Raw genomic sequence first — 113495 nt, 5'->3', positions numbered from 1 at the left:
TGCCGTGCTGGTGCACGGCTTCCAGACCGGGATCGACTTCGACGGCGGGCTCTCTGAAGTCATGCGCGTGCCCGCGCGCCACCTGCAGCACATACCCGTGGGGCTGACGCCACGGCAGGCCGCGGTCATCGGCGTGCCCGGGTTCACGGCCGCGATGGCGCTGGAGCGCTTCGAGACCTGGGGCCTCCAACCCGATGACGGCCCGATCGCGGTCACCGGCGCGGGCGGCGCCGTGGGGCGCCTGGCCATCCACATCCTCGCGCGCGCCGGCTACCGCGTGGCGGCCATCACGCGCGACCTCGCGCAAGCCGACGCGCTGCGCGCCCTGGGTGCCTGCGAGGTGCTGGATGCCGGCCTTGCGCTCACGCCACCGCGCCCCCTCGAGAAAGCGCGGTTCGCCGCCGCCATCGACAACGTCGGCGGCGGCACGCTCGCCTGGCTGCTGCGCTCCATGCAGGACGGCGGTTTGGTGGCCTCGGTGGGCAATGCAGCCGGCAACACCTTCGACGGCAGCGTGCTGCCCTTCATCATGCGCAGGGTGCACCTGTTCGGCGTGGTCGCCAATGCCACGTGGGAAGAGCGGCGGCGCCTGTGGCACAAGCTCGCGCAGGACTGGGCGCCCGACTTCGCCGCGCTCGCGCCCGACGTGCATGAGATCGGACTGGCCAATGTCCTGGCGCATGCGCAGCGCCAGTTGGCCGGCGCCACCAGCGGCCGGACCCTCGTGGCGTTCGGGGAGGCGGCATGAGTGCACCCTGGCCGGCGTGCGCGTGCTGGAAATGGAATCCATCGGGCCCGTGCCCTGGGCCGGCATGCTGCTCGCCGGCATGGGCGCCGAGGTGACCCGCCTGCGCCGGCCCGTCGCCGCCGACATGGGCATCCCGCGGGACGCGCGGTTCGAGATACAGAACCACGGCAAACGCACCGCCACCGCCGACCTCAAGACACCGCAAGGCCGCGATGCCGCGCTCGACCTCGTTCAGGATGCGCACATCCTGCTCGAAGGCCTGCGCCCTGGCGTCATGGAACGGCTGGGGCTCGGACCCGACACCTGCCGGGAGCGCAACCCGTCCCTGGTCTACGGACGCGCGACGGGCTGGGGCCAGAGCGGGCCGCTGGCCCAGAGCGTGGGGCACGACATCAACTACCTGGCCGCCACGGGCGTGCTCCATGCCATCGGCAGCGCGGACGCGCCGCCCACCGTGCCCCTGAACCTGATCGGCGACTTCGGCGCCGGCGGCATGCTGCTGGTGTCGGGCGTGCTGGCCGCGCTCGTCCAGGCCCGCGCGACCGGCAAGGGCTGCGTGGTCGATGCCGCCATCGTCGATGGTGCCCTGGCGCTCATGGCCCCCATCCTGGGCCGCTGGCAGGAAGGCCAGTGGCACGACGCGCGGGAGCGCAACCTGTTCGATGGCGGCGCGCCGTTCTACGCCACCTATGCCACGGCGGACGGCAAGGCCGTGGCCGTGGGCGCGATAGAGCCGCGCTTCTACGCGGCGCTGCTCGCGGGGTTGGGGCTGGATGCGCCCACCCTCGCGCCCCAGCACGACCAGGCCTCCTGGACCCGCATGCGCGAGCGCTTCGCCGGCATCTTCGCCCAGCACGACCGGGCGCATTGGTGCCGGGTGTTCGAGGGCACCGAAGCCTGCGTGTCGCCCGTGCTGTCGCTCAGCGAGCTGGCGGCCCACCCCCATCTGCGCACCCGGACCAGCCTGGTCGATCGGGGCGGCATCCTGCATCCCGCCCCAGCGCCCCGGTTCCTGGACTGACACTACTACCCGAGCCCACCGCGCGCATGCCGCCAGGCTGCCCCGATGAAATCATCGCGGTGCGCACTTGCAGGTCAGTAATCCTCCAGCGATGCGTATCGCAGGCAGGGATGCCGCTCCAGCGTGCGCACGCGGCGGATGGCATCGCGGCCGATGACCGTCTTGTGCACTTCGCTGGAACCCTCGCCGATCTGGTTGAGCTTGGCATCACGAAAGAAACGCTCCAGCGGAAAGTCCTGCAGGTAGCCGCGCCCGCCCGTGAGCTGCAGCGCGTCCGTCACGACCTTCATGCCCAGGTCGGTAGCCTGCAGCTTCGCCATGGAGGCGAAGATGCCCGCGTCGGCGTCGCCGCTGTCGTATTTCTCGGCTGCCAGGTGCACCAGCGCGCGGGCGGCTTCAAGCTGGGTAACCATGTCGGCCACCATCCACTGGGCCCCCTGGTGCTCGCCGAGCGCCTTGCCGAAGAGCTTGCGGTCGACCATGTAGGCCATCGCGATTTCCACCGCCCCGATGGCGCGCCCCAGCGCCATCGATGCGTGGCCCATGCGGGCACGGATCAGTGCGTCCTGCGCGAGGTCGAAACCGTCGCCTTCCGTGCCAAGGCGGTCGGAGACTCTGGCCCGCACGTCCTTGAACTGCAGCGACGAGATCGGCACGCCAGCCCAGCCCAGCTTGCCTACTTCGGGGCTGACGGTGAAGCCCGCCGCATCGCGCGGCACCAGCACGGCGATGAAGCACGACGGATCATGCTCCGCGCGCCCCACCACCATGAACCAATCGGCCGTGGTGCCACGGGTGATGAATTTCTTACGGCCGTTGATGATGTACTCGTCCCCCTCGCGGCGGATCGTGGCGGACAGGCCCCGCACGTCGGACCCCGCGCCGGGCTCCGTCAGCGCGAATGCGGCCTGGATGTCGCCCCGGCACAAACCGGGCAGCAGCCGCGCCTTGTTGTCCTCAGACGCGCCTGCGACGATGGCCCGGCAGGACAGATCCGCACCGGTGATGAGCGAGGCCGACGCACTGCACACCCTGCCCAGCTCCTCGATGATGCGGATGCGCAGCACCTGCCGCGCATCGGTGCCGCCATATTCGCGCGGGAAGGCCGTGCCGATGACGCCCTCCCGTGCCAGCAGGCGGAAATTGTCCCAGGCGAAAACGTCCTTCTGCGCGACCTCTGCGGCCCGGGGGCCGATGTCGTCCCGGGCCAGGCGGCGCACGTTGGCGACCGTGGCCTGCTCCTCCTCATTCAGCCTGGACAGGAAGTGATCGCCGAAGAGGCGGCCGGCATGGGCATTTGTCGTCATCTCGCGCGCCCCTTCAGTTCGGCGTAATGCCGGCTTGCTGCACCACACGCGTCCACGTCGCCACATCATTGGCGACGAAGCGGTCGAAGTCCGGCCCCTTCATCGGCTCGCCCTCGATGGCCAGATCACGGAACCTGGCCTTCACGTCGGGCAGCGCCAGCGCCGCGGCGACGTCTTCCGACAACCGCTCCAGCACCGACTGCGGCGTCTTGCCCGGGGCCAGCAGCCCGAGCCAGGTCGCGACCTCGTAGCCGGGCAGTCTTGCCGCCTCAGCCACGGTAGGCACGTCTGGCAATGCCTGCGCCCTTTGCGTGGTCGTCACCGCCAGTGGCCGCAGCTTGCCTGCCTGGATATGCGGCAGCGCCAGCGAGGCGGACATGGGCATCATGTCCACGCGGCCCGCCAGCAGATCGGTGGTGGCCTCGGGCTGGCCCTTGTAGGGCACGTGGGTCAAGGGCACGTGCGCGGTCTGAACCAGCAGTTCGGCCGCCAGGAAGGACGAGGTGCCGATGCCCGAGCTGGCATAGGTCTGCGGCGCCTTGCCGCTCCTGGTGAGCGCGAGGAATTCCGGCAACGTCCTGGCCGGCACTTGCGGCGGCACCACGATCACGTTGGGAATGGCGCCGAAGCAGGCGATGCCCCTGAAGTCGCGCACCGGATCCCAGCTGATCGACTTCTGGAACAGCCGCGCGACGGCAAAGGATGGCGACACCATCAGCAGCGCGTAGCCATCGGCTGGCGATTTGGCGACGTATTCAGTCCCGATGTTGCCTCCCGCGCCGGGCCGGTTTTCCACGATCACGGGCTGGCCGTACTTGCCTGACAGCTTTTCGCCCACGACCCGCGCCAGCGCATCCACCACGCCGCCCGCCGGGTAGGGCACGATGATGCGGATCGGCCGTGCCGGAAACGCGTCGCTGGCATGGGCCGCGCCGCAGCCCAGGGCAGTCAAGGCGCATAGAGCCAGCGTGAAGCGCCGGCGGCGGTACTGTTTCATGGGAAGTCCCCTGTGTTGTCGGATGGCGAATCGGAATCAGAGCAGCCCCTGCGCTGCCTCCAGGTGGCGCACGGCGTCCTTGAGCAGGGGGACCACCTTCTTGGGCAGGTACTCCGCAGCATTGCGGTGCGCGTACAGCGTGCAGTTCATGGCCAGGGCGGGTTCGCCGCTGCGTTGGGCGATGGGCACGGCGACGGCATGGACCTCCTTGCGCCAGTAGCCTGGCCCGTGGCAGTAGCCGTGCTTTTCCCAAAGCTTGCGGTCCTCTTCCAGCATGTTTTTGTACTTGGCAAAGGTTTCGCCGTCCTGCACGCGCAGGAAGTTCAGCAGCGCCGTGCGCTCTTGCCGCGGTGTCGCGAAGATCAGCGCCCGTCCGATGGCGCTCGCCACCATCGGGTAGGTGGCGCCAATGTCCGGCAGGTGCGCGTTGTCGTCATGGGGCCGGATCGAATCGATGTAGACCACGTTGGAGCGGTCGCGCATGCCCAGATTCACGGTGCAGCCCGACCGCTGCGCCAGCTCCACCATCAAGGGCCGGGCCAGCTGGCGCACCGGCATGCTCGCCAGCAGCGGATGGCCCAGCGACAGCACGCCCGCGGTCAGCCTGAACTTCTGCGACGCGGGCTCGCGCTCCAGCAGCCCCAGCAAACTCAATGTGTAGGTCAGGCGGGACACGGTCGCCTTGGGCAGGCCCGTGATGTCGGACAGCTCGCGGTTGCCCAGCAGCGCGCTGCGCGCCGAGAACGCCCGCAGCACCTGCACTCCGCGCGCCAGGTTCATCGCGAACTGGCGGTCGGTGCTGGGGTCTTGCGAATCGATGGATCCGGGTAGATGGATGGAGGCCACGGGGCGTTGCGATGAGCGGGATGGGCCACCATGTTCGTGGCCGCCGCATGCCGGCGTCAATGAATTGGGCAATGCAGTTTTGCACAGCAAAACGCCGCTTTCATACTCTGCCCGAACGCATCAGACTGCGGCGGCATGAACCACGCAGCCGAGCCGCCCATGAATCCCCCCATCTCCTCCAACGGCGCCCTGCACGGGGTGCGCATCCTCGACATGGCGACGGTTCTGGCCGCTCCCGTTGGCGCCACGCTGTGCGCGGACCACGGCGCCGAGGTCGTCAAGCTCGAACTGCCCGACGGCAGCGACGCGTTGCGCGCCCTGCAACCGGTCAAGGACGGCGCGCCGCTGTGGTGGAAGGTCGCCAACCGGGGCAAGCGGGGCATCACGCTGGACGTGCGGCAGCCCGAGGGGCGCGAGGTGTTTCTCAAGCTCATTGCCCGGTTCGACGTGCTGGTCGAGAACTTCCGCACAGGCACGCTAGACCGCTGGGGCCTGGACCTGGCGACCCTGCGGCGGGCCAACCCACGGCTGATCGTGATCCGATTGACCGGCTTCGGCCAGACCGGGCCCTACGCCGCGCGCCCCGGCTTCGCCCGCATCTTCGAGGCCATGAGCGGCTTCACCAACCTGACGGGAGAAAAGGACGGCACGCCGCTGCACAGCAATTACCCGGTGGGCGACTACGTGGCCGGGCTGTTCTGCGCCTTTTCCATCGCGATGGAGGTGGCGCGGCTGCGCGGGGATCCCTCCATGCCGGGCACCGAAGTCGATCTGTCGGCCACGGAAGCGCTGCTGCGGCTGCTCGACCCGCTGGCGGTCGAGTACGAGCAGATGGGCACCATCCGCGGACCCGCGGGAAACCAGGCGAGCTACACGGCGCCGTCGAATATGTACCGCAGCCGCGACGGCATCCACTTCTCGCTGGTGGCCTCGTCCAATCCCATCTTCAAACGGCTGTGCCAGATCGTCGGCCAGCCCGGGATGGCCACCGACCCGCGCTTTAGCACCAATCCGCAGCGGGTCAAGCACGTCGACGAACTGGAAAAGGTGCTCGTCGCCTGGTTCCAGGCGCATGACTTCGAAGAGCTGGCCCGCCATCTGGAGCAGGGCGGCATTCCCTTCAGCAAGGTCTATACCGTGCGGGACATCTTGCAGGACCCACACCTGAAGGAGCGCGAGGCCATCGTCTACCTCCACGATGCCGAGTGCGGCCCACTGCCGGCGCCCTGCATCGTCCCGCGCGTGGCCGGCCACCCCCTGCCCGTACCGTTCATCGGACCAACGCCGGGCGAACATAACGAAGAAGTCTTCGCGCTAGCCGGATTGACGGCCGGCGACATGCGGCGCTTGAAAGCGCAGAACGTTATCTAGTTCCTCGCACGCGCATGCGCGACGAGGCAGCCGATGAAGTCCTGCAGCGTGGCGGTCGCGTGCTCGCGGTTCCACATGACCGTGATCGGGCCAAAGCGGATGCTCGAATCGATGCGGATCTGGCGGAAAAGGCCGAGCGACGCCTGGTAGCGCGCCATCGACTCCGAGCACACGCCCACGTAGTCGCCCGTGTGCAGCAGCGCCTGCACCATCGCGAGCGAGGCGGTTTCCACGCGCGGCACGAGCCAGGAGGCCTCCTGCTCGATGAGGAAGGCGTCCATCTGGATGCGCGTGAGCGTGCCGGGCGGGGGCATTACCCATTGCTCATGCAGCGCGTCCTGGAAGGTCAGCGCATCGCTGCGCGCCCAGTGCTTGCTGCCCTGGCCGACGACGAGGGCCACGTGGTCGTCGAACAGCACTTCGTGCTCCAGCCCCGGCTGGTGCGCACGCGCGTCGAGCACGCCGATGACGGCGTCGAGCGCGCGCGTCTCCAGGCCCTTGAGCAGGTTGTCGAACGGCCCGTCGTGGATGGCGACGGCCACGTCGGCATGCGCGCGCTGGAACGCGCCCACGGCCTCGGGCAGCCCGCCCGCGATGCCGGCCCAGACGCTGCCCACGTTCAGGCGCGGCACGCGCCCGGCGGCCACGGCGTTCATCTCGCGCCCGGTGCGCGAGACGTCGCCCAGCACGTTGACCGCCAGCCGCTTGAGCAGGTGCCCCGCGGGCGTGAGCTGCACCTTGCGCCCGCGCACCACGAGCGGCGTGCCGGCCACGCTCTCCAGTTCGGCCAGCCAGTGCGACATGGCCGACTGCGTCATGTGCAGGTGCGCGGCGGCCTGCGTGAGCGTGCCGGCCTCGTCGAGCACGAGGAAGGATTCGAGGTGGCGGATCTTCAGCCGCCGCGCCCAGGAGATGCCCGCGCCGTTTTCAATCATGAGTAAACCTTCATGGAAGCATTTTGCCTTTTCACTAGGCGCGGCGGGGCAGCGTCATGACAATGAAACACGTTCCCCTCCCTTCTTCAGCCAGAGAGAAAGCCCGTGTCCAAAGCCATCCGCACCGTTTCCCAGTTCCTCGCCGCGGCGGCCATCGCCGCAACGGCCGCCGCCGCGCACGCGCAGGGCGCGTACCCCGAGCGCCCCATCCGCCTCGTGGTCTCGCAGGCGCCCGGCGGCAGCAGCGACACCATCGCGCGCCTGTGGGCCGAGCACGCGGGCAAGGCCCTCGGCGGCACCATCGTGGTGGAGAACAAGCCCGGCGGCGGCGGCATCATCGCCGCGCAGAACGCGCTGAACCAGCCTGCCGACGGCTACACGCTGCTCTACGGCAGCGTGTCGCTGATGGTGCTCAACCGCTTCACCTACAAGCCGCTGCCCTACGACCCCGAGAAGGACTTCACGGGCGTGGCCATGCTGACCACGGTGCCCTTCGTGCTCTCGACCAACCCGGCCACGGGCATCAAGACCCTCAAGCAGCTGACCGAGCGCGCCAAGGCCGCGCCAGGCAAGCTCAACTTCGCCTCGGCGGGCCTGGGCAATTCCACGCACCTGGCGGTGGAGCTGCTGTCCAGCACGCTGGGCATCTCGATGACGCACATCCCCTACAAGGGCGAGGCCGACGGCGTCATGGCCACCATCGGCGGGCAGGTGGAAGTGATGGCACCCGTCTACGGCACGGCGCTGCCGCACATCAAGAGCGGCAAGCTCAACGCGCTGGCCGTGCTCTCGCCCCAGCGCACGCCCGAGTTGCCCGACGTGCCCACCGCCAGCGAGCTGGGCGTGAAGGGCTTCGACAACATGGGCTGGAGCGGCATCGTGGCGCGCGCGGGCACGCCCGCGGCCATCGTCGACAAGCTCAACAAGGCCACCGAGGCTTTCCACAAGAGCCCCGAAGTGCAGGCCAAGCTGCGCACCATGGGCGTGATGCCGGTCTCGGGCCCCGCGTCGCTGGTCATGGAAACCACGGCGCGCGACACCAAGGCCTGGGGCCCGACGCTGGAAAAGCTCGACCTGAGCAGCAAGTGAGCCCGCACGCCATGAAGAAAGAAGCCATGGTGGTCTGCCCGCAGCCCGAAGCGGCCGAGTCGGGCATCGACATCCTGCGTGCGGGCGGCAACGCGGTGGACGCCGCCGTGGCCACCGCGCTCGCGCAGACGGTGGTGGATCCGCTGATGTGCGGCATCGCGGGCTTCGGCACCGCGGCCGTCTACCTGCCCGGCGCGGGCGTGCACGAATACTTCGACTTCCACTCGCCCGCGCCGCTGGCCGCGCGCGAGGACATGTGGCAAGACCTGCTCGAAGGCGAGACGCCCGACGGCTTCGGCTTCATCCTCAAGGGCCGCGTGAACGACATCGGCCCGCAGTCCATCGCCACGCCCGCCACGCTCAAGGGGCTGGAGGCCATGCACCAGGCCCACGGCCGCCTGCCGTGGAAGCAGGTGGTGGAGCCGGCAATCCGCTGGGCGCAGGACGGTTTCTTCGTGCGCCCCGGCATGCACTCCTTCTGGATCGACGAGCCCACCTCGGGCCGCGTCGGCAACCTGGAGCGCCTGCAGTACAGCGAGGAGGGCCGCGCGCTCTACTGCCGCCCGGACGGCCGCCCGAAGGCTATCGGCACGCCGCTGCGCAACGAAGGCATGGCGCGCGTGCTACGCCGGATCGCCGAAGAGGGCTCGCACCCCTTCTACCAGGGCGACCTGGCGCGCGAGATGGTGGCGCACCTGCAGTCGCTGGGCGCGCTCGTCACGCTCGACGATCTGGCGCGCTACGAGGTGCGGCGCAACGCCCCGCTCGTGGGCAGCTACCGCGACCGCACCATCACCACCAACCAGCCCCCGGGTGGCGGTGCGATGCTGCTGGAGATGCTCAACATTCTGGAGAACTTCGATCTGGGCGCGATGGAGCACAACAGCCCCGAGTACCTGCGCATCGTCTGCGAGGCGATGAAGAAGGCCACGTCGGACAAGGACCGCCACATCGGCGACCCGCGCTTCTTCGACGTGCCGCTCGGCCAGCTCCTGTCGAAGGACCTGGCCCGCGAGGCCGCCGCGCAGATCCGCGCGGGCCAGCGCTTCAGCGTGGAGCGCGTGAATCCCGGCGCGCCCGTGCCGCGCGACACCACGCACCTCGCCGTGGTGGATGGGGATGGCAATTGCGTTTCGCTGACCCACTCGCTCGCCATGCCCTCGGGCGTCATCACGCCGGGCATGGGCTTTCTCTACAACGGCTGCATGGGCGTGTTCGACCCGCGCCCGGGCCGCGCAGGCAGCATCCGGCCGGGCAAGAGCCGCTTCACCGCCTCCTGCCCCACGATCACGTTCAAGGACGGCCGGCTCGACGTAGTGCTGGGCGCACCCGGCGGCACGCAGATCGCCATGGGCGTGCTGCAGGCGCTGCTCAACGTGATCGACCACGGCATGGAGATGCAGGCCGCTGTGAGCGCGCCGCGCTTCTCGTCCACCAGCAACGCCATCGACGTGTGCAACCGCATCCCGCGCCACACCACACGCGCGCTGGAAACCCAGGGCTACAAGGTCAACCGCAACCCGTACAACTACACCATCGCCTGGGTGCATGGCGTGCAGGTGCAGGCCGACGGACTGCACGGCGGCGCCGACCCGGGGCGCGACGGGGTGGCCTACAGGCTGCGCCTGGACTGACGCGGGCCGCCGCTCAGTCGAGCGGCCCCGGCAGCGTTGCATCGGGCACCGGCCCGGCGGGTGCGGGTGCGGGTGCGCCCTGCCCGATGCCGCGCCACCAGGGCTGCGCACGCGGGCCGTGCGACGGTTCCACGGGCTCGCCCAGGCGCGGCATCAGCAGCTGCGCGCCGTGCCCGGGCGCGAGCTGCAGCAGCGTCTCGGCCGGCTCATCCCAGTCGTGCACCGCGAGGCTGAACGTACCCCAGTGCACCGGCAGGAAAGCGCCGCCGCCCAGCAGATCCAGCGCCTTGAGCGCGTTGGCGGGGCCCAGGTGGATGTCGCCCCAGGTCGGGTGGAAGGCGCCCACCTCCAGCATCACCAGGTCGAACGGGCCGAAGCGTTCGCGGATCGCGGCGTATTCGGTGGTCAGGCCCGTGTCGCCGCTGAAGAACACGCGGTGGCGCGGCGTCTCGATGACCAGCGACGCCCACAGCGTGGCGTTGCGATCCTTGAAGCCCCGGCCCGAGAAATGCTGCGACGGCGCCGCGTGCACCGTGAGATCGGCCTGCGGCAGGTTGTAGCTCTGCCACCAGTCCAGCTCGGTGATGCGCGCGGCGGGCACGCCCCAGGCTTCCAGATGCGCGCCCACGCCCAGCGGGGTGACGAAGGGCACGTTCTGCTTCGCCAGCGCGCGGATCGTGGGGTAGTCCAGGTGGTCGTAGTGGTCGTGCGAGACCAGCACCAGGTCCACCGGCGGCATGGCGGCCAGCCGCACGGGCACGGGCTGGAAGCGCTTGGGCCCCATGAACCGCGAGGGCGATGCGCGCGGGCCCCACACGGGGTCGGTGAGCACGCGCAGGCCGTCGATCTCAATGAGCACCGTGGAATGCCCGAGCCAGGTGGCCCGCAGGCCCGAGCCCGGTGCGCGGCGCCAGGTGTCCAGCGGGTCCATCGAAGGGAGCGGTGCGCCCGGCAGGCGCCTGCCGCCGGGCAGGAGGATGTCGCGCAGCGCGGGGCGCGGCGCCTGCCGGTCGCGCAGGCCGGGCAGGACGGGGTGGATGTTGCGGAACACGCCGTCCGCCCACAGCGGCGAATCCTGCATGCGCTCCAGGCGCAGGCCCGTGGCGCGCTGGCCGAAGGTTTTCATGCGGACGATGCTAGCGCGCCCGCAATGTCCACAGCGCCGCCCCCACGATCAGCGCGCCGCCCGCCCACGCCCCGGCGCTGAGGCGCTCGCCCAGCCAGGCCACGGCGAAAAGCGCGCCCCAGGCGGGCTCCGTGCCCGTGAGCAGCCCCACGCGGCTGGGCGCGCTGTGCTTGAGCGCCCAGTTCTGCGCGAAGAAGGCGAACACCGTGCAGCCCAGCACGAGGTAGAGGCTGGCGGCCCAGAAGGTGCCCTCGCGCGGCAGCGGCGGCAGGCCGCCGAGCGCCAGCGCCGCCAGCAGGCAGCCCGCACCCACCACGGCCGATTGCACGGCCGTGAGCAGCAGCATGGGCGCCTGCGCGTGGCGGCGCGCCAGCAGGCTGGTGGCGCACACGGTGACGGCGCGCAGCACGGCGGCGGCCAGCATCAGCGCATCGCCCAGGCCCCATTGCAGGCGCCAGCCGCCTGCGAGCAGCGCGGCGCCCAGCAGCGAGACGGCGGCGAAGCCGAACAGGCGCGCGGCGGGGCGCCGGCCCAGCAGCGCCCATTCGGCGAACGGCGTGAACACCACGCACAGGCTGATGAGGAAAGCCGCATTGCTGGCTTGCGTGTGCGCCACGCCGTAGGTCTCGCAGACGAAGATCGCCAGGAGCAGCCCTCCCAGCGGCAGCCCCGCGCGCCATGCATCGCGCCGCTGCGCGGGCGTGGCGCGCACGCAGGCCGGCGCCAGCAGCACGGCAGTGAGTAAAAAGCGCACGGCCAGGAAGCCCAGCACCGGGTAGAACGCCAGCGCACCCTTGGCCACGCCGTAGCTGGTGCCCCAGGCGATGGCGACGAGCAGCAGGGCGGCGTCGGACAGGCGCGGCAGCAGCGCAGGAGGGGCATGGGTGAGCGCGGTCATGCAGGCATCGTAGATTTGCGCCCTGCAATTGATAATCCAGACTGCTTACACAAGACCTGTTCCCTATGCGCACGAATGCAGTCCTCGACAGCCTGGCCGACATGGCCATCTTCGCGCGCGTGGTGGAGGCCGGCAGCTTCTCGGGCGCGGCCCGCGGGCTGGGCCTGACGCCCTCGGCGGTGAGCCGGCAGGTAGCGCGGCTGGAAGGGCTGCTGCGCGTGCGCCTGCTGGAGCGCACCACGCGCAAGCTGCGGCTCACCGAGGCCGGCCAGGCGGCCTTCGCGCGCTGCCAGGCGCTGGAAGCGTCCGCGCGCGAGGTGATGCAGTTGGCTGACCGGCACACGGCCGCGCCCAGCGGGCTCGTGCGCATGGCCGTGCCCAAGGCCTACGGGCGCCAGCGCATCCACCCGCTGGTCGCACCGTTCCTCGCCGCGCACCCGCAGGTGGACGTGCAGCTCGTCACCACCGACCGCGCGGTGGACCTGTTCGCCGAGGACATCGACCTGGCCGTGCGCATCACCGACGTACCGCCGCCCGGCCTGGCGGGCCGCCCGCTGGAGGCGGTGGAGCACCTCGTTTGCGCCAGCCCCGCCTACCTCGCGCGGCGCGGCACGCCCGCGCACCCGCAGGACCTGGCCGCGCATGACTGCATACCCCTGGGCGAGGGCCCGGGCGGGCTGCGCTGGCGCTTCGCGCGCGGCGCACAGCAGGTTGCGGTGGCGGTGCGCGGGCGCTACCGGGACAACCACAGCGAGAACCGGCGCGACGCGGCCCTGGCGGGCCTGGGCCTGGCGAGCCTGCCCGCCTTCACCGCGCAGGCGCAGATTGCCAGCGGCGCGCTGGTGCGCGTGCTGGCCGAATGGCGGCACGACACGGACTATTCGGGCACGGCATGGCTGCTGTACCCGCCGGGCCGCTTCCTGCCCGCGCGCATGCGGGCGTGGATCGACCACCTGGCAGAGAAGTTGGCTTAGCCGGGTACGCCTTCCCAGGCGGCGCGCTGCACGTCCAGCGGCAGCTCATGGGCCAGCGCCATGTGCTCGCGCTCGTGGTGGTGCTCCAGCACGTGGCGCAGCGCGTGCGCGCCGTCCAGCAGCGCCAGCACCGCGCGGCGGCGCTCCGTCTCGCCCTGCAGCGGCTGGCGCGCCGCCGCCTGCACGCGCTGCAGGTGCTCGTCGGCCAACAGGGCGATGCGCTCGTGCTCCAGCAGGTAGACGCGCGGCGCCCAGCGGGCGCCCTCGGGCACGTGGGGCAGCAGGCGGGTGTTCTCGATCTCGATGTGCTGGGCCAGTTCCTGGCGCCAGCGGCGCAGGTGCTCCAGCGCGGCGCCGAAATCCGCGCCCACGATGTCCAGCAGGTGGGCGTGCAGCAGCGCATCCAGCCGCTCGTGCTGGCGTTCGAAATAGGCGGGGGTTGCTCGTGGACATCGCGGGTCCGATTCTGCCACCCGCCCGCCTGGCGCCGATAGCTACTCATTTTGTAGCTGCTTGCGCTTGCCAGATAAGCGCTGAAGGCCGATTTGGCTGGTATCAATCCTCGACGGTATCGTGCGTGGCCGCGCTGCCGCGCCGCCAGTAGCCCGAGGCCTTCACCCACTTGGGATGCACGCCGCGCTCGCCCACGAGGTGCGCACGCAGCGCCTTGGCGACGCCGGTTTCGCAGGCGACCCAGGCGTGCACGTCGCCCGCGGGCAGCGCCTGCGCGCGCAGCGCGGCCAGCAGCGGCCCCGCATCGCCCGGCGCGGCGCCGCTGCGGTGCACCCAGTGGATGCGCGCATCGGCCGCCGTGGGCAGGGGCTGCTCGTCGGCCGGGCCGTCCGCCTCGATGAGCGCGAGCGCGGGTGTGCCCGCCGGCAGCTCGCCCAGGCGGCGCGCGATGGCGGGCAGGGCCGTTTCGTCGCCGACGAGCACGTAACCGTCGAACGCCAGCGGCACCAGCAGCGAGCCGCGCGGCCCGCCCACGCCGATGCGCTGGCCCGGCGCGGCCTGCAGCGCCCAGGCGGTGGCGGGGCCGGCGTCGTGCAGCGCGAAGTCGATGGCCAGCGTGCGCGCGGCCGCGTCGTGGTGGCGCGGCGTGTAGTCGCGCATGGGCGGGCGCGGCGCGTCCGGGTCCGGCTGGCCCTGCGTGCCGAAGTCCGGCAACTGCAGCGCACCCGTGGCGGGATCGGGCAGGATGAGCTTCACGTGGTCGTCGAAGCCGGGGCTGTGGAAGCCCTCCAGTTCGTCACTCTCGAGAGTGACGCGCACGCAATGCGGCGTGATGCGCTCGGCGCGCTGCACGGTGAGCGTGCGCAGGCGCAACTCGTGGCGCACGCGCTGCAGGGCACGGGCGGCCATCCGTTCGTCGGTGGTGTTCATGGTTGTCCTTTCTTTCAGAGGCGTTCTATGTGCCGGGCCGCGGCGTCGAGCACGTCGGCGATGGCATGGGCCTGGGCGTCGCCCATCGGCTCGCGGGCCAGGCGCATGTGCAGCGCCTGGCGCAGGTTGTGCACGGCACGCTCCACGGGCGCAGGGCGCGCGCCGTGGGCATGCACGGCGGCGCCGCTGTCCATGCGGGCCAGCAGTTCGTCCACCTCGGCGCGGTGGGCCTGCAGGTGCTCCAGCCCGGCGGCGGTGATGGTGTGCCGCTTGCGCCCGCCCTCGCCGGCGGTCACGGTGACGTGGCCCATCTCCTCCAGCAGCGTGAGCGTGGGGTAGACCACGCCGGGGCTGGGGCTGTAGCTGCCGCCCAGCCGCTCTTCGATGGCCTTGATGAGTTCGTAACCGTGGCGCGGCTTGTCGGCGATGAGCTGCAGCAGCACGAGGCGCAGCCCGCCGTGGCCGAACACGCGCCCGCCGCGCCGCGTGGCCGGATGGCCGGTGCGCAGGTCGAGAAATTCAGGGTCTTTCATGGCATTCATTTCGATATATCTTTTTATTTACGATATATCTAAATTGCCGCTGGCGGCGGGCATCCGCCCAAAGCCCCCATGGGCGCCGTGGTTGCTACCCCGCCGCCGCCAGCCCCGCCGCATGTCCACGCGTAAACGCCTCCTCGAACACCGAATAGCCCGACCAGTCGGCATGCGCAAACAGCAGGCGCTGGGTGCCAGGCGTGGGCAGCAGCGGCACACGCTCTCCATTCGATAGCTGCCAGCGCTTGTCAGGCAAGCGCTGGAGGCCGATTTGGCTCAAGAACCCGAGCGTGCCCGGCACGGGGATGGCCATGGCGTGGCCGTAGCGCGTGATCTCCATGCGCGTGGCGCGGCCGGCCACGTCGGGGTGGGGCACGGCCAGCGCGGCCAGGATGGCGTCGCGCCAGTGCGTCCAGGGCCGCTCGGCCAGCGCCTGGCGGGCCTGCGGCACGTCGCCCAGCGCCTGGTAGTAGGTGAGCACGGTGGGCCCGGCGAGCAGCGCGCCGGGGTCCAGCCGCTGGTGGCCCGCATCTACATAGCCCAGGCCGCCGGGGGTGGGGTCCGCGTAGAGCACGTTGTCCCACGCGGGGGCCGCGCCCTCGCGGTCTGCCAGGGGCGCGCCGATGTGGAGGTTGGCCACCAGCCAGGGCGCCCACTGCAGGCGGCGCGCAGCCTCGTGCACGAAGGCGGGCGCGGGTTGCACCACGCGCGCGGCGATGAACGCGGGCAGCGCCACGATGCAGCGCGCGGCCTGCCAGCGCACCACGCGGCCGTTCGCATGGTCGAAGGCGTCCACCTCCACGCCGTGGCGTGTCTCGGCGATGCGCAGCACGCTGGTGCCGGTGCGCAGGCGGCCCGCGAGCGGCGCGGCCAGGCGCCGGGCAAGCCAGCCGTTGCCCTCGGGCCAGGTGAGCACGGCCTCGCGCTCCTCGCTCCCCGGCGCCTCGCCCGGCGCGTGGAAGCCGTGGCGGCTCGCAAAGTAGTGGATCCCCGCCCAGGCCGAGACGCGCGCCGTGCCCGCGCCGTAATCGTCGCGGCAGCAGTAGTCCAGGTACCAGCGCAGGTGTGCATCATCCAGGCCCTCGCGCGCCAGCCAGGCATCGAAATCGATAGCATCCAGCGCTTGGTGGACGGGCGCTGCAGGCCGGTCTGGCACCCAACTTTTGAGTACCGGCATGGTGAAGGGCGCTGCGCGCGACAGCGCGGCCACGCGCGCGGCGAAGCGCCGGTACTGCGCCAGCGTGGCCTCGCCCACGCCCTGCACGGGCAGCAGCCCCTCCTGCCAGTGGCCCTGGAAATACAGCCGCTCCTGCGGGCTGTGGCACAGGTGGCGCCCGTCGTCGCCCCCGTACTGCCAGCGCCCGGCCACGCGCTGGCGCAGCCCCAGTTCCTCCAGCAGGTCCTGCACCTCGCTGGCCTGCTCGCCAGGCACGGGCAGGTAGTGCGCGCCCAGCGGGCAGGCGACGCCCCGCACGCTGCCGGCGCGGCTGTTGCCGCCGGGCGCGTCCTCCAGCTCCAGGAGCTGGAAGTCCTCCACACCGGCCAGACGCAGCGCCCGCGCCGCGGCCAGGCCGGCCACGCCGCCACCGGCAATCACCACCTGCGTGCGGCGTATGACATCGGGCGCCGGCAGAGTGCCTGCGCGCAGTCGCTCACGCAGGGCATGGCCGCGTTCGATGTGGATGCCGGTAAAGCCGCCATCGAGGGCATGCCTCGTCGGAGCACAGGCCGCAAGCCCCAGGGATGCCAGCAGAAAACCGCGCCGCTGCATGGGCCGCTCAGGAAAAGAAAGGGCAGACGGCAGGCCGTTCCTCAGAACTGCTGCACATCGTTGAGTTCATATGCATTGGGCTTGCCATTTCCTCGCTCGGAAATCAGGCGCCCGATATGTTGGCATACGACCAGATCGAAGAATGCCGTGCCATGGCCCGCCGCCATGAACCGTCTAGCGAATGCCTGTTCGAAGTGGCCTCCGCCCTCGTCGAACTCCCCCAGCGCGAGCAGTTTGCGCGCATCCATCACCGAAGGTTGCAGCGAGAAGTGCGGCCACCACATGTTGCTGCGCGCGCCTTGCGGCTGGCGCGCAAAAAACGCAGCCTGTCCCTCGGATGGCACATGCTCGTGCAGCACGTAGCGCCGACCCGTGGCCAGGTGCCGACGCAGCAGGCCCCCCGCCAGTGCGCGGTCCGGCAGGGTCTCGGCATAGTTGCGATTGAAAACCACCTGGGCCAAGCCAGGTTCGGCCTGCAAAATGCCAACAGCCCGGCCCACATAAGGCAAGGCGGCCAGGAACTCCCAATCGTCTTCCAGATGCAGCCAGTACGAAGTGTGCACTTCGGTGCGCAGCAGGTTCATGCTGCGCGCGTGGCCCTTGTCCTGCGGATCTTTGAGGATGAAATCGAAGAACGGATAGCGCTGCCGCATGCGCTCACGGTCGCTTTCGCTGGAGTTGTCGTCCACGCACACGAAGCGCCGTATGCGGTGCAGGTCTTCGCAGCAGTTCAGGAACGAGTTCACCGTGCGCTCGAACAGGTCGAGCCGCTTGCAGGTGGTGATGGTGAGCGTGGTGTCGCCCTCGCCCGTACCCTTGCGTTCCAGCAGCCGCTGGACGACGGCCTGCGGGTACTGTGCGGTGTGCGCGGCCATCGCCGGTGCAGCGAAATCACGGTTGGCCTCCACACGCGGACGCTCGGACTCGGGCAGCAAGTCGTCGTCCAGCAGTTGCATGCACAGACGAAAGCTCTCCAACGGCTGGCCCAGCCAGTAGGCGGCGATGGCCGATTCGTCCACGGCGCCCCAGCGGTACATGCCTTCGTCCATGAAGAGGATGTCCGCCGGCCGGGGCAGGCCCAGGGCCGCGCGGGCGTACAGCTGGGCCATGGCCCACTGCTGGCGCCGCCCATGCCAGCGGGCCAGGGCCACCAGCGGCTCGGCGCGCGCGGGCCGGTGCTGGTAGGCGGCCAGGTAGGCGCCGCGCACCTCGGTGTCAGGCCGCTGCAGCCCGTCGGCCAGCACCGCCGCCTGGTACAGCGCGAACCACACCTCCTCGTCCCACCCGCCCATGCGCGCACGCGACAGATAGGCTTGGCGCGCCTTCTCCGGCTCGCCCGCGTCGCGCCAGCTTTGGGCCAGGTAGAAGGCCGTGCGCGCGTTGCCGGGCTCGTCGCGCAGGGCCTGCTCCAGCAGCGCGGCGTCCTTGCGGAAGGTCAGCGGGTCGCGGCTGCGCGCGCCCTCGTGGCGGCGCTCCACCCAGGGGCCGTCCAGCGGCGCCAGGTGGTGGGGCACGTCGGTGGTCAGGTATTCATGCACCACGCCCACCCAGCGCCAGGGCAGCGCGGCGGACACCAGCAGGCACTGCCGGTAGCGCGTGCCGTCGCTGTCCAGCTGCAGCGTATAGGCCGGGGCCTGCAACGGCGGCCAGGCCCAGCCCGGCGGCGCGTGGAAGATGTTGTCCGCGTCCATCACCAGCACGTAGCCGCCGCCCTGCGCGCGGGCCAGGTCCAGCGCCTCGCTGCGGTTGTGGCCGAAGTCGCGCCAAGGGCGTTCGTGCAGCGCGCCGGGCACGTCCGCCATGCAGCGGCGGATGATGTCCTGCGTGCCGTCGGTGGAGCCGGTGTCCACGATGGCCCAGTGGGTGACGAAGGGCTTGACCGAGGCGAGGCAGCGTTCGATAACGCCCGCCTCGTCCTTGACGATCATGTTCAGGCAGATCACGGCGCGAGGCGCTCTCACGCTGGCGGCGCGGCGGCGCTGCTGAAAGCGGGCCTATTGGGCGCAGATCGCATGCGCCGCGATCTTCTCCGTCGTCCTGGGAAAAGTGCTATCCAGCCACGCGACGCACCGGTAGGTCGTTGTATTGACCGGATAGTGGTCGTACCAGAAGACGCCGGCGGATTTATTCGTGGAAGAGCAGCCGCCGCTGATCAGCTTACTGCCCCCCGTGCACACCGCATCCAGTTCCAGGTCCGTCTCCAACGCAACGGAACTGTTGGTTTCCGTTTTCTGGAAAGTGATCGTTCCCAGGCTGCCTATCGGTCCGGTGGGGCCCGTCGGCCCGGTCGGCCCCGTGGGTCCCGTCGGCCCGGTGGGGCCGGTCGGTCCGGTCATTCCCGTGGGGCCCGTCGCCCCTTGCATGCCGACGGCACCCGCATCGCCCTGCGCCCCTTGCGGCCCGGTGGGGCCTGTGGGCCCGGCGTCTCCCGTCGCGCCGGTGGGCCCCAGCAGGCTGACGCCGGAGCCTGGCCACGCGCCCGACGCCTTGGGGCCGTACACGGACTTGGCATTGCTGTCGAAGTAGAAGTCGCCGTCCTGGCCCGTGGCGTTGTCCGGCGCGCCCGCGCCCGCCAGCATGCCCGCGCCCTGCGGGCCTGTCGGCCCGGTGGGGCCGGTAGGGCCGGTCAAGCCCGTGGGCCCGACCATCCCGGTGGGGCCCTGGATGCCTGGTGTGCCCTGCAACCCCTGGGTGCCTTGCACGCCCTGCGGCCCCGTGGGGCCGATGGGGCCGGTCGCCCCGCTGGGGCCGGTGGCGCCGGTCACGCCCAGCGCGCCTGCGCTGCAGGGGCCCAACTGGCCACTGGGGCCGTCGAAGCAGGTGGCCGTGCCCTGCTGCGTGGCGCCGCCCAGGCCGGGGATGAAGACCACGCCGTTGCCGTCAACGCGCAGGCGGTTGGCGCTGTCGCCGGGGTCGCGCACCGCAAAGCCGCCGCCGGGAGGAGGCACGACGGTCACATCTGCCGCCATAGCGCCGTGCGACAAGACGCCCAGACACAAGGCCATGAACAGGCGGGAAGGTGCGGGAGGATTGCGAGTCATGGAAAGTGCTCGGTTGGTAAATTGGGATGACTGGCTTTCAGACCCGACCGTGCCGTCGCCTGAAGGTGGCTGCCGCTGCCAAGGCCAGGAGCGCTGCTGCAAGGGCGCGGCCGGCCTCGGAGAGTGTTGGCACGGCGACGGCGGCGGCGCCTATCTGTACGTTGGCGTTCACGTTGGCGTTGCTGCGCACTACCTGAGCGCCGGGCCCCAAGTTGAGCACGGCGGTGCCACCGCCCGAGGACGCCAGCTGGATGGGCATGGCCGGCGTTCCCTGCAGCGTGAGCGTGCCGTTGACGGTGATGTGACTGCCCTGGGGCAGGACAAAGCTGCGCCCGTTCAGGCTCGACAGCGTGAGGTTGTTGAACACTGTCGTACCGGCAAGGGCAATAGGGCCGGAGGCGCAGGCATCGTCGAAGATCACGGTTCCCGTGCCCGCAGCGAAGGTGCCGTTGTTGACCCAGTCGCCGCTGACGGTGACGGTGCCAGCACCTGCGGCCAAGGTGCCGCCGGGTTCGATCTGCACGCCCGCCGCTCGCTGCACCTGGCTGGCCTCCAGGCTGACTGCGCCCGAGACCTCGAGGCCGGTACACGCCATGCCCATCACGCTGCCTGTCGGGAAGTGCAGCCCCGCATCCGGGGGTACCGTCACCTGGGCGAAAGCCATTGCGGCGGGCATTGCCGCCAGGACCGCCATGGCAAACGTTCTTGTTGTGTACATGCAACGCATTGTGAATCCCTGTGAGGATTCGTTCATTCTATGACCAGCAGGCTTGCATAGATAAAAAAATGTGTCAGTCCGGCCATTGCTCCTTGATGGCGACGAGCGCAGGCAACTGTGCGATGAAGACCTCGACCATGGCCGGGTCGAAGTGCCGGCCGGACTGCGCGCGCAGGTGCTCCACGGTGGCCTCGGTGGTCCAGGGCTCCTTGTAGGGGCGGCGCGCGGTGAGAGCGTCGAACACGTCGGCCAGGGCCACGATGCGCGCCTCCACGGGGATGGCCTCGCCCGCCAGGCCGTGCGGGTAGCCGCTGCCGTCCCATTTCTCGTGGTGCGCCAGGGCGATGGTGTGGGCCATGCGCAGCACGCCGCCGGGGTGCTGGCCGATGATCTCGGCACCGATCTCGGGGTGGCGGCGCATCACGTCCCATTCCTCGGGCGTGAGCTTGCCGGGCTTGCGCAGGATGGCGTCGGGGATGCCGATCTTGCCCACGTCGTGCATGGGCGCGGCGTTGAGCAGGTCTTCCGCCCATTCCGGCGCATGGCCCAGGGCGAGGGCCAGCGCCTGGGCGAAGTGGCTCATGCGGATGACGTGCATGCCCGTTTCGTTGTCCTTGTATTCGGCGGCGCGGCCCAGGCGCTGCACGATCTGCAGGCGCGTGGCGCGCAGCTCCTCGGTGCGCACCAGCGACAGGTGGGTGCGCACGCGCGCACGCACGATGGGGGCGCTGACGGGCTTGGTGATGTAGTCCACGGCGCCGGCGTCGAAGCCGCGCGTCTCGTCGGCCGTGTCGGTGAGCGCGGTGACGAAGATCACGGGGATGGCGGCGGTGGCGCCGTCGGCCTTGAGCGCGGCGCACAGGGCGTAGCCGTCCATGCCGGGCATCATCACGTCGAGCAGGATGAGCTGGGGCTGCTGCTGGCGGGCGATCTGCAGGGCGCGCGCGCCGTCGGTGGCGAAGAGCAGGCGGTAGTCGTCCTGCAGCACGTGGCGCAGCACCTGCAGGTTGGTGGGCTCGTCGTCGACGAGCAGCAGGCGGGGGCGGTGGTCCTGGGTGGGCATGTCACTCGGTCTGGTGGCGCAGGGTGTGCAAGCGCTGCACGGCGTCGTCGAAGTCGAAGCGGTCCAGCGCCTCGCGCAGAGCGTCCAGGCTGGTGGCGCTCAGGTGCCGCTCCAGCGCGGCCAGGGGCTCGGCCGGCAGCTCGCCCGCGGCCAGGGCGTCGGCCAGCGCGTCGATGGCGGCGCGCAGGTCGGCGCGCTCCTGCGCGCCCAGCGTGCGGGGCGCGGCGGGGGCCGGCGCGGCATCGGGTGCGTCCAGGCTGTTCAGCGCCTCGGCCACGCCGGCCAGCGCGCAGTCCAGTGCCTCGACCAGCGCAGGCCATGCGGCGGTTTCGTGCGCGCGTGCGGCGGCTTCGAGCCGCGCGGCCTGCGCCTGCAGCGCGGCCAGCGCCAGGTTGGCGGCGGCACCGTGCAGGCGGTGGGCCGCGGCAGCCACGGCCCGCGCGTCGGTGCGCTGCACGGCGGCGCGCAGGGCGGCCACGGTGGCGGCGCCGTCCTGCAGATAGCGCTGGATGGCCTCGCGCAGGTAGCGCGCCTGCGTCCACAGGCGCACGCCGCGCTCCCAGTCGATGGCGGGCAGGCCCGGCACGGCGGCTGCGGGCGCTGCGGAGGGTTCGCCGCCGGCCAGGCCGATCACTCGCGCGATCTCGCCCGTCAGGCGCAGCGGCTCGATGGGCTTGCTGGCGAAGCCGTCCATGCCGGCGGCGCGTGCGTTGCGCCGGTCCTGCTCCAGCACGCTGGCCGAGAGGGCGACGATGGCGGTGGGCGTGCGCGCGTGCGCGCGCTCGAAGGCGCGCATGCGGCGCGTGGCCTCCAGGCCGTCCATGTCGGGCATCTGCAGGTCCATGAGCACCACGTCGAAGCGCTCGCTCTCGAAGGCCTGCACGGCCTCCTGCCCGCTTTCGGCCAGCGTGACCTTGTGGCCGCCGCGCTGCAGGGTGAGCTGCAGCAGCTCCAGGTTGGCGGGCACGTCGTCGGCCGCCAGCACGCGCAGCGGCGGCAGGGCCAGGCGCGGGCGGCCGGGCGCGCTGGCGGCGTGGGCGGGCGCCTCGGCCACGCGCAGGGGCAGGCGCACGCTGAAGGTGCTGCCCTCGCCCACGCGGCTGTGCACGCCGATGCCTCCCTGCATCAGCTCGGCGAGCTGGCGCGCGATGGTGGTGCCCAGGCCGGTGCCGCCGTAGCGGCGGGTGGTGGAGGCGTCGGCCTGCGAGAAGGGGTCGAAGATGCGCTGCAGGCCGGCCTCGCCGATGCCGATGCCGGTGTCCACCACGTCGAGCACCAGCGCGCCGTCGCCGCCGGCCACGCGCAGCGTCACCCCGCCCTCGTGCGTGAACTTGATCGCGTTGCCGATGAGGTTGAGCAGGATCTGCTGGATGCGGAAGGCGTCGCCGCGCCAGAACTCGGGCACGCACGCGGGGTAGTCCAGCACCAGGTCCAGGCCCTTCTTGGCGGCGCTGATGCGCAGCGAAGCCAGGATCTGGTCGCACAGCTCATGCAGGCTGAAGGTTTCGATCTCCAGCTCCACGGCACCCTTTTCCAGCTTGGCCGTGTCCAGGATGTCGTTGAGTAGCCGCAGCATGGAGCGCGCGGCGTGGTGCACGGTGCCCAGGTGGCGGCGCTGGGTGCTTTCCAGCGGGGTGTCGAGCAGCGCCTCGGTGAAGCCGATGATGGCGTTCATGGGCGTGCGGATTTCGTGGCTCATGTTGGCCAGGAAGGTGCTGCGCGCCGCGGCGGCGGCCTCGGCGCGCTCCTTGGCGGTGCGCAGATCCTGTTCCATGGCGCGGCGCCCGCTCAGGTCGGTGGCGAACATGATGACCTTGAAGACCTGGCCCTCGGCGTCGAAGATGGGGTTGTAGGTGGCGTGGATCCACACCGGCCGCCCGTCCTTGCCGAAGCTCTCGAATTCGCCGGCCTCGAATTCGCCCTGCGCCAGCCGCTGCCAGAAGGCGCCGTATTCGCCGCCCTGCGCGAACGCGGGCGCGCAGAACATGGCGTGGGGCTGGCCGATGACCTCGTCGAGCGTGTAGCCCATGAGCGCGAGGAAGTTGGGGTTGGCCGCGATGACGTGGCCGCGCAGGTCGAATTCCGCCGACGCCTGCGAGCGGTCGATGGCCTGCACCGTGCCCACGAACTCGGCGTTGCGGGACTTCGGCTCGGTCACGTCGAGGATCACGCCGTCGATCCAGCGCATCGCGCCCTGCGCGTCGGCCACGCCCCGGCCGTTCTCCGACATCCAGCGCGTGCGCCCGTCGCGGGTCTTGATGCGGTATTCGATGTGGTAGGGCATGGCCATGCGCAGCGCGTATTCCACCTCGGGCGCGATGCGCAGTGCATCCTCCGCGTGGATGAGGTGGCCGAAATACACGCGCTCCTGCACAAAGTCCTCGGCGCTCCAGCCGGTCAGGGACTGCACGGCGTCGCTGATGAAGACCATGGGCCAGTCGCCCTCGTTGCGGCAGCGGAAGGCCACGCCGGGCAGGTTGCCCATCAGGGAGCGCAGCTGCTCCTCGCCGCGCGCGCGCTCGCGCTCCAGCGCCTTGCGCTCGGACAGGTCGACCAGGAAGCCCACGAACAGCGGATCGCCCGGCTGGTCCACCCGGCCCACGGCCAGCCGCATGGGCAGCAGCGTGCCGTCCTTGCGCAGCGCCTCGATCTCGCGCCCGGCGCCGATGATGGAGGAGTAGCCCGTCTCCACGTGCCGGCGCAGGTAGCCGTCGTGCGCTTCGCGGTGCGGCGAGGGCATGAGCATGTGCACGTTGCGGCCGATCACTTCGCCGGCGCTCCAGCCCAACAGCCGCTCGGCCGCGTGGTTGAACAGGCGCACGGTGCCCTGCGCGTCGATGATGACGATGCCGTCCACCGCCGTGTCGACCAGCGCGCTCAGCCGCGACGCGTTGGCGCGCGCCTCGCGCAGCAGCTGGCGAAAGCGCAGGTGCACGTTCACCCCGGTAATGGACAGCCCCGTCGCCAGCGCCGCCACGGCGATGGCCAGCGCCAGGTAGTGCGACGGCGCGCCCTGCCCCGCCGGGCCGACGGCCTCGCCCACGACGCGCAGCGCGGCCATGCTGATGTAGTGCATGCCCGCGATGGCCAGGCCCATGACCACGCCGCCCAGCATGTTGGCGACGCGCGGGGACAAGCCGGCCACGCGCCCCAGGCGGAAGCGCACCCACAGCGCCGCGGTGGCCATGCCCACCGCGTAGGCGATGGAGGCCGCGAAGCCCGCCACGTCGTAGCGCATGAGCGGCGCGAACTCCGAAGCCGCCATGCCCGCGTAGTGCATGAGCCCGATGCCCGCGCCCACCAGCGCGCCACCGAGCAGCAGCGAGCGCGCGCCGACCTGCTGGCGCGCCAGCACCGCCAGCGCCACCCAGGAGGCGAGCACGCTGGGCAGCACCGACAGCGCCGTGATCCACAGGTCGAAATGCCCCGAGGCGCACAGGTCGAAGGCCAGCATGCCCACGAAGTGCATGGCCCAGATGCCGCCGCCCAGCGCCACCGCGCCCGAGGCGATGGCCATTCGGCGGCTCGCGGCGTCCGGCGCGCGCAGTGCCAGGCCCGCCAGGTGCAGCGCCATCACCGACGACGCGATCGCCAGCGCCACCGACAGGAGCACCAGCCGGGCATCGTGGTGCATGGCAACGCCATATGCGTCCCGCGCCACGCCGACGACGAAGAATTTCTCGAGCATTTCGCGGGCGGATGTAAGCAAAGGTGTTTCATTGTGCCGGAGCGCGGCCCCCCGCGCTGCCGGGTTTCAGCGGCCTGTGCGGCCCCACTCCTGCTCGTAGGTGTGCACCAGCACCTGGTTGGACAGGCGGTTGACCTCGGCGTCCACGCGCGCCATGTCGGCGGGAAAGTGGAACAGCAGCGGCAGCGCCTCCAGCGACAGGAAGCGCAGCCCCGGCGGCAGCGCATCCGGCATGCGCCAGGGGCGGCGGCTGGCGATGACGAAGCCCCATTCGCCGAAGCTCGGCACATGGGCGTGGTAGGGCCGCGCCTGCAGGCCCACCGACTCGATGGTGGCCGCCACCGTCCAGAAGCTCTTGCGCGCGATCAGCGGCGAGGTGGTCTGGACCACCGCATAGCCGCTGGCCGCCAGGCGCTGGTCCAGCAGCGCGTAGAAGCTGTTGGTGAACAGCTTGCCAATGGCGAAGTTGGTCGGGTCCGGAAAGTCCACGATCACCACGTCGAAGGTATCGCTGCCCTGCTGCAGCCACTGGAAGGCGTCCTGGTTCACCACGCGGACCTTGGGCGAGGCCAGCGCATCGCCGTTGAGCCGGCGCAGCGTGGGGTGCTCGCCGAACAGGCGCGTCATGGCCGGGTCCAGTTCCACCAGCGTGACGGATTCCACCGCAGGGTAGCGCAGCACCTCGCGCACCGCCATGCCGTCGCCGCCGCCCAGCACCGCCACGCGCCTGGGCGCGCCGTGCGCGGCCATGGCGGGGTGCACCAGCGCTTCGTGGTAGCGGTACTCGTCGCTCTCTGCGAACTGCAGGTTGCCATTGAGGTAGAGGCGGTGGCCCAGGCGCCCGTGCGTGACCACGATGCGCTGGTAGGGCGAGGCCGTGCCCATCACGATGCGGTCCTGGTAGAACTTGTCCTCCGCGAAGCGGGTGATGTGCTCCGCGCCCGCCAGGCCCGCCGCCAGCGCCGCCAGCACTGCCGTACAGGCCAGCGCATGGGCGCGCAGGCGCCGCAGCTCGTGCCGGAACAGCCACAGCGCCCACACCGCCACCGCCGCGTTCAGGAAGCCGAACAGCAGCCCCGTGCGCACCAGCCCGAGCTGCGGCACCAGCAGCAGCGGGAACGCCAGCGACACGGCCAGCGCGCCCAGGTAGTCGAAGGTGAGCACCTGCGACACCAGCTCCTGCAGCCGCACGTTGCGCTTGAGGATGCGCATCACCAGCGGAATCTCCAGCCCCACCAGCGTGCCCACGAGCAGCACCATGCCGTAGAGCAGCACGCGGAAGGCGCCGGGCGCGTAGGCGTTTGCGATGAAAAGCGTCGCCGGCAGCGCTCCACCCACCAGCGCCACGAGCAATTCGATGCGCAGGAAATGCGCGGGCAGCTGCCGCTCGAAGTAGCGCGACAGCCACGAGCCCACGCCCATGGCGAAGAGGTAGGTGCCGATGATGGTGGAGAACTGCAGCACCGAGTCGCCCAGCAGGTACGACGCGAGCGCACCCGCCGCCAGCTCGTACAGCAGCCCGCAGGCCGCGATCACGAAGACGCTGGCGAGCAGGGCGACGTCGATGGGGCGGGGCGGGCTGTGCGCCGGGGCGGAGGCGGTTGGGGACGACACGGGCGCTATTGTGTAGCGGCGCCGTGCCGGCCATCGGCGGCCATCAGAACTGGTAGTTCGCGCTCACCAGCACGCTGCGCGGCGCACCGGGCATGGAGCTGGAGCGCCAGTACTCCTTGTCCAGCAGGTTGGAAATGGCGAGCGTGACCGTCCAGGGCGCGGCGCGCCAGCCCACCAGCGCGTCCCAGCGGGTGTAGCCAGGCACGCGGGCGGTATTGGCGGCGTTGCTGTAGCGCTCGCTGGTGTGCGTGACGCCGATCTCGCCATACCACGGGCCTTGCGGCGCGTAGCGCAGGAAGAGGTTGCCGTTGCGCTGGGCTGTGTTCACAAGGCGCTTGCCCACGTTGGCGGGCGCGCTGCGGTCCTCGGCCACCTTGGCGCTCATGAGGCCCACGCCGCCGCGCACGTACCACGATGGCGCCACGCGGCCCGCCAGGCTGAACTCGATGCCGCGCGAGCGTTCCTTGCCGCGCACGGCCCATTCCAGGGGAGAGTTCACGGCATCGGGCTGGTAGCGGATGTTGTAGTGCTCCAGCTGGTATGCCGCCAGCTGGGTGGACAGGCCGCCGTCCAGCCAGTCGCTCTTGACCCCGGCCTCGACCTGGCGCGAATAGCGCGGCTCGTCGTCCTGCGCGCCGCTCACGCCTAGCATGCCGCGCCCGCCGTAGGGCGAGTAGCTCTTGCTGTACGAGGTGTACACGCTGTGCTCGCGCACGGGCTGCCACACCAGGCCCACGCGCGGACTCACAGAACTGCCGCTGGCCGCGCGGGTGGCGCCGGTGAGCCGGTTCAGCGTGTCGAAGTCGTAGCTGTCGTAGCGCGCGCCCACCAGCAGCTTCCACTGCGGCGCGAGGTGCACGAAGTCCTGCACGTACAGCGCGCGCGACGCGGCTTCGTGCAGGTTGTTCTGGGTGGGGTCGGGCCGCTGCGCGGGGCGGGCGGGCCAGACGGGGTTGAACGGGTCGATGGTGGGGCCGGGCACGGTGCCGTACACCTGGGGCTGGCGCTCTTCCTCGCTGTGCTCCAGGCCGATGAGCAACTCGTGCCGCATGCCCGCCAGCTCTGCCCGGCCGGTCAGGTCCAGCGTGTGGGTGGTGGTCTTGTTGTTCGTGGCCTGCCAGGCGTAGTTCTGGCGCATCAGGCCGGGATAGGTGCAGGCGGCCCCCGCCACGGTGCGGCCCGCCGCGTTGCAATAGGTGCCGCCGAAGACGTGGTCGAAGTCCTGGCTGGCCTCGCGCTTGCTGGCCACCCAGCGCAGGCTCCAGGCCGGGTTGAAGTCGTAGCTCAGGTCCGAGCGCAGCACGCGCAGGCGGTCTTCCACATAGTCGTCGGGATGGGCGAAGCCCTGGCGGATGGAAATGCCCGCGGGCAGCTCGCCGTACACGGGGCCCCGGTCGGGGCGGCGCCAGACGTTGTCGTAGGTGTACTGGCCCGTCCAGCGCAGGCCGGTGCGCGTGTCCACGAGGATGCTGGGCGAGATCATCTCGTTCCTGTTGCGGATGCCGCTGCGGAAGCTGTGGGCCTGCTCGCGGTCGGCCGTCAGGCGCACGGCCACGTGGTTGTTCACGACCCGGTTGATGTCGATGGTGCCGCCGTAGTTGTCCCACGAGCCGGCGCGCAGCGTGACGCTGCTCTTGGCGTCGAAGCGTGCCTGCTTGCTCACGAGGTTGATGACGCCGCCGCCGCTGCCGCGCCCGTACAGCACCGCACCGGGGCCCTTCAGGATCTCGATGCGCTCCACGTTGGCCGTGCTGCGGCGCACCTGGCCCGATTCGCGCACGCCGTCACGGTAGATGTCGCCCGAATCGGCCTGGAAGCCGCGGATGTACACGCCCTCGCCGCGCATGTCGTAATTGGTGTTCACGCCCGGCACGCCGTCGAGCATGACCGACAGGTCGTTGATGCCGTAGCTCTTGTACTTGTTGACCTCCAGCGTGTCGATGGCCTGCGGAATGTCCTTGGGCGCCATGTAGGTCTTGGTGGCCGTGGTCACGCCCTCGGGACGCACGTCGTCGGCGTCGTACTGGTCGCCGGTCACCTGCACGGCGGGCAGCGTCTGCTGCTGGTGCTGGGCATCCTGCGCCAGCGCCCCGCCCTGCAGCAGCGCCAAGCAAGCCGCCGCGGCGCCCGCCGTGGCGCGGCGCTGGTGGCGGTAGGGTGTTTTCAGGGTTTCATGCAATGCCATGGTGCCGCTTCTCCTCTCGAAAGCGGCCGATTCTATGGCAAATGATAATTATTCCCATTCTCAAAGAGAGAATGCGGCATGCACGCAACAGCAGGCCGCGCAGCGGCTCAGCCGCCGTGGATCGCCGCCGCCACGATGATGCTGATGCCCAGGCACATGGCGGCCACGACCAGCGCCAGCGCGCGGTTCTGCTTCTCGACGATCTCGGCCCACAGGTCGGCGGGGGTGATCTTGTCGATGATAAGAAAGCACAGCCAGAAGACCACCACGCCGATCACGGCATAGAGGATGGAGCCGAGGAAGGCCGCGGGCCGGAGCCATTCAAAACCCATCATGGCGTTTACTCCTTGGAAAAAATCATTTGTGGCTGCCGCCCGAGGTGTAGCCGCCGTAGGAGCCGCCCGAGCTGCGGTAGCCGCTGCCCGAAGAGCCCGAACAGTTGCCCATGAGCACCAGCAGGACTAGCAGCACGAGGGCCACCAGGACGATGGTGCCGCAGCCGACGCGCGCATTGCCGATGACGGGCCCCGCATCCTGGCGGCGGAACAGCGCGGCCTGGCCTTCAAGCCGGAAGGCCAGGGCGACGGCGCTGCTGTCGATGCGCTGGCCGTGCGACCAGGTGACCTCGCCGCGCGCCTGCTCGCGCGAGAGGAGGCCCTTGCCGTCCACGGCGGCGAAGTCGCTGTTGTGCGTCTTCTGGCCGCGCACCACGGGCCAGTAGAACTCGCCGGCCACGTAGTTCGTTTCGGCCGTGTAGCTGTACTGCAGGCGGTACGTGCGGCCCAGGTAGATGGCCGCCTGCGCACCGTTCTGGTACTGCGGCGCGCCCGTGGCGGAGCGCACCAGGCTCCAGCCGTCGCTGGCGTCCACCAGGAAGAGGAAGCCGCGCGTGGCGTGGTAGAGCAGGTATTCGTCCCAGCCGAATTCCTCGTCGTCCCCCGGCTCGCGCCCCATGCGGTGCTGGAAGCCCACCACCTGCCACGGCACGCCCTCGAACCGGCCCACGCTCCCCAGCGGGATCAGCGGCTGGACAGGCTCGCGCTGCGCCGCGTGGCGCAGCTCGCCGCCCACGCCGGCGCTCAGGTCGATGAGGCTGTTGCATGCGGGGCAGGTGCAGCTCAGGGTGCTGTCCAGTTGCACCCGCACGGGCACGCCGCAGTTGGGGCAATTGAACTGGCGGCCTTGCTCCTCCTTGGCCGATGCCTCCTTGAGGCCCTGCATCTGCAGGTCCTCGATGCGCACCGCGCGGCCGCGCTGCACCTGGGGCGGCTGGGTGCCGTAGTCGATGGAGAGCACCTCGCCCTCGCTGCTGCGCAGCTCCACCACCTGGAAGGGCTGGCCCAGCGGCGGCAGCCGGGGCAGCTCGCCCTCGGCCGCGACCAGCCGCGCCTGCATGTTGACCGCCACGCTGAAGGGCCGGCCGCCCACGGCGGTGGCCATGCCGATGCGAAAGCGCCCGGCCTCGGGCGGCTCGCGCCCCAGCGTGGCCGGGCGCGTGAAGACGTAGGCGCCGTTGTCTTCGCTCAGCGTGGCGGTGCTGCCGTCCTGCAGGAAGGCGACCCATTCGGCCCAGGCGCCCTCCTCGCCCCGGTACTGCAGGCGGCCGATCAGCGTGAAGGCCTGGCCTTCGAACCGGCCGCTGGCCTTCGAACCGGCCGCTGGCCTGCAGCCGCAGCGGGCTGTGGTCGTCGAAGACCTCGGCCATCTTGCCCACGCGCGCCAGCACCTCGCCGCTGCGCACCACGGTGCTCTGGCAGTAGGGGCAGACGGCATGGGTGGACTGCGCGCTTTTGAACTCGACGGGCGCGCCGCAGCCGGGGCACGGCGCGCGGTAGAAGCGCTGGGTACCGTTCTCGGCCATGGTGTTTTCTGAACGTTTTCGGCCTCTGGCGCCCGTCCCTCAAGCGCCAGCAGCTATCAAAAGATGCGTCAGACGAGCTTCTTGAGCAGTTCGGCCTTCTTGGCGTCGAATTCTTCCTGGGTGAGGATGCCCTTGGCCTTGAGGTCGCCCAGCTTCTCCAGCGTGGCCATCACCTCCTCGGGCCGCACGCCCACGGCAGCGGCCTGCTGCGCCGCGCCGCCCTGCAGGCCCTGCTGCAGGTTCTGCGCCAGCACCTGGCCCAGCGCCACGCCGGCACCCAGGCCCATGGCGTCGCCCGCCACGCCGCCGTCCGTCCCCGCGCCTTCGGCGAACTTCGGGATGGCCTGCGCCGTCTGGTACTGCATGAAGCGGCCCATGTCGCCTCCGACCATGCCCATGCCGATCTTCTGGTCCAGCACCTTCTGCAGTTCCTCGGGCAGGGAGACGTTCTGCACCGTCATCGCCTCGAGTTTCAGGCCGATCTTCTCGAACGCGGGCGCCAGCTCCTTGCGCAGCGCGTCGGCGAACATCACCTGGTTGGCCGCCAGGTCCAGGAACGGCAGGCCGCTGCCCGCGATGGCGTTGCTGATGTTCTGCAGCACCATGCCGCGCAGCTGGCCTTCCAGGTCGGTGGCGGGGTAGCTCTCGCGCGTGCCCGAGATCTCGGTGTGGAACAGCTTGGGATCGGCCACGCGGTAGGCATAGTTGCCGAAGGCGCGCAAGCGCACGGCGCCGAAGTCCTTGTCGCGGATGGTGATGGGCTGGGGCGTGCCCCACTTCTGGTCCACCTGCTGGCGCGTGCTGAAGAAGTACACGTCGCTCTTGAACGGCGACTGGAACAGCTTGTCCCAGTGCTTCAGGTAGGTGAGGACGGGCAGCGTCTGCGTGGTCAGCTTGTAGGTGCCGGGGCCGAACACGTCGGCCACCTGGCCCTCGTTGACGAACACGGCCATCTGCGACTCGCGCACCACCAACGCGGCGCCGTTCTGGATTTCCATGCCCGCCATGGGGAAGCGCCAGGCGAGCGTGCCGTCGCCGTCCTCGGTCCACTGGAGGATGTCGATGAACTGCTTCTTGATGAAGTCCATGAGTGCCATGCGCGCTCCCGTTCTGTGCCTGGTGGATGGAAAAAGGGAGCGGCCATCATAGAGCGTGTTATGCACTTTTACGTGCCCGCGAAAGCCGGGGAAAGGCCCGGCAACTAGGCGCAGGACGCGCCGCGGTATGGATACCGCAAGCGGCCTGCAACAACGTGGCCGGGCCTTTCCCCGGCTTTCCCGAAGGGTTGGTCCCACAGGCAGGCGCTCGCGGCGTTGCAGCGCTTGCCAAGGCATGAGCCTTGGCGACGCGCTGCGCCTTGCAATCACCTGCCTGTGGGACCAACGCGGGTACGTAAAAGTGAATAACACGCTCTAGCGGCCGGCATGCGGCGCGGCAGGGCGGAACGCGGGCCGAACGATAGTTTCAATCTTCGGTTTAGCGACGATCAATTGGTCTTTTCAAATACAAATGACTAGCATTCATCCATGCATTCGAACCGGAGTCCCGCCATGTCCCGCATCCGCGCCACCGCCCGCCAGAACCTGCCCACGCTGATGAAGACCGGCAGCTACTACGTGATCCACGTCTGCGTGGCCGCCCTGGTGGCCTACGCCGTCACGGGCAACCTGATCGCCTCGCTCACCCTCAGCCTGCTGGAGCCCACGGTGCAGGCCGTGGCCTTCTTCTTCCACGAAAAGGCGTGGGAGCGCACGCTGCGGCGGCGTGCCGCGCAGCCGCGCGCAGAGCCGGCGCTCGCCGGCTGACCGGCCACTCGCGTGTAAATGTGCAAATTGCACATTTGCACTAGAATCCGGGACATCGATGGTTTCCCGGGCCGCGGCCCGCTCTGTCACACCATGTCCCACACCCCGGATCAGACCGCCCTGCTCTCCGCCTTCGGGCAGCTCCTGCGGCCGCTGGCGCGGCTGGCCCTCTCGCGCGGATTGCCCTATCCCGCCCTGGATGAACTGCTGCGCACCGCCCTCGTGGAGGAAGCGCGCCGCCTGCATGCCGACGCGCCCGCGCACGGCCTGGTGAGCCGCGTGAGCACCGCCACCGGCCTGAGCCGCCGCGAGGCCGGCCGGCTCCTGCAGGCCCGCTCCGCCGACGGGGCCGAGGCCGCTCCCCCGCCCCGGCGCTGGCTGGCCGGCGAGGTCTTCACGCGCTGGATGACCGACCCCGCCTGCGGCCACGGCGCCGAGCCGCGCCGCCTGCCGCGCCAGGGCGCCGCGCCCAGCTTCGAGGCGCTGGCCCAGTCCGTGACCCGCGACGTGCACCCGCGCACCCTGCTCGACGAGCTGTGCCGCCTGGGCCTGGCCGAATGGAATGCCGATGACGACACCGTGGCCCTGCAGCGCAATGCCTTCGTGCCCTGCGCCGACTTCACGCGCATGCTGGGCCTGCTGGCCGACAACGTGGGCGACCACCTGCACGCTGCCGTCGACAACGTGCTCGGCGGCAGCGGCGACGCGCACTTCGAGCAGGCCGTCTACGCCGACGAGCTGTCGCAGGAATCGGTGCACGCCCTGCGCCCGGTGATCGCCGCGCAGTGGGCCGCGCTGTTCGGCCGCCTCGTGCCCCTGCTGGAGCAGCACATCGCCAGCGACAAGGCCGCCGCCCGTGCGCAGGACCAGCGCGTGCGCATCGGCTTCTATTCCTACGCCGAACCCATGGCGCAGCCCCCCATTCACCAACCCCCTCACGGAGCATGACCATGCAACCCACACATCCCACCTCTCCCGCCCGCCGCCGCCTGCTCGCCGGGGGCGCCGCATCGGCCGCGCTGGCCCTGTTCGGCTGCGGAGGGGGCGGCGGCGACAGCCTGGCCGGCGTGGGCAGCGGCGGCACCGGCTCGTTCGCCAGCGGGCCCATCCACGGCTTCGGCTCCATCATCGTGGGCGGCGTGCGCTACGACGACAGCGCCGCCCGCATCGTCACCGATGCAGGCGCCGCGGCCAGCAGCGCCGACCTGCGCCTGGGCATGGTGGTCGAGGTGAACGGCGGCGACATCGCCACCGACGCCCTCACCGGCCAGCGCCGCGCCGCCGCCAGCGCCATCAGCGTGCGCAGCGAGATCGAAGGCCCCATCGAAGCCATCGACCCCGCCGCCGGCACCCTCGCCGTGCTCGGCCAGCAGGTGCGCGTGACCCCCGCCACCGTATTCGACGACGACCTGCGCGGCGGCCTCGCCAGCCTGCGCGTGGGGCAGGTCGTGGAAATCTACGGCCTGCTGAACGCTGCGGGCCAGTACACCGCCACCCGCATCGACGACGAGGACGGCGCCCGCCACTACAAGCTGCGCGGCCCGGTGAGCGGCCTGGACAGCGCCGCGCGCACCTTCCGCATCGGCACCGCCACCGTTTCCTATGTGGGCCTGGGCACGCCGCCGGCGGGCCTGGCCAACGGCCAGTACGCCCGCGTGGAGCTGGACCCCGTGCCCGGCGCCGCTGGCACGTGGACCGCCACCCGCCTGCAGACCACGCCCACCGGCACGGGCAGCCTGCCCGCCACGGGCCGCGTGAACGCCGAGCTGGAGGGCTACATCTCCGCCTTCGCCAGCAGCACGCGCTTCGCCGTGAACGGCGTGGACGTGGATGCCAGCGGCGCGGCCCGCCTGCCCGCCGGCCTAGCGCTGGGCCGGCGCGTGGAAGTCGAGGGCGTGCTGGTGAACGGCACCCTGGTCGCGCGCGAGGTGGAGCTGGAAGACGATGACGACCGCGACGGCGGCGGCCTGGAGATCGAAGGCCGCATCACCAGCGTGGCCGCGGGCGGCTTCGTGGTGCGCGGCGTGACGGTCGGCTACGACGCCGCCACGCGCTTCAAGGGCGGCACGCCCGCCCAGCTCGCCGTGGGCGTGAAGGTGGAGGTGCAGGGCAGCCTCTCGCCCGACGGCGCGACGCTGCTGGCGACCGAGATCGAATTCGACGACTGAGAAAACGGCAGGGGGCCCGTCAGGCCCTCACATCGAGCAGTGCGCCGGCCATATCATCGGCCGTGCGCAGCACCAGCAGGCTGGCCTTGAAGGCGTAGGTGGCGGCGATCTGCTCCACCGCTTCCTGCTCCAGCGCCACGCCGGGCTCGCCCGCCTGGCCCGGGCGGGCGCGCGTGCCGCCGAGGGAGGGAGCGGCCTGCTGCTCCACCGTCTGGCGGCGGAAGCCCTCGGTGTTCATGTTGGCCACGTTGTGCGCGCTGCTGTCCAGGCGCAATTGCGCGGCCTGGAGGCCGGACTGGGCGATGGCGGCAATGGAGGTCATGGTGCCCATGTTATCGGCAAAGCGCGCCAGCCCTTGAGTTTGCTCCTATTTTAATAGCTGCTTGCGCTTACTGCATAAGCGCTGGAGGTCCAATTTCCTCAAGCTCCTGCATGTTCCTGCACCAGGCAGCGCTGGAACGCCTGCGCCGCGCGGCTGGGCTCGGGCGAGCGCCGCACCAGGCTCACGAAGCGGCAGTCGTAGCGGAACGCCTCGGGCCGCACGGCGCGCATGCGGCCCTGGCGCTCGAAGCCTTCGGCGTAGTGGTCGGGCAGGAAGCCGAGGAAGCGCCCCGACAGCACCAGCGTGGCGATCGACTCCTGGTCGAAGCCCGTGGCGCTGCGCGTCAGGCGCGCCTCGTGGCTCAGCTCCATGTTGGGCGAGTGGTAACCCAGGCCGGCGAAGGGGTAGCGGCGTACAGCGTCCCAGTCCAGCCCCTGGTTCTGGTCGTGGTGGAGCGCGTCGAACAGCGGGTGGCCCGCGCCGCAGTAGAGCAGCATGGTTTCGCCGAACAGGTCCGCATAGACCAGGCTCTGCGAACTGCGGTGCGCGGGAATGATGCCCACCTGGTAGCTGCCGTCGATCACGCCGCGCTCGATGGCGTTGATCGAGCCCACGTGCAGCTGCAGTTGCACGTGCGGCGCCTCGGCGGCGAAGGCGGCGATGGCCGCGTCGATGTGCGCGGCCGGGTTGCTGGCCGTCTTGTCGAACACCGCCACGGCGAGCTGCCCGCCCATGCGCGCATGGATGTCGTCGATGCTGCCCAGGAACCCCCGCACCGAGGCCAGCAGGCGCAGCGTTTCCTCGTAGACGCGCTGTCCCTCAGGCGTGAGCGCGAAGCCCGCGCGGCCGCGTCGGCACAGGGTCAGGCCCAGGCGCGTTTCCAGGTCCTTCACGTGGCGGCTCACGGTGCTGGTGCCGATGTTCAGCTCCAGCTCCGCCGCGGCCATGCCGCCGCACTCGACCACGGCCTTGAAGACCTGCAGCAGGCGCAGGTCCATGTCGGAGAGCTGGCCCAGCACGGCGCGCTGGCGGGAGGGGGCTTTTACTTGCATAGATTGGCAAGTGAACGTGGATATTTGTTGCTTCAACGGATTATGGCCGGGGCCACAATGCGCGCATTCCCTTTCACGGAGAGCCGCCATGTCTTTTGCCGTCATCGACGAAACCACCTCCTCCCCGCGCATGGACGCCGCCTGGCTCGACGCGCACTGGATGCCCTTCACGGGCAACCGCAACTTCAAGGCCAAGCCGCGCATGATCGTGGGCGGCCAGGGCGCCTACTACACCGATTCGGAAGGCCGCAAGATCTTCGACGGCCTCTCGGGCCTGTGGTGCTCGGGCCTGGGCCATGGCCGCACCGAGGTGGCGCAGGCCATCGGCAAGGCGGCCGCCACACTGGACTACGCGCCCGCATTCCAATTCGGCCACCCGGCCTCGTTCGAGCTGGCCAACCGCATCAAGGACCTGACGCCCGCGGGCCTGGACTACGTGTTCTTCACCGGCTCGGGCTCCGAGGCGGCCGACACCTCGCTCAAGATGGCCCGCGCCTACTGGCGCGCCAAGGGCCAGGCCGGCAAGACGCGCCTGATCGGCCGCGAGAAGGGCTACCACGGCGTGAACTTCGGCGGCATCTCGGTCGGCGGCATGGTGGGCAACCGCAAGACCTTCGGCCAGACGGTGGAGGCCGACCACATCCCCCACACGCAGCCGCCCGTGGGCTCGTTCCACAAGGGCATGCCCGACATCGACGGCCGGGCCCTGGCCGACAAGCTGCTGGACGTGATCGCGCTGCACGACGCGAGCAACATCGCCGCCGTGATCGTGGAGCCGTTCTCGGGCTCGGCCGGCGTGGTCATCCCGCCCCAGGGCTACCTGCAGCGCCTGCGCGAGATCTGCACGCAGAACCACATCCTGCTGATCTTCGACGAGGTCATCACCGGCTTCGGCCGCTGCGGCGGCTGGACGGGCGCCGAGGTGTTCGGCGTGACGCCCGACATCATGAACTTCGCCAAGCAGGTGACGAATGGCGCCCAGCCGCTGGGCGGCTGCGTCGCCACCAAGGAGATCTACGACACCTTCATGGCGCAGGGCGGCCCCGAGTACATGCTCGAATTTCCCCACGGCTACACCTACTCCGCCCACCCCGTGGCCTGCGCGGCGGGCAACGCGGTGCTCGACATCCTGCAGAAGGAAGACATGCCTGGGCGCGTGAAGGCGCTGTCGCCCTTCTTCGAGAAGGCCGTGCACAGCCTCAAGGGCGCCAAGCACGTGGCCGACATCCGCAACTACGGCCTGGCCGCGGGCTTCACCATCGCGTCGCTGCCGGGCGAGCCCGCCAAGCGCCCCTACGAGGTCGCGATGAAGTGCTGGGACAAGGGCTTCTACGTGCGCTACGGCGGCGACACGATCCAGATCGCGCCCCCGTTCATCAGCACCGAGGCAGAGATCGAGCGCCTGGTGAACGCACTGGGCGACGCGCTGGCCGAGACCGCCTGATCTTCCTTTTTGATAGCTGCCAGCGCTTGCCCAGCAAGCGCTGTAGGCACTTTTGACCATTCATTCCATGCACAACGACAAAACCGTGACCCAGACCGTCAGCCACCTGATAGACGGCCAGCTCGTGGCCGACACCGAGCGCACCCAGCCGGTGTTCAACCCCGCCACCGGCCAGTCCTCGCTGAACGTGGCCCTGGCCAGCCAGGCCACCGTGGAGGCGGCCATCGCTTCGGCCCAGGCAGCGTTCCCCGCCTGGCGCAACACGCCCCCACTCAAGCGCGCGCGCGTTCTGGCCAAGCTCAAGGTGCTGCTCGAGGAGAACGCCGACAGGATCACCGCCCTGATCACCGCCGAGCACGGCAAGGTGCTCGCCGATGCGCACGGCGAGCTGCAGCGCGGCATCGAGAACGTGGAGTACGCCAGCTACGCGCCCGAGCTGCTCAAGGGCGAGCATTCGCGCAACGTGGGCCCCAGCATCGATTCGTGGAGCGAGTTCCAGGCGCTGGGCGTGACGGCCGGTATCACGCCGTTCAACTTCCCCGCGATGGTGCCGCTGTGGATGTGGCCCATGGCCGTAGCCTGCGGCAATACCTTCGTGCTCAAGCCCAGCGAGCGCGATCCCTCGTCCGCCCTGCTCATCGCGCAGCTGGCGCTGGAGGCGGGCCTGCCGCCGGGGGTGCTCAACGTGGTCAATGGCGACAAGACCGCCGTCGATACGCTTTTGCGCGATCCGCGCGTGAAGGCCGTGAGTTTCGTGGGCTCCACGCCGATCGCCGAGTACATCTATTCGGAAGGCTGCAAGCACGGCAAGCGCGTGCAGGCCCTGGGCGGCGCGAAGAACCATGCGGTGCTGATGCCCGATGCGGACATCGGCAATGCGGTGAGCGCGCTGATGGGCGCGGCCTACGGTTCGTGCGGCGAGCGCTGCATGGCCATTCCGCTGGTGGTGGCGGTGGGCGACGAGACGGCCGACAAGGTGATCGAGGGCCTGAAGGCGGAGATCGCCAGGATGAAGGTGGGCCCCGGCACCGACAACGGCAACGACATGGGGCCGCTGGTGACCAAGCAGCACTTCGAGAAGGTGAAGGCCTATGTGGACAGCGGCGTGGCCGAGGGCGCCACGCTGGTGGTCGATGGCCGCGGCGTGCAGGTGGCGGGCCACGAGGAGGGCTACTTCCTGGGCGCCTGCCTGTTCGACCACGTCAAGCCCGGCATGAAGGTCTACCAGGAGGAGATCTTCGGCCCCGTGCTCGGCGTGGTGCGCGTGAAGACCCTGCAGGAGGCGATGCAGCTGATCGACGACCATGAGTACGGCAACGGCACGTGCATCTTCACGCGCGACGGCGAGGCCGCGCGCTATTTCACCGACCACATCCAGGTGGGCATGGTGGGGATCAACGTGCCGCTGCCCGTGCCAGTGGCCTACCATTCGTTCGGCGGCTGGAAGCGCTCGCTGTTCGGCGATCTGCATGCCTACGGGCCGGATGCCGTGCGCTTCTATACCAAGCGCAAGACCATCACCCAGCGCTGGCCGAGCGCGGGTGTGCGCGAGGGGGCCGTGTTCAGCTTCCCCAGCAGCCGCTGAAGCAGCGCCGCACGCACAAAAAAGCCCCTGGGCCTCGCGGCCCAGGGGCTTTGTCTTTGGGACGGCTGCGTCAGTCGAGCGTGATACCAGCGGTCTTGATCACGCCACGCCACTTGTCCACCTCGGTGCGCAGGAATTTCGCCGAGGCCTGCGGGTCGAGCCCCGAGGGCAGCACGCCCACGGAGTCGAGCTTGGCCTTCACCTCGGGCGCGGGCAGGGCCTTGGCGATCTCGGCGTACAGGCGGTCCACGATGGGCTGGGGCGTGCCCACGGGCACGGCCGCGAGGAACCAGGCATCGGCCGTGAAGCCCTTGAGGCCAGCCTCCGTCATCGTCGGCACGTTGGGCATGGACGGCAGGCGCTCGGTGTGCGCCACGGCCAGCGCGCGCACCTTGCCCGCATTGAGCTGCGAGGCGATGGTCACGGCGGTGAGGAAGCCGAAGTCCGTCTCGCCCGCCACGAGCGACACCACCGACGGCGCGCTGCCCTTGTAGGGGATGTGGCTGACCTTGACCTTGGCCTGCATGGCGTACAGCTCGGCGCCCAGGTGGTTCGGGCCGCCCGTGCCGGACGAGGGGTAGTTGAGCTTGCCGGGCGCGGCCTGCGCGGCGGCGGTGAGGTCGGCCAGCGAGCGCAGCGGGCTGTTCTCGCCCACGGTGAGCACGAGCGGGCTGCGGCCCACGAGGCTCACGGGCGCGAAGTCGCGCAGCGGGTCGTAGGGCAGCCTGGTGTACAGGCCCGGCGCCATGGACATGCAGCCCACGTCGCCCAGGATGACCGTGTAGCCGTCCGGCGGCGCCTTGGCCACGAGGTCGCAGCCGATGGTGCCGTTGGCGCCCGGCTTGTTGTCCACCACCACCGTGGCCTGCATGTTCTCGCCCATCTTCTGCGCCAGCAGGCGGCCCAGGATGTCGGTCGAGCCGCCGGGCGCGAACGGGATGACGAGGCGGATGGGCTTGGTGGGATAGGCACCGGCGTTCTGGGCCTGCGCCAGGGGCGCGGACAGGGCCGCGGCGGCTGCGGCACCGCCGATCAGCGCGCGCCAGAGCGCACGGGACTTTGCAGGAGGGTTCATGGGTTCCTTGGGGATTCGTTGCGGGGGCGGCGCAGCATAGCAAAGGCCGGGCACGGGCAGCCTGCATTGACGCAGGTCCTCGCGCACCTGCCGGAGCACTGCTACAGTTGGTTGCATTACCGGGCCCCGCATGACCGCCGCTCCCTCCACCCACGCCTCGAAGACCCACTGGGCCGTGCGCATGAACTGGCGCAACCGTTCGGTCTTCTTCGCGCTGCTGGGCCTGATCGTGGGCCTCCATCTCCACCAGACCGGCCGCCTTGCGGCGGGAGGGGCGTGGCTGGTGCTGCAGTTCGCGGTCTATCCGCAAGTCATCTACCAGTACGCACGGCGCAGCGCCCACCCGCGCCGCGCCGAGGAGCGCAACATGGCGCTCGACGGCTTCTGCTTCGGCATCTGGATCGTCTGGCTGGGCCTGCCCCTGTGGATCAGCTTCATCATGTTCATCGCGGTGTGCGTGAACCTCGTCGTTTTCAAGGGGCCGACCGGCTTGGCCGAACTGGCCGGCGTGGTGGTGGCGGGCATGCTGCTGGGCGTGGCCATCTTCTGGCCGCCAGTCTGGGCGCCCGACACCAGCCTGACGGTGTCGCTGCTGTGCATGGGGGTCCTGACGGCGTTTCTCGTCGTCTTCGCCCGCGATGGCTATCTGCGCGCCAAGGGGCTGTACGAAAGCCGCAGGCAGGCGCAGCGGCAGCTGGACGAGATCCGCATGCTGCAGGTGCGCCTGCACGACATGGCGCTGCGCGACCCGCTCACCGGGCTGTTCAACCGGCGCTCGCTCGACACCGCGCTGGCCGAAGCGCTCGCCCGCTGCCAGCAGGCCCGCGAGCCGCTGTGCGTGCTGATGATCGACATCGACCACTTCAAGCACATCAACGACACCCACGGCCATCCGGCCGGCGACGCGGTCCTGCAGGCGCTGGCGCACCTGCTGCAGTCGCACGTGCGCGCCAGCGACCTGGCCATACGCATGGGGGAGAGGAGTTCCTGCTGGCGCTGCCCAACGTCCCGATCGCGCAGGCGCAAGAACGCGCACAGGCACTGCGCACCGCGTTCGAGGACCTGCAGGTCGCATACGGCGCGGCGACGCTGCGCGGCACGCTGTCCTGCGGCATCGCATGCTTTCCGGGCCACGGCGCCAGCGCCACGAAGCTGGTGCAGGCTGCCGACGCCGCGCTCTACGCGGCCAAGCTGGCCGGCCGCAACCGGGTGGTGGCGCACGCGGCGCAGGAAGCGCCCGTGTCCTGAGAACGTGTTTACGCTCTTTTCATGGTGCCCGTTGCCCCGCCAAGGGGGCAGCTGTTAGGCGCAAAGCGCAGCCGGGCTGGTGGCCCGGCGAGCATTTGCAACGCGGCAGATGCCTCCTTGGCGGGGCAACCCTCCGGGCAAGGCAGCAAAGAGCCGCACTCGTCGTTGCGCGCCTTGTCCAGGCCGCCAGCATGGCCTGCGGCGCGCGCCTAGATTGCGGCTCTTTGCTGCCTTGCGGGCACCATGAAAAGAGCGTAAACACGTTCTGAGCCTGCCGGCTCACTGCGCCCCGTCCGCGAGCTTGCGCGGCCGCTTCGCGGGCGCAGGGGCCGCGCGGGGGCGGCGCAGCGTGTCGGCATCCAGGATCAGGCGGCCCTGGATGCGGCCCTTCATGCGCTTGACGCTGCTGGCCGCGTCCTGCATATGGCGTTCCATGAGCACGCGGACCTTCTCGGCGTCGCGCGCGCGCGCGGCCTGCACGATGTCGCGATGGAACTGCGCATTGGTCTCGCCGAAGCGCCGATGCTCGGCCTGCGAGGTGCGGTTGCCCAGCACGATGAGCTGGCGGATCATCTCGTTGATCAGCTCGCAGGTGAAACGCAGGAACGGGTTGGGGTTGGCCGCCGCGAGGATGTCGTGGAAGTTCACGTCTTCGCGCCGCTGGTTCAGCAGGTCCCCCTGGGCCTGCGTGGGGTCGCAGCAGGCGATGCTGTGCTCCAGCGCCTCGAAGTCGGCCTCGTCCAGGTGCGCCACGGCGCCGGCGGCCAGCAGGGGTTCGAGCTGCTGGCGCACGGCGTAGATGTCGTCGATGGTCACTTCCTTGAAGAACAGGTAGTTCTGCATGAACTGCAGCGTGCGGTCCAGCGGCACCTCGACAATGGTGCCGCCGCCTGACGGGCCCGTGGAGATGGTGACGAGGCCCTGCACCTCCAGCGACTTGAGCGCCTCGCGGATGGTGCCCTTGCTGACCTGGAACTGCGCCTGCAGCTCGCTCTCGCGCGGCAGGCGGTCGCCGGGGCTCAGGTTCTTCTCGGTGATCATCCGCTTGATCTCCTGGGCCACGAGATCGGAGCGCTTGAGCTGCTTGATCGCCAGGGGAGCGGACTTCTGTGTTGCCATGGCTTGTTGTCTTTCCTCGGGGTGGTCAGGCGCCGCCGGCACCCCTGCATTCGCTGTCTTGGTGCAGTATGCACCGCCCGGGGGCATGGTGGAAGCTTCTAGGGTTTGTACGCGTCATATTCATTCTATTTGTCACTATAAATATGAACAAGGAGCGTGATCGCATGGCCCAGCGGATTGGCATGCAACGTGCTCTGACACAAGCCCCAACCCGTTCCCACACCACGGAGTCCCTCATGCAACGTCGTCACCTCCTGCAACTTTCCGCGCTCGGCGCACTGCCCGCATCCCTCGGCCTGGGCGCCAGCGCCTGGGCCCAGTCCAAGGATGCGATCCAGTTCGGCTGCCCCGTGCCCATGTCGGGCGCGTTCGCGGCCAACGGCAAGTACGCAGACCTGGGGATGAAGCTCGCCATCGAGCAGTACGGCAAGGCCCTGGACCGCCCCCTGGCCTACACGCTGCTCGACACCGAAGGCAAGCCCGCCACCGCCGTGCGCAAGGTGCAGGAGTCGGCCCAGCAAAAGGGCGCGCGCTTCTTCGCGGGCGGCATCCTGTCGTCCGAGGCCCTGGCCATGGGCAAGGAGGCCGAGAAGGCCGGCGGCATCTTCATCACCACGGCAGGCGCCGACGAGCTCACGGGCACGGACTGCAACAGCGCCACGTTCCGCTGGTCGGTGCCCACCTTCGGCGCCATCGAGCAGACGGTGCGCCCGCTGCTCGAAGCCCATCCCAAGGCCAAGCGCTGGTACACCATCACGCCGCAGTACGTGTTCGGCGACGGCCTGCTCACCGCCGCCAAGAACATCTTCAAGGAAAAGGGCATCGAGCACGTGGGCAACAGCTACCACTCGCTGACCGAGAAGGAGTTCAGCGGCTACCTGACCAACGCCATGGCCGCCAAGCCCGACGTGCTGCTGCTGCTCAACTTCGGCGCCCAGTCGTCCGACGCGCTGCGCCAGGCGGTGAGCTTCGGCATGCACAAGAACATGACCATCCTGATCGCCTGGGCCTCGGGGCTGGAGCAGTTCGAGTCGCTCGGTGCCGACCTGTGCGACGGCGTGTATTTCGGCGCGCAGTACTGGCACACGGCGGACACGCCGCTGAACCACGACCTGGTCAAGCGCTCGCAGGCCACGTTCAAGTCCAACCCCAACTACAGCCTGGCGGGCTCCTACATCTGCACCAAGCTGCTGATCGACGCCATCATCAAGGCGGGCACGGTGGACCAGAAGGCCGTCGTCGCGGCGCTGGAGGGCATGAAGTACCAGGGCCTGACGGGCGAGGAAGAGGTGCGCAAGGCCGACCACCAGGTGCTCAAGAACTACTACCTGCTCAAGGGCAAGGCCAAGTCCAGGATGGCCAACAAGGACGACTACGTGGATGTGGTGAGCTCCGGCAAGTCCTTCCTGCCCGTGGACAAGACCGGCTGCAAGCTGGCCTGACGGGCCGCAGCCGGTTCTCAAGCAGAAAACGCCTCCAGCGCTTTATAGATAAGCGCTAGCAGCTATATTTTTAATAGTCCTCATGAGCATCTACCTGCTACAGACCATCAACGGGATCGGCATCGGCATGCTGTATTTCCTGTTGGCCGTGGGCCTGTCCATCGTGTTCGGCCTGCTGCGCTTCGTGAACTTCGCGCACGGCGCCTTCTACCTGCTGGGCGCGTACTTCTGCTACCAGATGACGCGCTGGGGCCTGAGCTTCTGGCTGGCCCTGGTGGTGGCGCCCCTGGCCGTGGGCGCCATCGGCTGGTTCACCGAGAAGCTGATGCTGCGCCACGTGTACGCCAAGCCGCACGAGTTCCACATCATCGTCACCGTGGGCCTCGCGCTGGTGGTGCAGGAGCTGGTGATCCTGCAGTGGGGGCCGCTGGGCGACAGCGTGGCCGTGCCCGAGCTGCTGCAGGGCGTGGTGATGTGGGGCAGCTTCGTCTACCCGAAGTACCGGCTGTTCGTGATCGGCTTCACGGCCGTGCTGGCGGTGCTGCTGTGGTGGGTGCTGGAGGGCACGCGCCTGGGCAGCGCGGTGCGCGCGGGCAGCGAATCGACCGAGATGGTCTCGCTGCTGGGCCTGAACGTGCTGCGCATCTTCAGCCTGGTGTTCGCGCTGGGCGCGGCCACGGCGGCGCTGGCGGGCGTGCTGGCCGCGCCCATTCGCGGCGCCGAGCCGTTCATGGGCATCGAGGCGCTGGGCGTGGCCTTCGTGATCGTGGTCGTGGGCGGCCTGGGCAGCTTCGGCGGCGCGCTCGTCGGCGGGCTGCTCATCGGCATCGTGCAGAGCGTGATGAGCACGCTGTGGCCCGAGGGCGCGCGCCTGATGATCTACGTGGCCATGGCCGCCGTGCTGCTGCTGCGCCCCCATGGCCTGCTGGGCCGCAAAGGATGACCTCACCATGACCAGGCACTTCCATCTTCTTCTCGCGCTGGCCATCGTGGTGGCCATGCCGCTCTTCATGCAGTCGGGCTCGCTCGCCAGCGAGGTGCTGATCTTCGGCCTGGCCGCCATGGGCTGCAACCTGCTGCTGGGCTACACCGGCCTGCTCTCGTTCGGCCAGGGCATCTTCTTCGGCCTGGGCAGCTACACCATCGGCCTGCTGCTCACGCGCTGGCCGCTGCCCATGCCGCTGGCCCTCACGGCCGCCGTGGCCATGGGCGCCGTGGGCGCCGCCATCGTCGGCTGGGTCGCCATCCGCCAGCGCGGCACCTACTTCGTGATGCTGACGCTGGCCTTCGCGCAGATGTTCTACTTCATCGCCTACACGGCCACGGGCCTCACGGGCGGCGACAACGGCCTGCTGGACATCCCGCGCCCCTCGCTCGCCGTGGCGGGCCACACGCTGTGGCCGCTGGCCACGCCGTGGCAGTACTACGGCTTCGTGGCCGTGCTGTTCCTCTGCGCGTTCTGGCTGCTGCGCCGCGTGTGCGACTCGGTGTTCGGCCGCACGCTGCTGGCCGTGCGCGACAACGAGGAGCGCGCCGCCGCCATGGGCTACGACCTGCGCCTGCTGAAGCTGCAGGCCTTCGTGATCTCGGGCGCGGTGACGGGCCTGGCCGGCGCGCTGCACGCGATGATGACCGGCATCGCTCCGCTGTCGAACGCCGAGTACCACACGAGCGAGATGATCCTCGTGATGACCGTCATCGGCGGCACGGGCAACCTGCTGGCCTCGGTGCTGGGCGCGGCGTTCTACGTGCTGCTGGGCGACTGGCTCTCCACGCTGTGGCCGCGCTGGCTGCTGCTGCTGGGCGTGGTGCTGATGGTGGTCAGCCTGGGGCTGCAGCGCGGGCTGTGGGGCCTGGGCGAAAGCCTGTGGGGCCTGGTGCGGCGCAAGGCGCCCAAGGACGCATCGTCCGCCGGCCTGAATGCGACGGGAGACAACGCATGAGCGCCGCCGCCTCCCCCATCCTGCTCGAAGCCCAGGGCGTCGAGAAGCGCTACGACAAGTTCGTCGCCCTGGGCGGCGTAGACCTGAAGGTGCGCGCCAACACCGTGCACTCGGTCATCGGCCCCAACGGCGCGGGCAAGACCACGCTGTTCCACATGCTCACGGGCACCAAGACCGTGAGCGGCGGGCGCATCCTGTTCGACGGCCACGACGTCACGCGCGAGCCCGACCACCGGCGCGTGCGCCGGGGCATGGCGCGCTCGTTCCAGGTGACCAGCCTGTTCCTCACCCTGCCGGTGCGCGAGAACCTGCGCCTGGCCGCGCAGGGCGTGGCGCCCGCCATGGCGCTCAACTGCTGGAGCCCGCCCGTGGGCCGCCGCTCGTGCGCCGACACGGTGGCGAGCGTGCTGGCGCGCCTGGGGCTGGAGCGCCACGCCGACACCCCGGCGGGCAACCTCTCGCACGGCCAGCAGCGGCGCCTGGAGGTGGGCATGGCGCTGGCCGCGCGGCCCAAGGCGATCTTCCTCGACGAGCCCACCTCCGGCATGGGCATCGACGACCTGGACGACATGAAGCGCCTGATCCAGGGCCTCAAGGACGAGCACACCGTGGTGCTCATCGAACACAACATGGGCATCGTCATGGACATCTCCGACACCATCACCGTGATGCAGCAGGGCCGCGTGCTGGCCGAAGGGCTGCCCGACGCGATCCGTGCCGACGAGCGCGTGCGCAGCGCCTACCTGGGCAACATGATCACCGGGGGCAAGGCATGAGCAGTGCACCACTTCTCTCGGTGGAGGGCATCCACGCGCATTACGGCAAGAGCCACGTGCTGCAGGGTGTGTCGCTGCACGTCGGCGACGGCGAACTGGTCACGCTGCTGGGCCGCAACGGCGCGGGCAAGACCACCACGCTCAAGACCATCGCGGGCGCCATGGCACCCACGCAGGGCCAGGTGCGCTTCGGCGGCGAGGCCACGCACCGCCTGGCGACGCACCTCGTGGCGCAGCGCGGCATCTGCCTGGTGCCCGAGCACCGCGGCATCTTCAAGCTGCTCACGGTGGAGGAGAACCTGATGCTGGGCCAGCGCAAGCACTCTCCCTGGCAGCTGGAGGACGTGTACCGCATCTTTCCCCGCCTCAAGGAGCGGCGCGCCAACGGCGGCGGCCAGCTCTCGGGCGGCGAGCAGCAGATGCTGGCCATCGGCCGCGCGCTCATGAACGCGCCGCGCCTGCTCATGCTCGACGAGCCGGTGGAGGGCCTGGCGCCCGTGATCGTCGAGGAAATCGTGGCCCAGCTCAAGACCATCAAGGCCGCGGGCGTGGCCATCCTGCTGGTGGAGCAGAACCTGGAGGTCTGCACGCAGCTGGCCGACCGGCACTATGTCATCGAACAGGGCGCGATCGTGCACGAAGCCACCAACGATGCCTTCATGGCGGACGACGCCGTGAAGGACCGCTACCTCGGCGTCGGCATGGCCTGACGCCTTCTTTCCCGCTGGAGCCCCCCATGGACCTGAATACCTCCGCCCCTTCCGTCGCCGCACTGCGCATCGACGGCGCACGCCTGTGGCAATCGCTGATGGATCTGGCGCGCATCGGCGGCACGCCCAAGGGCGGCGTGTGCCGCCTCGCGCTCACCGACCTGGACCGCCAGGGCCGCGACCTCTTCGCGCAATGGGCGCGCGACGCCGGCTGCACGCTGCGCGTCGATGCCATCGGCAACATCTTCGCGCGCCGCGCGGGCGCGGACGACAGCCTGCCGCCGGTGATGACCGGCAGCCACATCGACACCCAGCCCACGGGCGGCAAGTTCGACGGCAACTACGGCGTGATGGCGGGCCTGGAGGTGCTGCGCACGCTCAACGCCGCCGGCGTGCGCACGCGCGCGCCCATCGAGGTGGCCGTGTGGACCAACGAGGAAGGCTCGCGCTTCGTGCCCGTGATGATGGGCTCGGGCGTGTTCGCGGGCGCATTCACGCTGGAGCATGCGCTCGCGCAGCGCGATGCCCAAGGCGTGAGCGTGGGCGAGGCCCTCGCAGCCATCGGCTATGCCGGCGAGGCCGGCCCCGCCCCGGCCGTGGGCGCGTATTTCGAGGCGCACATCGAGCAGGGCCCCGTGCTCGAGAAGCACGGGCGCGTGATCGGCGTGGTGCAGGCCGCGCTGGGCCAGCGCTGGTACGACGTGACCGTGCACGGCATGGAGGCGCATGCCGGCCCCACGCCCATGGAGCTGCGCCAGGACGCGCTGCTGGCCGCGAGCCATCTCGTGGCCGAGGTCAACCGCATCGCGGTGAACCGCATGCCGCATGCGCGCGGCACGGTGGGTTCGCTGGAGGTGTTCCCGAACTCGCGCAACGTGATCCCGGGCCGCGTCAAGTTCAGCGTGGACCTGCGCGCGCCCGACGACGCCCAGCTGCTCGACATGGACGCCGCGCTGCGCAGCGCCTGCACCCGCATCGCCGCCGAGCGCGGCCTGCGCGTGGACGTGGAGCAGGTGGTCTACTTCCCGCCGCAGCCCTTCACGCCGCACCTGGTGGAGGCCGTGCGCGCCAACGCGGCCGACCTGGGCTACGGCAGCATGGACGTGGTGAGCGGCGCCGGCCACGACGCCGTCTACGTGGCCCGCGTGGCGCCCGCGGCCATGATCTTCGTGCCCTGCGCCGACGGCATCAGCCACAACGAGATCGAGGACGCCGAGCCCGCCCACCTGGAGGCCGGCTGCAACGTGCTGCTGCGCGCCATGCTGGCGGCCGCGGAGGTGGTGTCGTGAAGGTCCTGATCGCGCGCCTCAACCACGAGACCAACACCTTCTCTCCCGTGCCCACGCCCCTCGAGGCGTTCGCGCCCACCTACGGCGAGGACGCCTACCGCGCCAACAAGGGCATGCGCACGGCCATGGCCGCGTTCATCGAACTGGCGGAAGGCCTGGGCGCCACGCTGGTCACCCCGGTGTCGGCCACCGCCAACCCAAGCGGCCCCGTGCACGCTGCGGCCTACGACGAACTCACGCGCCGCATCGTCGAGGCCGCGCCGGGCTGCGACGCGATCCTGCTCGACCTGCACGGCGCCATGGTGGCCGAGAACACCGACGACGGCGAGGGCGACCTGCTGGCGCGCGTGCGTGCCGCCGCGCCCGGCGTGCCGCTGGGCGTAGCGCTGGACCTGCACGGCAACATCACCGAAAAGATGGTGGCGAACGCCGACGTGATGGTGGGCTTCAAGACCTATCCGCACATCGACATGTACGAGACCGGCGAGCATGCAGGCCGCCTGCTGCTGCAGATGCTGCGCGGCCAAGCGCGCTACTGCGTGCGCTGGCACCGCCTGCCCCTCATGAGCCACACGCTGCGCAGCACAACATTGGGCGGCCCCATGCGCGACGCCGTTGAAGCGGCACGCACATTGGAGCGTGGCGGAATGCCCGCCGTGTCGGTGTTCGGCGGCTTCTCGCTGGCCGACATCGAGGCGCCATGCATGAGCGTGGTGGCCACCTGCCGCGCGGAGGACGCCGCCGCGCAATCCCAAGTGGACGGCCTGGCACAGCAGATCTGGCAGCGGCGCGCCGACTACGTGTACCGCAGCGAGCCGCTGCCGCAGTCGCTGCGCCGCGCGCAGGCCCTGGCCGAAGGCGCCTCCCGGCCGGTGCTGCTGCTCGACCATGGCGACAACTGCATGTCGGGCGGCACCTGCGACACCATGGACGTGCTGCAGGCCGCGCGCGCACTGGGGCTCACCGGCATCGCCGTGGGCCCGCTCTGCGATCCCGAGGCCGTGGCGCAGTTCGTCGCCGCCGGCGAAGGCGCCGAGGTGGAGATCGCGCTCGGCAACAAGGTGCCGCTCGACAGCATCGGCCTGCGCAAGGAGCCGCTGCACCTGCGCGGCACCGTGCGCGCCGTGAGCGACGGGGCCTACACCGTGACGGGCCCGATCTACACGGGCCAGCGCTGCCACATGGGCCGCGCGGTGTGCTTCGACACCGGCGATGCGCAGATCGTGGTGGCCGAGCAGACGCACGAGCCCTGGGACCTGGGCGTGTTCCACTGCGTCGGCATCGATCCCACGCGCTTTCGCTTCCTGCTGCTCAAGTCGCGCATGTACTGCCGGCCGGTGTTCGTGCCGCTGTCCGAGGGGCTGGTGGAGTGCGACAGCCCCGGCGTGACCACGTCGGACTACGCGCGCTTCCCGTTCGCGCGGGTCCGCCGCCCCGTGTTCCCGCTCGACCCGATCTGAGCGGCGCCGGAACGATTGCACGCACCCCGATCACAAGTGTTTCACTTGACGGCGGACTGACAGCCGCGCGGCCTACAATCGGCTCCCCCTACCTACTGCTGACGGGGCGCAGGGGCTGCCATGCCGCCGCGTCGGCCATGCTTTCGCTGGAGACGCTCGATGCCCGACAACACGGCCACCAACCTTACCGATAAACGCGCCCTGCTGCGCCGTGCGGCACTGGAGTACCACGAGTTTCCCCAGCCCGGCAAGATCACCATCGCTGCCACCAAGCAGATGATCAACCAGCACGATCTCGCGCTGGCCTACTCGCCCGGCGTGGCCGCGCCCTGCGAGGAGATCGTGAAGGACCCTTCCGCCGCGTTCCGCTACACCGCCCGAGGCAACTTGGTGGGCGTGGTCACCAACGGCACGGCCGTGCTGGGCCTGGGCGACATCGGCGCACTGGCCGGCAAGCCCGTGATGGAGGGCAAGGGCGTCCTGTTCAAGAAGTTCTCGGGCATCGACGTGTTCGACATCGAGATCAACGAGAAGGACCCGGACAAGCTCATCGAGATCATCGCCTCGCTCGAGCCGACCTTCGGAGGCATCAACCTCGAGGACATCAAGGCGCCCGACTGCTTCTACATCGAGCGCAAGCTGCGCGAGCGCATGCACATCCCGGTGTTCCACGATGACCAGCACGGCACGGCCATCGTGGTCGGCGCGGCCGTCCTCAACGGGCTGAAGGTGTCGGGCAAGGACATCCGGCAGGTCAAGCTGGTGGTTTCGGGCGCGGGCGCTGCGGCGCTGGCCTGCCTGGGGCTGCTGGTCAAGCTCGGGCTGCCGCGCGAGAACATCTGGGTCACCGACATCGCCGGCGTGGTCTACCAGGGCCGCACCGAACTCATGGACGACGACAAGGCCCAGTTCGCCCAGAACACACCGCTGCGTACGCTCGCCGAGGTGATCGAGGGCGCCGACGTCTTCCTGGGCCTGTCCGCCGGCGGCGTGCTCAAGCAGGACATGGTGCGCAAGATGGCAGCGCACCCGCTGATCTTCGCGCTGGCCAACCCCAACCCGGAGATCACGCCCGAGGACGTGAAGGAAGTGCGGGACGACGCCATCATCGCCACGGGCCGTACGGACTACCCCAACCAGGTGAACAACGTCCTGTGCTTCCCCTACATCTTCCGGGGCGCGCTGGACTGCGGCGCGACCACCATCACGACGGAGATGGAGATCGCCGCCGTCCACGCCATCGCCGAGCTGGCGCAGGCGGAGCAGAGCGAGGTGGTGGCCGCGGCCTACGTGGGCGAGCCGCTGGCGTTCGGACCGGAATACCTGATTCCCAAGCCGTTCGACCCTCGCCTGATGATGAAGATCGCGCCCGCCGTGGCGCAGGCCGCCAAGGACAGCGGCGTGGCCCAGCGCCCCATCGCGGACATGGACGCCTACCGCGACCACCTGCAGACCTTCGTCTACGCCTCCGGCACCATCATGAAGCCGATCTTCACGGCGGCCAAGCAGGCCACCCTGAAGCGCGTGGCCTTCTCCGAGGGCGAGGAAGAGCGCGTGCTGCGCGCCGCGCAGATCCTGGTGGACGAGCGCGTGGCCCGGCCCACGCTGATCGGCCGCCCGGCCATCATCGCCCAGCGCGTCGAGAAGTTCGGCCTGCGCCTGAAGGAAGGTCAGGACTACGACGTGGTCAACGTGGAGCAGGACCACCGCTACCGCGACTTCTGGCAGACCTACCACCGCATGACCGAGCGCAAGGGCGTCACGGTGTCGATCGCCAAGATCGAGATGCGCCGGCGCCTCACGCTGATCGGCACCATGCTGCTTCACAAGGGCGAAGTGGACGGCCTGATCTGCGGCACCTGGGGCCACACGGCCCACCACCTGCAGTACATCGACCAGGTGATCGGCAAGCGCACGGGCGTGAACACCTACGCCTGCATGAACGCCCTGCTGCTGCCCGACCGCCAGGTGTTCGTGGTGGACACGCACGTCAACTACGACCCCTCCGCCGCGCAGCTGGCCGAGATCACCATCATGGCAGCCGAGGAAATGATGCGTTTCGGCATCAAGCCCAAGGCGGCGCTGCTGTCGCACTCCAACTTCGGCTCCAGCAACCAGCCCAGCGCCGTGAAGATGCGCCAGACGCTGGACCTCCTGCGCGAGCAGGCCCCCTGGCTGGAGGTGGACGGCGAGATGCACGGCGACGTGGCCCTGGACGAGAAGGCACGCACCACGCTCATGCCCCACAGCACTCTGGCCGGCAGCGCCAACCTGCTGGTCATGCCCAACATCGACGCGGCCAACATTTCCTACAACCTGCTCAAGACGGCGGCCGGCGGCGGAATTGCCATCGGCCCCATCCTGCTGGGCGCGGCCGCGCCGGTGCAGGTGCTCACCGCCAGCGCCACGGTGCGCCGCATCGTCAACATGACGGCCCTCACGGTGGCCGACGCCAATGCGTCCCGATAAGGGAAGAAACCAGAGCAAGCGCTAACTATTAACTTCCGTTAACCCCACAGGCGCCTGCCCGCTTTTTGGGCAGGCGCTTGCTTTTTGGGGCCATTTTTGTCACACTATCGGCTCGAAATTTCGGGTAAACCCGTAGTTTCCGAAAGGTGTAGTGGATGTTGAAGGCTGTCGCCATCCGGGCGTACAAGACAGTTGTGGCGTGCGCTCTGGGTGCTGCGTTCGTGCTCGCACCGGCTGCGGCGTCCGCGCGACAGTCCTCCGATTTGCCCGGGGCCGCTCCCGTGGCGCTGGCCGATCTGCCCCTCCAGGGGCGCAAGACCTATGCGCTGATCCTGCAGGGCGGGCCGTTCCCCTATGACAAGGATGGCACGGTGTTCGGCAACCGCGAGCGGTTGCTGCCCCTGCACAAGCGTGGCTACTACCGCGAGTACACCGTGAAGACGCCGGGTGCGCGCGGCCGGGGTGCACGGCGCATCGTCTGTGGCGGCGCTCCGCGCACGCCGGACGCCTGCTACTACACCGGCGACCACTACGCGAGTTTTCGGGAAATTAGGGAATGAGCGCCGAAAGCCTCGCAGCGGGCCGTGGGCCGGCGCGCCATGCCATCGGATCTTCGTCCGACAGCCGCCCCCACGGGCTTGTCGGATATGCCTATCGTGGACCTCTGAAAGAAAGAGCAACGGAGATGGAAACGCCACTTCGTAAAGAACAGGACACTCTCTTGCGCGGCGTGCGCACCAACATCGTGCAGTCGATCCGCGCCTTCCGGGTGCAGGACCTGCAGGACACGGCACGCGCGCTGGGCCAGCACTTCCTGTATGCCAACCTGGCACACGCACAGTCCAAGCAGGACGTGCTCGACCTCATCGCATCGCAGTTCACCTTTCCGCCGCACTTCGGCAAGAACTTCGACGCGCTGTACGACTGCATGACCGACCCGCTGCACAAGTCGGGGCCGCAGCCGGGCTTCATCGTGGTGCTGGAGCAGATCCCGGCCACAGCCAAGTTCGACAAGGAAGCACGCGAGCAACTGCTGGACATCTTCCGCGACGCGGCCGAGTACTGGGGCGACCGCAAGATTCCGTTCCGCTGCTTCTATTCTTTTCTGTAGCCCGTTCCGCAACCGCTGGCCAAGCGGAACGGGCCAGCGAGGCCGCCCTCAGCGCCTCGTCTCCGGCCATCGAGATCGAAGTCGATCTCTCGGGCGAGAAGATGCCCACCGACAAGCTCGTGGACGTGTCGCCGCTGGCGCTGCGCATGAGCAGCCCGTTCAACGCGGGCTATTGGCTCGCGGCAGCGTAGCCGGCTCCCAGCCAAATCGGACTCCAGCGCTTGCCAGTCAAGCGCTGGCAGCTCCTAATTTTGCAGCGACTGGGCCAGTGCGACGTATTCGGCCACGGGCACTTCCTCGGCGCGGCGCTGGGTGTCGAAATCGCCCGACCCGTTGCGCGCCTCGAGCCAGCGGCCCAGGGTGTGGCGCAGCAGCTTGCGCCGCTGGCTGAAGGCCACCTGCACCAGCTCCTCCAGCAGCGCCACGTCCACCGCCGCAGGGTCGGCATGCGGCACCATGCGCACCACGGCGCTGTCCACGCGCGGCGGCGGATCGAACGCCTCGGGCGGCACGAACAGCACGTCTTCCATCGCGTAGCGCCACTGCAGCATGACCGACAGGCGCCCGTAGGCAGCGGTGGAGGGCGCGGCCACCATGCGGTCGATGACTTCCTTTTGCAGCATGAAGTGCTGGTCCTCAATGGACTGCACGTGCTCCAGCAAATGGAACAGGATGGGGCTGGAGATGTTGTAGGGCAGGTTGCCTACCACTCTGATTTTTGGAGCGCCCAGCGCTTGCGCCACCTGCGCAAAATCCACTTTCAGCACATCGGATTCGATGACCTGCAGTTGCCCGTGCTGGCGCAGCCGCGCGGCCAAGTCGCGGTCCAGCTCGATCACGGTGAGGCGGCCCAGGCGCTCGACCAGCGGCTGGGTGAGCGCCGCCAGGCCGGGGCCGATCTCCACCATGGGCTGGCCGGGCTGCGGGGCGATCGCCCGCACGATGGCATCGATGATGCCGCTGTCGGACAGGAAGTGCTGGCCGAAGCGCTTGCGCGGGATGTGCTTCATCTCATTGATCCGTGGCGCTGCGCATGAAACCAGCGCGCCCCAAGCCAGGGCAGCCGAGCAAGGGCCGCCCCGCAGCGAGGGCTGCGTCCCCCTTCCCAGAGCGCGCAGCGCGTGGAGAGAAGGGGAAGCCGCGCAGCGGCTCAGGGGTTGCACCTCATCACTGCGGCGGTTCGCGGTATTCCACGTAGGCCCGGCCGCGCGCCTCCTGGATCCAGGTGGAATAGGCCTCGTCGAGCTTCTTCTCGCGCACCGTGTCGCGCACCATGTCGCGCTGCTCGCGCTGGGTGAGCTTGGCCTCTCGGCGGCCCATGAGCTGGATCAGGTGCACGCCGAAGCGCGACACCACGGGGTGGCTGATCTCGCCGGGCGCGAGCGCATCAAGCACTTCCTCGAACTCGGGCACGTAGCGCCCGGGCGAGGCCCAGCCCAGGTCGCCGCCGTCCTTGGCGCTGCCGTCCTGCGAATACTCGCGCGCCAGCGCGGCGAACTCGGCCTGGCCGCGCACCACGCGGTCGCGCAGGTCTTCCAGCCGCGCCGCGGCCTCGCGCTCGGTCAGGCCGGCGTTGGTGCGCAGCAGGATGTGGCGCGCATGGTTCTGGATGGCCGTGGTGGCCACGCCGCCGTGGGTCTTGTCGATCACCTTGAGCAGGTGGAAGCCTGCGGGCGAGCGCAGCGGCCCCACCACGCTGCCCACATTGGCGTTCTGCACGGCGTTCACGAACAGCTCGGGATAGCGGTCGGCCGGGCGCAGGCCCAGCAGGCCGCCGCTCGTGCCCTCGGGCGCATCGGAATATTCGCGCGCCAGCGCGCCGAAGTCGCCGCCGGCCTGCAGCTTGGCGAGCACCTCCTGCGCGCGCGCGCTGCGCTCGGACGCCTGGGCGGGGCTGGCGTTCTCCGGTACCTGGATGAGGATGTGGGCCAGGTTGAGCTCGAGCTTGTCCACCGCGGCCGACTTCTGCTGGTCGCGCAGGTACTGGTCCACCTCCAGGTCGCTCACGCGCACGCGCGACTCCACGTCGCGCTCGCGCACGCGCAGGGCCAGCAGCTGGCTGCGCAGCTCCTCGCGGAAGCGCTCCTGGCTGATGCCCTCGGCCTCCATGCGGCGGTGCATCTCCTGCAGGCTCAGCTGGTTCTGCCGCGCCACCGACTGCTCGGCCTGCGTGACGGCGTAGTCGTCCACCTTGATGCCGCTTTCCTTGGCCAGCTGCACCTGGATCTTTTCCAGGATGAGGCGTTCGAGCACGTCCTTGAGCAGCAGGTCGCGTGCGGGCAGGCTGCCGCCCTGGCTGGCGACCTGCTGGGCCACGCGGTCGGTCCGCTGGCGCACCTCGTTGTTGGTGATGGGCTCGGAGTTGACCACGGCCACGATGTAGTCGGCCTGGCGCGGCCCGGCCTGGCTGGGCGCGGCCGAACCCGCGGGCGGCAGCAGGGTGGCGGGAGAGGACAGGCGCGGCACGCCGTTGCCGGCCGAGGGCCGCAGCCCCTGGGCCTGCGTGAGCGGCGCCGCAAGCGCGGTCCAGCAGGCCAGGGCGAAGGGGAGGACGCGGTGTTTCATGGCGTTCAATCGTATTGGGTGAAGCGGCTGGGCAGGGCCACGTTTTCGCGCAGGAACTCGTAGCGCGGCACGTTCTGCTTCAGGCTGGTGAGCGGGTTGGAGCCCAGCGACAGGCGCGAGAAGCCGATGAACTCGATCTGGAACATGACGCGCGTGTTGCTCGACGTGTAGCTGCGCTGCAGGCGTTCGAGCACCACGCGGCCGATCCAGCAGCAGCTCTCGTATTCCACGCCGACCACGGTGTCCACGAACTTGCGGTCGCGCAGGCTGTAGTTCAGGCGGCCCACGCCGTACCAGCGCCCGGCGCTGGCGGTAGGCTTGTCGCTGCGGTCGCCCCACAGGTCGTTCAGGGGCCACTGCCAGCCCACGTCGAGCTGCTCGCTAGGCTCGCTGATGAAGTCGGTCACCCGCTGCAGGCGGTAGGCCGCGCTCACCGTGCGGTACTTGCCGGGCGAATAGCGCGCGGCCACCGTGGAGCGCAGGGAGCGGCCGGTCTTGGGGTTGTACTGCACGGTGGCGTCGAAGCCCCACTGCGGCGTCCAGTTCAGGCCCGCGCCCAGCAGCACGTCCGACAGCCGGTCGTTCACCGGGGCTCCGCCGGGCATGGTCACGTTCTGGTCGGAAAAGCGCAGGCGCTGGGCGATGCCGAAGCGCGCGGCCTCGGCGCCGGTGTCGGCGTCCAGCAGGCGCGTGGTCACGCCCAGCGTGAGCAGGTTGTTGTCGGCGATGCGGTCGTTGCCGCCGAAGGCGTTCTCGGTGTAGATGGACGCGAAGTTGAAGTCGGTGGCCGCCGTGTCGTAGACGGGCAGCATGCTCTGGTCGCGGTAGGGCGTGTAGGTGTAGAACGCGCGCGGCTCCAGCGTCTGCAGGAAGCTGCGGCCGAAGTACGCGGCGTCGCGCTCGAACACCAGCCCGCTGTCCAGGCTGAAGGTGGGCAGCGTGCGCGAGGCCGAGCGCTGGCCGTTGGCCAGCAGGTCGTCGAACTCGTAGTTCGTCGCATGCAGCTGCAGCCGCGGCGTGATGAAGCCCGCGGGCGCGAGGAACGGCCGGCTGACCTGGGCCATGGTGTAGCTGCGCCGGCCGTTGGGCTGGTTGTAGAAGCGCCGGTCGGACTGGAAGTGCGTGTAGTCCGCCTCGACCGTGGCATCGAAGCCGCCGGCGAGCTGCAGCGGCGCATAGCGCCAGTGCAGCTGGGGCATGCGGTCGTAGGGCGGGGCGATGGGCGCGCTCACATCCTGCAGCGTCTGCCACTTGAGCGTGCGCAGCACCACCGAGTGGTCGTCCCGCGCCCAGCTCAGCGAGGCGTCGCCCGGCAGCAGGCGCTGGGTGAGCTGGTCGGTGGAATTGCCCGGCCGCATGCCGGTGCGCTGCGTGAAGTCGCGCCAGTAGTCGTCGTCGCTCACGCGCTTGATGTCGACGTTCAGCCCCAGGCCGCCCAGCGGCGTGTCGAACGCCTGGCGGTGGCGCAGGCTGTAGGCCCAGCGGTCCCGGTCGCGCAGGCTGTCGTTGGGCATGTAGTTGACGCCCAGCTCGCCGCTGTAGCGCGGCTCCAGGTAGCGGAATTCGGCGCCCAGCGAAAGGCCGCGCTTGCTCATGAGCACGGGGGTGATGGTGGCGTCGCGGTTGGGCGCGATGTTCCAGTAGTACGGCTGGGCGTATTCCACGCCGCTCAGGTTGTCCAGCCCGATGGTGGGCGGCAGCAGGCCGGACTTGCGCCGGTCCGACAGCGGGAAGGTGATGCGCGGCACCGGCAGGATGGGCACGCCCTTGAACTCCAGCACGCCGTCCTCGGCCGTGCCCACGTCCTCCACGCGGTCCAGGTGGATGCGCTTGGCGCGCAGGATCCAGTCGGGCTGCCAGCTCGTCTCGTCGGTGCGCTCGCAGGTGGTGTAGGTGGCCTCGTGCACCACGGAGCGGTCGCGGTCCAGGAAGTCCACGCGCGCCGCCTCGCCATGGGCCGAGGTCTCCAGGAAACGGTAGCGCGCCCCGCTGAAGAAACCGCTGAAGGCGTCCACGCGCAGGTCCAGCTCGGAGCCCTCGTAGCGGTTGCCGGCGCGGTTGATGCGCACGTTGCCGCTGGCCTGGGCGCGGTCCTCGGGCACGTCGTAGTCCATGCGGTCGGCCTGGATCACGGTGTCGCCGCGGCGCAGCTCGGCGTTGCCCTCGATGGTGGCGCGGATGTCCGGCTGGCCGGTGACCTGGTCGCCGCGCACGAACACCGGCATCTGCTGGCGCACGCCGTAGGGCAGCGTCTCCTGCAGCCGCGGGCTGGGGCGCAGCGCCGGCGGCGCCTCCTCGGCCGCGGCCTGCGCCTGGGCCAGCGCCGACAGCGGCAGGCCGCACAGCATCAGGGCGGCCAGCCGCGCGAGCGGGCGCAGCAGGGGGGCGGGCGGGTCGGAGGGCAGGAAAGGTCGATCCATGGAGTGAGGCGAGGGGCTGCGCGGCTTCAAGCAGCCAGGCCGGTTTGTAGAATCGGATTATCCATGAGCCACCCCTCCCCTTTTCCGCCGGCAGGCAGCGCCCGCGCGGCCGTCGCCTGGAGCGATCCGGCCCGCCAGGCCGCCTTCGAGGCCTGGCTTTCCCCCTCGTTCCCGCCCACGGCCTGCTGCCCGCGACGCTGCGCCCTGCGTCCGCCGACGCGAGCTTTCGCCGCTACCTGCGGCTGGACACGCAATCCGGCGCCAGCCTGGTCGTGATGGATGCGCCGCCGGAGAAGGAAGACTGCCGCCCGTTCGTGCACGTGCAGGCGCTGCTGCACGCGGCCGGCCTGCGCGTGCCGCAGATCCTGGCCTGGGACGAGGCCCACGGCTTCATGCTGCTGACCGACTTGGGCATCCAGACGGCCATCGAGCGCCTGGATGCGCGCGACCCGCAGGCCGCGCACGCCTGGTATGTGCAGGCGGTGGGCCTGCTGATCGACTGGCAGCGCGCCAGCCGGCCCGGCGCGCTGCCGGCCTATGACGACGCCCTGCTGCGCCGCGAGCTGCAGCTCTTTCCCGACTGGTACATCGCCCGCCACCGCGCCATCCCGCTCACCGGCGCGCAGCAGGCCGTGCTGGCCAAGGCCTTCGACGCCATCGTCGCCCAGAACCTGGCCGCGCCCAGCGTGTTCGTGCACCGCGACTTCATGATGCGCAACCTCATGGTGGGCGAGGACGGGCGCCTGGGCGTGCTGGACTTCCAGGACGCGGTGCTGGGCCCCGTGACCTACGACATCGCCAGCCTGCTGCGCGACGCGTTCATCAGCTGGGAAGAGGATTTCGTCATCGACATTACCGTGCGTTACTGGGAAAAGGCCCGGCGCACGGGCATCCTCGGCGCCGCCAGCAGCAGCGGCTGGGGCGCGGACTTCGGCGAGTTCTACCGCGCGGTGGACTGGATGGCACTGCAGCGCCACCTCAAGGTGGCCGGCATCTTCGCGCGGCTCACGCTGCGCGACGGCAAGCCCAAGTACCTGCAGGACGCGCCGCGCTTCATCCACTACATCCGCCAGACGGCCGGGCGCTACCGCGAGCTGTCGCCCCTGCTGCGGCTGGTGGACGAGATCGAAGGCACCCAGGCCCCCGTGGGCTATGCCTTCGGACGCGTCTAGGTTTACCAACGAAAACGGCCTCCAGCGCTTATCCAGCAAGCGCTAGCAGCTACTTTTTTTGAAGCACATGCCCCGTTTCCACTGCCCCCTGCCCCTGGCCACCGGCGCGCGCATCGCGCTGCCGCCCACGGCCGCGCGCCATGTGCAGGTGCTGCGCCTGCAGCCGGGCGACGCGGTCACGCTGTTCAACGGCGAGGGCGGGGAATGGTCAGCCGCCGTCACCCGCATGGGCCGCTCCGACGTGGAGGTGGAAGTGGGCGCGCACGCGGCCATCGAGCGCGAGGCCGCGCGCGCCGTGCACCTCGTCGTGGGCATGCCCGCCAACGAGCGCATGGACTGGCTGGTGGAAAAAGCCACCGAACTCGGCGCCGCCAGCATCCAGCCCGTGGCCGCCGCACGCAGCGTGCTCAAGCTGGCCGGCGAGCGCGCCGCCAAGCGCCAGGCCCATTGGCAGGCCATCGCCGTGGCAGCCTGCGAGCAGTGCGGGCGCAACCGCGTGCCGCCGGTCGCCGCCCCGCTGCCGCTGGCGGACTGGCTGCGCCGGCCTGCGGCAGAAGGCGCGCGCCTGCTGCTGTCGCTGCGCGACGGTGCCCGCCCCCTGCAGGAGGCCGCTGGCCATGCGGGCGCGGTGTGGGTGCTGCACGGCCCCGAAGGCGGATTGAGCGTGCAGGAAGAAGACGCCGCGCTGGCCCAGGGCTTCGCGCCCGCCAGCCTGGGCGCGCGCGTGCTGCGGGCCGAGACGGCCTCCGTCGCCGCGCTGGCCGTGCTGGGGCTCTGATGCACAGCGAGATGGACGAGAGCGCCGCATTCGGCGCTGAACTGGGCGCCGTGGCCGACTTCTTCCGCGACGGCTACCTGTTCGGCGACGCCGCCGCCGACGCGCCCCTGCTCGGCCGCATCACGCGCCAGCAGCCGCTCACGCAGGCCTTGAGCGGCCTGTTCCACGGCCCCGCCGCGCTGGTGCAGCTGCGCGTATGGGTGTTCCTGCAGCTCGCCTCGCAGGGCGACGCGCAATGGCCGCGCGAGCGCATCGACGAGCTCTTCAACGCCCTGCGCCCCGAGGCGCTGGACACCGTGCTCAAACGCCTGCGCGACGTGGGCCTGCTGGCCTGGGACGAGACCCAGCGCGCCTACGCCCTGCCCCCGCTGGCCCAGCGCGTGGCCGCCCTGCTGACGCCGCTGGCCGCCGACGCCCCCGCCGCCAACGAGGAAGGCGACGCCGACGGCGGCGAGCTGGCCGCCCTGCTCGGCCAGGTGGTCGGCGCCAACCAGCTCGGCAGCGTGGACGCCGCCCAGGTGCAGATGCTGCACGCGCAGCTCGCGCGGCTGCACGGCGAGTTCGCCGACGCCATCGCCAGCGGCTCCGAGTTCCGCCTGCGCGAGGCGCGCAAGCGCTACGACCGCGCCGCCACGCTCATCGACCGCGCGTCCGACGCCATCAGCGCCCTCATCGGCAACGCCCAGGGCCACCTGCTGCTGGAGCGCGCCGCGCGCGGCCTGGGCCAAGCCCAGTCGCGCCTGCTGGCCATGGCCAGCCAGTTCAACCGCGCGCTGCAGCAGGTGGACCGCCAGCGCGTGACGCTGGGCACCACCGGCATCACCAGCACCGACGTCAAGCGCTGGCTGCAGACCGCGCCCGCGCCGCACCGCCTGCTGGACGGCGCGCTGGCCCAGCCCACGCAACTGGCCACGCTGGCGCCGCACGAGCTGCTGGACGTGGTGGAGGCCGAGTTCGAGCGCGACCGCCCCCAGGCCGCCCTGCCCGACACCCTGCCCGCCGCCCAGAGCGCGCCGCCCGGTACCCTCGCCGCCGTGGCCCTGCCGCGCGAACTGGGCGACCTGAACGCGCTGCTGGCCGAGTGGACCGGCGGCGACCCCGGCACCGCCCGCACCGTGGCCGACGCCCTGCTGGGCCCGCGCCCCGGCGCCGCGCGCTACGCCCAGGTGGCCTACAAGGCACAGCTCATGCCCCTGCTGGGCGACCCGCAGGCCGCCGTGCTGCCCGGGCTGACCGGCGCGCTGGCGCGCCAGCCCTGGCGCATCGCCTGGGACGGCGGCGCCGAACCCATCGACCACCACCAGGTCGCACTGCTGAGCCGCGGCACGCTGGTGCCCGCCAAGGAAGACACGCATGGATGACGCCGCCCTGTTGATCGCCGAACTGCTCACCCGCCGCTGGCTGCCGCGCAGCCACCCGCGCGTGAAGCGCGCGCTGGTCGACGCCGAGCTTTTCGCCCAGGTCGAGCAGCGCCTGGCCCAGTCCGGCCTGCGCTGGATGGACAGCATCTACGCCGACCACGTCAGCGTGGCCCTGCTGCCCGCCGCCCAGAACGGCGTGCTGGGCGAAGCCGGGCTCAACGCCAACAACAACCTGGAGCTGCCGCGCGACGCGCAGGCGCTGCTGGTCGTGCTGTGGGCGCTCATCGTTTTGCCCAAGCGCGAGCGCCAGACCAGCCGCGCACAGGAAGGCGATGCGGGCCAGAGCGACTTCTTCCCCGCCGCCAAGCCCCTGCCCCAGGCCGCCAGCGTCAGCCCCGTGCTCTCGTACAAGGCGCTGCTGGAAGACTACGGCCCCCAGCTCGGCAAGAAGCTGCGCCTGGACGCCAACCTCAAGCTGCTGGAGCGCCACGGCTTCATCCTGCGCCGCCAGGACGAGATTGCCGAAGGGCCGCTGCTGGACGTGCTGCTGGACTACGACGTGCTCGCCCCGCGCATCCTCGACGGGGCGCTGGCCGACGTGCTGGCGCGCGAGCGGGCCGCTGACGATCACGAGCAAAATCAGGCTCCAGCGCATGACCATCAAGCGCAAGAAGCTATCAATACAGGAGCATCCACATGACCGCGTCACGCAAGAGCCCCGCACTGCTCAAGGAAATCGGCGGAGTCCGCATACAGCCCCGGCACCGGGCGTCGTGCCACTGCGGCGCGGTGGTGCTGGAGTTGAGCCTGCCCGACGGCGTGGTCGACCCCCGCCGCTGCAATTGCTCCATGTGCCGGCGCAGGGGCGCGGTCGTCGCGTCCGTGCCGCTGGACGGCATCCGCATCGTGCAGGGCGCCGAGCATCTGAAGCTCTACCAGTTCAACACGTTCACGGCCAAGCACTACTTCTGCGGGAACTGCGGCATCTACACGCACCACCAGCGCCGCTCCAACCCCAGCCAGTACGGCTACAACGTGGGCTGCCTGGAGGGCGTCGATCCCTTCGCCATCGGCGACGTGCCGACCAACGACGGCGTCAACCATCCGGCGGACCGGCTCAAGCCCGGCGCCTCCTGAGTCATTTCGAGCGCCAGCGCCCGTCCATTGCGCGCGAGCAGCCATCCCCACAAGAGCACCCGTGTTCCACCTTCAAACCCTCGAACTCGTCCACTGGGACTACTGCCAGCGCGTCTCCCTGCCGCTGGACGCCTCCATCATCACCATCGCCGGCCCCAACGGCTCCGGCAAGACCACGCTGCTGGACGCCCTGCGCACGCTGCTCGGCCTGCGCTGCTCGGCCCCGCGCGACTACCGCACCTATGCGCGCCACGCGGGCGCGCAGACGGCGTGGCTGCGCGCCGTGGTGGACAACCGGCCGCAGGGGCGGCAAAGCTCCAGCCGGCCGTTCGCGCGCCGGCTGCTCTACGCCGACCAGGTGACGCTGGCCTGCCGCATCGACAAGAACGGTGGCGACTGGCAGCGGCGCTACTGCCTGCTGGAGGGCGACGTGTCCATCGAGCAGCTGGTGGACACGCCCGAGAAGGACCTGGGCTTCATCGGCGTGGAAGCCTGGGGCCGCGTGCTGTCCGCCGCCGGCCTGTCGCCGGCCATTGCACGCGTGCTCTCGCTGGAGCAGGGGCAGACCGACCGGCTGTGCGAATTCAGCCCGCGCGAACTGCTGCGCCTCGTGTTCGATGTGTTCGGCGACCAGCAGGTGCTGGACGCCTACGACCAGGCGCGCGAGCACCAGCAGCAGCTCGCCCGCGAGATGGTGCAGGCCGAGCGCGAGCTGCAGCACAGCCGCGCGCAGCTGGCCGAGCTGCACAACCGCGTGACCAGCTACAAGACCTGGCAGATGCGGCTGGCCGAGCGCGAGCGCCTGGCCACCGAGGTGCTGCCCGTGCTCGCCTGGTGGGGCGAGCGCGAGGGGCTGGCGAAACAGTCGCGCGAGCTGCGCCGCCACAAGGCCCAGCACCGCGCCGCGCTGGCCGACCAGGCAGTGCAGAACAAGCGCCTGCTGCACCTGCTGGAGGAAAGCGCCCGCGCCCAGCAGCAGGCCGAGCAATTGCGCGTGGAGCGCGACCAGGCCCGCGCCCAGCTCGACGAAGCCACGCGCCACGAAGCGCCGCTGGAGAAACTGGCCCAGCGCGCGCAGGAACTGCTGGCCCTGGTGGACAAGGGCAGCGACGCGGGCGACCTGCAGGCCCATCTGGCCCAGCTGCAGGCGCAGGAATCGGCCCTGCAGGACGAGCGCGCCGCGCTGGCCCAGCGCCGCAAGCTGGCCGCCGCGCAGCTCGCCGCGCTGGAAGGCCAGCACCTGCCGCCGCTGCCGTCCGAGGTGCAGAAATTCCGCCGTGCGCTCAGCGCGCAAGGCATCGGCCACCGCTTCGTGGCCGAGGTGGTGGAGGTGCAGGACGAGCGCTGGCGCGCCGCCGTCGAGGGTGTGCTGCGGGGCCACCGCTGGGTGGCGCTGCTGGACAAGGAGCAGGACCTGGCCGAGGCCTACGAAACCGGCGAGCGCGAGCGCTACCGGCACTACATCGTCGGCCCCGGGCAGAACGCCATGGAAACCGCCCTGCGCGGCGAGGACGGCACGCTGCTGGCGCACGTGAAGTTCACCGCCCCCGTGCCGCGCTGGCTGGTGCAGCAGCTGCAGCAGCTGCGCTGCGTGGCCGACCCGCGCGAGGGCAAGAGGCTGGGCGGCACATGGATCACACCCCAGGCCTACATGCACGACGGGCGCGGCGCGCGCTCCATGTGGGTCGACGCGCACGAGCACCAGTTCGGCGCCGCCGCCGTGCACGCGCGCCGCACCGCGGCCGAGCGCGAGCTGGCCCGCATCGACGCGCAGCTCGCACCGGTGCTGGACACGCTGCTGGCCCTCAAGCGCCAGATCACCGACACGCGCCGCGCGCTGGAGGGCCACAGCGCCGCCGAGGAGCTGGCGCGCCGCAGCGACGAGTTCGCCCAGGCGCGCGAGCAGCTGCCCGGCGCCAGGCAGGCACGCGTGGCCGCCGCCCAGCTCTGGCAGCGGCTGGAGCAGGACACGGGCCGCGCCCACGACCGCCACCGCGCGTTTTCCGAGGAGCACAAGCGCCTGGAACAGCAGCTGCAGCGCGCACGCGGCGAGAGCGAGCGCGCCGCGCAGGACTGGAGCGCGCGCCGCCGCCAGCAGCAAGGCGCGGTGGCGCGCAGCCAGGCGCAGCGCGCGCAGTTCCCCGCGCGCTGGATCGCACCCGGCGCCATCGCCCAGCTGGCCGACGAATACGTGAACGACACCCAGGCCCGCCTGCGCCTGCACGCCGTGGAGCAGGAACTGGAGCAGGGCGCCTGGGAGCAGGACGCCACGGTGGAAGAGCGCCACCGCCGCATGGACGTGGCGGTGCGCGAGCAGGCCGCAAGCCTGTCGGACCACCAGGTGAAGAACGCCCAGGCCCAGACCGCCGTGCTGAACGCGCGCGAGAGCTACATCGAGGTGCTGCGCAGCACCGTGCGCCGCTACCGCAAGAACATCCAGGAGCTGGGCCAGCTCGCGGGCGTGGAGGTGGCGGCCGACCTGCCTCTCTTGGAAAACGAAGACGCCGTGCTGGCCCAGGCGGGCCTGAAGGTGCACTTCGCCTTCGACGGCAAGGGCAGCATCGGCCTGAACGACGGCGAGGCCTCGGGCGGGCAGCAGGTCATCAAGTCGCTGATCCTTCTGGTGGGCCTGCTCAAGGACGAGGAAAGCGGCTCGGGCGGCTTCGTGTTCATCGACGAGCCCTTCGCCCACCTGGACGTGCGCAACATCCAGCTCGTCGGCCACTTCCTGCGCTCCACGCGCGCGCAGTACGTGCTGACCACGCCGATCACGCACAACCTGGAGGTGTTCGAGCCCGCCGAGATCACCCTGGTCACGAGCAAGAAGCCGCGCGAGAGCCGCTGGGCGCCGCCCATCGCGGTGGCCAAGCGGCGCGGCGTGCCGGAGCTGCGGCCCATCGCGGCCTGACCGTCCAAGGGGTTTCCTGCCTACATCCAGCCGCCGCTGCCGGCCTAAGATGCGGACGGCGCCGAGCGCGCAAGGAAAGGAACCCGCCCGTGGACCAGGAGGCCGTGGCCCGCACCCTGCCGCAGCGCGTGCTGGACGCGCTCATCACCCGCGACCCCCACCAGCGGCTGCGGCTGGCGATGACGGGCCTGGCCGCCCTGCTCATGCTCTGCTGCATCGCCGCCATGCACCTGGTGGCCGCCGCCGGACTGACGGCCGCGCGGCCCGTGCACTGGTGGACGCTGGCCTGCGCCACCGGCCTGGCGGCGGTCTACGCACTGATCCGCAGCGGCTACAGCAGCCGCTGGCACGACCCCGCGCTCACGCTGCTGCAGATCGTCTACGCCATCGCCTGCAATGCCACGGCCTACGTGATCGCCGGGCCGGCACGCGGCATCGCGCTGCCCATCCTGGCGGTGATCCTGATGTTCGGCATCTTCGGCCTGACGCCGCGGCAGATGGTGGGCGTGCTGGTCTACGGGCTGGCGGTGTTCGGCCTCGCCTCGGCCGTGGTGCAGTGGTGGTACCCGCCCGGCGGCCAGCCGGCGGCGCTGGCCGGCGCCTACATGGTGATGATCGTGGTGGTGCTGCTCAGCAGCACCTTCCTCAACATGCGCATGCATGCCACGCGCGAGAAGCTGCGGCGGCAGAAGGCCGAGCTGGCGCATGCCGTGGAGCAGGTGCGCGAGCTGGCCACGCGCGACGAGCTCACCGGCCTGCCCAACCGGCGCTACATGCTGGAGATGATGCGACTGGAAGGGCTGCGCGTGCGCCGCGGCGGCCACCCGGTGCTGATGGCGCAGCTGGACCTGGACCACTTCAAGGCCGTCAACGACACCCACGGCCACGCCGGCGGCGATTTGGCGCTGCAGGCTTTCGCGCGCACGGTGCTGGCCAGCGTGCGCGCCACCGACATCCTGGCGCGCTGGGGCGGCGAGGAGTTCGTGCTGCTCATGGCCGGCACCACGCCCGAGGACGGCGCGCGCCTGCTGGAGCGCGTGCGCGCGGCCGTGGCGGCGTCGCCGGTGGCGCTGCCCGCGGGCGGCACGGTGCGCCTGACCGTGTCGGTGGGCGCCGCCCGGCTGCACGCCGGCGAGACGCCCGTGGCCCTGCTGCAGCGGGCCGACGCGGCCCTCTACGAGGCCAAGCGCCAGGGACGCAACCGCGTGGTGTGGGCGGGGCAGGATGCTCCCGAAACAATAGCTTCCAGCGCTTGATGGACAAGCGCCAGAGGCCGATTTCGCTTAGAACCTTTCCCCGAGCCAATGCCCCAGCGCCGTGAAGACGGGCTGGGCTTCGCGCTCGTTGAAGATCTCGTGGTACAGCCCCGCGAAGCCTTGCGCGGCCAACACGTCCTGCGGCGCGGCAGCGGCGAAGACCTGGCTGCCGGCGGGGTCCACGATGCGGTCGTCCTCGCCCCAGAGCAGCAGCGTGGGCACGCTCCATTGCGGCGCATGGGCCACCGTGACGGGGCCGGCGTCGGCGATATAGCGCGCCAGGCGGGCGCAGATGCGGTCGTGGCAGCGCCGGTCGGCCCGGTAGGCTGCGACCACGTCCGCGTCGTGCGACAGGAAATCCGCGTCCAGGCCGTTGCCTACGCGCAGGTTCGGCACCAGGCGCGGCAGCGTGGCCAGCAGGAGTTTCTGCACGGGGTTCAGGAAGGCAGCGAGCGCAGGCGACGAAAGCACCAGCGCCTCCACGGGCCGCACGCCCCGCGCCACCAGGTGCGCGGCCACCAGCCCGCCCATGCTGTGGCCCAGCAGCACCAGCGGCTCGCCCGGGCGCATGCGCGCGCGCGTGGCGTCGATCAGATCGGCCAGGTCGTCTTCCAGGCGCAGGTCGCTGGTCAGGCCGCCGCGCGGGCCGCCCGACTCGCCATGGCCGTAGTGGTCGTAGCTGCGCACGGCGAACCCCCAGCCGTTCAGGCGCGCGGCGAGCATGCGGTAGCGGGCCGAGTGCTCGCCCAGCCCGTGCACGACAAGCACGGTGCCGCGCCGCTCGCGGGTGGGCAGCGGCCAGTCGCGCACGGCGAGGTTCTCGCCGTCGCCGGCGGTGAAGGGGCTCAGCGTGGACTCGGGCAGGTCCTGCATGGCGGGAGCGGTGTTCAGGCAGGCAGGGCAGCGACCACCTGGGCCACGGCGGCGGTGAGGCGCTTGGCGTAAGGCACGTGCAGGAATTCGTTGGGGCCGTGCGCATTGCTCTTGGGGCCGAGCACGCCGCAGACCATCATCTGCGCCTTGGGGAAGCCCTGGCTCAGCATGTTCATGAGCGGGATGGTGCCGCCCTGGCCGATGTAGCCGCAGGGCGCGCCGAAGTGCGCCTGGCTGGCGGCGTCCAGCGCCTGGGCGAACCACGGATCGATGGCCGGGGCGTTCCAGCCACTGGCGGCGCCGTCGGGCGCGAAGGTCACGCGGGCCTGGTAGGGTGCGTTGTCCTCCAGCAAGGCCTTCATTTCCTGCACGCAGGCGCCCGCGTCCACCAGCGGCGGCAGGCGCAGGCTGAGCTTGAAGGCGGTGTAGGGGCGCAGCACGTTGCCCGCGTCCCGCAGGGCGGGGAAGCCCTCGGCGCCGGTGACGCTGAGCGTGGGCTGCCAGGTGCGGCGGATCAGCGCCTCGACCGGGTCGGTGGTGGTGGGCAGCGCGAACACCGTGCTGCCGCCGCAGTCGTGGTGCGCCCAGGGAAAGCGCTTGTAGACCTCGTCGCCCAGGATGGCGGCGGTGGCGCGCGCCTGCGCCAGGCGGTCGGCAGGCATCTCGCAGTGGAAGCTGGCGGGCAGCAGGCGCCCGGTGGTCGAGTCTTCCAGCCGGTCGAGCACCTGCCGCATGATGCGGAACGACGAGGGCACGAGCCCGGACGAGTCGCCCGAGTGCACGCCCTCGGTGAGGATCTCCACCTTCAGCGTGCCGCTGGCCATGCCGCGCAGGCTGGTGGTGAGCCAGAGCTGGTCGTAGTTGCCGGCGCCCGAGTCCAGGCAGATGACCAGCGCCACGTCGCCCAGGCGTCCGCGCAGCAGGTCGATGTAGGGCAGCAGGTCGGCGGAGCCGCTCTCCTCGCAGGTCTCGATCAGGCCGACGATGCGCGGATGCGGCACGTTCTGGCGCTGCAGCTCCTGCACCGCGGCGATGCTGGCGTAGACCGCGTAGCCGTCGTCGGCGCCGCCGCGGCCGTAGAGCTTGCCGTCCTCGTACTTGGGGGTCCAGGGCCCCAGGTCGGCGCGCCAGCCCTCGAACTCGGGCTGCTTGTCCAGGTGGCCGTACATCAGGACCGTCTGCGTGGACTGCGGCCGGGTGGCCTCCACCTCGAAGAACAGCACCGGCGTGCGGCCGTCCAGGCGCACGATCTCCAGGCGCAGGCCAGCGACCTTCTGCGCCTCCACCCACTGCGCGGCGTTGCGCAGCACGGTTTCCAGATGGCCCTGCGCGCGCCAGTCGGGCGAGAAGCCGGGGGATTTGGCGGGAATGCGGATGTAGTCGGTGAGCTGGCGCAGGATGTCCTCATCCCATACGCGGCCCACGCGCTCCAGCGCCAGGGCGGTGTCGAGTGCGGCGGCGGGCAGGCGGGCGGTCATGGCAGTTCCTCGGAGCGATGGGGAAAGGGCACAGGATACGCCAGCCCCTCCGGCCTCTGCATGGGCAGGGTGGGCGGGCCGTCGCGCGGCAGCAAGGCGCCCTCGACGCGGTTGCGCCCGGCCGCCTTGGCGGCGTAGAGCGCCTGGTCAGCGGTGTGGATCAGCAGGTCGCCGTGGTCGCCCTGCTCCAGCCGCCCGCCGCAGACGCCGATGCTCACGGTGACGGGCAGCGCCCGGCCTTCGTGCATGCAGGGCGTCTGCGCGACCGCCTGGCGCAGCACTTCGGCCAGTTCCATGGCGCCGCGCAGGGGCGTGTCGGGCAGCAGCACGAGGAATTCCTCGCCGCCGTAGCGGCCCACCAGGTCCTGTGCGCGCAGGCGGGTGCGCAGCATGGCCGCCACATGGCACAGCACCTGGTCGCCGGCGAGGTGGCCGCGCGTGTCGTTGACGGCCTTGAAATGGTCGATGTCCAGCATCATCAGCGCGTAGGGCTCGCGCGTGCGCACGGCACGCGCCACGTCACGCTCCAGCGCAGCGATGAGCGAGCGGCGGTTGGCCACGCCGGTGAGCGCATCGTGCGCCGCGAAGTGGCGGTTGGCCGCATCGGCCCGGTCCTTGGCCATGACGATGAAGCCCAGCGACGACAGGACGACGACGACGAACGCCGCCATGAAGACGAGAGACTGCATGCCGCTGCCGCGCATCAGCCCTTCGACCGAGGTGCCGTTGGTGAGCTCCAGCACGCCGCGCACCGACAGCAGCATCACCTGTAGCGCCACCCCCACCGACAGCAGCACCGCGCCGCGCAGCTGCGGCGGCGGCTGCGGCCGCCACAGTGCCCACAGGATCAGGAGCAGTTGCAGCGGCAGCAGTGTGCTCGTCACTATCAGGCGCGCGCGGTAGTCGTCGATGAACACGGCGAACAGCAGCGCCATGACGAGCACCGGCGGCACCATCCGCCGCCAGGGCATCTCCCGCCCCTGGAACTGGTGCACGGCCGCCAGCACCAGCGCGAAGGTGCCCGACAGCAGCGTGTTGGCCAGCACGATGCTGGCCCAGTCGGGCGCCACGCCGCGCAGCGTGTACAGGATGTAGGTGGCGGTGTGCAGCATCAACGCCAGCGCCCACAGGCCCATGCCCTCGCGGCGCCCCGGTTGCATGGCCGCGAGGGAGCACGCCATGGTGAGCGATGCTGCCGCAGTCATCAGCAGCATGGTGGGAACGTCGAGGTGCGGCAGCATGAGGCGAAGCGGGCGGCGGTGGCCCGAGGATAACCGTGCGCCGCCCCCGGCCCCTGAACCTGTGCGGTGCTCAGGGCAAGGTCAGGATGCCTTTGCCGTGACCAACGCGCCCTCAGGCATGTTCGAGCGCCGGCTGCGCGGCCCGCGCGCCCAGGGCCGGCTGGGGCGGCGCCGCCTCCAGCGCCAGCGCCGCCGGCCCGTCCATGCCCGGGCCGAGCTTGAACACCTGCACCGCGCCGGCCAGGCGCGAGGCCTGCTCGCGCAGGCTGTGCGCCGCGGCGGCCGATTGCTCGACGAGGGCGGCATTCTGCTGCGTCATCTGGTCGAGCTGGCCCACGGCCTGGTTGACCTGACCGATGCTGCCGGCCTGCTCGTCGGCGGCGACGGTGATCTCGCCGATGATGTCGCCCACGCGCTGCACGCTGCCCACGATCTCGCCCATGGTGCTGCCCGCGTCCTGCACCAGGCGCGCGCCGGATTCGACCTTCTGCACCGAGGCCTGGATGAGCTGCTTGATCTCGCGCGCCGCCTCGGCCGAGCGGCCCGCCAGGCTGCGCACTTCGCCCGCCACCACGGCGAAGCCCCGGCCCTGCTCGCCCGCGCGCGCCGCTTCCACGGCGGCGTTGAGCGCCAGGATGTTGGTCTGGAAGGCGATGCCGTCGATCACACCGATGATGTCGGCGATCTTGCGCGAACTCTGGTTGATGTCGCCCATGGTGGTGACCACCTCGCCCACCACCTGCCCGCCGCGCGCGGCCACCTCCGCGGCGGACGCGGCGAGCTGGTTGGCCTGGCGCGCCGCGTCGGCCGACTGGCGCACCGTGGCGGTGAACTGGTCCATGCTCTGCGCGGTTTGCGCAAGGCTGCTGGCCGTGGCTTCGGTGCGGGCGGAAAGGTCCTGGTTGCCGCTGGCGATCTCGGCGCTGGCGGTGTCGATGCTGTCCACCGCAGTGCGCACCTGCTGCAGCATCTGCACGTAGCGCTGGCGCATGCCTTCCACCTCCTGCACCAGGGCGCCGATCTCGTCGCGCCGCGTGGTGCGGAAGCTCTGGGTGAGATCGCCGTGCGCCACGAGGGTGATGGCCTGCGTGAGCTCGGTGAGCGGCTGGCTCACGCCGCGGCGCAGCATCACGAGCAGGCCCACACCCAGCAGCGCCACGGCCAGGGCCATCAGCCCCCACACGGCCCAGGTGATGTGGCGCTGGCCGGCCATGGCCTCGGCATCGGGCACCTCGGCCACCACCCACCAGCCGCCTTGGGTCTTGCGCATGAGCGCCCAGGGGTCGTCCGCGTCGGCATAGAGCACGGGGGCCGCGTGGCGCACGAAACCGTCCTCGGCGGCCGCCAGCGATTCCAGGAAGGGCTTGGCCTGCGGGAAGGCCTCCAGCACGCCGCGCCCGCGCGCCGCGGGGTGGTAGACGAAGCGCGCCTGCTCCAGCGAAACGCCGGGGTTGATCACGTACACGCCGCCATGCTCGAAGAAGCGCGTCTGCTCGACCTGCTTTTGCAGCATGGTGTGGAAGATGCTCACGTCGTTGCCGATGAACAGCAGCGCCACGATCTTGCCGCTGGCGTCCTTGACCGGCAGGTAGTGGCCCATGTAGGGCTTGCCCTGCACCATGACCAGGCCGGTGAAGGGCTCGCCCTTGAGCACGGCGGCATAGGCCGGGTCGGTGCGCGCGAGCGGCGTGTCCAGTTCGCGCTCGCCCTGGGCGTTCTTCACGGACGTGGTGATGCGCACGAAGTCGTCGCCCTTGCGCGCATACACGGAGGCCACGCCGCCCGTCTCCTGGGCAAACTTGTCCACCGAGCCGTAGTCGCCATTGACCAGCGCGCCGTAGCTGCGCAGTTCGCCCGCGCCTTCGTCGAGCTGCATGGTGGCCTCGAAGTACCGCTGGAAGCCCCGCATCGTGGCGCGCACCATCTCGCGGTTGGTGTTGTCGGCGGCGTCCAGCGACTGGGCCACGGCCTGCGCCGTCGTGCCCACGCTCTGCACCAGCTGCGCGCGCGTGCTGCGCTCGGTCAGCACCGCCAGCGTCGCCCCCACACCCACCAGCACCAGCGCCACCAGGCACAGCGCCATCAGCGTGACCCGGCGGGCGACGGAACGGTTGTTGGCGGACGAAGCGGCCATGGGGGGTGTCTCCTGAGATATTCGTGGTGTCCGGTTCGCTCCGGACGGGCCAACGAATCTACGGCAAACACCTAGTTACATTTATTCACGCAATCCCTTACGCGGTGTCACGTACCGGGCGGCCCTGCCTCAATCGTGCTCGAAGTGGAACACCGCCGTGCCGGCGCGCGCGTTGGGCAGCCAGCGCACCTCCCGCCCGTCCTGCAGCCCGAAGGCGTCGAGGATGCGCAGCTTGTTCTTGCCGGCCAGCACCTCGAAGTCCTTGTACGTGCCCACGCGGATGTTGGGTGTGTCGTACCACTGGTAGGGCAGGCGCCGCGTGACGGGCATGCGTCCGCGCAGCACCGACAGGCGGTTGGGCCAGTGGGCGAAATTCGGGAAGGCGACGATGCCGCTGCGCCCCACGCGAGCGGTCTCGCGCAGCATCACCTCGGCGTTGCGCAGGTGCTGCAGTGTGTCGATCTGCAAGACCACGTCGAAGCTGTTGTCGGCGAACATGGCCAGCCCCTCGTCGAGGTTGAGCTGGATCACGTTCACGCCGCGGCGCACGCAGGCGAGCACGTTGGCGTCGGCTATCTCGATACCGTAGCCGCTGCAGCCGCGCTCGCGCTGCAGCAGGTCGAGCAGCGCCCCGTCGCCGCAACCCAGGTCGAGCACGCGCGCGCCCTGGGGCACGCGGCGCGCGATGGCTTGCATGGTGGCGTGGTCGCTCATGTCAGCTCCTTGGCAATACTATCGAAATAAGAGCGAACTACGCCCATGTAGCGGGCGTCATCGAGCAGAAAGGCGTCATGCCCGTGGGGTGCGTCGATCTCGGCGTAGCTCACGTCGCGGCGGTTCTCCAGCAGGGCGTGCACGATCTCCCGGCTGCGCTGGGGCGAGAAGCGCCAGTCGGTGGTGAAGCTCACGAGCAGGAAGCGGGCGCGCGCCGCGGCCAGCGCCTGCGTGAGGCTGCCGCCGTGCTGGCGCGCAGGGTCGAAGTAGTCGAGCGCGCGCGTAATGAGCAGGTAGGTGTTGGCGTCGAAGTATTCGCTGAACTTGTCGCCCTGGTAGCGCAGGTAGCTCTCGATCTGGAACTCGATGTCCTGCGTGCTGTACTTGAGCTGCATCCCCTCGCGCAGCTGGCGTCCGAACTTCTCGTTCATCACGTCGTCGCTCAGGTAGGTGATGTGGCCGATCATGCGCGCGATGCGCAGGCCTCGCTTGGGTATCACGCCGTGGCGGTAGAAGTGCCCGCCGTGGAAGTCAGGATCGGTCACGATGGCGCGGCGCGCCACTTCGTTGAAGGCGATGTTCTCGGCCGTGAGGTTCGGGGCGCTGGCCACCACCACGGCGTGGCGCATGCGCCCGGGGTACTGCAGCGTCCAGCTCAGCGCCTGCATGCCGCCGAGGCTGCCGCCCATCACGGCGGCGAGCTGCTCGATGCCCAGGCAGTCCAGGAGCCGCGCCTGGGCATTCACCCAGTCCTCCACCGTGACCACGGGGAAATCGGCGCCATAGACCTCGCCTGTGTCGGGGTGGGTGTGCATGGGGCCGGTGGAGCCGAAGCACGAGCCCAGGTTGTTGACGCCGATGACAAAGAAGCGGTTGGTGTCCACCGGCTTGCCCGGCCCGATCATGTTGTCCCACCAGCCCTCGCTTTTCGGCTGGCCTTCGTAGACGCCCGCGACGTGGTGGGAGGCGTTGAGCGCGTGGCACACGAGCACGGCGTTGCTCTTGTCGGCATTCAGCGTGCCGTAGGTTTCGTAGGCCAGCGTGTAGTCGCGGATCGAGGCGCCCGACTGCAGGGCGAGGGCCTCGGCGAAGTGCATGGACTGCGGTGTGGCGATGAAGGACATGAAAAAACCCGGCTGTCGCTAAAAACGAGGCCGGGTCGCATCTCCATCGGTCATGTCTTTAGCTGAATTTGTAAAGCGCCCGCAAGCGGTGGCAAATCGGCGCGTCGGCCATTATGCCAAAAGCGCCAGCAGCCCGAGCACGAGGAAGATGACGGCCGAAACCACGTGCACCGCGCGGATCGGCACGCGCCGCGTGATGCGCTCGCCCAGCCAGACGACGGGCGCATTGGCGAGCATCATGCCCAGCGTGGTGCCGGCCACCACCCAGAGGTAGGCGCTGTACTGCGCCGCCAGCATCACCGTGGCGATCTGCGTCTTGTCGCCCATCTCGGCCAGGAAGAAGGCCACGAGCGTGGTGCCGAAGACGCCGAAGCGCGGCGCCCGGGTTGCTCCGTCGTCGTCGAGCTTGTCGGGGATCAGCATCCACACGGCCATGGCGATGAACGACAGCCCCAGCACCCAGCGCAGTGCCTGCGGCCCCAGCACCGTGGTCACCCATGCGCCCACGGCCCCGGCCAGCGCATGGTTGACCACGGTGGCCACGAAAATGCCCCAGACGATAGGCCAGGGCTTGCGGAACCGCGCGGCGAGCACGAGCGAGAGCAGCTGGGTCTTGTCGCCCATTTCGGCGAGGGCGACGATGGCGGTGGAGACGAGGAAGGCTTCCATGGTGGGGGGATTTCCGGCCGGAAATAGATCGGACAGCATTGACCGCGCACCGATTCCGGCCTATGGGATCGGCGCGCAGTCAATGGTCTCGCCCAGCCCGCCATTGCGGCGGACCTCATGCACCATGGCGCCCGGTGGGCCCCAAGTCTGTTGATGCATGCCTCCTCTCGCGCCAGCGGCGCAAGGGCAGGCTACTCCCCAAGGACTGGGGCGCATTGTAACGACTGCCCAGGTATTTACCCTGAAAAGTGTTGCTGCCACGCACTATCCGCCGTTTTCTGCACGCGGCAATGCCCGATAATGGTTACGCCTTTCTGCCTTGCAGGAATGCAGGCTGCGGTGTTTGGTCAGTTTCGCGTCTTTGAAGTCGTCACAGGTTTGTTGATTGCGTCAGGCTCCATCGCATTTCGTGTTTTTTTAGGAGTCCGATCATGGGCAACAAACTCTACGTGGGCAATCTGCCCTATTCCTTCCGCGACAACGACCTGGAGCAGACGTTCGGCCAATTCGGCGCTGTCCAAAGCGCCAAGGTCATGATGGAGCGCGACACCGGCCGCTCCAAGGGCTTTGGTTTCGTCGAAATGGGCAGCGATGCCGAAGCCCAGGCCGCCATCCAGGGCGTGCATGGCCAGAACTTCGGCGGCCGTGACCTGGTGGTCAACGAAGCCCGTCCGATGGAACCCCGCCCCCCCGCAGCGGCGGTGGCTTCGGTGGCGGCGGCTACGGCGGTGGCGGTGGCCGTGGCGGCTACGGCGGCGGCCGTTCCAGCTACTGATAGCGACTGCAAATGAAGAGAGGGCCGAAAGGCCCTCTTTTTTTGTGCCACAGGGGCGGAAAACTCCTTGTATTTCTGCCTTAGTTCTGGCACATAATATTTGCGGCGAGTTTTTTGCCTCGCCGAGGTTGCGGTGATCCGTCAGTTTCGCGCATAGGGGCGTCTTTGTGATCAACTGGCTGCGGGTTCGGGACTCCGTCGCTCTATCCAATTGTTTTTGAGGAGTCCCTTGATGGGCAACAAACTGTATGTCGGCAACCTGCCCTACACGGTGCGCGACCAAGATCTCGAGCAGGCGTTTGGCCAGTTTGGCGCCGTGACCAGCGCCAAGGTCATGATGGAGCGGGACACGGGCCGCTCCAAGGGTTTCGGCTTCGTCGAGATGGGCAGTGACGCCGAGGCACAAGACGCCATCAACGGCATGAACGGCCAGTCCCTGGGCGGCCGTAGTCTCGTGGTGAACGAAGCGCGCCCCATGGAACCCCGTCCCCCCGCAGCGGCGGCGGCTTCGGTGGCGGCGGCGGTGGTGGTTACGGCGGCGGCCGCAGTGGCGGCGGCGGTGGCTTCGGTGGCGGCGGCCGCAGCGAAGGCGGCTTCCGCAGCCCGTATGGCGCGGGTCCGCGTGGCGGCGGCGGTGGTGGCCGCGGCGGCTACGGTGGCGGCGGCAACAGCTACTGAGGCCCACCAGCGCACAAGACAGGCTCCCTCGGGAGCCTTTTCTTTTGGCCCCGCGCCGTTCAGGAGCGGCCCTCTCCCTGCCGGTGCTTGCGTGGGCGCCCGGCCAGCACGCGGTCGAACAGGGCATTGGGCAGCACGCGCAGCAGCTTGGCCACCACCCCCATCTGCCAGGGAATGACGCGGTAGCTCGCGCCCGCCTCGATGGCCTTGAACGCCTGGTCGGCAAAGTCCTCTGCCCGCATCAGGAAGGGCATGGCGTAGCGGTTCTCGCGCGTGAGCGGCGTGTCCACGTAGCCGGGGCAGATCATCACCACCCGCACGCCGCTGGCGCACAGTTCGCCGCGCAGGCTTTCGCAGTAGCTGATCGCCGCCGCCTTGCTGGCGCAGTAGGCGCCGTGGCCAGGCAGGCCCCGGATGCCCGCCACGCTGCCGATGCCCACCAGCCGCCCGCTGCCGCGCAGCGCCATGGGCGCCACGAAGGGCTGGAAGGTGGCAGCCATGCCGACGTTGTTGGTGGCGAAGGTGCGTGCCATGACGTCGATATCGCTGCGCTCTGCCGTGTCCATACCGATGCTGATGCCGGCGTTGGCGATGACCACGTCAGGCAGCCCCTGCCGCTCCAGGCACGACTGGCCGGCCGCCATGATGCGGTCGGGCTGCGCGACATCAGCTCTATAGATTTCATAGCTGCTTGCGCTTATTCCGCAAGCGTCAGCCCATGATTTGATTACATCCTCCCTGCGGGCCGACAGCGCCAGCCGCCAGCCGGCCTGGTAGTAGCGCAGGGCCAGTGCGCGGCCGATGCCGCTGGAGGCGCCGGTGATGAAGACCAGGGGCGCGGCAGCGGCCATGGGCATCAGCGGCGGGCGGGGGCCGGCATCAGGGTGCCGTGCACGCGGCCCTGCAGGCGCAGGGTCTGGTCCAGATGGTCGTAGTCCATGCTGTCGGCGGTGAAGGTGTCGGTGCCGCGCGTGAGCGTGACGGGCCGGTCCGAGCGCACCCGCTCGTCGTTCACCCAGGCATGCAGGAATTCGCCGCGGAATTCCAGACGCGGCAGCGGCTGGCGGCCGGCGCGGGCCGTGGACTCGCGCGTGACGACGGCGTTGCCGAAGAGCTGGACCTCCGACCCGTCGGCGTTGGTCACGGCGCGGTTGGCGGTAGCCGTGGTGATGCGGCCTTCGGCGTTCACCGCGCGCATGCGCACCTGGTCGATCTCCAGCGTGTCGGTATCGAGGTAGTGCCGCGCCAGGGTGCCGCGCACCTCGCTGTGCAAGCGGCCCGTGACATCGAAGCTCTTCACGGAGAAGTCGCGCATGTAGTAGTCGGGCTCGTGGCGCACCTCCTGCCCCTGGGCGGGCGCCAGGGGCTTGGGCGCGTTGCGCACCAGCCACCACGTGCCCAGTGCCAGCAGGCCCATGAGTACCACGGGCAGGTAGAGGGACAGGCGTTCCCACGCCTGGCGCAGGGGCTGGCTCATCCGGTGTGCGCAGCCAGCAGGCCGGCGTAGCGGCCGCTGGCGGCGAGCAGCAAGTCGCAGAATTCCCGCGCGGCGCCGCTTCCGCCGGGTGCCGCCGTGGTGTAGTGGGCCACGGCCCGGGCCTCGATGTGTGCCTGGGCGGGCGCGCAGGCGAAGGCCGCGCGGCGCATGACGGGCAGGTCGGGCCAGTCGTCGCCCATGGCCGCGGCCTGCGTCCAGCCCAGGCCCAGTTCGGCCAGGATGGCTTCGGCCGCGGGGCGCTTGTCCTCTGTGCCGAAGCGCGCATGCGCCACGCCCAGCGCTTTCAGGCGCAGGCGCAGCGCTGGCGCGTCGCGGCCGGTGACCACGGCGGGCGTGATGCCGGCCTGCTGCAGCAGCTTGATGCCGTGGCCGTCGAGGGTGTGGAAGCGCTTGAGCGTCTCGCCCGCCTCGGTGAAGTAGAGGCTTCCGTCGGTCAGCACGCCGTCCACGTCGAAGAAGGCCACGCGCACGTCCTGCGCGCGCAACAGCAGTTCAGGGTCGAATTGCAGCGCGGGGGAAAGAGAAGGCAGCGCGTGCATCAGATGACCTTGGCGCGCATCAGGTCGCCGATGTGCACGACGCCCACCAGCACGCCGTCCGTGTCGGTGACCAGCACGCTGGTGATCGCGTGCTGTTCCATGGCCTGGGCGGCGTCGGCCGCCAGGGCATCGGCGGCGATGGTGCGGGGGTGCGGGTGCATGAGGTCCTCGGCGTGCAGGGCGCGCAGGTCCGCACCGGCCTCGATACGGCGGCGCAGGTCGCCGTCGGTGAAGATGCCCACGGGGCGGCCGGCGGCGTCCACCACGGCGGAGGCGCCCACGCCCTTGGCGCTCATCTCGCGCATCAGCTCGCTGAAGCCGGCCTGGGGCGAGACGCGCGGCACTTCCGTACCCATGCGCATGACGTCGCGCACGTGGGTGAGCAGCCGGCGGCCCAGCGCTCCCCCGGGTGGGAGCGCGCGAAGTCTTCCGGGCGGAAGCCGCGCGCATCCAGCAGCGCCACGGCCAGCGCGTCGCCCATGGCCAGTTGCGCGGTGGTGCTGGTGGTGGGTGCCAGGTTGAGCGGGCAGGCCTCGCGCTCCACGCCGCAGTCGAGCACCAGATCGGCATGGCGCGCCAGCGTGGACTGCAGGCCGCCGGTCATGGCGATCAGCGGCACGCCCTGGCGCTTGAGCACGGGCAGCAGCACGGTGATCTCCTGGCTTTCGCCGCTGTTGGAGATGGCCAGCACCAGGTCGCCCCCCGCCACCATGCCGAGGTCGCCATGGCTGGCCTCGGCCGGGTGCACGAAGAAGGCGGGGGTGCCGGTGGAGGCCAGCGTGGCCGCGATCTTGCGGCCCACGTGGCCGCTCTTGCCCATGCCCATGACGATCACGCGGCCGGCCGTCGCCAGCACGCGCTGCACCGCCTGCACGAAGGCCGGGCCCAGGCGCGCGCCCATGTGCGCCAGCGCCGCGGCCTCGATGTCGAAGGTCTCCCGTCCCAGGCGCAGGACCTGCTGGGCATCGAAGGGAGTGGAGGCTGCTGCGGCGGCGGTAGGCATGGGCGGATTCTATCGGCCGCCCTGGCAGGCGCTCGGCTAGGATGGCGAATGTCCTCGCTGGCACTGACCCTGCTGTACCTGCTGGCCGCCGTGCTGGGCGTGGTGGCCTGCCGCACGCTCAAGCTGCCGCCCATGATGGGCTACCTGGCAGCGGGCATCCTGATCGGGCCGCACGCGCTGGCGCTCACGCAGAATTCCGAAGGGGTGCGCCACTTGGGCGAGTTCGGCGTGGTGTTCCTCATGTTCACCATCGGGCTGGAATTCAGCCTGCCCAAGCTGCGCGCCATGCGCCGCCACGTGTTCGGCCTGGGGATGCTGCAGGTGGCGCTGTCCATGGCCGCCTTCACCACCGCCCTGCTGCTGCTCTCGCGCCTGGCCGGGGGGTGTGGGACATGGGCTGGCAGACGGCCCTGGCGCTGGGCGGCACGCTGACGATGAGCAGCACGGCGATCGTGGTCAAGCTCATGTCCGAGCGCGGCGAGCTGGAGAGCGAGCACGGCCGGCGCGTTCTGGGCATCCTGCTGTTCCAGGACCTGGCCGTGGTGCCGCTGCTGGTGATGGTGCCAGCCCTGGGATCGTCGCCCGACAAGCTGCTGCTGGCGCTGGGCCTGGCGCTGCTCAAGGCCACCGTGCTCGTGGGCCTGCTGCTCGCCGGCGGCCAGCGCGTGATGCGCTGGTGGCTCACGCTGGTGGCGCGGCGCAAGAGCGAGGAGCTGTTCATGCTCAACCTGCTCCTGGTGACGCTGGGGCTGGCCTGGCTCACCGAGCAGGCAGGCCTATCGCTGGCGCTGGGCGCATTCATCGCCGGCGTGCTGGTGTCGGAGACCGAGTACCGCCACCAGGTGGGCACGGACATCCGCCCCTTCCACGACGTGCTGCTGGGCCTGTTCTTCATCACCGTGGGCATGATGCTGGACTGGCATATCCTGCTGGAGCGCTGGGCGCTGGTGCTGCTGCTGCTGGCCGGGCCGCTGCTGCTCAAGACGGCGATCATCTTCGCGCTGGCCCGGGGGCTGGGGGCGACGTCCGGGGTGTCGCTGCGCACGGCGCTCTACGCGGCCCAGGCGGGCGAGTTCGGCTTCGTGCTGCTGTCGCTGATGCAGGTGCACGAGCTGGTCCAGCCCTCGCTCATGAACCCGGTGCTCGCCGCCATGGTGCTGTCGATGCTGGCCACGCCCTTCCTCATCCAGTACAGCAACCGCATCGTGATGAAGCTCGTCGCCAGCGACTGGCTGCAGCAGTCGCTGCAGGTGACCAGCATCGCGCGGCAGTCCATCAACACCAGCGGGCACGTGCTGATCTGCGGCTACGGCCGCTGCGGGCAGAACTTGGCGCGCATGCTGGAGCGCGAGGGCATCCCCTACCTGGCGCTGGACCTGGACCCCGACCGCGTGCGCCAGGCCGCCGCCGCGGGCAACTCCGTGGTCTTCGGCGACGCCACGCGCCTGCAGGCCCTGATGGCCGCAGGCCTGGCGCGCGCGGCCGCCGTGGCGGTCACCTACCTGGACACGCCCTCGGCCCTCAAGGTGCTGGAACAGACGCGCACCCATGCGCCCCATGTGCCCGTGGTGGTGCGCACGCAGGACGACGCCGACCTGGACCGGCTGCAGACCGCCGGCGCCACCGAGGTGGTGCCCGAGGCCATCGAAGGCTCGCTGATGCTGGCCAGCCACGCCCTGGCCCTGGTGGGCGTGCCCATGCGGCGCGTGCTGCGCCTGGTGCGCGACCAGCGCGACGCGCGCTACGGCCTGCTGCGCGGCTACTTCCATGGCGCGGACGACGACACGCCCAGCGAACGCGACCAGGAGCGCCTGTCTTCCATCACCCTCCCGCCGGGCGCCGCCGCGGTGGGCCAGGAGCCCGACACGCTGCCCCTGGAGGCGATCGGCGCGCGACTCGTCAACGTGCGCCGGGCCCACGGCCGCGTGCGCGGCGAGGCTGCGGCGCCGCTGGCCGAAGGCGACACGCTGGTGCTGAGCGGACACCCCACCGCGCTGGGACTGGCGGAAGAGAAGCTGCTGCGCGGTTAGCATCGCGCCTGCCCTCTCACCGCTCCACTGCCCATGTCTTCCCTCAACGTCAACGACTACCTGCGCCAGCACATCCGCACCGTGCCCGACTGGCCCGCACCGGGAGTGCAGTTCCGCGACATCACGCCGCTGCTGCAGGACCCCAAGGTGTTCCGCGTGCTGATCGACGCCTTCGTCCACCGCTACATGGACCGCGCGCTGCGCCCCGACGTCGTGGCAGGCCTGGACGCACGCGGCTTCATCCTCGGAGCCGTGGTGGCCTACGAGCTGAACGTGGGCTTCGTGCCCATCCGCAAGAAGGGCAAGCTGCCCTTCACCACGGTGGAGGAAACCTACGAGCTGGAATACGGCAGCGCCACCGTGGAGCTGCATGCCGACGCCGTCCAGCCCGGCGACAAGGTGCTGCTGATCGACGACCTGATCGCCACCGGCGGCACCATGATGGCCGGCAAGAAACTGCTGGAGAAGCTGGGCGCCACCGTCATGGAAGGCGCCGCCATCGTGGACCTGCCCGAGTTGGGCGGATCGGCGCGGCTGCGCGCCACGGGCCTGCCGCTCTACACGCTGGTGGATTTCAGCGGCCACTGACCGGCGGAGGGCGGGCCCGAGGGCCCGCAACCTCAGCGCAGGTCGCCGTACTGGGTCGTGCTCAGATCGGAAACGCGCCCGTCCTGCCCCGGCATCACCGTGTCCTCGAATCCCGTGGGAGCGGGCGCCGGCGGCAGCAGCGGGCCGCTGCGCGTGGTCACGCCCAGGGGCGGCGGAGGCGCCACGGGGCGGGTGGCGGCCGCATGCACCAGCGCCTGCTTGAAGGCGGCCACCTCATCGGCCTCGATGGGCTCGAAGCGCGGCGTGGTGCGCGCCGCAGCAGGGGGGCGGGCGGGACCAGGGGCGCGGGACGGGAGGACAGCACCGGGTTGCCGTTGCGCGCAGGCGCCGGCCGCGGCGCGGCGATGATGGGCGACGTGGGCGCAAGGGGCGCCGGTGCCGTGCCGGGTGCTGCTGCGGGCGCGGGCGCGGCCGCAGCACGGCGGGAGCCCGCGGCTTGGTCGTTGACGCGCCAGTACACCGCCGTCACCAGGATGTCGAAGCGCGTACGCGCCGCCTGCGCGATCATCGCCTCGATCTCGCTCAGCCGCGCGGTGTCGCTGCCGTATTCCGGCACCAGGTCCATCATCACCAGGAACTGGGCGCCGCGCTGGTCCAGCGACAGGACCTTGAACTTGTAGCCCGCGGACAGCACGCCCGCGCGCACCATGGCGTCGCGCACCACGGTGTAGAGCAGTTCGCGGCGCTCCATGCGCTCGTTCTTGCGGCCGGCCAGTTGCTCCGGCGTCGGCTGCGGCTCCAGCAGGGGCTTGCTGTTGCGCGCCCCGGCCAGGGGCGCAGCCTCCGCCCTCAGCGGCGGGGCTGCCGGGCGCGGGCGCGCAGCGGGCGCCTTGGCCTGGGGTTTGCGGAAGAACCAGCTGAACAGCGACATGCCATGCCTTCGTCGGGAGCGCACTTGAAAAACGGCTGACAGTGTACTGCGCGCCCTTGACGCCAGGGCATGGACATGCGCCGCAGCGCGCCGGGAATGTGCGCCATCCGACACGCCGCCATCGGCGCCGGCCGGTCAGGTGGCGGCGACGCGGCGGCGGCGGTTGCCCAGGCGCTTGGCCAGCACCGCGCCGGACGCCATGGCCAGCGCGAGCGCCACCGCCGGCTGGCGGTTGGACAGTTCGGCGAAGCGCAGCGCGGGCAGGCTCCAGAGCTTGCACGGCGCGCCGGCCTGCACCGTCGCGCTGCGGGGGCGGTGCGAGAAGAAGGCGCCCTCGCCCACCACCGATCCAGGGCCGACGATGGCCAGGCGCAGGCGCTGCTTCTCGTCTTCGTAGTGCACGCTGAGGCTGCCGCTTTCGAGCAGGTAGAGCGTGCGGTCCGTCGTGCCCTGCGCGAAGAGCACCTGCCCGGCCGACAGGCTCAGCGGCAGCAGGTAGTGCGACAGCAGTTCCCACTGGTCCGCAGTCAGCACGTTGTTCATGCTGTCCTCGGCCGACGCCTGCGCGATGGCCTGCACCAGGCCGCGCAGATCGACCTTGGAGGCGGAGGAAGGGGTGGCGGGGGTGACGGCGTTCATCGCGCGCGACGGTAACGCGGCCCCGCGATCCGCACAAGCGGGCATTACCACTGCTTACATCCGGCGCACAAGCAGCCGCAGCTCACTTGCCGATGCAGAAGCTGGAAAAAATCACGCCCAGCAGGTCGTCCGAGGTGAATTCGCCGGTGATGGCGCCCAATGCGTTCTGCGCCAGGCGCAGTTCCTCGGCCAGCAGGTCGAGCGCGGGGCCGGTGCTTTCCAGCTGGGCCGCGGCTTCCATCAGGTGGGCATCCACGGCGCGCAGGGCCTCGATGTGGCGGGCGCGGGCGATGTAGACACCCTCGGCGGCGGACTGCCAGCCGGCGATGTGCAGCAACTGGCGGCGCAGCGCATCCAGCCCCTCGCCGGTGCGCGCCGACAGGCGCACGCCCGCGCGGTCCGGCGCGGGAGCGGCAGCGTCGGTCTTGTTCCAGACGTCGATCACGGGCACGCCGGCAGGCAGCCGCTGGGCCAGGGCGCGTGCGATGTCCGCGTCGGCGGCGGCATAGTCGGGTGCGTCCTGGCGCGTGAGGTCGTGCAGGAAGAGCACGGCATCGGCCGCGGCAATCTCATCCCAGGCGCGGGCAATGCCGATGCGCTCCACCTCGTCGCTGCTCTCGCGCAGGCCGGCGGTGTCGATCACGTGCAGCGGCACGCCCTCGATCTGGATGGTCTGCTGCACCTTGTCGCGCGTGGTGCCGGCGATGGGAGTGACGATGGCCAGCTCCGCGCCCGCCAGAGCGTTGAGCAGCGAGCTTTTGCCCGCGTTGGGCTGGCCCGCGATCACGACCTTGATGCCCTCGCGCAGCAGCGCGCCCTGGCTGGCACGCTGCATCACGGCGGCCAGGGTTTGCTGCAATTTGGATAGCTGCCCGCGCGCGTCCGCCTTGCGCAGGAAGTCGATTTCCTCCTCGGGAAAGTCGAGCGTGGCTTCGACCAGCATGCGCAGGTGCACGAGGGCGTCGCGCAAGCCGTGGATCTCGCGCGAGAAGTCGCCCGACAGCGAGCGGCCTGCACTGCGCGCGGCGGCCTCGGTGCTGGCGTCGATCAGGTCGGCGATGGCCTCCGCCTGGGCCAGGTCGATCTTGTCGTTGAGGAATGCGCGCTCGGTGAATTCGCCCGGCTCGGCCAGGCGCAGGCGCGTCAGGTTGCCGGGCGCCGCCTCCAGGCAGCGCGCCAGCAGCAGCTGCAGCACCACGGGGCCGCCGTGGGCCTGCAGCTCCAGCACGTCCTCGCCGGTATAGCTGTGCGGCGCGGGGAACCAGAGCGCGAGGCCCCGGTCGATGGGCTGGCCCTGGGCGTCGGGGAAAGGCAGGTAGTGCGCCTCGCGCGGGCGCAACGCGCGGCCGAGCAGCGCCTGCACGAAGGGCGCCAGCCCCCGGCCCGACACGCGCACGATGCCCACGGCCCCGCGCCCGGGGGCAGTGGCGATGGCGGCAATGGGATCGTGGTGGCGGGCCAGCATGGGTGCGAAATGGATGCTATGAAACAAATAGCTGCTTGCGCTTGCTGCATAAGCGCTGGGGGCCATTTTGGCCTATAAGCCTTCGACAGGGATTATGGGCGCAGTTCGCAGGCCATCACCGCGTTCTCGAACGCCATGCCGCGCAATTGCACCGTCTGGCGTTGCACGACCGCGAACCCGTGCCGCATGAACAGCGGCTGCGCGGTCAGGCTGACATGGGAGCACACCTGCCGCAGGCCCCGGGCTTTCGCCTGGCCGAGCAGGAAGGCCAGCAGGGCACTGCCGACGCCCTGCCCTGCGTGCGCGGCATCCACGAAGAACTGGTCGATGGTGCCGTCGGGCTGCAGGTCGGCAAAGCCGGCAATGACGCCGCGCACCAGCGCTACGCAGGGGTGGTTGCGTTCGATGCGCTGCACCCAGGCCGCCTCATCGAACGGCAGGGGCGCCCATGCCGCGCATTGCGCGGGCGTGTAGTGGCGCGCGGCCAGGCGGTGCACCGCGGAGTGGAACACGGGGTACAAGCGCAGGGCTTCGCCGGGCTGCAGCGCGCGGATGCGCAGGGGCAAAGCGTCGGAATCCGTCATGCGGGCGCATTATCGAATGCCGCCTCCAGGTCGCGGTTGAGCTTGGCCCAGCCCTTCTCGTCCAGGTGCGGGCGCAGCGTGCCCAGAACCGCCGCGAAGGCGGACGCAGTCGCGTGGGCACGCACACCGGCCAGCACCTGTGCGCGCTCGGCCGGCGCCATCGCGGGGACCATCCAGCGCAGGGTTTCCAGGTGTTCGGCGGGTGTGATGGCCGCGACGATGCGGCCTTCGAGCGCGCGCAGTTGGTCGTCGCTGCAGCGGGCCCAGAGCATCTGGTTGTGCTCCACCTCTTCGGTATGCATGTGGACGAAGTTGTCGGCAATGAACAGGGCCAGCTGACGGTACAGCGCTTGTGCGGCAGCGGCCTGCGCCGCGCCTCGGCAGGCGGCGCGCAGCGTGGCGACGAGGGCGCGCAGCTCCGCGATGGCGACCAGGTGCTCACGGTGGTCTTGGGCGACTTCCCAACATGGGCCATTGCCGTACTCCTCCAGCAGGGAGTGGACAAAGTCGTTCTCGTGCCCGAGATGGCTGGCGCAGGCGTCGGCCAGCCCGAGCACGCGCCCGCAGACAGCATGCAGTTCGGCAGCGTCTTCCACGTCCACGCTGCCCACGGCGTGCAGGGTGTCCATCATCATGGCGCGCAGGGCCTTGTGGATGCCGGCATAGATATCTACGCGACGGGTTTCAGGGGAATGGTTCATGGCGTTTCCTCGGGTGGGTTGTGGTTCTTGCGGACGCGGCGGCGCCCGGCGGCCCTGGCGGCGAGCAGCAAGGCCGACAGCGCGCCGGCCCCCATTCCGGTCAGTGCGGGCACGGGCGTGGCACCGGCCGCTGGCGGGGGTGGAGGCGGCAACGCCACGTCGTCGTTGACGATGGTTCCGGTGCCAACGGTCGATGCGCCGCCCGCCATGCCCACGAAGTCCTCCAGCACCACGGTGAAGGTTTCGTCGGGCTCGGCATCGGTGTCGCCATGGATGGGTATGGTGATGGTGCGCGGCGCCTGGCTGCCAGCGGCCCAGGTGAGCATGCCGCTGTCGGCGCTGTAGTCCTGCGGTGCGGTGGCGGTGCCGTTCACGGTGCGCCAGCGCAGGCTGGCGGCTTGCAGGGGCGCACGGCTCAAGGAGACGGTAAACACCACCCCTGCCGCGCCCGCATTGCCTTCCTGCAGGGTGGTGTCGGTGATGCTGGCCAGCGGCGCATCCATCTCCCAGGTGCCGCCGCCATAGCTGGCGCGCGAGCGTTCATTGGGCGGCTCCAGGAAGCCGGTGCAGGTGTCGGGCACGCCCCACTGCGAAGTGCCCAGCGTGCTGCAGGGCGCGTTGAGCACCGTGTAGCTCTCGTACGTGTGGGCGGAATGGGCGGTGAGGTAGGCGACGCGGTCCCCCGCCGCATGGGGGCCGGGGCCGCCGTCCATCCAGCGGCTGACGCTGATGCGCGAGTTGGTGATGCGGCCCGCCGCGTCGGTGGCGATGTGGAAGTTGACGATGCGCACGCCCGGCGTGCTGTGGGCCAGGAGGACGGAGCCGTTGCTGATCTGCCAGCCGGTGAGCAGGGGCACGACGTCGTCGCTCCAGTTCAGGTTGGGCGGCAGCGGCGATGCGGTGGTGAACTGCGCCTGCACCCGCCCGCCGACCGGCAGCGCCACGTAGTTGCCGCCGCCGCAGGGCGGCTGGAAGTTGGTCACGCTGTCATAGGCGGGAGAGGTGAAGCGGTAGAGCACGGCGGCCTGGGCGCTGGCGCCGCACACGGCGGCGCTGGCCGCGAGCGCGGCAAGGGTCAGGGATTTCATGGTGATGGGGGAGGGAAAAGACGCGGGCGCAGCGCGCGTCAGCGCTGCAGCACCTGCGGGTGGCGGATGCGGTTCTTCAATTGCAGCAGGCCGTAGAGCAGGGCCTCGGCCGTGGGCGGGCAGCCGGGCACATACACGTCCACGGGCACGATGCGGTCGCAGCCGCGCACGACCGAGTAGCTGTAGTGGTAGTAGCCGCCGCCGTTGGCACACGAGCCCATGGAGATGACCCAGCGCGGCTCGGCCATCTGGTCGTAGACCTTGCGCAAGGCGGGCGCCATCTTGTTGGTGAGCGTGCCTGCGACGATCATCAGGTCGGACTGGCGCGGGCTGCCGCGGAAGACCTCGGAGCCGAAGCGGCCGATGTCGTAGCGCGCGGCGGCCGCATGCATCATTTCCACACCGCAGCAGGCCAGGCCGAAGGCCATGGGCCAGAGGCTGTCGCTGCGCACGGCACGGACCACGTCGTCAAGCCGCGAGAGCACGAAGCCATCGCGCTCCACGCTGTAGCGGGGCGGCTCCAGGTTGGGTAGGTCGTTGAAAGCCATGGGGGCGCATCTTCGGCAGATGCACGCGTGGCGTATTGAATGAAAGCGACCGGCGGCGCCGGCCAGGGCTGTCTATCGCCGCAGCATCCAGTCGGCGTCCTTCGCCTGGGCTGCGTCGCCGTGCATGTGCTGGCGCAGGGCCGCAGGCGGTTTTTCAAAGAGGCTGCGCGCTTCGCGGCTGAAGTGGGCCTGGTCGGCATAGCCGCTGTCCAGGGCGGCGTCCAGCGGCGATGCATTGGCGTCGCGCATGGCCAGCACGGCCTGTTCGGCGCGCAGCATGCGCTCCACCTCGCCGGGACGCAGGCCCGTGAGGCTGCGCACGCGCCGCTGCACGTGGCGCGGCGTGCAGGCCAGGCGCCGCGCCAGGGCCTGGCGGGCGTCGCGGCGAAAGCCTTGCTCCAGCAGCGGCAGCCAATCCGCATGGGCGCGCCGCGCGGCTTCCCAGCGCGGCAGCAGGAACGCTTCGCACAGCGCCATACGGGCGGTATGGTCGGGCGCGGCCTGCATGGCGTGCAGCCAGGCGGGCCAGCCGTCCACGGCGGGCAGGCAGGCCCAGGCGTCGTGCACGCCGTCGGTCAGGGGCTGCAGGTCGATGCCCGCCAGCCAGGCCAGCGCGCCCGGCTGGAAGGCGATGCAGAAGAAGTCCGCGCCCGGCTCGGCCTCCGAGTGGTAGGCATGCCGGTGCGCGCCGGAGACCACGATGGGCGCGAAGGGCTGGCACACCGCGCGCCCACCGCATTCACGCAGCGTGACGGCGCCGCGCACCAGCCACATCAGGCCGGGGTAGGCGCTGGCGGGCGTGCGCGTGTCGCGCGGCGCCGTGGGCGGCAGGGCGGCCGGTGGGAGAGAGGGGTGGACCATGGCGCAGGGAAGTGCGGGGCTGATTATGAGCCAAAACAGGCTCTACCGCTTTGCCATCAAGCGCAAGCAGCTATTAAAAAAGGAGCGACAGTGCGCTCCTTTTCTTGGATGCCGTGCAGCGGCCCGCTTCTTACTTGATCGTGGTCCAGGCGGGCATCGGGCGGTCGTCCGCACGGTGCTGGGTGTCCACGTTCTTGCGCATCGCCCAGGGGCGGATCTGGTGGTGCAGCGGGAGGTAGTAGTACTCGTCCTTGACCAGCTTGAGCGCATCGTTGATGAGCGCGTCGCGCTTGGGCGCATCCATCTCGACCTTGATCTGGTTGATCATGCCGTCGAGCTTGGCGTCGCTGAAGCGGCCGCCGTTGTAGACGCCGGCGGAGGTCTTGCCGTCCTTGGTGGACATGAGCGAGTCGAGCGAGTAGAGCGCGTCGAACGTGGCCACGCCCCAGCCGAACAGGAAGGCGCTCACGTCGTTGTTCATCACGCGGGTGACGAACTGGGCCATGGGCGCGGTCTGCAGCTGGGTCTTGACGCCGATGCGCGTCCACATGGCGGTGACGGCCTGGCAGATGGCCTCGTCGTTCACGTAGCGGTCATTGGGGCAGTCGAGCTTGAGCGAGAAGCCGTTGGGATAGCCCGCGTCGGCCAGCAGCTTCTTGGCGGCATCGACGTCGTACTTGGCGGCGCGCTCGTCGAGCTGCTTGCTCCAGCCGTGCACCATCGGCGCGACCATGGTGCCGGCGGGCACCGAGAGGTTGCGCATGGTGCGGCTGTGCAGGCCGGCGGAGTCGATGGCCTGGTAGAGCGCCTGGCGCACGCGCTTGTCCTTGAGTGGGTTCTTGCCGGGCGTGCCGGCACCGGGCAGCTCGTCGCGGAACTGGTCCAGGCCCAGGTAGATGGTGCGGTTCTCGGCGCCTTCGATGAGCTTGATGTCGGGGTTGGCCTTCATGCGGGCCAGGTCCTGCGGCGGGGGATCAACGACGAAGTCCACCTGGCCCGAGATCAGCGCGGCAGAGCGCGTGGCGGCGGACTTGATGGGGGTGAACACCACTTCGTCGATGTTGCCCTTGGGCTTGTCCCACCAGTTAGGGTTCTTCTTGAGCGTGACCTTCACGTCGGGTTGCCAGCCTGCCATGACGAAGGGGCCGGTGCCGTTGGCGTTGCGCGAGGCGAAGTTCTCTTCCTTGCCCGCGTAGTCCTGCGACTTGACGGAGTTGTTCTTCTCGGCCCAGGCCTTGTTCATGATGCGCGCCTCGGTCAGGTCGCGCAGCAGTACGGGGCTGGGGCCCTTGAGGAACACGTCCACGGTGTGGTCGTCGACCTTCTTGACTTCCTTGACGCTCTGCACGGCCGACATCATGTTGGAGGGCGCCGTGCCGGCGCGCGTGAGCGAGAACACCACGTCGTCGGCCGTAAAGGGCGCGCCGTCATGGAATTTCACGTCCTTGCGCAGCTCGAAGCGCACCTGGGTGGGCGAGACCTGCGTCCACTTGGTGGCCAATGCCGGCTCGATCTGGTACTTGCCGTCGTAGCGCACCAGGCTTTCGTACACCTGCTGCAGGAAGGCGTGCGTGGTCTGGTGGTTCTGGGCGTGGGGGTCCACGGTGAGGATGTCGTTGGCGCCCGCCCAGCGCAGGGTGGCCGCATTCGCGGCGCCCAGCGCCATGAGCACCGCCGCGCCCACCAGGCCCAGTTTCAAAGTCTTGCGCTGAATCATCTGTTTGGCTCCTCGGTTGTATTGCGAGCCGATCATCGTACCGAAAACGGCAACGGCCGCAGGGATGCGGCCGTTGTTTTTCGTGGAAGCTTATGCGCTCAGCGGAACTTCGGCAGGTTGAACTGCGGCGGAACGCCCATGCGCGTGTTGATGATCCACTGCTGGACGATGGACAGGATGTTGTTCGTCAGCCAGTACAGCACCAGGCCGGCCGGGAAGAAGAAGAACATCACGCTGAACATCAACGGCATGATCCACATCATCTTGGCCTGCATCGGGTCGGGCGGCGCCGGGTTGAGCGCGGTCTGCAGCAGCGAGCTGGCCGTCATCAGCAGGGGCAGGATGAAGAACGGGTCGGGCGAGGAGAGGTCGCGGATCCAGCCGATCCACGGCGCATTGCGCATCTCCACGCTGGACAGCAGCACCCAGTAGAGCGCGATGAACACGGGAATCTGCACCATGATGGGCAGGCAGCCGCCCATGGGGTTGACCTTCTCCTCGCGGTAGATGCGCATCATCTCCTGCTGCATCTGCTGCGGCTTGTCCTTGAGGCGCTCGCGCATTTCCATGATGCGCGGGTTGATGGCCTTCATCTTGGCCATGCTGGAGTAGGCCTTGGCGTTGAGCCAGTAGAACGCGATCTTCAGCAGCAGCACCAGCGCCACGATGGACCACCCCCAGTTGCCCAGCAGCTTGTGCAGTTGGTCGAGCAGCCAATAGAGCGGCTTGGACAGGATGGTGAGCCAGCCGTAGTCCTTGACCAGTTCCAGGCCGGGAGAGAGCTTTTCCAGCATGGTCTCGATCTGCGGGCCGGCGAACAGGCGCGCGTCGATGGCCTTGGCCTGGCCAGGCGCGATCTCGCCCAGCGGCGTGATCATGCCCACGGAGTAGAGGTTCGTGTCCACCTTGCGCACGAAGTTGTCGCGCTGCGTGCCATCGGCCAGCAGCCAGGCGGTCGCGAAGTAGTGCTGCACCATGGCCACGTAGCCGTTGGTGGAATTCTTGTCGATCTCGGCCTTGCCGTTCTCGATGTCCTTGAACTCGACCTTGTGGTACTTCTTGGCCTCGGTATAGAGGGCCGGGCCGGTGAAGGTGGAATAGAACGACGATTCGCCCGGCGGCTTGTTGCCGTCGCGCGCCAGCTGCAGGTAGAGCTGGGGCGAGACGGGCGCGGTGCCGGTGTTGACCACCTCGTGCCGCACGGCCACGTCGTAGGCGCCGCGCTTGAGCGTCCAGGTCTTGACCAGCTTCACGCCACCCAGGTCGGGCGACTCGAAGCGCACGGACAGCTCGTTCTGGCCGTCCTGCAGCTCGCGCGGGCCGGGCACGATGGCCATGCCGGTCTTGTGGGTGGGGAAGGCGCCGCCGGCACCGCTGCCGATGAGGCCCGTCTGCGCCACGTAGACGCGGTTGGCGCTCTCGTCGAGCAGCAGGAACGGCTTGGACTTGTCCTCCATCTCGGGGTACTGCAGCAGTTCGCCGTGCACCAGCGAGCCGCCTTCGCTGTCGAAGGCCAGGCGCAGCACGTCGGTGCTCACCGTCACGCGCTGGCGCGGCGTGGCAGCCGGCTGGGCGGGCACGCCGTCCACGGGCGGCTGCGCGGGCGTGGCCACGGCCACCGGCACGCTGGACGCCCCCGCGCTGGCCGAGGCCGGCGTGGCAGGCGCCGAAGCCGTTTGCGCCGGCGGCGCCGGGAAGAAGGTGGCCTTGTTGCCGTTGTGGATCTGCCATTTGTCCCACAGCAGAACCATGGAGAAGCCAAATATCACCCACAGAATGGTGCGGCGGATGTCGTTCATGAAGTCTTCGTAGGTGAGGAAGATGAGGAATCGGAGGGCGTCAGCCGGGAAAAGAGGCGCATGCCGCGCGGCAGTTCCTGCGGCACCGGATCGTGCCCTCCGTCGCACCAGGGATGACAGCGCGCCAGCCGGCGCACCGTGAGGTAGCTGCCCGCCGCGGCGCCGTGCCGCTCCAGCGCCTGCAGAGCGTACACCGAGCAGGTGGGCTCGAAGCGGCAGGCCGAGCCGAGCCAGGGGCTCAGCAGCAGCCGGTAGCCCCGCACCAGCCCCATGAGCAGGGCGCGCATCATGGCGTGCGCCCCCGGCGCTCGGCCGCCGCGAAGAGCTGCTCCAGCTCGGCACGCACGGCCTGCTTGAGCGCGTCCGAGGAGGCGCTCACGAAATGCTGGCGGTCGAAGCCCGAGCGCAGCCGCACCACGTGCGCCGCCGCGGGCATGCGCGGCTCGTAGTGCTGGGCCACGGCATAGATCTGCCGCTTGATGGTGTTGCGCGTCACGGCGCGGCGCGCCCAGCGCTTGGGCACCATCGCGCCCAGCCACACGCCCGCAACGCCGAACAGGACCTGCGGCCCCTGCGCCTGCGGCGAAGGGTCGGGCCCTGTGGGGGAGGGAGCGCAGGCTGCGGCATCCAGTCCCAGCCTGTGCAGCGCGAAATGCGCCGTGCGGGAGACGGTGCCTCCCGCCATCGCCGCCTGGAACTGGGGGCGGGTCTTCAGCCGGTGCATGAGAAAGCAGCCCCTGACGGGAGCTGCCGGCTCAGACGGCCAGGCGCTTGCGGCCCTTGGCGCGGCGCGCGTTGATGACGGCGCGGCCGCCGCGCGTCTTCATGCGCACGAGGAAGCCATGGGTGCGGGCGCGGCGGGTCTTGGAAGGCTGGTAGGTACGCTTCATGTTTGTAGTCCTTGAAAGGTTCAGTTGCGGCTTCTTTTCAGCCGCGCTCGATCACCCTGAACGCATTCAGGGAAACCCGCGATTATTGCACCGGCGGGCAATCATGGCAATCCCTTGCGTTTCCACTCCCTGCTCCGCGAATTGTGGATAACTCCTTGACAAGCTAGAATCCCCGGCCTTGCACCGTTCCTCCTATCCACAACTACAACCATCCGAAATGCCCGAGGAACCCTTCTCCTCCCGCCACGACCACGACGGCTCCGACGCCGGGCAGGGGCTGTGGCAGGCCTGTGTCGAACAGCTTGCGCAGGACTTGCCCGAGCAGCAGTTCAACACCTGGATCAAGCCGCTGGTGGCCCAGGTGGCACCGGACTTCTCCAAGGTCACGCTGCTCGTGGCCAACCGCTTCAAGCTCGACTGGATCCGCGCGCAGTACGCGGGCCGGATCTCCGCGCTGCTGGAGGGCCTGTACGGCCAGCCAGTGACCCTTGAGTTAGCGCTCGCTCAGCGGGAATCTGTTGTCAGGACTTATGTGCGCCCCATGGCAGCCGAGCCCCAGCCGGCGACCGACCAGCCCGCCCCGCCCGTGGCGGGCGACGAGGCGCAGGCCGGCGCGTTCCGCACGCGGCTCAACCCGGCCTTGACGTTCGAGACGCTGGTGGAGGGCACGGCCAACCGCATGGCACGCTCGGCCGCGATGCACGTGGCGGGCTCGCCGGGGCACCTCTACAACCCGCTTTTCATCTACGGCGGCGTGGGCCTGGGCAAGACCCACCTGGTGCACGCGGTGGGCAACAAGCTCCTGCAGGACAAGCCGGACGCGAAAGTTCTCTACATCCACGCGGAGCAGTTCGTCTCGGATGTGGTCAAGTCCTACCAGCGGCGCACGTTCGACGATTTCAAGGCGCGCTACCACTCGCTCGACCTGCTGCTGATCGACGACGTGCAGTTCTTCGCCAATAAGGACCGCACGCAGGAGGAGTTCTTCAACGCGTTCGAGGCGCTGCTGGCCAAGAAGAGCCACATCGTGATGACTTCGGACACATACCCGAAGGGCCTGGCGAACATCCACGAGCGGCTGGTGTCGCGCTTCGACTCGGGCCTGACGGTGGCCATCGAGCCGCCCGAGCTGGAAATGCGCGTGGCCATCCTGATCAACAAGGCGCGCGCCGAGAGCGCGGAGATGCCCGAGGAGGTGGCCTTCTTCGTCGCCAAGAACGTGCGCTCCAACGTACGCGAGCTGGAAGGCGCGCTGCGCAAGATCCTGGCCTATTCGCGCTTCAACCAGAAGGAAGTGTCAATCCAGCTCGCGCGCGAGGCGCTGCGCGACCTGCTCTCCATCCAGAACCGCCAGATCAGCGTGGAAAACATCCAGAAGACCGTCGCCGACTACTACAAGATCAAGGTGGCAGACATGTACAGCAAGAAGCGCCCGGCCAGCATCGCGCGGCCGCGCCAGATCGCCATGTACCTGGCCAAGGAGCTGACGCAGAAGAGCCTGCCCGAGATCGGCGAGCTGTTCGGCGGGCGCGACCACACCACCGTGCTGCACGCGGTGCGCAAGATCGCCGGCGAGCGCCAGCAGTTGACCGAACTCAACCAGCAGCTGCACGTGCTGGAGCAGACGCTGAAAGGTTGACGCCCGGTGAGCCGCCACCCCAGCAGGAGCCGCCCCTTTCAAAGGCAAAATGGCGTGTTGGACGGCTCGCAGAGGGCGCCGTCTGCGCACTCCTCCCAAAACCACCAAAGGTTGACGACATGATTGTCCTGAAGGCCACACAAGACAAGGTTCTCGCGGTTTTGCAATCGGTGTCCGGCATCGTCGAACGCCGGCACACGCTGCCCATCCTCGCCAACGTGCTGATCCGCAAGACGGGCAACGCGATCCAGCTCACCACGAGCGACCTGGAGATCCAGATCCGCACCACGGCCGAGCTGGGCGGCGACACGGGCGACTTCACCACCACGGTGGGCGCGCGCAAGCTCATCGACATCATGAAGACCATGCCCGCCGACCAGACGGTGAGCCTGGAGTCGAGCCAGTCCAAGCTGATCCTGAAAGGCGGCAAGAGCCGCTTCACGCTGCAGAGCCTGCCGGCCGAGGACTTCCCGCTGGTGCAGGAGTCGGCCGCGTTCGGCCCCGCGTTCAGCGTGCCGCAGAAGGTGCTCAAGGCGCTGATGGGCCAGGTGTCGTTCGCCATGGCGGTGCAGGACATCCGCTACTACCTGAACGGCATCCTGTTCGTGGCCGAAGGCAACACGCTCTCGCTGGTCGCCACCGACGGCCACCGCCTGGCCTTCGCCAGCGCCACCCTCGAAGTCGAGGTGCCCAAGCAGGAGGTGATCCTGCCGCGCAAGACGGTGCTGGAGCTGCAGCGCCTGCTGTCGGACGCGGAAGGCGCCATCGAGATGCAGTTCGCCAACAACCAGGCCAAGTTCAGCTTCGGCGGCATGGAGTTCGTCACCAAGCTGGTCGAGGGCAAGTTCCCCGACTACAACCGCGTGATCCCCAAGAACCACCACAACAGCGTGACCCTGGGCCGCGCGCCGCTGCTGGCCAGCCTGCAGCGCACGGCCATCATGACCAGCGACAAGTTCAAGGGCGTGCGCCTGAACATCGAACCCGGCCTGCTGCGCGTGGCGTCGAACAACGCCGAGCAGGAAGAGGCCGTGGACGAGCTCGACATCGACTACGGCGGCGACGCCATCGAGATCGGCTTCAACGTCACCTATCTCATCGACGCCCTGGCCAACATGGGCCAGGACATGGTGAAGGTCGAACTGGCCGACGGCAACAGCTCCGCGCTGATGACCATCCCCGACAACGAGCACTTCAAGTACGTCGTGATGCCCATGCGCATCTGACCAATTATTGTTTTGATAGCTGCCCGCGCTTGCTGGACAAGCGCTAGCGGCCCATTTGGCTATATACCGCCATCCGCCCATCCGGCGGATGCGCCCGGATCGAAGGCGACCCTTTCATGACCGCAGAGCACACGCAGCCCGCACCCGACGCGCCCATCCCCGCCCCCGCCGACCAGCCCACCGCATCGGTCGCCGGCAGCGAAGGCTACGGCGAAGGCGCCATCCAGATCCTGGAAGGCCTGGAGGCCGTGCGCAAGCGCCCGGGCATGTACATCGGCGACACGTCGGACGGCACGGGCCTGCACCACCTCGTGTTCGAGGTGGTGGACAACTCCATCGACGAAGCCCTGGCCGGGCACTGCGACGACATCGTCGTCACCATCCACACCGACAACTCCATCAGCGTGACCGACAACGGCCGCGGCATCCCCACCGGCGTGAAGATGGACGACAAGCACGAGCCCAAGCGCTCGGCCGCCGAGATCGCGCTGACCGAGCTGCACGCGGGCGGCAAGTTCAACCAGAACAGCTACAAGGTCTCGGGCGGCCTGCACGGCGTGGGCGTCTCGTGCGTGAACGCGCTCTCGAAGACGCTGCGCCTCACCGTGCGCCGCGACGGGCAGACGCACCAACTCGACTTCTCCAAGGGCGTGGTGCAGCACCGGCTGATCGAGGTGGTCAACGGCTTCGAGGTCTCGCCCATGAAGGTCGTCGGCCCCACGGAAAAGCGCGGCACCGAGGTGCGCTTCCTGCCCGACACCGAGATCTTCAAGGAAAACAGCGACTTCCACTACGAGATCCTCGCCAAGCGGCTGCGCGAGCTCTCCTTCCTGAACAACGGCGTGCGCATCCGCCTGATCGACGAGCGCACGGGCAAGGAAGACGATTTTTCCGGTGCCGGCGGCGTCAAGGGCTTCGTGGAATTCATCAACGGCACCAAGAAAGTGCTGCACCCCACGGCCTTCCACGCCACGGGCACGCGCCCGGCCGAGACCTACGGCGGCATCCCCGGCACCGAGATCGGCGTGGAAGTCGCCATGCAGTGGAACGACGGCTACAACGAGCAGGTGCTCTGCTTCACCAACAACATCCCGCAGCGCGACGGCGGCACGCACCTGACCGGCCTGCGCGCCGCGATGACGCGCGTGATCGGCAAGTACATCGAGAGCAACGAGCTGGCCAAGAAGGCCAAGGTGGAAGTCAGCGGCGACGACATGCGCGAAGGCCTGTGCGCCGTGCTGTCGGTGAAGGTGCCCGAACCCAAGTTCAGCAGCCAGACCAAGGACAAGCTGGTCTCCAGCGAAGTGCGCGCGCCGGTGGAAGACATCGTCGCCAAGGCGCTCACCGAATACCTCGAAGAAAAGCCCAACGACGCCAAGATCCTCTGCGGCAAGATCGTCGAGGCCGCGCGCGCCCGCGAGGCCGCGCGAAAAGCCCGTGAAATGACACGCAGAAAAGGGGTTCTCGACGGCATGGGCCTGCCCGGCAAGCTGGCCGACTGCCAGGAGAAAGACCCGGCGCTGTGCGAGATCTACATCGTCGAGGGCGACTCCGCCGGCGGCTCCGCCAAGCAGGGGCGCGACCGCAAGTTCCAGGCCATCCTGCCGCTGCGCGGCAAGATCCTGAACGTGGAGAAGGCGCGCTACGAGAAGCTGCTGTCCAGCAACGAAATCGTCACGCTCATCACGGCCCTGGGCACGGGCATCGGCAAGGCCGCCGTCGAATCGGGCAAGAGCGGCGCGGACGATTTCGACGCCGCCAAGCTGCGCTACCACCGCATCATCATCATGACCGACGCCGACGTGGACGGCGCCCACATCCGCACGCTGCTGCTCACCTTCTTCTACCGCCAGATGCCCGAGCTGGTCGAGCGCGGCCACATCTACATCGCCCAGCCGCCGCTCTACAAGGTCAAGAACGGCAAGGAAGAACTGTACCTGAAGGACGGCGCCGCGCTCGACAGCTTCCTGCTGCGCGTGGCGCTCAAGGACGCGGCCGTCCACACCGGCAGCGGCGCCGAGCCCCTGGCCGGCGACGCGCTGGCCGACCTGGCGCGCAAGCACCAGCAGGCCGAGCGCGTGATCGACCGCCTGTCCGCCTTCATGGACACCGAGGCCCTGCGCGCCATCGCCGATGGTGTCGCCATCAACCTCGACACCGTGCAGGACGCCGAAGCCAGCGCCGTGCAGCTGCAGGCCAAGCTGCGCGAGCTGAACGTGAACGGCGTGCCCGCCGACGTGGCCGGCGAATTCGACGCCCGCACCGACAAGCCCATCCTGCGCATCAGCCGCCACCACCACGGCAACGTCAAGAGCAGCATCATCACGCAGGACTTCGTGGCAGGCGCCGACTACGCCGCTCTGGCCGACGCCGCCAACACCTTCCGCGGCCTGATCCAGGAAGGCGCCAGGGCCACGCGCGGCGAGGGCGAGCGCCAGAAGGAGGAAAAGGTGGGCGACTTCCGCCAGGCCATGCAATGGCTCATCAGCGAAGCCGAGCGCACCACCGCCCGCCAGCGCTACAAGGGCCTGGGCGAGATGAACCCCGAGCAGCTGTGGGAAACCACGATGGACCCCGAGGTGCGCCGCCTGCTGCGCGTGCAGATCGACGACGCCATCGAGGCCGACCGCGTGTTCACCATGCTCATGGGCGACGAGGTGGAGCCGCGCCGGGACTTCATCGAGACCAACGCCCTGCGCGCGGGCAATATCGACGTGTAATCACGTCTTCTTCGATACAGCCTCCTTTCAGTGACGCACTTTGGTGCGAACTGTCTGGAGGTTTTCTTTATCCCGGACAGTGCTTGTCAGCGCGCCGATGTGCCCATGCCATCCGCGCCCGACCTGGCCCGCAGCAGCTCATACAGCCGCCCCGGCCCCAGCAAGGTATCCAGCACGCCCTCGAAGACCCGATCCGAGGCCAGCGCCTGGCTGCTCATCGATTGGTGGGCATCCCACACTTCGATGATGGCATCGCGCAGCGAGTTGCGCAGATCGGGCGAGTTGTTGAACTGCTCCCGGCTGTTGCTGCCCGATTGCTGGATCAGCGTCTGGTTCTCCAGCAGCTTGCCCTTGAGCACGCCATCCACATACACGAGTTGGTCGCTCTCCGAAAGCTCGCCCTCGAAGAGGCCGTTCACCTTCTGGATGATGTCCGCCAGATAAGCCCTTTCCTTCTCCTGCACCGAACCGCTGCCCACCGCGTCCATCGGAGCCAGCTTGTAGGTGCCGTCCTGGTTCAGGCTCATCGAGGACCTGCCCTGCTTCTTCAACGTATGGTGCGTGAGTTTCACCTGGCTCAAGTCCACCGTGTCACGCTCGCGGCCGAAGGCCAGCAGCGGAATCAGTCGCTTGTAGAAGATGAAGCGCCTCTCGATGTCAGTATTGCCGTAGTCAAAGATCTGCGAGAGGAAGGCATACAGCCGCACATAGGCGCCCATGTCGTTCTTGAACAGCAGCAGCGCATCCATCTGATCCTTGGCCACCTGGCTTGCTTTGGCGTCCTGCGCTGCATCGACTGCCTCCTTGGCGGCCTTGGCCGCGCTGTAGCGCTTGAGCAGGCGGTCGGCTACCGGCGCGATAGCAGCCTCCAATTGCTTTTGCGTGCCCGCCGGGTTCATCTCCACCGCCACCACGCGCTCCACCTCGAAATCGTCGTAGCAGCCCGCCGCGTCGAGCTTGGCGCGCAGGTCATAGACCAGGTGCGGGTCGGTAGCCGACTCCAACTCAGCCGTCTCGTAATACGTCTTGAACGCCTTAAGGATTTCCGCCGGCTCGTTCACGAAGTCGAGCACGTAGGTCGTGTCCTTGTCCGGGTAGGCGCGATTGAGGCGCGAGAGCGTCTGCACCGCCTGGATGCCGCCCAGCATCTTGTCCACGTACATGCCGCACAGCAGCGGCTGGTCGAATCCGGTCTGGAACTTGTTGGCCACCAGCAGCAGGTGGTAGTCCGGCTCCTTGAACACCTCCCGGATATCCCGGCCGCGCAGGTCGGGGTTCAGCGCCTTGCTGCTCTCGGTCACGGCCTCGGGGAAGCTCTCGGGATCGTCGATCTCGCCGGAAAACGCCACCAGCACGCCCAGCCGGTAGCCCTGGCGTTCGATGTAGCCGCGAATCGCCTTCTGCCAGCGCACGGCCTCCTTGCGGCTGCCCACGACCACCATCGCCTTGGCGCGGCCAGCCAGCAAAGGCTGCACGTTCTCACGGTAATGCTCCACGACGACCTGCACCTTGCTGGCGATGTTGTACGGATGCAGTCGCACCCACTGCATCAGGCCCTTCATCGCGGTGCTGCGCTCCACCTCCTTGTCGTTCCACTCCTGCCCGTTGTGGGCCAGCTTGAACGCCAGTTTGTAGCTGGTGTAGTTCTGGAGCACGTCGAGAATGAAACCCTCCTCGATGGCCTGGCGCATGGAATACACATGGAACGGCTGCCGCTTGCCATCCTCATCCTTGCGACCGAACAGCTCCAGTGTCTTGCCCTTGGGCGTGGCCGTGAAGGCCACATAGGTCAGGCCCTGCGCACCGGCCTTGGCCTCCATCTGCGCGGCCAGCAAGGCTTCGGTGTCCACCTCGCCGCCATCCTGCAACTCAGCCCATTCCTCGGCGGACAGCATCTGCTTGAGCTTGGATGCCGCCTCGCCCGTCTGCGAGCTGTGCGCCTCGTCGGCGATCACCGCGAAGCGCTTGCCCTGCGTGGCCGCCAGCTCCTGCGCCGCGCTCATGGCGGCGGGGAAGGTCTGGATGGTGCAGACGATGATCTTCTTGCCCGCGCTCAAAGCCTCCTTCAGCGCCGCGCTCTTGCTGCCATGCTCGTTGGTGATGCTGGCCACCACGCCCTGCGTGCGCTCGAAGTCGAAGATGGCCTCGCGCAGCTGCGCGTCTAGCACCGTGCGATCGCTGACCACCAGCACGCTGTCGAACACCTTGCGGTGTTGCGCGTCATGCAGATCGGCCAGGAAATGCGCCGTCCAGGCGATGGAGTTGGTCTTGCCCGAGCCCGCCGAATGCTGGATCAGATACCGCTGACCGGCACCGCGCTCCCGCACGTCGGCCACCAGCTTGCGCGTCGCATCGAGCTGGTGGTAGCGCGGGAAGATCACCGCCTGCAACTGCTTCTTGTCGTCGCGTTTGCCGATCAGATAGCGGTGCAGGATGTCCAGCCAGCTCTCGCGCTCCCAGACTTCCTCCCACAAATACGAAGTGGCGAAACCATCGGGGTTGGGCGTATTGCCCGCGCCACCAGCGTTGCCCCGGTTGAAGGGCAAAAACACCGTGTCCGCCCCGTTCAGCCGCGTGCTCATCATCACCTCGGACTGGCTCACCGCGAAATGCACCAGCGCGCCGCCGGGGAAGGCCAGCAACGGCTCGGCCACGCCACCCTTGGGCTGGGGCAGCCGGTCCTGGCGGTACTGGTCCACCGCATCGCCCACGCTCTGCGTGAAATTACTTTTCAGCTCCGCCGTCGCCACGGCAATGCCATTCAGGAACAGCACCAGATCGAGTTCGTCCTTGGGATTGTTGGGCGAATGGGTGACTTGCCGCACCACGCGCAGCCGGTTCGCCGCGTACTTCTGCTGCGTGGCCGGATTGATCGCCAGGGCAGGCTTGAACTGCGCCAGCTCCAGCGGCGCCGCCAGGCCCAGGATTTCCACACCCCGGCGCAGCACATCCAGCGTGCCGCGCTCGTTCAGGCTCTTGCGCACGCGCTCGGCCAGCACCTTGGGCAGGGCCGCGCCGTGCGTCTTGGTCAGGCGCTGCCAGCTCTGTGGCTGCGTCGCCTCCATCCAGGCCAGCAGGTCGGGCATGAACAGGCCGTGCGCGCGGTCGAACAGCGCCGCATCGCCCTCGGCATGCAGCCAGCCGTGGGCGGCCAGATAGGCGCAGATTTCCTGCTCGAAGTGGAGTTCCTGGTGGAGGGCCATGCAAGTCTCTCTTTGTTTTGATAGCTGTCAGCGCTTGATAGAAAAGGGCTAGAGGCCAATTTGGCTAACCGCTTCAGTCCGAGCGATCTTCATCGAAATCGTCAAACTCCCCGTACCAGGCATCCTGCAAGCCGCCCACACGGGCATGGGTTATTCCAGGCCAGGCCTGCAGCCATGCCAGAACCGCCATGCGCTGCGCTTCGGTAACGGAGCCCTTGGCAGCAGAGACAAATCCGCTGGCGGATTGGGGAGCCCAGCCACCACCGACCTCCAGCCCATTGGCCTCGAACATCTCGATGGCCGCATCCATCAAGGCATCCAACCGCGCTGGATCCAGCGGTTGCGCCAAGCGCAGCCCATAGGCAAAACCCAACTCCTGAAACTCTCCCGCATGGTGCTTCTTGCGCTGGCGGCGGTTCCAGCGGGACAGTTGCCGTTGAGATGGTGGTTGGGTCATTGCTTCCCTCAAATCAAGTGCGTTGTTTGATGGCATTGCGCAGCGCCGAGCGCTCACCCCTCTTGGTACGCCCGTTCCAACAGCGGCTTGGCGCGCTCCAGATCAGCCGCACTGCGCAGGCACAGCTCCAGATCACCCGTGCCCCAATGCCCGATCTGCCGCACATCGCGGCTGAAGCCTTCTTCCAGCGCCACGGTGTCGGGGTTCAGCTTCAGGATCACCAGCATCTTGTTCGGGTGCATGACCACGCAGGCGAAATTTTTGAGCTTGCGAAAGGCCACGTACAGCTTGGGCTGCTTTTCCGTTACGTCATCGCCCAGCGCGAACACGAACGAACGCAGGTCGGCATAGAGCGCCTGAATCTCGGGCGCCGCGCCTTCCAACTGCTCGGCAAAGCCCTTGTCCTTGCCTTGCGGCTTCGCGGTGGCGGGGCCTGCATCCACTGGCACGGGCTTGGCCGATTCCGAGGCCGGTTCGGCCACCGTCTGCGTATTCACCAATTCCAGCAACAGCAAATCCTCGCCAAACAGCTTGTAGCGGATCAGCTCGATATTGCGCGGAATCTGCTGCACCGCGTGCTGGTCGTAGCGGGTGAAATCCGCCGCGATGCATAGCAGCCGGGTGCCCGACCATTCCACGCTGTCGGCCACCTCTTTGCCCAGCGTTTCCATCACCAGCCAGCGGAACTCGGCCTTGTGGTCCAGCAGCCAGTCCAGATAGAACAGGCCCTGGTTGATGACGTTCTCATTGCTGTGCCGCTTGTATTCGATGATGACGGGGCAGTTGTTCTCGTCCAGCCCCAGCGAGTCGATGCGGCCGCGATGCGTCTTGCCGGTGGCGTATTCCGTCGCCAGGAAGCGCACGCCCAGGAAGGTTTCCATCTGGCCTTCGATCAGCGATTGCAAATTGCGCTCCAGCGCCGCCGCCGAGGCGGTCAGTTCGGTGGCGGTTTTGGTCTGGAGCCGGAAAAGCTGGATATCGCTCATGCGGGAATCTCTGGGGTCAGGTTGCGGACGTCGATCTGGCCGGTGACGGCGGCGGTGATGAGGGCGGAGCGGCGTTCTTTGAGCAAAGTAACCGCGCGCGTTGATTCTATTGAGAGCCGATCAAGCTTCTCCTCTTCTTGCTGAATGAACTGCAATAGCTCCATTTGCTCCGGGATGGGTGGCAGGGCGACATAAAGCTCACCAATGGATGTCATATTCAATCCTTCCATCGTCGTACCCTGTGCTGCCAATGAGAAGTACCGTTGACTCGTTGAGTTGTTAAGGAAGCATTGCAAGTACCTTGGCATCACTAATCGCTCGATTACCCGGTACAAGACCAAGCGAGGGTTGATGATCCCGGGCTCCACATCCGGAGGAACAACTGCTGCGCGGCCTATGGTTCCCATTACGCTGATCAAAATGTCATTTGGTTCAACGCGATAGCGAATCATGTCAACGAACCTTTCTTCCGAGATGTAGTAATCACCCACCGAAAAGTCATCTGGAATCACCTGTTGCTGCCCATAAACCCTATAGCCCGACGTCTCATACATCGACTTGGTCAACGATGAGCCATAGGGGCCAGCGATACTCTCGCGAACAAGATGCTTCATTCGCTTAACCTCCCAACGCTCCGGCACTTCCCCCAGCCACGCCACGCCGGAATCCTTCATCGGGGCGTTGGGGTTGAGTCCTTTGGTGACGGCGTGGGAGATGGTGGCTTGGCGCTTTTCGGCCAGCAGGGCAATGAGTTTTTCCTGCTCGGCAATCAGCGCGTCGATTTTGGCGGTTTCGCGGTCGAGGAAGGTGGCGATGGCGGTTTGTTCTTCCAGCAGCGGCGTCGCCAACGGCATTGATCCGACGAACTCCCAACTTGCGCGGGGCATCTTGGAGCCAAACGTTGAACCATCAACGATGTCGATGAACGTATGCTCAAGCAATTGGTATTGAGCAAACCGAGGAAGCACATCGATTGCTGGATGCATCACATGGAAATCACCTACAGCCTCACCTGAAGATTCTGCCAACAGCACCTTGGCGAGATAAGGGCGCAATTTTCCAAACAATATATCTCCGCGTTCGAACGCAATCCCATCGCCAACAAGCTCCGTTTCTGTTGGAATAAATCTTCCAGACCAGCTTTCTATATTCTCAAGGGCTACCGGATTACTACGACGATCTGCTTTCTCGGTAAGAAGCCGCAAAGCACGTTTTAGCGGGCGCACGCTCCAATGCGATGGAATCTTGCCCAGCCATTCCACGTCACTATCCTTGTACTCCTCATACCTCGGCAAACTCATTCCGCCACCTCCCCCATCATCAAATCTCCGACATCCAGTAGCACGCCAGCGGCGCGGGTATGGCAACGACCTCGCCAATGGGCTTGTCCGGCGTGGCCTTGTTCGCGGACGTCATGGCGATGCGGCCAAAGTCTTCCCAGCGCTGGGTGATGGCGTAGCCCTGCGGCACCTGGCGGCTTTCCATGAACTGGCGCATGCCCAGGAGCCGCCGTGGCGTGATGGCGGTGTCCTGGTACTTCACCTCGAAGGGCACGAGCCGCTCGCCCAGGCGGGTGATGATGTCCACCTCCTGCTTGCTCTTGGGCTCGATCCAATACGAGAACTCGGGCGTTTCGCGCCAGTAGCGGGTGAGGATGTGCTTGAAGAAGGCGGTTTCCACGGCCGCGCCCAGGCGCTCGGGCTGGGTGAGCAGTTGCTGGCCCAGCAGCAGCATGGCGCCGGGCAGCGCGGCGTCGGCCAGGTACACCTTGTCGCGGCCGCGCAGCACTTCCTTGCCGTAGCCGAAGGGCTTGAGCCGGGTGATGAGGTGCGCGGATTCAAACAGGTCGAGGAAGTTGAGCGCCGTCTGGCGGTTGACGCCTTCGAGCTGGCCGCACAGGGTGGGTATGTCGAGGATGCCGCCGTCGTGGTAGCACAGGTAGAGAAAGATGCGCTCCACCTCCAGCACGCGGCGCACGCCGTAGAAGGCGGTCATGTCGCGCTTGAGGATCTTGTCCACGATGTCTTCGCGCAGCAGGCGCTGGCAGCGGGCCAGGTCGGGGGTGAGGGCGGGTTCGGGGAAGCCGCCGCGCAGCAGATAGTCGTGGAAATGCCCGGTCAGGGGCTGGGCGGCGGCGCGCGCACGGGCGAAGTCGGCCTCGCTCCAGTCGAACAGGTCGCGCAGCGTGCGCACCGCCGGGATGCCGGCCGGCACGGCGATGTCGCGCAGCTTCAGGAATTCGCCGAACGACATGGTGGGCAGCGGGATGGTTTCCCAGCGGCCCACGCCGGATTCGGCGGAGCCGTTGCGCAGGGGGTCGGCGGAGCCGGTGGCGGCGATGCGCAGGCCGCGGTTGAAATCGACCTGGTGCTTGAGCCAGGTCTGCCAGTCGGGCATGTACTGGATTTCGTCCAGAAAGACGTAGCGCACCTGGCCTGCGGCGGGTGGGTGCAGTTCGTCCCAGGCTTCGAGGGTGCGTTGCAGGCCCGCCAGTTTGAGCAGGGGATGGTCGAGCGTGGCGTAGAGCACCTGGCCCGGTGCCATGCCGGATGCGACCAGTTGCCGGATGGTCTGCCGCAGCAGCGTGGTTTTGCCTACCTGGCGCGCGCCGGTGAGGAGCAGGGCGCGCTTGTTGTCCGGGTCGGTCGCCCATTGCCACAACAGGCGCGCGGCGAAGCGCTGCCAGTGGGGCAGGTCGGTCATGGGGGCGCCCGTCCACCAGGGGTTGAACTGCTGCAAGACCGCAAAAAGCTCGCTTTTTGGGATATCCATGCTTGAAATCTTGTTTTAAGTAAATTTCATTTTACTAAAAATAGAGTTTTTGCATTCTTCATGGCATCTTTCAGCCAGTAGATTTACTCCGCCAACTCCCCCAGCATCCGCATGATGTTGGCCGACACGGCCTTCAGTTCCTCGTCGATCGCATGCAGGCTGCGCGGCGGCTCGAAGACGTAGAAATGGCGGTTGAACGGAATCTCGTAGCCGACCTTGCTCTTGGCTTCGTCGATCCACGCATCGGACGCGTGCGGCAACACTTCGCGCTGGAAGTAGGCGGCGATGTCCTCGGTGAGCGGCACGTTCTCGGTGTCGCGCAGCGCGCTGTCGGGCTGGGGCTGGCCTTTTTGCTTGCCCTTGAGGCCGAGCACGACGTTGCCGTTTTCATCGCGCAGCGGGCGTTCGACGGTAAGGGTGGTGTAGCCGAATTCCTCGTTGCGGAAGATGCGTGCGATGGGCACGCGCTGGAGGCGCCCGCCCCCGGGGGGCTTGGGCGGTGAGTCGGTGTTGGTGACGAGCTGCGGCTCGCAGGGCTTGCCGTCTGCGTCCCGCAGGGGCTGGCCCTGGGCGTCGAGCACGGTGACCATCTCGGCCTCGGTGAAGTCGCCGAACAGGCGGGTGACGGTGGCGATGTGCGCGTCGCTCATCTCCTTGCGCTTGCTGCCCAGGCTCTTGCGCATCTTCTGCCAGAAGCCGCTGGCGTCAATCAGCTGCACGTGGCCCCGGCGGTCTTCCACCTTGCGGTTGGAGAGGATCCACACGTAGGTGGCGATGCCGGTGTTGTAGAACATGTCGGTGGGCAGGCCGATGATGGCCTCGACTAGGTCGTTCTCCAGCACGTAGCGGCGGATTTCGCTCTCACCGCTGCCCGCGCCGCCGGTGAACAGCGGCGAGCCGTTGAGCACGATGCCGAAGCGGCTGCCGCCTTCCCTAGCCGGGCGCATCTTGGACAGCAGGTGCATGAGGAACAGCATGGAGCCGTCGGACACGCGCGGCAGCCCGGGGCCGAAGCGGCCGTCGAAGCCTTTTTGCTCGTGCTCGGCGCGCACGGCTTTCTCGACCTTCTTCCATTCCACGCCGAAGGGCGGGTTGGAGAGCATGTAGTCGAACTTGGCGGCGGCGTGGCCGTCGTCGCTGAGGGTGTTGCCGGAGACGATGTTGGCGACGTCCTGGCCCTTGATGAGCATGTCGGCCTTGCAGATGGCGTAGGACTCGTCGTTGAGTTCCTGGCCGTACAGGGTCAGGCGGGCCTGGGGGTTGTGCGCCAGCAGGTGCTCGCCCGCGATGGAGAGCATGCCGCCCGTGCCCGCCGTGGGGTCGTAGAGGGTACGCACCACGGCATTGCCGGGCGTGAGCACGTCGTCGTCCTCGATGAACAGCAGGTTGACCATGAGGCGGATGACCTCGCGCGGGGTGAAGTGCTCCCCGGCCGTTTCGTTGGAGATTTCAGCGAACTTGCGGATCAGTTCCTCGAAGACCAGGCCCATGCTGGCGTTGTCCACCGTGCTCGGGTGCAGGTCGATGTGGGCGAATTTCTCGGCCACGAGATAGAGCAGGTTGGCCTTGGCCAGGCGCTCGATCTGGGTGTGGAACTCGAAGCGCTCGAAGATGTCGCGCGCCGAGGGCGAGAACGCCTGGATGTAGGCGTAGAGGTTCTGGCGGATGTGGTCCTGGTCGCCCAGCAGGCGGGGCAGGTCCAGCTCGGACGTGTTGTAGAAGCTCTGCCCGGACTTGCGCAGCAGGAAGTGCTCGTGCCCTGGCATGTGCTTCTTGGCGGCGTATTCGGCCAGCACGGCGGGCTTGGTGCCTTCCAGCACGCAGTCCAGGCGGCGCAAAACCGTGAAGGGCAGGATGACGCGGCCGTATTCGGATTGCTTGTAGTCGCCGCGCAGCAGGTCGGCCACCGACCAGATGAAGGATGAGAGAGCCTGGTGATTCATATGCCCGACTGCCGCCAGGGCATCTTTGATGGATGCGCTAGCGGCAGTTTTGAAGTCTGTTGCTGTTATCTGCTGCGGTATCTGCTATCGCAGCCGCAAGAAGGCCAGGAGGCCCAGCCGGATTGTGGCGCATGGGTCAGCCACCAGCGTTTCAGCCACAGCCCATCGGCCAGGGCGAGGATATGGGCACAATCGCATCCCTCATGCGCTCGCCCATCTCCATCGTCGACGTCGACCGCCCCGACACCTGGACCCGCTACCGCGCGGGCCTGTGCGCGGGCTGTGCGGCCAACTGCTGCACGATGCCGCTCGAAGTGCGCCTGCCCGATCTGGTGCGCCTCGGCCTGGTGGATGCCTTCGAAGCCGAGCACGACGAGCCCCGGCACATCGCCAAGCGGCTGCAGAAGGCACGGCTGATCGACCACTTCAACCACAAGCACGCGGTCTTCACCATCGCGCGGCGGGCCAGCGGGGACTGCCACTTCCTGGACCCCAGGACGCGGCTGTGCACGGTGTACGACCAGCGGCCCGAGACCTGCCGCCTGCACCCGCTGCAGAAAAGCCCCCGGCCCGGCTGGTGCGCCTACGGCGCGCGCCGCGCGTAGGACGCGGCCCACACCGCAAGGCCGCCGCGGCCCACCTCGGATGCGCGCGGAGCATGGTGTCATGGGCGCTTTCCTTGCATACCGTGGAGATTTCGCATGCCTGAAAAGAAAGCCAGCGTTCACTGGGAAGGTGCCGGCAAGGCCGGCCAGGGCCAGATCAGCACCGAAACGGGTGCGCTGGAGAAGTACCCCTACGGCTTTGCCAGCCGCTTCGGCGACGACCGCAAGGGCACCAACCCCGAGGAGATCCTGGGCGCGGCGCATGCGGCCTGTTTCACCATGGCGTTCTCGTTCGCGGCGGACAAGGCCGGCATCGCCACCGAGCGCCTCGACACCACGGCCAGCGTGCGCCTGGCCAAGGACGGCGACGGCTTCGTCATCGACCGCATCGCGCTCACGCTGAAGGCCAAGGTGCCGGGCATGGACGAGGCCGCCTTCCAGAAGATGGCGCAGGAGGCCAAGGCCAACTGCCCGCTGTCGAAGGCCCTGGCGTCCGTGCCCGAGATCACGCTCGAGGCCACGCTGGTGCAGTAGCGGCCCGGCCGTGGCAACCGCTGCAGACGTTCGCGTCGGCATCGGCGGCTGGACCTTCGCGCCCTGGCGCGGCAGCTTCTACCCCGAGGGCCTGGCGCACAGCCAAGAGCTGCACTACGCCAGCCGCCGGCTCACGTCCATCGAGGTCAACGGCACGTTCTACAGCACCTTCCGACCGGCCACCTTCGCCAAGTGGCACGGCGAGACGCCCGACGGCTTCCTGTTCTCGCTCAAGGCCCACCGCCTGGCGACGCACCGCCGGGTACTGGCGGAGGCGGGCGATGCGGTCACGCGCTTCGTCGAGAGCGGCATCGCGGAGCTGAAGGACAAGCTGGGTCCCATCGTCTGGCAGTTCATGCCCGCCAAGGTGTTCGAGCCGGAGGACTTCGAGGCCTTCCTGGCGCTGCTGCCGCGGGCGGTGGACGGGCGCCGCCTGCGCCATGCGCTGGACGTGCGGCACGCGAGTTTCGCCACGCCGGCGTTCCCGGCGCTGGCGCGGCGCTACGGCTGCGTGCCGGTGTGCACCGACTCGGAGAAATTCCCCGCCATCGCCGATGCGCAGGCCGGCTTCGCCTACCTGCGGCTGATGCGCGGCCAGGCCGATGTGCCCATGGGCTATACGCCCGAGGCCATCGCACGGTGGGCCGAGGGCGTGCGCGCCTGGACCGGCGGCGCGCGGCCGCGCGACGTGTTCGTGTATTTCATCAATGGCGCCAAGGAGCGGGCGCCGGCCGGCGCCATGGAATTGCTCCGGCAGCTCGCGTGAGCCGATAGCTCCTGTTTCAATAGCTGCTCGCGCTTTCTGGATAAGCGCTGGAGGCCGATTTTGCTTAAACCGTCTCGCGCTGCACGAAGCCCTGCGATTCGCCGACGGGCGCCTCGGCGACCTCCACCCGCTCCACGCGCGCGGCGGGCGGGCCCTGGCGGGCCCAATCCATGAGCGCCTGCACGGCGGAGGCGGGGCCGGTGGCCAGGGCTTCGACGCTGCCGTCGTGCCGGTTGCGCACCCAGCCGTGCACGCCCAGGCGCTGCGCGGCTTCGATCATGGATTGGCGGTAGTAGACGCCCTGCACGCGGCCGTGGACGCGCAGGTGGCGGGTGATGAAAGCATCGGAATCGGACATAGGCCCCGCACTGTAGCGCCCGCCATGGCATGCTGCGGCCATGACCGCCCCGCGCAAGGCCCTGCCCGTGATCGACCCGCAGCGCTGCACCGGCTGCGGCTGGTGCGTGGGCGTGTGCCCGCCGCACGTGCTGTCGCTGCAGGTGCAGGCAGGGGCGCGCTTCGGCCCCAAGCGCTCGGTGCTGCACGATGCGCCGGGCTGCACGGGGTGCGCGCTGTGCGCGGTGCGCTGCCCGTTCGACGCGATCCGCATGGTGCGCACCGCCACCTGATTCATGCAGGCGGCGGGGCCGGCAGCCAGATGCGCGCCTGCATGCCGGGGTGGGTGTTGGCGAATTCCAGGCGGCCGCCGTGCAGTTCCACGATGGCCCGCACGCTCGACAGCCCCAGGCCGTAGCCCTGCCCGTCCGTGCGGGCGCGGAAGAAGCGCGTGCCCAGCTGCTCCAGCGCCTGGGGCTCCACGCCGGGGCCATGGTCGCGCACGGTGACGGCGATGCCCGGGGCGCCGCCCGGGCCCTGCGCGGGAGCGGCGTGCAGGACGATGTCGGCACCGCGGCCGCCCTCCGGCGCGCGGCCGTACTTGATGGCGTTGTCGATCAGGTTGGCGATGGCGCTGGCCAGCAGGTCCGCGTCGCCCAGGGCGGCGGGCGCGTCCTGCACCTGGGCGCGCAGGCTGCCGCCGCTGTCTTCGAGCACGGGGGCGTAGAGGTCGGCCACGTCCAGCAGCAGGTCGCGCACCTCCACGCGGGCGAAGCGGGTGCGGCTGGTGCCGCTCTCCACTTCGGCGATCTGCAGCAGCTTGTCGAACACCACGCCCAGCTCCTCCACCTCGCGCGCCACGCGCGCGAGCGTGGCCGCCTGCTCCGCGGCCGGGGCCTGCTCGGCGCCGCGCAGCTGCAGCAGCATGCGCGTGAGCGGGGTGCGCAGGTTGTGCGCGATGGTGTTGGAGACGTGGCGTATGCCCTCCATCAGGTGCTCCAGCCGGTCGAGCATGCCGTTGATGTCGCGGCCCAGCAGGGTGAATTCGTCGTCGCGGCCGGCCACGGGGATGCGCTGGCGCAGGTCGCCCGCGGCGACGCGCGCCATGGTGCTGCGGATGTCGGCGGCGCGGTCGTCCACCACGCGGCGAAAGACCAGCGCGCCGACCACGGCCATGACCAGCGCGATGAAGGCCGCCATGAAGCTGGCGCGGCCGATCAGCTCCTCCATGTGGCGCTGGGCCTGCAGGTCGCTGCCCACGGCCAGCAGGCGGCCGCCGGGCAGCTCGGCCACGGCCACGCGGCCGGCGACGAGCGCGCCGGCGCGCCGCACCTTCACGTCGCGCACGCCCACGGTGCTCAGGCGGCGCGGCGGCCAGGGCGCGGCGTTGCCCAGCAGCACGTGGCCCTGGGCGTCGGTGAGCATGAGGATCTCGGTATCGGTGTTCACGCCGTCCTGCAGCATCCAGCGGATCTCGCCCTCCAGCGCCTCCTGGCCGTACTTGGCGCCGTGCTCCACCAGGCGGCGCAGGTGGTTCTCGGCCTGCCGGTCCATGCGCGCGCCGAGCACGCCCACGGTCTGCACGTAGAACACCGAGAGCACGATGGCCATGGTGAGCACCAGCAGGCCGCCGTAGTACAGGGCCAGGCGGAAGGCGACGGAGCTCCAGGGACGGGCGGCAGCCATCACGCGCCCTGGGGCAATGCCTGCGGCCGGTCGGTCAGGCTGTAGCCCACGCCGCGCACGGTGTGGATGAGCGGGGGCTCGAAGCCCTTGTCCACCTTGCCGCGCAGGCGGCTGATGTGCACGTCGATCACGTTGGTCTGCGGGTCGAACCGGTAGTCCCACACCGACTCGAGCAGCATGGTGCGCGTGACGATCTGGTGCGCGTGCTGCGCCAGGAAGGCCAGCAGGCGGAACTCGCGCGGCTGCAGGGCCAGCGGCTGGCCGGCGCGCTCGGCGCTGCGGCTCATGAGGTTCAGGCGCAGGTCGGCCACGCGCATCTCGCGCTCGGGCGCGGGGATGCGCGCGCGGCGCACCAGCGCCTCCAGCCGGGCGGAGAGTTCGGAGAAGGCGAAGGGCTTGGTCAGGTAGTCGTCGCAGCCGGCCTTGAGGCCGCGCACGCGCTCGTCGGTGGCCGACAGCGCGCTGAGCACCAGCACCGGCGTCTGCCGGCCCATCGCGCGCAGGGTCTGCAGGATCTGCAGGCCGTCGAAGCCGCCTTCGAGCATGCGGTCGAGGATGATCACGTCCCACTGCTCGCCCACGGCCAGGGCGATGCCCTGCACGCCGTCGCCGCACACCGCCACCTGCGCGCCCTGCTGGCGCAGGCCGTCAGCGATGTAGCGCGCGTTGAGCG

At 69.3% G+C, this 113495-nt stretch carries 94 protein-coding genes and 7 pseudogenes (2 of these 101 running past the window's edge); 40 read left to right on the top strand and 61 right to left on the bottom strand.

The features are described from left to right. Together AAG689_RS22700 and AAG689_RS22695 are read left to right on the top strand one after the other, a co-directional pair. On the top strand, window positions 1-748 hold the 3' portion of the coding sequence (locus AAG689_RS22700; protein ID WP_406623891.1) for a YhdH/YhfP family quinone oxidoreductase. Its footprint begins 254 nt before the window's first position; the window shows 748 of its 1002 coding nt (coding positions 255-1002); its start codon lies off the left edge, out of view; its stop codon occupies window positions 746-748. 16 nt (window positions 749-764) lie between these two features. Next, entirely contained in the window at window positions 765-1769 is a 1005-nt protein-coding gene (locus AAG689_RS22695) for a CaiB/BaiF CoA transferase family protein (protein ID WP_406623890.1), read from the top strand. A gap of 74 nt (window positions 1770-1843) precedes the next feature. On the opposite strand, the gene AAG689_RS22690 is transcribed toward AAG689_RS22695, so the two are convergent. From AAG689_RS22690 to AAG689_RS22680, 3 genes are read right to left on the bottom strand one after another with little or no spacing between them, the layout of a single operon-like run. After that, window positions 1844-3076 (bottom strand): acyl-CoA dehydrogenase family protein, encoded by a 1233-nt coding sequence (locus AAG689_RS22690; RefSeq protein ID WP_406623889.1) that lies wholly within the window; start codon window positions 3074-3076, stop codon window positions 1844-1846. Between the two features lie 13 nt (window positions 3077-3089). Beyond that, window positions 3090-4073, bottom strand: a complete 984-nt coding sequence (locus AAG689_RS22685) for a Bug family tripartite tricarboxylate transporter substrate binding protein (protein WP_406623888.1) — start codon at window positions 4071-4073, stop codon at window positions 3090-3092. Between the two features lie 36 nt (window positions 4074-4109). After that, window positions 4110-4919, bottom strand: a complete 810-nt coding sequence (locus tag AAG689_RS22680; RefSeq protein ID WP_406623887.1) for an IclR family transcriptional regulator — start codon at window positions 4917-4919, stop codon at window positions 4110-4112. A gap of 159 nt (window positions 4920-5078) precedes the next feature. On the opposite strand from AAG689_RS22680, the gene AAG689_RS22675 reads away from it, so the two are divergent. Next, window positions 5079-6290, top strand: coding sequence for a CaiB/BaiF CoA transferase family protein (locus tag AAG689_RS22675; RefSeq protein WP_406623886.1), 1212 nt, complete (start codon window positions 5079-5081; stop codon window positions 6288-6290). Here the strand turns inward: AAG689_RS22675 and AAG689_RS22670 are convergent. Beyond that, window positions 6287-7225, bottom strand: coding sequence for a LysR family transcriptional regulator (locus AAG689_RS22670; protein WP_406623885.1), 939 nt, complete (start codon window positions 7223-7225; stop codon window positions 6287-6289). The genes AAG689_RS22675 and AAG689_RS22670 overlap by 4 nt on opposite strands. A 105-nt stretch (window positions 7226-7330) precedes the next feature. On the opposite strand from AAG689_RS22670, the gene AAG689_RS22665 reads away from it, so the two are divergent. Both AAG689_RS22665 and ggt read left to right on the top strand, forming a co-directional pair. Next, complete coding sequence (locus AAG689_RS22665; protein ID WP_406623884.1) at window positions 7331-8314, top strand: Bug family tripartite tricarboxylate transporter substrate binding protein; 984 nt, start codon at window positions 7331-7333, stop codon at window positions 8312-8314. A gap of 11 nt (window positions 8315-8325) precedes the next feature. Continuing rightward, the gene (gene ggt, locus AAG689_RS22660; RefSeq protein WP_406623883.1) at window positions 8326-9948 is read left to right on the top strand and encodes a gamma-glutamyltransferase; all 1623 of its coding nucleotides are present in this window, start codon (window positions 8326-8328) and stop codon (window positions 9946-9948) included. A 13-nt stretch (window positions 9949-9961) separates the two neighbouring features. Here ggt and AAG689_RS22655 read toward each other — a convergent pair whose 3' ends face one another. Further along, window positions 9962-11074 (bottom strand): MBL fold metallo-hydrolase, encoded by a 1113-nt coding sequence (locus tag AAG689_RS22655; protein WP_406623882.1) that lies wholly within the window; start codon window positions 11072-11074, stop codon window positions 9962-9964. Between the two features lie 10 nt (window positions 11075-11084). After that, entirely contained in the window at window positions 11085-11972 is an 888-nt protein-coding gene (locus tag AAG689_RS22650; RefSeq protein WP_406623881.1) for a DMT family transporter, read from the bottom strand. 65 nt (window positions 11973-12037) lie between these two features. On the opposite strand from AAG689_RS22650, the gene AAG689_RS22645 reads away from it, so the two are divergent. Beyond that, on the top strand, window positions 12038-12946 hold the full coding sequence (locus AAG689_RS22645; protein WP_406623880.1) for a LysR family transcriptional regulator: 909 nt from the start codon (window positions 12038-12040) through the stop codon (window positions 12944-12946). Here AAG689_RS22645 and AAG689_RS22640 read toward each other — a convergent pair. The 14 genes and pseudogenes from AAG689_RS22640 to AAG689_RS22575 all read right to left on the bottom strand — a co-directional run bounded on the left by AAG689_RS22640 (window position 12943) and on the right by AAG689_RS22575 (window position 31903). Further along, the gene (locus tag AAG689_RS22640; protein WP_406623879.1) at window positions 12943-13419 is read right to left on the bottom strand and encodes a hypothetical protein; all 477 of its coding nucleotides are present in this window, start codon (window positions 13417-13419) and stop codon (window positions 12943-12945) included. The two genes, AAG689_RS22645 and AAG689_RS22640, sit on opposite strands and share 4 nt — an antisense overlap. A gap of 82 nt (window positions 13420-13501) precedes the next feature. Continuing rightward, on the bottom strand, window positions 13502-14329 hold the full coding sequence (locus AAG689_RS22635) for a siderophore-interacting protein (protein ID WP_406623878.1): 828 nt from the start codon (window positions 14327-14329) through the stop codon (window positions 13502-13504). A 14-nt stretch (window positions 14330-14343) separates the two neighbouring features. After that, entirely contained in the window at window positions 14344-14862 is a 519-nt protein-coding gene (locus AAG689_RS22630) for a PadR family transcriptional regulator (protein ID WP_406623877.1), read from the bottom strand. A gap of 94 nt (window positions 14863-14956) precedes the next feature. Beyond that, window positions 14957-16636: an NAD(P)-binding protein gene (locus AAG689_RS22625; RefSeq protein WP_406623876.1), complete on the bottom strand. Its 1680-nt coding sequence runs from the start codon at window positions 16634-16636 to the stop codon at window positions 14957-14959. Between the two features lie 41 nt (window positions 16637-16677). Then, window positions 16678-18579, bottom strand: coding sequence for a glycosyltransferase (locus AAG689_RS22620; RefSeq protein WP_406623875.1), 1902 nt, complete (start codon window positions 18577-18579; stop codon window positions 16678-16680). 51 nt (window positions 18580-18630) lie between these two features. Continuing rightward, window positions 18631-19677: a collagen-like protein gene (locus AAG689_RS22615; protein WP_406623874.1), complete on the bottom strand. Its 1047-nt coding sequence runs from the start codon at window positions 19675-19677 to the stop codon at window positions 18631-18633. A gap of 37 nt (window positions 19678-19714) precedes the next feature. Beyond that, complete coding sequence (locus AAG689_RS22610) at window positions 19715-20341, bottom strand: IPTL-CTERM sorting domain-containing protein (RefSeq protein ID WP_406623873.1); 627 nt, start codon at window positions 20339-20341, stop codon at window positions 19715-19717. A gap of 127 nt (window positions 20342-20468) precedes the next feature. Continuing rightward, on the bottom strand, window positions 20469-21458 hold the full coding sequence (locus AAG689_RS22605) for a two-component system response regulator (RefSeq protein ID WP_406623872.1): 990 nt from the start codon (window positions 21456-21458) through the stop codon (window positions 20469-20471). A gap of 1 nt (window position 21459) precedes the next feature. Further along, entirely contained in the window at window positions 21460-25146 is a 3687-nt protein-coding gene (locus AAG689_RS22600) for a PAS domain S-box protein (protein WP_406623871.1), read from the bottom strand. A 66-nt stretch (window positions 25147-25212) separates the two neighbouring features. Then, on the bottom strand, window positions 25213-26760 hold the full coding sequence (locus AAG689_RS22595) for a polyamine aminopropyltransferase (protein ID WP_406623870.1): 1548 nt from the start codon (window positions 26758-26760) through the stop codon (window positions 25213-25215). A gap of 43 nt (window positions 26761-26803) precedes the next feature. Then, entirely contained in the window at window positions 26804-28945 is a 2142-nt protein-coding gene (locus AAG689_RS22590; protein ID WP_406623869.1) for a TonB-dependent receptor, read from the bottom strand. Window positions 28946-29052: 107 nt separating this feature from the next. Continuing rightward, complete coding sequence (locus AAG689_RS22585; RefSeq protein WP_020230524.1) at window positions 29053-29280, bottom strand: DUF350 domain-containing protein; 228 nt, start codon at window positions 29278-29280, stop codon at window positions 29053-29055. A 22-nt stretch (window positions 29281-29302) separates the two neighbouring features. Beyond that, window positions 29303-30806: pseudogene (locus AAG689_RS22580) on the bottom strand (DUF4178 domain-containing protein). 68 nt (window positions 30807-30874) lie between these two features. After that, window positions 30875-31903: an SPFH domain-containing protein gene (locus tag AAG689_RS22575; protein WP_406623868.1), complete on the bottom strand. Its 1029-nt coding sequence runs from the start codon at window positions 31901-31903 to the stop codon at window positions 30875-30877. 453 nt (window positions 31904-32356) lie between these two features. On the opposite strand from AAG689_RS22575, the gene AAG689_RS22570 reads away from it, so the two are divergent. The 3 genes from AAG689_RS22570 to AAG689_RS22560 all read left to right on the top strand — a co-directional run bounded on the left by AAG689_RS22570 (window position 32357) and on the right by AAG689_RS22560 (window position 34779). Further along, window positions 32357-32611, top strand: a complete 255-nt coding sequence (locus AAG689_RS22570; protein WP_406623867.1) for a DUF2061 domain-containing protein — start codon at window positions 32357-32359, stop codon at window positions 32609-32611. Window positions 32612-32704: 93 nt separating this feature from the next. After that, a complete protein-coding gene (locus AAG689_RS22565) occupies window positions 32705-33559 on the top strand; it encodes a DUF6502 family protein (protein ID WP_406623866.1) in 855 nt (284 codons plus the stop codon). A 2-nt stretch (window positions 33560-33561) separates the two neighbouring features. Next, window positions 33562-34779: a DUF5666 domain-containing protein gene (locus AAG689_RS22560; protein ID WP_406623865.1), complete on the top strand. Its 1218-nt coding sequence runs from the start codon at window positions 33562-33564 to the stop codon at window positions 34777-34779. Window positions 34780-34798: 19 nt separating this feature from the next. Here AAG689_RS22560 and AAG689_RS22555 read toward each other — a convergent pair whose 3' ends face one another. Both AAG689_RS22555 and AAG689_RS22550 read right to left on the bottom strand, forming a co-directional pair. Beyond that, complete coding sequence (locus tag AAG689_RS22555) at window positions 34799-35101, bottom strand: flagellar basal body protein (RefSeq protein ID WP_406623864.1); 303 nt, start codon at window positions 35099-35101, stop codon at window positions 34799-34801. Window positions 35102-35199: 98 nt separating this feature from the next. Next, window positions 35200-36153, bottom strand: coding sequence for a LysR family transcriptional regulator (locus AAG689_RS22550; protein WP_406623863.1), 954 nt, complete (start codon window positions 36151-36153; stop codon window positions 35200-35202). A gap of 88 nt (window positions 36154-36241) precedes the next feature. On the opposite strand from AAG689_RS22550, the gene AAG689_RS22545 reads away from it, so the two are divergent. Next, entirely contained in the window at window positions 36242-37597 is a 1356-nt protein-coding gene (locus tag AAG689_RS22545; RefSeq protein WP_406623862.1) for an aspartate aminotransferase family protein, read from the top strand. A 67-nt stretch (window positions 37598-37664) separates the two neighbouring features. Then, window positions 37665-39182, top strand: coding sequence for a CoA-acylating methylmalonate-semialdehyde dehydrogenase (locus tag AAG689_RS22540; RefSeq protein WP_406623861.1), 1518 nt, complete (start codon window positions 37665-37667; stop codon window positions 39180-39182). Window positions 39183-39252: 70 nt separating this feature from the next. On the opposite strand, the gene AAG689_RS22535 is transcribed toward AAG689_RS22540, so the two are convergent. Further along, window positions 39253-40257, bottom strand: coding sequence for a Bug family tripartite tricarboxylate transporter substrate binding protein (locus tag AAG689_RS22535; protein ID WP_406623860.1), 1005 nt, complete (start codon window positions 40255-40257; stop codon window positions 39253-39255). Window positions 40258-40387: 130 nt separating this feature from the next. On the opposite strand from AAG689_RS22535, the pseudogene AAG689_RS22530 reads away from it, so the two are divergent. Further along, a pseudogene (locus tag AAG689_RS22530) lies at window positions 40388-41505 on the top strand (diguanylate cyclase). Window positions 41506-41784: 279 nt separating this feature from the next. Here AAG689_RS22530 and AAG689_RS22525 read toward each other — a convergent pair. Continuing rightward, window positions 41785-42624: a FadR/GntR family transcriptional regulator gene (locus AAG689_RS22525; RefSeq protein ID WP_406623859.1), complete on the bottom strand. Its 840-nt coding sequence runs from the start codon at window positions 42622-42624 to the stop codon at window positions 41785-41787. Between the two features lie 236 nt (window positions 42625-42860). Here AAG689_RS22525 and AAG689_RS22520 point away from each other — a divergent pair, with 236 nt between their 5' ends. The 10 genes from AAG689_RS22520 (at window position 42861) to AAG689_RS22475 (ending at window position 53824) form a co-directional block, all read left to right on the top strand. Next, the gene (locus AAG689_RS22520) at window positions 42861-44066 is read left to right on the top strand and encodes an ABC transporter substrate-binding protein (RefSeq protein WP_406623858.1); all 1206 of its coding nucleotides are present in this window, start codon (window positions 42861-42863) and stop codon (window positions 44064-44066) included. A gap of 82 nt (window positions 44067-44148) precedes the next feature. Further along, entirely contained in the window at window positions 44149-45009 is an 861-nt protein-coding gene (locus AAG689_RS22515; RefSeq protein WP_020227225.1) for a branched-chain amino acid ABC transporter permease, read from the top strand. 7 nt (window positions 45010-45016) lie between these two features. After that, window positions 45017-46009, top strand: a complete 993-nt coding sequence (locus tag AAG689_RS22510; RefSeq protein ID WP_406623857.1) for a branched-chain amino acid ABC transporter permease — start codon at window positions 45017-45019, stop codon at window positions 46007-46009. After that, window positions 46006-46785, top strand: a complete 780-nt coding sequence (locus AAG689_RS22505) for an ABC transporter ATP-binding protein (RefSeq protein ID WP_406623856.1) — start codon at window positions 46006-46008, stop codon at window positions 46783-46785. Before AAG689_RS22510 ends, AAG689_RS22505 begins: the two co-directional genes overlap by 4 nt. Continuing rightward, window positions 46782-47495 (top strand): ABC transporter ATP-binding protein, encoded by a 714-nt coding sequence (locus tag AAG689_RS22500; RefSeq protein WP_024000950.1) that lies wholly within the window; start codon window positions 46782-46784, stop codon window positions 47493-47495. Before AAG689_RS22505 ends, AAG689_RS22500 begins: the two co-directional genes overlap by 4 nt. 26 nt (window positions 47496-47521) lie before the next feature. Continuing rightward, the gene (locus AAG689_RS22495; protein ID WP_406623855.1) at window positions 47522-48784 is read left to right on the top strand and encodes a Zn-dependent hydrolase; all 1263 of its coding nucleotides are present in this window, start codon (window positions 47522-47524) and stop codon (window positions 48782-48784) included. Beyond that, entirely contained in the window at window positions 48781-50244 is a 1464-nt protein-coding gene (locus AAG689_RS22490) for a M81 family metallopeptidase (RefSeq protein WP_406623854.1), read from the top strand. The genes AAG689_RS22495 and AAG689_RS22490 overlap by 4 nt, the downstream gene beginning before the upstream one ends. A gap of 159 nt (window positions 50245-50403) precedes the next feature. Then, window positions 50404-52713, top strand: a complete 2310-nt coding sequence (locus tag AAG689_RS22485) for an NADP-dependent malic enzyme (protein ID WP_406623853.1) — start codon at window positions 50404-50406, stop codon at window positions 52711-52713. Window positions 52714-52868: 155 nt separating this feature from the next. Next, complete coding sequence (locus AAG689_RS22480; RefSeq protein ID WP_406623852.1) at window positions 52869-53273, top strand: ribonuclease domain-containing protein; 405 nt, start codon at window positions 52869-52871, stop codon at window positions 53271-53273. Between the two features lie 125 nt (window positions 53274-53398). After that, window positions 53399-53824 (top strand): barstar family protein, encoded by a 426-nt coding sequence (locus AAG689_RS22475; RefSeq protein WP_034689962.1) that lies wholly within the window; start codon window positions 53399-53401, stop codon window positions 53822-53824. A 245-nt stretch (window positions 53825-54069) separates the two neighbouring features. Here the strand turns inward: AAG689_RS22475 and rsmA are convergent, their stop codons facing one another. From rsmA to AAG689_RS22460, 3 genes are all read right to left on the bottom strand, one after another. Then, window positions 54070-54834 carry a 16S rRNA (adenine(1518)-N(6)/adenine(1519)-N(6))-dimethyltransferase RsmA gene (rsmA, locus tag AAG689_RS22470; protein ID WP_406623851.1) on the bottom strand — a complete coding sequence of 255 codons (765 nt, stop codon included), beginning with the start codon at window positions 54832-54834 and terminating at the stop codon, window positions 54070-54072. Between the two features lie 157 nt (window positions 54835-54991). Further along, the gene (locus AAG689_RS22465) at window positions 54992-56389 is read right to left on the bottom strand and encodes a peptidylprolyl isomerase (protein ID WP_406623850.1); all 1398 of its coding nucleotides are present in this window, start codon (window positions 56387-56389) and stop codon (window positions 54992-54994) included. Window positions 56390-56394: 5 nt separating this feature from the next. Beyond that, window positions 56395-58809, bottom strand: a complete 2415-nt coding sequence (locus tag AAG689_RS22460) for an LPS-assembly protein LptD (protein ID WP_406623849.1) — start codon at window positions 58807-58809, stop codon at window positions 56395-56397. A 63-nt stretch (window positions 58810-58872) separates the two neighbouring features. Here AAG689_RS22460 and AAG689_RS22455 point away from each other — a divergent pair. The 7 genes and pseudogenes from AAG689_RS22455 to AAG689_RS22425 all read left to right on the top strand — a co-directional run bounded on the left by AAG689_RS22455 (window position 58873) and on the right by AAG689_RS22425 (window position 67421). Beyond that, window positions 58873-59981 (top strand): annotated as a pseudogene (locus AAG689_RS22455) (aminoglycoside phosphotransferase family protein). A gap of 67 nt (window positions 59982-60048) precedes the next feature. After that, window positions 60049-60759: a 16S rRNA (uracil(1498)-N(3))-methyltransferase gene (locus AAG689_RS22450; protein ID WP_406623848.1), complete on the top strand. Its 711-nt coding sequence runs from the start codon at window positions 60049-60051 to the stop codon at window positions 60757-60759. Next, window positions 60759-62120, top strand: coding sequence for a hypothetical protein (locus AAG689_RS22445; RefSeq protein ID WP_406623847.1), 1362 nt, complete (start codon window positions 60759-60761; stop codon window positions 62118-62120). The genes AAG689_RS22450 and AAG689_RS22445 overlap by 1 nt, the downstream gene beginning before the upstream one ends. After that, window positions 62113-62820 (top strand): hypothetical protein, encoded by a 708-nt coding sequence (locus AAG689_RS22440; protein ID WP_406623846.1) that lies wholly within the window; start codon window positions 62113-62115, stop codon window positions 62818-62820. Before AAG689_RS22445 ends, AAG689_RS22440 begins: the two co-directional genes overlap by 8 nt. Beyond that, the gene (locus tag AAG689_RS22435; RefSeq protein ID WP_406623845.1) at window positions 62817-63257 is read left to right on the top strand and encodes a GFA family protein; all 441 of its coding nucleotides are present in this window, start codon (window positions 62817-62819) and stop codon (window positions 63255-63257) included. Before AAG689_RS22440 ends, AAG689_RS22435 begins: the two co-directional genes overlap by 4 nt. Window positions 63258-63318: 61 nt before the next feature. Next, window positions 63319-66165, top strand: a complete 2847-nt coding sequence (locus AAG689_RS22430) for an ATP-binding protein (protein ID WP_406623844.1) — start codon at window positions 63319-63321, stop codon at window positions 66163-66165. 89 nt (window positions 66166-66254) lie between these two features. After that, window positions 66255-67421 (top strand): GGDEF domain-containing protein, encoded by a 1167-nt coding sequence (locus tag AAG689_RS22425; RefSeq protein ID WP_406623843.1) that lies wholly within the window; start codon window positions 66255-66257, stop codon window positions 67419-67421. A 27-nt stretch (window positions 67422-67448) separates the two neighbouring features. Here AAG689_RS22425 and AAG689_RS22420 read toward each other — a convergent pair whose 3' ends face one another. The 7 genes from AAG689_RS22420 to AAG689_RS22390 form a co-directional block, all read right to left on the bottom strand. Next, the gene (locus AAG689_RS22420; RefSeq protein ID WP_406623842.1) at window positions 67449-68294 is read right to left on the bottom strand and encodes an alpha/beta hydrolase; all 846 of its coding nucleotides are present in this window, start codon (window positions 68292-68294) and stop codon (window positions 67449-67451) included. A gap of 14 nt (window positions 68295-68308) precedes the next feature. Next, on the bottom strand, window positions 68309-69772 hold the full coding sequence (locus tag AAG689_RS22415; RefSeq protein ID WP_406623841.1) for a M20 family metallopeptidase: 1464 nt from the start codon (window positions 69770-69772) through the stop codon (window positions 68309-68311). After that, entirely contained in the window at window positions 69769-71013 is a 1245-nt protein-coding gene (locus AAG689_RS22410; RefSeq protein WP_406623840.1) for a GGDEF domain-containing protein, read from the bottom strand. The genes AAG689_RS22415 and AAG689_RS22410 overlap by 4 nt, the downstream gene beginning before the upstream one ends. Window positions 71014-71125: 112 nt before the next feature. Continuing rightward, on the bottom strand, window positions 71126-73147 hold the full coding sequence (locus tag AAG689_RS22405; protein ID WP_406623839.1) for a methyl-accepting chemotaxis protein: 2022 nt from the start codon (window positions 73145-73147) through the stop codon (window positions 71126-71128). A gap of 129 nt (window positions 73148-73276) precedes the next feature. Further along, on the bottom strand, window positions 73277-73861 hold the full coding sequence (gene metW, locus AAG689_RS22400) for a methionine biosynthesis protein MetW (protein WP_020227248.1): 585 nt from the start codon (window positions 73859-73861) through the stop codon (window positions 73277-73279). Continuing rightward, complete coding sequence (locus AAG689_RS22395; RefSeq protein ID WP_406623838.1) at window positions 73858-74985, bottom strand: homoserine O-acetyltransferase; 1128 nt, start codon at window positions 74983-74985, stop codon at window positions 73858-73860. Before AAG689_RS22395 ends, metW begins: the two co-directional genes overlap by 4 nt. A 111-nt stretch (window positions 74986-75096) precedes the next feature. Beyond that, window positions 75097-75654 carry a TMEM165/GDT1 family protein gene (locus AAG689_RS22390; protein WP_406623837.1) on the bottom strand — a complete coding sequence of 186 codons (558 nt, stop codon included), beginning with the start codon at window positions 75652-75654 and terminating at the stop codon, window positions 75097-75099. A gap of 431 nt (window positions 75655-76085) precedes the next feature. Here AAG689_RS22390 and AAG689_RS22385 point away from each other — a divergent pair. Continuing rightward, window positions 76086-76429: pseudogene (locus tag AAG689_RS22385) on the top strand (RNA recognition motif domain-containing protein). Between the two features lie 232 nt (window positions 76430-76661). Further along, window positions 76662-77107, top strand: a pseudogene (locus tag AAG689_RS22380) (RNA recognition motif domain-containing protein). Window positions 77108-77166: 59 nt separating this feature from the next. On the opposite strand, the gene AAG689_RS22375 reads toward AAG689_RS22380, so the two are convergent. The 4 genes and pseudogenes from AAG689_RS22375 to AAG689_RS22360 all read right to left on the bottom strand — a co-directional run bounded on the left by AAG689_RS22375 (window position 77167) and on the right by AAG689_RS22360 (window position 80147). After that, complete coding sequence (locus AAG689_RS22375; RefSeq protein ID WP_406623836.1) at window positions 77167-77964, bottom strand: SDR family oxidoreductase; 798 nt, start codon at window positions 77962-77964, stop codon at window positions 77167-77169. Then, on the bottom strand, window positions 77964-78584 hold the full coding sequence (gene lptC, locus AAG689_RS22370) for an LPS export ABC transporter periplasmic protein LptC (protein WP_406623835.1): 621 nt from the start codon (window positions 78582-78584) through the stop codon (window positions 77964-77966). The genes AAG689_RS22375 and lptC overlap by 1 nt, the downstream gene beginning before the upstream one ends. Further along, window positions 78581-79144, bottom strand: a complete 564-nt coding sequence (locus AAG689_RS22365; protein ID WP_406623834.1) for a KdsC family phosphatase — start codon at window positions 79142-79144, stop codon at window positions 78581-78583. Before AAG689_RS22365 ends, lptC begins: the two co-directional genes overlap by 4 nt. After that, window positions 79144-80147 (bottom strand): annotated as a pseudogene (locus AAG689_RS22360) (SIS domain-containing protein). Before AAG689_RS22360 ends, AAG689_RS22365 begins: the two are co-directional and overlap by 1 nt. Window positions 80148-80195: 48 nt before the next feature. Here AAG689_RS22360 and AAG689_RS22355 point away from each other — a divergent pair. Together AAG689_RS22355 and AAG689_RS22350 are read left to right on the top strand one after the other, a co-directional pair. Continuing rightward, window positions 80196-82177: pseudogene (locus AAG689_RS22355) on the top strand (monovalent cation:proton antiporter-2 (CPA2) family protein). A gap of 33 nt (window positions 82178-82210) precedes the next feature. Continuing rightward, a complete protein-coding gene (locus tag AAG689_RS22350) occupies window positions 82211-82765 on the top strand; it encodes an adenine phosphoribosyltransferase (protein WP_020227258.1) in 555 nt (184 codons plus the stop codon). A 32-nt stretch (window positions 82766-82797) separates the two neighbouring features. On the opposite strand, the gene AAG689_RS22345 is transcribed toward AAG689_RS22350, so the two are convergent. From AAG689_RS22345 to rpmH, 14 genes are all read right to left on the bottom strand, one after another. Beyond that, complete coding sequence (locus AAG689_RS22345; RefSeq protein WP_406623833.1) at window positions 82798-82950, bottom strand: hypothetical protein; 153 nt, start codon at window positions 82948-82950, stop codon at window positions 82798-82800. Then, entirely contained in the window at window positions 82923-83657 is a 735-nt protein-coding gene (locus tag AAG689_RS22340) for a hypothetical protein (protein ID WP_406623832.1), read from the bottom strand. Before AAG689_RS22340 ends, AAG689_RS22345 begins: the two co-directional genes overlap by 28 nt. 135 nt (window positions 83658-83792) lie before the next feature. Then, window positions 83793-84296 carry a Crp/Fnr family transcriptional regulator gene (locus AAG689_RS22335; protein ID WP_020227260.1) on the bottom strand — a complete coding sequence of 168 codons (504 nt, stop codon included), beginning with the start codon at window positions 84294-84296 and terminating at the stop codon, window positions 83793-83795. Window positions 84297-84378: 82 nt separating this feature from the next. After that, on the bottom strand, window positions 84379-85761 hold the full coding sequence (gene mnmE / locus AAG689_RS22330; protein WP_406623831.1) for a tRNA uridine-5-carboxymethylaminomethyl(34) synthesis GTPase MnmE: 1383 nt from the start codon (window positions 85759-85761) through the stop codon (window positions 84379-84381). A gap of 92 nt (window positions 85762-85853) precedes the next feature. Next, a complete protein-coding gene (locus AAG689_RS22325; RefSeq protein WP_406623830.1) occupies window positions 85854-86345 on the bottom strand; it encodes a GNAT family N-acetyltransferase in 492 nt (163 codons plus the stop codon). Then, window positions 86342-87046 (bottom strand): hypothetical protein, encoded by a 705-nt coding sequence (locus AAG689_RS22320; RefSeq protein ID WP_406623829.1) that lies wholly within the window; start codon window positions 87044-87046, stop codon window positions 86342-86344. The genes AAG689_RS22325 and AAG689_RS22320 overlap by 4 nt, the downstream gene beginning before the upstream one ends. Beyond that, window positions 87043-88134: a Calx-beta domain-containing protein gene (locus AAG689_RS22315; protein ID WP_406623828.1), complete on the bottom strand. Its 1092-nt coding sequence runs from the start codon at window positions 88132-88134 to the stop codon at window positions 87043-87045. Before AAG689_RS22315 ends, AAG689_RS22320 begins: the two co-directional genes overlap by 4 nt. 38 nt (window positions 88135-88172) lie before the next feature. Further along, window positions 88173-88682: an NADH-quinone oxidoreductase subunit B family protein gene (locus AAG689_RS22310; protein WP_020227265.1), complete on the bottom strand. Its 510-nt coding sequence runs from the start codon at window positions 88680-88682 to the stop codon at window positions 88173-88175. Window positions 88683-88754: 72 nt separating this feature from the next. Next, a complete protein-coding gene (locus AAG689_RS22305) occupies window positions 88755-89543 on the bottom strand; it encodes a helix-turn-helix transcriptional regulator (protein WP_406623827.1) in 789 nt (262 codons plus the stop codon). A gap of 130 nt (window positions 89544-89673) precedes the next feature. After that, entirely contained in the window at window positions 89674-91260 is a 1587-nt protein-coding gene (locus AAG689_RS22300; RefSeq protein WP_406623826.1) for an ABC transporter substrate-binding protein, read from the bottom strand. A 98-nt stretch (window positions 91261-91358) separates the two neighbouring features. Beyond that, complete coding sequence (gene yidC, locus AAG689_RS22295) at window positions 91359-93059, bottom strand: membrane protein insertase YidC (protein WP_406623825.1); 1701 nt, start codon at window positions 93057-93059, stop codon at window positions 91359-91361. Then, window positions 93056-93349, bottom strand: a complete 294-nt coding sequence (gene yidD / locus AAG689_RS22290) for a membrane protein insertion efficiency factor YidD (RefSeq protein WP_034689983.1) — start codon at window positions 93347-93349, stop codon at window positions 93056-93058. Before yidD ends, yidC begins: the two co-directional genes overlap by 4 nt. Further along, window positions 93346-93783, bottom strand: a complete 438-nt coding sequence (locus AAG689_RS22285) for a ribonuclease P protein component (RefSeq protein ID WP_406623824.1) — start codon at window positions 93781-93783, stop codon at window positions 93346-93348. Before AAG689_RS22285 ends, yidD begins: the two co-directional genes overlap by 4 nt. A 31-nt stretch (window positions 93784-93814) precedes the next feature. Next, window positions 93815-93949: a 50S ribosomal protein L34 gene (gene rpmH, locus AAG689_RS22280; protein ID WP_005798102.1), complete on the bottom strand. Its 135-nt coding sequence runs from the start codon at window positions 93947-93949 to the stop codon at window positions 93815-93817. 217 nt (window positions 93950-94166) lie between these two features. On the opposite strand from rpmH, the gene dnaA reads away from it, so the two are divergent. The 3 genes from dnaA (at window position 94167) to gyrB (ending at window position 99534) form a co-directional block, all read left to right on the top strand. After that, the gene (dnaA, locus tag AAG689_RS22275) at window positions 94167-95588 is read left to right on the top strand and encodes a chromosomal replication initiator protein DnaA (protein ID WP_406623823.1); all 1422 of its coding nucleotides are present in this window, start codon (window positions 94167-94169) and stop codon (window positions 95586-95588) included. A gap of 119 nt (window positions 95589-95707) precedes the next feature. Then, window positions 95708-96814 carry a DNA polymerase III subunit beta gene (gene dnaN / locus AAG689_RS22270; protein ID WP_406623822.1) on the top strand — a complete coding sequence of 369 codons (1107 nt, stop codon included), beginning with the start codon at window positions 95708-95710 and terminating at the stop codon, window positions 96812-96814. 116 nt (window positions 96815-96930) lie between these two features. Beyond that, a complete protein-coding gene (gene gyrB, locus AAG689_RS22265; protein WP_406623821.1) occupies window positions 96931-99534 on the top strand; it encodes a DNA topoisomerase (ATP-hydrolyzing) subunit B in 2604 nt (867 codons plus the stop codon). Between the two features lie 86 nt (window positions 99535-99620). Here the strand turns inward: gyrB and AAG689_RS22260 are convergent, their stop codons facing one another. From AAG689_RS22260 to AAG689_RS22235, 6 genes are all read right to left on the bottom strand, one after another. Continuing rightward, a complete protein-coding gene (locus AAG689_RS22260; protein WP_406623820.1) occupies window positions 99621-102737 on the bottom strand; it encodes a type I restriction endonuclease subunit R in 3117 nt (1038 codons plus the stop codon). Window positions 102738-102810: 73 nt separating this feature from the next. Next, window positions 102811-103194, bottom strand: coding sequence for a YggL family protein (locus AAG689_RS22255; RefSeq protein ID WP_406623819.1), 384 nt, complete (start codon window positions 103192-103194; stop codon window positions 102811-102813). A gap of 53 nt (window positions 103195-103247) precedes the next feature. Continuing rightward, window positions 103248-104180: a DUF5655 domain-containing protein gene (locus tag AAG689_RS22250; protein WP_406623818.1), complete on the bottom strand. Its 933-nt coding sequence runs from the start codon at window positions 104178-104180 to the stop codon at window positions 103248-103250. Then, window positions 104177-105442 (bottom strand): restriction endonuclease subunit S, encoded by a 1266-nt coding sequence (locus AAG689_RS22245; protein WP_406623817.1) that lies wholly within the window; start codon window positions 105440-105442, stop codon window positions 104177-104179. The genes AAG689_RS22250 and AAG689_RS22245 overlap by 4 nt, the downstream gene beginning before the upstream one ends. A gap of 58 nt (window positions 105443-105500) precedes the next feature. Further along, window positions 105501-106883 carry an ATP-binding protein gene (locus AAG689_RS22240; protein WP_406623816.1) on the bottom strand — a complete coding sequence of 461 codons (1383 nt, stop codon included), beginning with the start codon at window positions 106881-106883 and terminating at the stop codon, window positions 105501-105503. Window positions 106884-107035: 152 nt separating this feature from the next. Continuing rightward, the gene (locus AAG689_RS22235; RefSeq protein WP_406623815.1) at window positions 107036-108895 is read right to left on the bottom strand and encodes an N-6 DNA methylase; all 1860 of its coding nucleotides are present in this window, start codon (window positions 108893-108895) and stop codon (window positions 107036-107038) included. Window positions 108896-109098: 203 nt separating this feature from the next. On the opposite strand from AAG689_RS22235, the gene AAG689_RS22230 reads away from it, so the two are divergent. The 3 genes from AAG689_RS22230 (at window position 109099) to AAG689_RS22220 (ending at window position 110800) form a co-directional block, all read left to right on the top strand. Further along, window positions 109099-109500, top strand: coding sequence for a YkgJ family cysteine cluster protein (locus AAG689_RS22230; protein WP_406623814.1), 402 nt, complete (start codon window positions 109099-109101; stop codon window positions 109498-109500). Between the two features lie 96 nt (window positions 109501-109596). Continuing rightward, on the top strand, window positions 109597-110034 hold the full coding sequence (locus tag AAG689_RS22225; RefSeq protein ID WP_406623813.1) for an OsmC family protein: 438 nt from the start codon (window positions 109597-109599) through the stop codon (window positions 110032-110034). Window positions 110035-110044: 10 nt separating this feature from the next. Next, window positions 110045-110800 carry a DUF72 domain-containing protein gene (locus AAG689_RS22220; protein WP_406623812.1) on the top strand — a complete coding sequence of 252 codons (756 nt, stop codon included), beginning with the start codon at window positions 110045-110047 and terminating at the stop codon, window positions 110798-110800. A gap of 64 nt (window positions 110801-110864) precedes the next feature. Here AAG689_RS22220 and AAG689_RS22215 read toward each other — a convergent pair whose 3' ends face one another. Next, a complete protein-coding gene (locus tag AAG689_RS22215; RefSeq protein ID WP_406623811.1) occupies window positions 110865-111158 on the bottom strand; it encodes an acylphosphatase in 294 nt (97 codons plus the stop codon). A gap of 40 nt (window positions 111159-111198) precedes the next feature. On the opposite strand from AAG689_RS22215, the gene AAG689_RS22210 reads away from it, so the two are divergent. Next, window positions 111199-111429, top strand: a complete 231-nt coding sequence (locus AAG689_RS22210; protein ID WP_406623810.1) for an ATP-binding protein — start codon at window positions 111199-111201, stop codon at window positions 111427-111429. A gap of 1 nt (window position 111430) precedes the next feature. On the opposite strand, the gene AAG689_RS22205 is transcribed toward AAG689_RS22210, so the two are convergent. Together AAG689_RS22205 and AAG689_RS22200 are read right to left on the bottom strand one after the other, a co-directional pair. Continuing rightward, entirely contained in the window at window positions 111431-112822 is a 1392-nt protein-coding gene (locus AAG689_RS22205) for a sensor histidine kinase (protein WP_406623809.1), read from the bottom strand. Beyond that, window positions 112822-113495 carry the 3' portion of a response regulator transcription factor gene (locus AAG689_RS22200; RefSeq protein ID WP_020227281.1) on the bottom strand. Its footprint extends 31 nt past the window's final position, so 674 of the gene's 705 nt are visible here — the last part of the coding sequence; its start codon lies off the right edge, out of view — the gene reads right to left on this strand; the stop codon is at window positions 112822-112824. Before AAG689_RS22200 ends, AAG689_RS22205 begins: the two co-directional genes overlap by 1 nt.

The organism is Acidovorax sp. SDU_ACID1 (genome assembly GCF_045291395.1).
GTDB lineage: Bacteria > Pseudomonadota > Gammaproteobacteria > Burkholderiales > Burkholderiaceae_C > MR-S7.
This window is presented reverse-complemented; position numbering and strand designations above follow the sequence as displayed.

Bases quoted from the DNA above. Each gene is read 5' to 3' on its own strand.
- AAG689_RS22690 (WP_406623889.1), bottom strand. From the start codon at position 3,076: ATGACGACAAATGCCCATGCCGGCCGCCTCTTCGGCGATCACTTCCTG.
- AAG689_RS22685 (WP_406623888.1), bottom strand. From the start codon at position 4,073: ATGAAACAGTACCGCCGCCGGCGCTTCACGCTGGCTCTATGCGCCTTG.
- AAG689_RS22675 (WP_406623886.1), top strand. From the start codon at position 5,079: ATGAATCCCCCCATCTCCTCCAACGGCGCCCTGCACGGGGTGCGCATC.
- AAG689_RS22670 (WP_406623885.1), bottom strand. From the start codon at position 7,225: ATGATTGAAAACGGCGCGGGCATCTCCTGGGCGCGGCGGCTGAAGATC.
- ggt (WP_406623883.1), top strand. From the start codon at position 8,326: ATGAAGAAAGAAGCCATGGTGGTCTGCCCGCAGCCCGAAGCGGCCGAG.
- AAG689_RS22655 (WP_406623882.1), bottom strand. From the start codon at position 11,074: ATGAAAACCTTCGGCCAGCGCGCCACGGGCCTGCGCCTGGAGCGCATG.
- AAG689_RS22650 (WP_406623881.1), bottom strand. From the start codon at position 11,972: ATGACCGCGCTCACCCATGCCCCTCCTGCGCTGCTGCCGCGCCTGTCC.
- AAG689_RS22645 (WP_406623880.1), top strand. From the start codon at position 12,038: ATGCGCACGAATGCAGTCCTCGACAGCCTGGCCGACATGGCCATCTTC.
- AAG689_RS22635 (WP_406623878.1), bottom strand. From the start codon at position 14,329: ATGAACACCACCGACGAACGGATGGCCGCCCGTGCCCTGCAGCGCGTG.
- AAG689_RS22630 (WP_406623877.1), bottom strand. From the start codon at position 14,862: ATGAAAGACCCTGAATTTCTCGACCTGCGCACCGGCCATCCGGCCACG.
- AAG689_RS22625 (WP_406623876.1), bottom strand. From the start codon at position 16,636: ATGCAGCGGCGCGGTTTTCTGCTGGCATCCCTGGGGCTTGCGGCCTGT.
- AAG689_RS22615 (WP_406623874.1), bottom strand. From the start codon at position 19,677: ATGACTCGCAATCCTCCCGCACCTTCCCGCCTGTTCATGGCCTTGTGT.
- AAG689_RS22610 (WP_406623873.1), bottom strand. From the start codon at position 20,341: ATGGCTTTCGCCCAGGTGACGGTACCCCCGGATGCGGGGCTGCACTTC.
- AAG689_RS22605 (WP_406623872.1), bottom strand. From the start codon at position 21,458: ATGCCCACCCAGGACCACCGCCCCCGCCTGCTGCTCGTCGACGACGAG.
- AAG689_RS22600 (WP_406623871.1), bottom strand. From the start codon at position 25,146: ATGCTCGAGAAATTCTTCGTCGTCGGCGTGGCGCGGGACGCATATGGC.
- AAG689_RS22590 (WP_406623869.1), bottom strand. From the start codon at position 28,945: ATGGCATTGCATGAAACCCTGAAAACACCCTACCGCCACCAGCGCCGC.
- AAG689_RS22585 (WP_020230524.1), bottom strand. From the start codon at position 29,280: ATGATGGGTTTTGAATGGCTCCGGCCCGCGGCCTTCCTCGGCTCCATC.
- AAG689_RS22575 (WP_406623868.1), bottom strand. From the start codon at position 31,903: ATGGCACTCATGGACTTCATCAAGAAGCAGTTCATCGACATCCTCCAG.
- AAG689_RS22570 (WP_406623867.1), top strand. From the start codon at position 32,357: ATGTCCCGCATCCGCGCCACCGCCCGCCAGAACCTGCCCACGCTGATG.
- AAG689_RS22565 (WP_406623866.1), top strand. From the start codon at position 32,705: ATGTCCCACACCCCGGATCAGACCGCCCTGCTCTCCGCCTTCGGGCAG.
- AAG689_RS22560 (WP_406623865.1), top strand. From the start codon at position 33,562: ATGCAACCCACACATCCCACCTCTCCCGCCCGCCGCCGCCTGCTCGCC.
- AAG689_RS22555 (WP_406623864.1), bottom strand. From the start codon at position 35,101: ATGACCTCCATTGCCGCCATCGCCCAGTCCGGCCTCCAGGCCGCGCAA.
- AAG689_RS22550 (WP_406623863.1), bottom strand. From the start codon at position 36,153: ATGCAAGTAAAAGCCCCCTCCCGCCAGCGCGCCGTGCTGGGCCAGCTC.
- AAG689_RS22545 (WP_406623862.1), top strand. From the start codon at position 36,242: ATGTCTTTTGCCGTCATCGACGAAACCACCTCCTCCCCGCGCATGGAC.
- AAG689_RS22540 (WP_406623861.1), top strand. From the start codon at position 37,665: ATGCACAACGACAAAACCGTGACCCAGACCGTCAGCCACCTGATAGAC.
- AAG689_RS22535 (WP_406623860.1), bottom strand. From the start codon at position 40,257: ATGAACCCTCCTGCAAAGTCCCGTGCGCTCTGGCGCGCGCTGATCGGC.
- AAG689_RS22525 (WP_406623859.1), bottom strand. From the start codon at position 42,624: ATGGCAACACAGAAGTCCGCTCCCCTGGCGATCAAGCAGCTCAAGCGC.
- AAG689_RS22520 (WP_406623858.1), top strand. From the start codon at position 42,861: ATGCAACGTCGTCACCTCCTGCAACTTTCCGCGCTCGGCGCACTGCCC.
- AAG689_RS22515 (WP_020227225.1), top strand. From the start codon at position 44,149: ATGAGCATCTACCTGCTACAGACCATCAACGGGATCGGCATCGGCATG.
- AAG689_RS22510 (WP_406623857.1), top strand. From the start codon at position 45,017: ATGACCAGGCACTTCCATCTTCTTCTCGCGCTGGCCATCGTGGTGGCC.
- AAG689_RS22505 (WP_406623856.1), top strand. From the start codon at position 46,006: ATGAGCGCCGCCGCCTCCCCCATCCTGCTCGAAGCCCAGGGCGTCGAG.
- AAG689_RS22500 (WP_024000950.1), top strand. From the start codon at position 46,782: ATGAGCAGTGCACCACTTCTCTCGGTGGAGGGCATCCACGCGCATTAC.
- AAG689_RS22495 (WP_406623855.1), top strand. From the start codon at position 47,522: ATGGACCTGAATACCTCCGCCCCTTCCGTCGCCGCACTGCGCATCGAC.
- AAG689_RS22485 (WP_406623853.1), top strand. From the start codon at position 50,404: ATGCCCGACAACACGGCCACCAACCTTACCGATAAACGCGCCCTGCTG.
- AAG689_RS22480 (WP_406623852.1), top strand. From the start codon at position 52,869: ATGTTGAAGGCTGTCGCCATCCGGGCGTACAAGACAGTTGTGGCGTGC.
- AAG689_RS22475 (WP_034689962.1), top strand. From the start codon at position 53,399: ATGGAAACGCCACTTCGTAAAGAACAGGACACTCTCTTGCGCGGCGTG.
- rsmA (WP_406623851.1), bottom strand. From the start codon at position 54,834: ATGAAGCACATCCCGCGCAAGCGCTTCGGCCAGCACTTCCTGTCCGAC.
- AAG689_RS22465 (WP_406623850.1), bottom strand. From the start codon at position 56,389: ATGAAACACCGCGTCCTCCCCTTCGCCCTGGCCTGCTGGACCGCGCTT.
- AAG689_RS22460 (WP_406623849.1), bottom strand. From the start codon at position 58,809: ATGGATCGACCTTTCCTGCCCTCCGACCCGCCCGCCCCCCTGCTGCGC.
- AAG689_RS22450 (WP_406623848.1), top strand. From the start codon at position 60,049: ATGCCCCGTTTCCACTGCCCCCTGCCCCTGGCCACCGGCGCGCGCATC.
- AAG689_RS22445 (WP_406623847.1), top strand. From the start codon at position 60,759: ATGCACAGCGAGATGGACGAGAGCGCCGCATTCGGCGCTGAACTGGGC.
- AAG689_RS22440 (WP_406623846.1), top strand. From the start codon at position 62,113: ATGGATGACGCCGCCCTGTTGATCGCCGAACTGCTCACCCGCCGCTGG.
- AAG689_RS22435 (WP_406623845.1), top strand. From the start codon at position 62,817: ATGACCGCGTCACGCAAGAGCCCCGCACTGCTCAAGGAAATCGGCGGA.
- AAG689_RS22420 (WP_406623842.1), bottom strand. From the start codon at position 68,294: ATGCAGGACCTGCCCGAGTCCACGCTGAGCCCCTTCACCGCCGGCGAC.
- AAG689_RS22415 (WP_406623841.1), bottom strand. From the start codon at position 69,772: ATGACCGCCCGCCTGCCCGCCGCCGCACTCGACACCGCCCTGGCGCTG.
- AAG689_RS22410 (WP_406623840.1), bottom strand. From the start codon at position 71,013: ATGCTGCCGCACCTCGACGTTCCCACCATGCTGCTGATGACTGCGGCA.
- AAG689_RS22405 (WP_406623839.1), bottom strand. From the start codon at position 73,147: ATGGCCGCTTCGTCCGCCAACAACCGTTCCGTCGCCCGCCGGGTCACG.
- metW (WP_020227248.1), bottom strand. From the start codon at position 73,861: ATGAGCGACCACGCCACCATGCAAGCCATCGCGCGCCGCGTGCCCCAG.
- AAG689_RS22395 (WP_406623838.1), bottom strand. From the start codon at position 74,985: ATGTCCTTCATCGCCACACCGCAGTCCATGCACTTCGCCGAGGCCCTC.
- AAG689_RS22390 (WP_406623837.1), bottom strand. From the start codon at position 75,654: ATGGAAGCCTTCCTCGTCTCCACCGCCATCGTCGCCCTCGCCGAAATG.
- AAG689_RS22375 (WP_406623836.1), bottom strand. From the start codon at position 77,964: ATGCCCATGGCCGCTGCCGCGCCCCTGGTCTTCATCACCGGCGCCTCC.
- lptC (WP_406623835.1), bottom strand. From the start codon at position 78,584: ATGAGCCAGCCCCTGCGCCAGGCGTGGGAACGCCTGTCCCTCTACCTG.
- AAG689_RS22365 (WP_406623834.1), bottom strand. From the start codon at position 79,144: ATGCACGCGCTGCCTTCTCTTTCCCCCGCGCTGCAATTCGACCCTGAA.
- AAG689_RS22350 (WP_020227258.1), top strand. From the start codon at position 82,211: ATGTCTTCCCTCAACGTCAACGACTACCTGCGCCAGCACATCCGCACC.
- AAG689_RS22340 (WP_406623832.1), bottom strand. From the start codon at position 83,657: ATGTCGCTGTTCAGCTGGTTCTTCCGCAAACCCCAGGCCAAGGCGCCC.
- AAG689_RS22335 (WP_020227260.1), bottom strand. From the start codon at position 84,296: ATGAACGCCGTCACCCCCGCCACCCCTTCCTCCGCCTCCAAGGTCGAT.
- mnmE (WP_406623831.1), bottom strand. From the start codon at position 85,761: ATGCTGGCCCGCCACCACGATCCCATTGCCGCCATCGCCACTGCCCCC.
- AAG689_RS22325 (WP_406623830.1), bottom strand. From the start codon at position 86,345: ATGACGGATTCCGACGCTTTGCCCCTGCGCATCCGCGCGCTGCAGCCC.
- AAG689_RS22320 (WP_406623829.1), bottom strand. From the start codon at position 87,046: ATGAACCATTCCCCTGAAACCCGTCGCGTAGATATCTATGCCGGCATC.
- AAG689_RS22315 (WP_406623828.1), bottom strand. From the start codon at position 88,134: ATGAAATCCCTGACCCTTGCCGCGCTCGCGGCCAGCGCCGCCGTGTGC.
- AAG689_RS22310 (WP_020227265.1), bottom strand. From the start codon at position 88,682: ATGGCTTTCAACGACCTACCCAACCTGGAGCCGCCCCGCTACAGCGTG.
- AAG689_RS22305 (WP_406623827.1), bottom strand. From the start codon at position 89,543: ATGGTCCACCCCTCTCTCCCACCGGCCGCCCTGCCGCCCACGGCGCCG.
- AAG689_RS22300 (WP_406623826.1), bottom strand. From the start codon at position 91,260: ATGATTCAGCGCAAGACTTTGAAACTGGGCCTGGTGGGCGCGGCGGTG.
- yidC (WP_406623825.1), bottom strand. From the start codon at position 93,059: ATGAACGACATCCGCCGCACCATTCTGTGGGTGATATTTGGCTTCTCC.
- yidD (WP_034689983.1), bottom strand. From the start codon at position 93,349: ATGATGCGCGCCCTGCTCATGGGGCTGGTGCGGGGCTACCGGCTGCTG.
- AAG689_RS22285 (WP_406623824.1), bottom strand. From the start codon at position 93,783: ATGCACCGGCTGAAGACCCGCCCCCAGTTCCAGGCGGCGATGGCGGGA.
- rpmH (WP_005798102.1), bottom strand. From the start codon at position 93,949: ATGAAGCGTACCTACCAGCCTTCCAAGACCCGCCGCGCCCGCACCCAT.
- dnaA (WP_406623823.1), top strand. From the start codon at position 94,167: ATGCCCGAGGAACCCTTCTCCTCCCGCCACGACCACGACGGCTCCGAC.
- dnaN (WP_406623822.1), top strand. From the start codon at position 95,708: ATGATTGTCCTGAAGGCCACACAAGACAAGGTTCTCGCGGTTTTGCAA.
- gyrB (WP_406623821.1), top strand. From the start codon at position 96,931: ATGACCGCAGAGCACACGCAGCCCGCACCCGACGCGCCCATCCCCGCC.
- AAG689_RS22260 (WP_406623820.1), bottom strand. From the start codon at position 102,737: ATGGCCCTCCACCAGGAACTCCACTTCGAGCAGGAAATCTGCGCCTAT.
- AAG689_RS22255 (WP_406623819.1), bottom strand. From the start codon at position 103,194: ATGACCCAACCACCATCTCAACGGCAACTGTCCCGCTGGAACCGCCGC.
- AAG689_RS22250 (WP_406623818.1), bottom strand. From the start codon at position 104,180: ATGAGCGATATCCAGCTTTTCCGGCTCCAGACCAAAACCGCCACCGAA.
- AAG689_RS22240 (WP_406623816.1), bottom strand. From the start codon at position 106,883: ATGACCGACCTGCCCCACTGGCAGCGCTTCGCCGCGCGCCTGTTGTGG.
- AAG689_RS22235 (WP_406623815.1), bottom strand. From the start codon at position 108,895: ATGAATCACCAGGCTCTCTCATCCTTCATCTGGTCGGTGGCCGACCTG.
- AAG689_RS22230 (WP_406623814.1), top strand. From the start codon at position 109,099: ATGCGCTCGCCCATCTCCATCGTCGACGTCGACCGCCCCGACACCTGG.
- AAG689_RS22225 (WP_406623813.1), top strand. From the start codon at position 109,597: ATGCCTGAAAAGAAAGCCAGCGTTCACTGGGAAGGTGCCGGCAAGGCC.
- AAG689_RS22215 (WP_406623811.1), bottom strand. From the start codon at position 111,158: ATGTCCGATTCCGATGCTTTCATCACCCGCCACCTGCGCGTCCACGGC.
- AAG689_RS22210 (WP_406623810.1), top strand. From the start codon at position 111,199: ATGACCGCCCCGCGCAAGGCCCTGCCCGTGATCGACCCGCAGCGCTGC.
- AAG689_RS22205 (WP_406623809.1), bottom strand. From the start codon at position 112,822: ATGGCTGCCGCCCGTCCCTGGAGCTCCGTCGCCTTCCGCCTGGCCCTG.